The organism is Gymnodinialimonas sp. (assembly GCF_059726805.1).
The window spans coordinates 2,239,405-2,352,061 of the sequence record NZ_AP041059.1; the positions used below are offsets into that span (position 1 = coordinate 2,239,405).

The 112,657-nt window shown below is 64.2% G+C and carries 106 protein-coding genes, 2 tRNA genes, 1 other RNA gene and 2 pseudogenes (2 of these 111 running past the window's edge); 65 read left to right on the top strand and 46 right to left on the bottom strand.

Features of this window, described 5'->3' with window-relative positions:
• The 3 genes from ligA to AC6I9R_RS10995 all read left to right on the top strand — a co-directional run.
• A protein-coding gene (gene ligA, locus AC6I9R_RS10985; protein ID WP_461425612.1) for an NAD-dependent DNA ligase LigA crosses the window boundary here: on the top strand, positions 1-880 show its 3' end. 1,379 nt of this gene lie to the left of the window's left edge; only the last 880 of its 2,259 coding nucleotides appear in the window; its start codon lies off the left edge, out of view; its stop codon occupies positions 878-880.
• Positions 873-2,975, top strand: coding sequence for an ATP-dependent DNA helicase RecG (gene recG / locus AC6I9R_RS10990; RefSeq protein ID WP_461425613.1), 2,103 nt, complete (start codon positions 873-875; stop codon positions 2,973-2,975). The genes ligA and recG overlap by 8 nt, the downstream gene beginning before the upstream one ends.
• 143 nt (positions 2,976-3,118) lie before the next feature.
• Positions 3,119-3,241 carry a hypothetical protein gene (locus tag AC6I9R_RS10995; RefSeq protein ID WP_461425614.1) on the top strand — a complete coding sequence of 41 codons (123 nt, stop codon included), beginning with the start codon at positions 3,119-3,121 and terminating at the stop codon, positions 3,239-3,241.
• Positions 3,242-3,538: 297 nt separating this feature from the next.
• Here AC6I9R_RS10995 and AC6I9R_RS11000 read toward each other — a convergent pair whose 3' ends face one another.
• The gene (locus tag AC6I9R_RS11000) at positions 3,539-3,991 is read right to left on the bottom strand and encodes an iron-sulfur cluster assembly scaffold protein (protein ID WP_461425615.1); all 453 of its coding nucleotides are present in this window, start codon (positions 3,989-3,991) and stop codon (positions 3,539-3,541) included.
• Positions 3,992-4,059: 68 nt separating this feature from the next.
• On the opposite strand from AC6I9R_RS11000, the gene hisI reads away from it, so the two are divergent.
• Positions 4,060-4,419, top strand: a complete 360-nt coding sequence (hisI, locus tag AC6I9R_RS11005; protein WP_461425616.1) for a phosphoribosyl-AMP cyclohydrolase — start codon at positions 4,060-4,062, stop codon at positions 4,417-4,419.
• Positions 4,420-4,648: 229 nt separating this feature from the next.
• Here the strand turns inward: hisI and gluQRS are convergent, their stop codons facing one another.
• The 5 genes from gluQRS to gyrA are packed head-to-tail and all read right to left on the bottom strand — an operon-like array spanning position 4,649 to position 10,724.
• Positions 4,649-5,539 carry a tRNA glutamyl-Q(34) synthetase GluQRS gene (gene gluQRS / locus AC6I9R_RS11010; RefSeq protein WP_461425617.1) on the bottom strand — a complete coding sequence of 297 codons (891 nt, stop codon included), beginning with the start codon at positions 5,537-5,539 and terminating at the stop codon, positions 4,649-4,651.
• A gap of 22 nt (positions 5,540-5,561) precedes the next feature.
• On the bottom strand, positions 5,562-6,158 hold the full coding sequence (locus AC6I9R_RS11015; RefSeq protein WP_461425618.1) for a class I SAM-dependent DNA methyltransferase: 597 nt from the start codon (positions 6,156-6,158) through the stop codon (positions 5,562-5,564).
• Positions 6,159-6,207: 49 nt separating this feature from the next.
• Positions 6,208-7,569 (bottom strand): methylenetetrahydrofolate--tRNA-(uracil(54)-C(5))-methyltransferase (FADH(2)-oxidizing) TrmFO, encoded by a 1,362-nt coding sequence (gene trmFO, locus AC6I9R_RS11020; protein WP_461425619.1) that lies wholly within the window; start codon positions 7,567-7,569, stop codon positions 6,208-6,210.
• 9 nt (positions 7,570-7,578) lie between these two features.
• Entirely contained in the window at positions 7,579-7,956 is a 378-nt protein-coding gene (locus AC6I9R_RS11025) for a DoxX family protein (RefSeq protein WP_461425620.1), read from the bottom strand.
• Positions 7,953-10,724, bottom strand: coding sequence for a DNA gyrase subunit A (gene gyrA / locus AC6I9R_RS11030; RefSeq protein WP_461425621.1), 2,772 nt, complete (start codon positions 10,722-10,724; stop codon positions 7,953-7,955). Before gyrA ends, AC6I9R_RS11025 begins: the two co-directional genes overlap by 4 nt.
• 195 nt (positions 10,725-10,919) lie before the next feature.
• Here gyrA and AC6I9R_RS11035 point away from each other — a divergent pair, with 195 nt between their 5' ends.
• Positions 10,920-11,183: an usg protein gene (locus AC6I9R_RS11035; RefSeq protein WP_461425622.1), complete on the top strand. Its 264-nt coding sequence runs from the start codon at positions 10,920-10,922 to the stop codon at positions 11,181-11,183.
• A gap of 72 nt (positions 11,184-11,255) precedes the next feature.
• On the opposite strand, the gene AC6I9R_RS11040 is transcribed toward AC6I9R_RS11035, so the two are convergent.
• Positions 11,256-11,738 carry a disulfide bond formation protein B gene (locus tag AC6I9R_RS11040; RefSeq protein WP_497863108.1) on the bottom strand — a complete coding sequence of 161 codons (483 nt, stop codon included), beginning with the start codon at positions 11,736-11,738 and terminating at the stop codon, positions 11,256-11,258.
• Positions 11,735-12,379, bottom strand: a complete 645-nt coding sequence (locus tag AC6I9R_RS11045) for an exopolysaccharide biosynthesis protein (RefSeq protein WP_461425624.1) — start codon at positions 12,377-12,379, stop codon at positions 11,735-11,737. The genes AC6I9R_RS11040 and AC6I9R_RS11045 overlap by 4 nt, the downstream gene beginning before the upstream one ends.
• Positions 12,380-12,547: 168 nt before the next feature.
• Here AC6I9R_RS11045 and AC6I9R_RS11050 point away from each other — a divergent pair.
• Together AC6I9R_RS11050 and AC6I9R_RS11055 are read left to right on the top strand one after the other, a co-directional pair.
• Positions 12,548-12,632 (top strand) — tRNA-Leu (locus AC6I9R_RS11050).
• A gap of 852 nt (positions 12,633-13,484) precedes the next feature.
• On the top strand, positions 13,485-22,745 hold the full coding sequence (locus AC6I9R_RS11055; protein ID WP_461425625.1) for a tandem-95 repeat protein: 9,261 nt from the start codon (positions 13,485-13,487) through the stop codon (positions 22,743-22,745).
• A 183-nt stretch (positions 22,746-22,928) separates the two neighbouring features.
• On the opposite strand, the gene AC6I9R_RS11060 is transcribed toward AC6I9R_RS11055, so the two are convergent.
• The 4 genes and pseudogenes from AC6I9R_RS11060 to AC6I9R_RS11075 form a co-directional block, all read right to left on the bottom strand.
• Positions 22,929-23,513 (bottom strand): nucleotidyltransferase family protein, encoded by a 585-nt coding sequence (locus AC6I9R_RS11060; RefSeq protein ID WP_461425626.1) that lies wholly within the window; start codon positions 23,511-23,513, stop codon positions 22,929-22,931.
• Positions 23,510-26,011: pseudogene (locus AC6I9R_RS11065) on the bottom strand (GcvT family protein); the annotation flags it as partial. The pseudogene AC6I9R_RS11065 and the gene AC6I9R_RS11060, both read right to left, overlap by 4 nt.
• Positions 26,012-26,082: 71 nt before the next feature.
• A complete protein-coding gene (gene aroB / locus AC6I9R_RS11070; RefSeq protein ID WP_461425627.1) occupies positions 26,083-27,195 on the bottom strand; it encodes a 3-dehydroquinate synthase in 1,113 nt (370 codons plus the stop codon).
• On the bottom strand, positions 27,192-27,764 hold the full coding sequence (locus AC6I9R_RS11075; RefSeq protein WP_461426604.1) for a shikimate kinase: 573 nt from the start codon (positions 27,762-27,764) through the stop codon (positions 27,192-27,194). The genes aroB and AC6I9R_RS11075 overlap by 4 nt, the downstream gene beginning before the upstream one ends.
• A gap of 259 nt (positions 27,765-28,023) precedes the next feature.
• Here AC6I9R_RS11075 and AC6I9R_RS11080 point away from each other — a divergent pair, with 259 nt between their 5' ends.
• The 6 genes from AC6I9R_RS11080 to AC6I9R_RS11105 all read left to right on the top strand — a co-directional run bounded on the left by AC6I9R_RS11080 (position 28,024) and on the right by AC6I9R_RS11105 (position 33,885).
• The gene (locus AC6I9R_RS11080; protein WP_461425628.1) at positions 28,024-29,550 is read left to right on the top strand and encodes a hypothetical protein; all 1,527 of its coding nucleotides are present in this window, start codon (positions 28,024-28,026) and stop codon (positions 29,548-29,550) included.
• 3 nt (positions 29,551-29,553) lie between these two features.
• The gene (locus AC6I9R_RS11085) at positions 29,554-30,468 is read left to right on the top strand and encodes a tyrosine recombinase (protein ID WP_461425629.1); all 915 of its coding nucleotides are present in this window, start codon (positions 29,554-29,556) and stop codon (positions 30,466-30,468) included.
• A gap of 105 nt (positions 30,469-30,573) precedes the next feature.
• Positions 30,574-31,902 (top strand): HlyC/CorC family transporter, encoded by a 1,329-nt coding sequence (locus tag AC6I9R_RS11090; protein ID WP_461425630.1) that lies wholly within the window; start codon positions 30,574-30,576, stop codon positions 31,900-31,902.
• A 113-nt stretch (positions 31,903-32,015) separates the two neighbouring features.
• Positions 32,016-32,570, top strand: coding sequence for a VOC family protein (locus tag AC6I9R_RS11095; RefSeq protein WP_461425631.1), 555 nt, complete (start codon positions 32,016-32,018; stop codon positions 32,568-32,570).
• A gap of 138 nt (positions 32,571-32,708) precedes the next feature.
• Positions 32,709-33,185, top strand: coding sequence for a hypothetical protein (locus AC6I9R_RS11100; protein ID WP_461425632.1), 477 nt, complete (start codon positions 32,709-32,711; stop codon positions 33,183-33,185).
• A 172-nt stretch (positions 33,186-33,357) separates the two neighbouring features.
• Entirely contained in the window at positions 33,358-33,885 is a 528-nt protein-coding gene (locus AC6I9R_RS11105) for a GNAT family N-acetyltransferase (RefSeq protein WP_461425633.1), read from the top strand.
• A gap of 51 nt (positions 33,886-33,936) precedes the next feature.
• Here AC6I9R_RS11105 and gpt read toward each other — a convergent pair whose 3' ends face one another.
• The 3 genes from gpt to fabI are packed head-to-tail and all read right to left on the bottom strand — an operon-like array spanning position 33,937 to position 35,896.
• A complete protein-coding gene (gpt, locus tag AC6I9R_RS11110; protein ID WP_461425634.1) occupies positions 33,937-34,458 on the bottom strand; it encodes a xanthine phosphoribosyltransferase in 522 nt (173 codons plus the stop codon).
• A 9-nt stretch (positions 34,459-34,467) separates the two neighbouring features.
• Positions 34,468-35,079: a LysE family translocator gene (locus tag AC6I9R_RS11115; RefSeq protein WP_461425635.1), complete on the bottom strand. Its 612-nt coding sequence runs from the start codon at positions 35,077-35,079 to the stop codon at positions 34,468-34,470.
• A gap of 4 nt (positions 35,080-35,083) precedes the next feature.
• Positions 35,084-35,896 carry an enoyl-ACP reductase FabI gene (fabI, locus tag AC6I9R_RS11120; protein ID WP_461425636.1) on the bottom strand — a complete coding sequence of 271 codons (813 nt, stop codon included), beginning with the start codon at positions 35,894-35,896 and terminating at the stop codon, positions 35,084-35,086.
• 198 nt (positions 35,897-36,094) lie between these two features.
• On the opposite strand from fabI, the gene pdxH reads away from it, so the two are divergent.
• The 8 genes from pdxH (at position 36,095) to modC (ending at position 45,206) form a co-directional block, all read left to right on the top strand.
• Positions 36,095-36,715: a pyridoxamine 5'-phosphate oxidase gene (pdxH, locus tag AC6I9R_RS11125; protein ID WP_461425637.1), complete on the top strand. Its 621-nt coding sequence runs from the start codon at positions 36,095-36,097 to the stop codon at positions 36,713-36,715.
• 126 nt (positions 36,716-36,841) lie between these two features.
• A complete protein-coding gene (locus AC6I9R_RS11130; RefSeq protein ID WP_461425638.1) occupies positions 36,842-37,387 on the top strand; it encodes a cold-shock protein in 546 nt (181 codons plus the stop codon).
• A 60-nt stretch (positions 37,388-37,447) separates the two neighbouring features.
• Complete coding sequence (locus AC6I9R_RS11135; RefSeq protein ID WP_461425639.1) at positions 37,448-37,930, top strand: DUF192 domain-containing protein; 483 nt, start codon at positions 37,448-37,450, stop codon at positions 37,928-37,930.
• 48 nt (positions 37,931-37,978) lie between these two features.
• Positions 37,979-38,055 (top strand) — tRNA-Pro (locus tag AC6I9R_RS11140).
• A gap of 600 nt (positions 38,056-38,655) precedes the next feature.
• Complete coding sequence (locus AC6I9R_RS11145; protein WP_461425640.1) at positions 38,656-42,342, top strand: vitamin B12-dependent ribonucleotide reductase; 3,687 nt, start codon at positions 38,656-38,658, stop codon at positions 42,340-42,342.
• 359 nt (positions 42,343-42,701) lie between these two features.
• The gene (modA, locus tag AC6I9R_RS11150; protein ID WP_461425641.1) at positions 42,702-43,442 is read left to right on the top strand and encodes a molybdate ABC transporter substrate-binding protein; all 741 of its coding nucleotides are present in this window, start codon (positions 42,702-42,704) and stop codon (positions 43,440-43,442) included.
• The gene (modB, locus tag AC6I9R_RS11155) at positions 43,439-44,140 is read left to right on the top strand and encodes a molybdate ABC transporter permease subunit (protein ID WP_461425642.1); all 702 of its coding nucleotides are present in this window, start codon (positions 43,439-43,441) and stop codon (positions 44,138-44,140) included. The genes modA and modB overlap by 4 nt, the downstream gene beginning before the upstream one ends.
• Positions 44,112-45,206, top strand: coding sequence for a molybdenum ABC transporter ATP-binding protein (gene modC / locus AC6I9R_RS11160; protein WP_461425643.1), 1,095 nt, complete (start codon positions 44,112-44,114; stop codon positions 45,204-45,206). Before modB ends, modC begins: the two co-directional genes overlap by 29 nt.
• A 35-nt stretch (positions 45,207-45,241) precedes the next feature.
• On the opposite strand, the gene AC6I9R_RS11165 is transcribed toward modC, so the two are convergent.
• From AC6I9R_RS11165 to miaA, 8 genes are all read right to left on the bottom strand, one after another.
• Positions 45,242-47,329 (bottom strand): dipeptide ABC transporter ATP-binding protein, encoded by a 2,088-nt coding sequence (locus AC6I9R_RS11165; protein ID WP_461425644.1) that lies wholly within the window; start codon positions 47,327-47,329, stop codon positions 45,242-45,244.
• 88 nt (positions 47,330-47,417) lie between these two features.
• Positions 47,418-47,873 carry a hypothetical protein gene (locus AC6I9R_RS11170; RefSeq protein WP_461425645.1) on the bottom strand — a complete coding sequence of 152 codons (456 nt, stop codon included), beginning with the start codon at positions 47,871-47,873 and terminating at the stop codon, positions 47,418-47,420.
• Positions 47,873-49,411, bottom strand: coding sequence for an ABC transporter permease (locus AC6I9R_RS11175; RefSeq protein ID WP_461425646.1), 1,539 nt, complete (start codon positions 49,409-49,411; stop codon positions 47,873-47,875). Before AC6I9R_RS11175 ends, AC6I9R_RS11170 begins: the two co-directional genes overlap by 1 nt.
• A complete protein-coding gene (locus tag AC6I9R_RS11180; protein ID WP_461425647.1) occupies positions 49,411-49,764 on the bottom strand; it encodes a hypothetical protein in 354 nt (117 codons plus the stop codon). Before AC6I9R_RS11180 ends, AC6I9R_RS11175 begins: the two co-directional genes overlap by 1 nt.
• Positions 49,764-50,873 carry an ABC transporter permease gene (locus tag AC6I9R_RS11185; RefSeq protein ID WP_461426605.1) on the bottom strand — a complete coding sequence of 370 codons (1,110 nt, stop codon included), beginning with the start codon at positions 50,871-50,873 and terminating at the stop codon, positions 49,764-49,766. Before AC6I9R_RS11185 ends, AC6I9R_RS11180 begins: the two co-directional genes overlap by 1 nt.
• A 180-nt stretch (positions 50,874-51,053) precedes the next feature.
• Complete coding sequence (locus AC6I9R_RS11190) at positions 51,054-52,709, bottom strand: ABC transporter substrate-binding protein (protein WP_461425648.1); 1,656 nt, start codon at positions 52,707-52,709, stop codon at positions 51,054-51,056.
• 251 nt (positions 52,710-52,960) lie between these two features.
• The gene (locus AC6I9R_RS11195; protein ID WP_461425649.1) at positions 52,961-53,767 is read right to left on the bottom strand and encodes a helix-turn-helix transcriptional regulator; all 807 of its coding nucleotides are present in this window, start codon (positions 53,765-53,767) and stop codon (positions 52,961-52,963) included.
• 125 nt (positions 53,768-53,892) lie between these two features.
• Complete coding sequence (miaA, locus tag AC6I9R_RS11200) at positions 53,893-54,759, bottom strand: tRNA (adenosine(37)-N6)-dimethylallyltransferase MiaA (RefSeq protein WP_461425650.1); 867 nt, start codon at positions 54,757-54,759, stop codon at positions 53,893-53,895.
• 130 nt (positions 54,760-54,889) lie between these two features.
• On the opposite strand from miaA, the gene pyrH reads away from it, so the two are divergent.
• Complete coding sequence (pyrH, locus tag AC6I9R_RS11205) at positions 54,890-55,651, top strand: UMP kinase (RefSeq protein ID WP_461425651.1); 762 nt, start codon at positions 54,890-54,892, stop codon at positions 55,649-55,651.
• 62 nt (positions 55,652-55,713) lie between these two features.
• Here the strand turns inward: pyrH and AC6I9R_RS11210 are convergent, their stop codons facing one another.
• The gene (locus tag AC6I9R_RS11210) at positions 55,714-56,172 is read right to left on the bottom strand and encodes a GNAT family N-acetyltransferase (protein WP_461425652.1); all 459 of its coding nucleotides are present in this window, start codon (positions 56,170-56,172) and stop codon (positions 55,714-55,716) included.
• A gap of 244 nt (positions 56,173-56,416) precedes the next feature.
• Here AC6I9R_RS11210 and frr point away from each other — a divergent pair, with 244 nt between their 5' ends.
• The 11 genes from frr (at position 56,417) to lpxB (ending at position 67,935) form a co-directional block, all read left to right on the top strand.
• Positions 56,417-56,980: a ribosome recycling factor gene (gene frr / locus AC6I9R_RS11215; RefSeq protein ID WP_461426606.1), complete on the top strand. Its 564-nt coding sequence runs from the start codon at positions 56,417-56,419 to the stop codon at positions 56,978-56,980.
• Positions 56,981-57,086: 106 nt separating this feature from the next.
• Positions 57,087-57,812 carry a polyprenyl diphosphate synthase gene (gene uppS, locus AC6I9R_RS11220; RefSeq protein WP_461425653.1) on the top strand — a complete coding sequence of 242 codons (726 nt, stop codon included), beginning with the start codon at positions 57,087-57,089 and terminating at the stop codon, positions 57,810-57,812.
• Positions 57,813-57,820: 8 nt separating this feature from the next.
• A complete protein-coding gene (locus AC6I9R_RS11225) occupies positions 57,821-58,654 on the top strand; it encodes a phosphatidate cytidylyltransferase (protein ID WP_461425654.1) in 834 nt (277 codons plus the stop codon).
• Positions 58,651-59,847: a 1-deoxy-D-xylulose-5-phosphate reductoisomerase gene (gene dxr / locus AC6I9R_RS11230; RefSeq protein ID WP_461425655.1), complete on the top strand. Its 1,197-nt coding sequence runs from the start codon at positions 58,651-58,653 to the stop codon at positions 59,845-59,847. The genes AC6I9R_RS11225 and dxr overlap by 4 nt, the downstream gene beginning before the upstream one ends.
• A 52-nt stretch (positions 59,848-59,899) precedes the next feature.
• Entirely contained in the window at positions 59,900-61,234 is a 1,335-nt protein-coding gene (gene rseP, locus AC6I9R_RS11235) for an RIP metalloprotease RseP (protein ID WP_461425656.1), read from the top strand.
• A 573-nt stretch (positions 61,235-61,807) separates the two neighbouring features.
• Entirely contained in the window at positions 61,808-64,057 is a 2,250-nt protein-coding gene (bamA, locus tag AC6I9R_RS11240) for an outer membrane protein assembly factor BamA (protein WP_461425657.1), read from the top strand.
• A 5-nt stretch (positions 64,058-64,062) separates the two neighbouring features.
• Positions 64,063-64,653, top strand: coding sequence for an OmpH/Skp family outer membrane protein (locus AC6I9R_RS11245; protein WP_461425658.1), 591 nt, complete (start codon positions 64,063-64,065; stop codon positions 64,651-64,653).
• A 66-nt stretch (positions 64,654-64,719) separates the two neighbouring features.
• A complete protein-coding gene (gene fabZ / locus AC6I9R_RS11250; RefSeq protein ID WP_461425659.1) occupies positions 64,720-65,193 on the top strand; it encodes a 3-hydroxyacyl-ACP dehydratase FabZ in 474 nt (157 codons plus the stop codon).
• Positions 65,194-66,000: an acyl-ACP--UDP-N-acetylglucosamine O-acyltransferase gene (lpxA, locus tag AC6I9R_RS11255; RefSeq protein ID WP_461425660.1), complete on the top strand. Its 807-nt coding sequence runs from the start codon at positions 65,194-65,196 to the stop codon at positions 65,998-66,000. It begins immediately after the preceding gene.
• 4 nt (positions 66,001-66,004) lie between these two features.
• On the top strand, positions 66,005-66,772 hold the full coding sequence (locus AC6I9R_RS11260) for an LpxI family protein (RefSeq protein ID WP_461425661.1): 768 nt from the start codon (positions 66,005-66,007) through the stop codon (positions 66,770-66,772).
• An 11-nt stretch (positions 66,773-66,783) separates the two neighbouring features.
• On the top strand, positions 66,784-67,935 hold the full coding sequence (gene lpxB / locus AC6I9R_RS11265; RefSeq protein ID WP_461426607.1) for a lipid-A-disaccharide synthase: 1,152 nt from the start codon (positions 66,784-66,786) through the stop codon (positions 67,933-67,935).
• On the opposite strand, the gene AC6I9R_RS11270 is transcribed toward lpxB, so the two are convergent.
• Positions 67,925-68,395, bottom strand: coding sequence for a YbaK/EbsC family protein (locus AC6I9R_RS11270; protein WP_461425662.1), 471 nt, complete (start codon positions 68,393-68,395; stop codon positions 67,925-67,927). The genes lpxB and AC6I9R_RS11270 overlap by 11 nt on opposite strands.
• A gap of 70 nt (positions 68,396-68,465) precedes the next feature.
• Here AC6I9R_RS11270 and AC6I9R_RS11275 point away from each other — a divergent pair, with 70 nt between their 5' ends.
• Both AC6I9R_RS11275 and AC6I9R_RS11280 read left to right on the top strand, forming a co-directional pair.
• The gene (locus AC6I9R_RS11275; protein ID WP_461425663.1) at positions 68,466-71,261 is read left to right on the top strand and encodes a [protein-PII] uridylyltransferase family protein; all 2,796 of its coding nucleotides are present in this window, start codon (positions 68,466-68,468) and stop codon (positions 71,259-71,261) included.
• Positions 71,258-71,533 carry a hypothetical protein gene (locus AC6I9R_RS11280; protein WP_461425664.1) on the top strand — a complete coding sequence of 92 codons (276 nt, stop codon included), beginning with the start codon at positions 71,258-71,260 and terminating at the stop codon, positions 71,531-71,533. The genes AC6I9R_RS11275 and AC6I9R_RS11280 overlap by 4 nt, the downstream gene beginning before the upstream one ends.
• Here AC6I9R_RS11280 and AC6I9R_RS11285 read toward each other — a convergent pair.
• Positions 71,521-72,531, bottom strand: a complete 1,011-nt coding sequence (locus tag AC6I9R_RS11285; protein ID WP_461425665.1) for a hypothetical protein — start codon at positions 72,529-72,531, stop codon at positions 71,521-71,523. The genes AC6I9R_RS11280 and AC6I9R_RS11285 overlap by 13 nt on opposite strands.
• Before the next feature lie 59 nt (positions 72,532-72,590).
• On the bottom strand, positions 72,591-73,586 hold the full coding sequence (locus AC6I9R_RS11290; protein ID WP_461425666.1) for a GlxA family transcriptional regulator: 996 nt from the start codon (positions 73,584-73,586) through the stop codon (positions 72,591-72,593).
• A 187-nt stretch (positions 73,587-73,773) separates the two neighbouring features.
• Between AC6I9R_RS11290 and AC6I9R_RS11295 the strand changes: the two genes are divergently transcribed.
• Positions 73,774-75,147 (top strand): class II 3-deoxy-7-phosphoheptulonate synthase, encoded by a 1,374-nt coding sequence (locus tag AC6I9R_RS11295; protein ID WP_461425667.1) that lies wholly within the window; start codon positions 73,774-73,776, stop codon positions 75,145-75,147.
• An 18-nt stretch (positions 75,148-75,165) separates the two neighbouring features.
• On the opposite strand, the gene AC6I9R_RS11300 is transcribed toward AC6I9R_RS11295, so the two are convergent.
• Positions 75,166-75,864, bottom strand: coding sequence for a PAS domain-containing protein (locus tag AC6I9R_RS11300; RefSeq protein WP_461425668.1), 699 nt, complete (start codon positions 75,862-75,864; stop codon positions 75,166-75,168).
• Positions 75,865-76,052: 188 nt separating this feature from the next.
• Between AC6I9R_RS11300 and AC6I9R_RS11305 the strand changes: the two genes are divergently transcribed.
• The 3 genes from AC6I9R_RS11305 to AC6I9R_RS11315 are packed head-to-tail and all read left to right on the top strand — an operon-like array spanning position 76,053 to position 78,105.
• Entirely contained in the window at positions 76,053-76,937 is an 885-nt protein-coding gene (locus AC6I9R_RS11305) for a YicC/YloC family endoribonuclease (RefSeq protein ID WP_461426608.1), read from the top strand.
• Between the two features lie 2 nt (positions 76,938-76,939).
• On the top strand, positions 76,940-77,590 hold the full coding sequence (gene gmk / locus AC6I9R_RS11310; RefSeq protein ID WP_461425669.1) for a guanylate kinase: 651 nt from the start codon (positions 76,940-76,942) through the stop codon (positions 77,588-77,590).
• Entirely contained in the window at positions 77,587-78,105 is a 519-nt protein-coding gene (locus AC6I9R_RS11315) for a gamma carbonic anhydrase family protein (RefSeq protein ID WP_461425670.1), read from the top strand. Before gmk ends, AC6I9R_RS11315 begins: the two co-directional genes overlap by 4 nt.
• Positions 78,106-78,136: 31 nt before the next feature.
• Here the strand turns inward: AC6I9R_RS11315 and AC6I9R_RS11320 are convergent, their stop codons facing one another.
• Entirely contained in the window at positions 78,137-78,715 is a 579-nt protein-coding gene (locus tag AC6I9R_RS11320; RefSeq protein ID WP_461425671.1) for a histidine phosphotransferase family protein, read from the bottom strand.
• A 64-nt stretch (positions 78,716-78,779) separates the two neighbouring features.
• On the opposite strand from AC6I9R_RS11320, the gene AC6I9R_RS11325 reads away from it, so the two are divergent.
• The 3 genes from AC6I9R_RS11325 to olsA all read left to right on the top strand — a co-directional run bounded on the left by AC6I9R_RS11325 (position 78,780) and on the right by olsA (position 80,758).
• Positions 78,780-78,983, top strand: a complete 204-nt coding sequence (locus tag AC6I9R_RS11325) for a DUF3553 domain-containing protein (protein ID WP_461425672.1) — start codon at positions 78,780-78,782, stop codon at positions 78,981-78,983.
• Positions 78,984-79,158: 175 nt separating this feature from the next.
• The gene (olsB, locus tag AC6I9R_RS11330) at positions 79,159-79,935 is read left to right on the top strand and encodes an L-ornithine N(alpha)-acyltransferase (protein ID WP_461425673.1); all 777 of its coding nucleotides are present in this window, start codon (positions 79,159-79,161) and stop codon (positions 79,933-79,935) included.
• Entirely contained in the window at positions 79,928-80,758 is an 831-nt protein-coding gene (olsA, locus tag AC6I9R_RS11335) for a lyso-ornithine lipid O-acyltransferase (protein WP_461425674.1), read from the top strand. Before olsB ends, olsA begins: the two co-directional genes overlap by 8 nt.
• On the opposite strand, the gene AC6I9R_RS11340 is transcribed toward olsA, so the two are convergent.
• On the bottom strand, positions 80,755-81,384 hold the full coding sequence (locus AC6I9R_RS11340; RefSeq protein WP_461425675.1) for a thiamine phosphate synthase: 630 nt from the start codon (positions 81,382-81,384) through the stop codon (positions 80,755-80,757). The two genes, olsA and AC6I9R_RS11340, sit on opposite strands and share 4 nt — an antisense overlap.
• A 136-nt stretch (positions 81,385-81,520) precedes the next feature.
• Between AC6I9R_RS11340 and AC6I9R_RS11345 the strand changes: the two genes are divergently transcribed.
• From AC6I9R_RS11345 to AC6I9R_RS11355, 3 genes are all read left to right on the top strand, one after another.
• Positions 81,521-82,300 carry an RNA methyltransferase gene (locus AC6I9R_RS11345; RefSeq protein WP_461425676.1) on the top strand — a complete coding sequence of 260 codons (780 nt, stop codon included), beginning with the start codon at positions 81,521-81,523 and terminating at the stop codon, positions 82,298-82,300.
• Positions 82,301-82,478: 178 nt separating this feature from the next.
• The gene (gene ctaA, locus AC6I9R_RS11350) at positions 82,479-83,618 is read left to right on the top strand and encodes a heme A synthase (RefSeq protein WP_461425677.1); all 1,140 of its coding nucleotides are present in this window, start codon (positions 82,479-82,481) and stop codon (positions 83,616-83,618) included.
• Complete coding sequence (locus AC6I9R_RS11355; protein ID WP_461425678.1) at positions 83,618-85,084, top strand: carboxypeptidase M32; 1,467 nt, start codon at positions 83,618-83,620, stop codon at positions 85,082-85,084. The genes ctaA and AC6I9R_RS11355 overlap by 1 nt, the downstream gene beginning before the upstream one ends.
• Before the next feature lie 126 nt (positions 85,085-85,210).
• Here the strand turns inward: AC6I9R_RS11355 and AC6I9R_RS11360 are convergent, their stop codons facing one another.
• Positions 85,211-85,999, bottom strand: coding sequence for an enoyl-CoA hydratase (locus AC6I9R_RS11360; protein ID WP_461425679.1), 789 nt, complete (start codon positions 85,997-85,999; stop codon positions 85,211-85,213).
• Positions 86,000-86,069: 70 nt separating this feature from the next.
• Between AC6I9R_RS11360 and AC6I9R_RS11365 the strand changes: the two genes are divergently transcribed.
• Positions 86,070-86,492, top strand: coding sequence for a PaaI family thioesterase (locus AC6I9R_RS11365; RefSeq protein WP_461425680.1), 423 nt, complete (start codon positions 86,070-86,072; stop codon positions 86,490-86,492).
• A 76-nt stretch (positions 86,493-86,568) separates the two neighbouring features.
• Here AC6I9R_RS11365 and speD read toward each other — a convergent pair whose 3' ends face one another.
• Positions 86,569-86,976 carry an adenosylmethionine decarboxylase gene (gene speD / locus AC6I9R_RS11370; protein WP_461425681.1) on the bottom strand — a complete coding sequence of 136 codons (408 nt, stop codon included), beginning with the start codon at positions 86,974-86,976 and terminating at the stop codon, positions 86,569-86,571.
• A 277-nt stretch (positions 86,977-87,253) separates the two neighbouring features.
• Between speD and rplM the strand changes: the two genes are divergently transcribed.
• Positions 87,254-87,718, top strand: a complete 465-nt coding sequence (gene rplM / locus AC6I9R_RS11375) for a 50S ribosomal protein L13 (RefSeq protein WP_461425682.1) — start codon at positions 87,254-87,256, stop codon at positions 87,716-87,718.
• Positions 87,718-88,212: a 30S ribosomal protein S9 gene (gene rpsI, locus AC6I9R_RS11380; protein WP_461425683.1), complete on the top strand. Its 495-nt coding sequence runs from the start codon at positions 87,718-87,720 to the stop codon at positions 88,210-88,212. Before rplM ends, rpsI begins: the two co-directional genes overlap by 1 nt.
• 143 nt (positions 88,213-88,355) lie before the next feature.
• Here the strand turns inward: rpsI and AC6I9R_RS11385 are convergent, their stop codons facing one another.
• On the bottom strand, positions 88,356-89,147 hold the full coding sequence (locus AC6I9R_RS11385) for a GNAT family N-acetyltransferase (protein ID WP_461425684.1): 792 nt from the start codon (positions 89,145-89,147) through the stop codon (positions 88,356-88,358).
• 119 nt (positions 89,148-89,266) lie between these two features.
• Between AC6I9R_RS11385 and AC6I9R_RS11390 the strand changes: the two genes are divergently transcribed.
• The 6 genes and pseudogenes from AC6I9R_RS11390 to AC6I9R_RS11415 all read left to right on the top strand — a co-directional run bounded on the left by AC6I9R_RS11390 (position 89,267) and on the right by AC6I9R_RS11415 (position 94,095).
• Positions 89,267-90,151 carry a LysR family transcriptional regulator gene (locus AC6I9R_RS11390; protein WP_461426609.1) on the top strand — a complete coding sequence of 295 codons (885 nt, stop codon included), beginning with the start codon at positions 89,267-89,269 and terminating at the stop codon, positions 90,149-90,151.
• Between the two features lie 218 nt (positions 90,152-90,369).
• Positions 90,370-90,627, top strand: coding sequence for a hypothetical protein (locus tag AC6I9R_RS11395; RefSeq protein WP_461425685.1), 258 nt, complete (start codon positions 90,370-90,372; stop codon positions 90,625-90,627).
• A gap of 321 nt (positions 90,628-90,948) precedes the next feature.
• A complete protein-coding gene (locus AC6I9R_RS11400) occupies positions 90,949-91,086 on the top strand; it encodes a hypothetical protein (protein WP_461425686.1) in 138 nt (45 codons plus the stop codon).
• 71 nt (positions 91,087-91,157) lie between these two features.
• Positions 91,158-91,988 (top strand): annotated as a pseudogene (locus AC6I9R_RS11405) (ABC transporter permease); the annotation flags it as partial.
• Between the two features lie 230 nt (positions 91,989-92,218).
• Complete coding sequence (locus AC6I9R_RS11410) at positions 92,219-93,025, top strand: ABC transporter permease (RefSeq protein WP_461425687.1); 807 nt, start codon at positions 92,219-92,221, stop codon at positions 93,023-93,025.
• Positions 93,022-94,095, top strand: a complete 1,074-nt coding sequence (locus AC6I9R_RS11415) for an ABC transporter ATP-binding protein (protein WP_461425688.1) — start codon at positions 93,022-93,024, stop codon at positions 94,093-94,095. Before AC6I9R_RS11410 ends, AC6I9R_RS11415 begins: the two co-directional genes overlap by 4 nt.
• Positions 94,096-94,183: 88 nt before the next feature.
• Here AC6I9R_RS11415 and AC6I9R_RS11420 read toward each other — a convergent pair whose 3' ends face one another.
• Complete coding sequence (locus tag AC6I9R_RS11420) at positions 94,184-94,408, bottom strand: sulfurtransferase TusA family protein (protein ID WP_461425689.1); 225 nt, start codon at positions 94,406-94,408, stop codon at positions 94,184-94,186.
• A gap of 106 nt (positions 94,409-94,514) precedes the next feature.
• Between AC6I9R_RS11420 and AC6I9R_RS11425 the strand changes: the two genes are divergently transcribed.
• From AC6I9R_RS11425 to AC6I9R_RS11435, 3 genes are read left to right on the top strand one after another with little or no spacing between them, the layout of a single operon-like run.
• Positions 94,515-95,270 carry a cytochrome c biogenesis CcdA family protein gene (locus AC6I9R_RS11425; RefSeq protein ID WP_461425690.1) on the top strand — a complete coding sequence of 252 codons (756 nt, stop codon included), beginning with the start codon at positions 94,515-94,517 and terminating at the stop codon, positions 95,268-95,270.
• Between the two features lie 50 nt (positions 95,271-95,320).
• A complete protein-coding gene (locus AC6I9R_RS11430; protein ID WP_461425691.1) occupies positions 95,321-96,526 on the top strand; it encodes a hypothetical protein in 1,206 nt (401 codons plus the stop codon).
• A complete protein-coding gene (locus AC6I9R_RS11435) occupies positions 96,523-97,872 on the top strand; it encodes a cytochrome P450 (protein WP_461425692.1) in 1,350 nt (449 codons plus the stop codon). The genes AC6I9R_RS11430 and AC6I9R_RS11435 overlap by 4 nt, the downstream gene beginning before the upstream one ends.
• A 36-nt stretch (positions 97,873-97,908) precedes the next feature.
• Here the strand turns inward: AC6I9R_RS11435 and AC6I9R_RS11440 are convergent, their stop codons facing one another.
• The 7 genes from AC6I9R_RS11440 to AC6I9R_RS11470 all read right to left on the bottom strand — a co-directional run bounded on the left by AC6I9R_RS11440 (position 97,909) and on the right by AC6I9R_RS11470 (position 101,720).
• Positions 97,909-98,169, bottom strand: a complete 261-nt coding sequence (locus tag AC6I9R_RS11440; protein WP_461425693.1) for a hypothetical protein — start codon at positions 98,167-98,169, stop codon at positions 97,909-97,911.
• 35 nt (positions 98,170-98,204) lie between these two features.
• Positions 98,205-98,447 (bottom strand): ribbon-helix-helix domain-containing protein, encoded by a 243-nt coding sequence (locus AC6I9R_RS11445; RefSeq protein ID WP_461425694.1) that lies wholly within the window; start codon positions 98,445-98,447, stop codon positions 98,205-98,207.
• 90 nt (positions 98,448-98,537) lie between these two features.
• On the bottom strand, positions 98,538-98,717 hold the full coding sequence (locus AC6I9R_RS11450; RefSeq protein WP_461425695.1) for a DUF4169 family protein: 180 nt from the start codon (positions 98,715-98,717) through the stop codon (positions 98,538-98,540).
• Positions 98,714-100,102 carry a class II fumarate hydratase gene (gene fumC / locus AC6I9R_RS11455; protein WP_461425696.1) on the bottom strand — a complete coding sequence of 463 codons (1,389 nt, stop codon included), beginning with the start codon at positions 100,100-100,102 and terminating at the stop codon, positions 98,714-98,716. The genes AC6I9R_RS11450 and fumC overlap by 4 nt, the downstream gene beginning before the upstream one ends.
• A gap of 45 nt (positions 100,103-100,147) precedes the next feature.
• Positions 100,148-100,705 (bottom strand): class I SAM-dependent methyltransferase, encoded by a 558-nt coding sequence (locus AC6I9R_RS11460; RefSeq protein ID WP_461425697.1) that lies wholly within the window; start codon positions 100,703-100,705, stop codon positions 100,148-100,150.
• Between the two features lie 54 nt (positions 100,706-100,759).
• The gene (locus tag AC6I9R_RS11465) at positions 100,760-101,251 is read right to left on the bottom strand and encodes an SspB family protein (protein ID WP_461425698.1); all 492 of its coding nucleotides are present in this window, start codon (positions 101,249-101,251) and stop codon (positions 100,760-100,762) included.
• 97 nt (positions 101,252-101,348) lie between these two features.
• A complete protein-coding gene (locus AC6I9R_RS11470; RefSeq protein ID WP_461425699.1) occupies positions 101,349-101,720 on the bottom strand; it encodes a DUF4345 family protein in 372 nt (123 codons plus the stop codon).
• Between the two features lie 223 nt (positions 101,721-101,943).
• Between AC6I9R_RS11470 and AC6I9R_RS11475 the strand changes: the two genes are divergently transcribed.
• A complete protein-coding gene (locus AC6I9R_RS11475; RefSeq protein WP_461425700.1) occupies positions 101,944-103,533 on the top strand; it encodes a Hint domain-containing protein in 1,590 nt (529 codons plus the stop codon).
• Positions 103,534-103,727: 194 nt separating this feature from the next.
• Here the strand turns inward: AC6I9R_RS11475 and ssrA are convergent.
• Together ssrA and AC6I9R_RS11485 are read right to left on the bottom strand one after the other, a co-directional pair.
• Positions 103,728-104,089, bottom strand: a transfer-messenger RNA (tmRNA) gene (gene ssrA, locus AC6I9R_RS11480).
• A 35-nt stretch (positions 104,090-104,124) separates the two neighbouring features.
• On the bottom strand, positions 104,125-104,739 hold the full coding sequence (locus AC6I9R_RS11485) for a GntR family transcriptional regulator (RefSeq protein WP_461425701.1): 615 nt from the start codon (positions 104,737-104,739) through the stop codon (positions 104,125-104,127).
• Positions 104,740-104,819: 80 nt separating this feature from the next.
• Between AC6I9R_RS11485 and AC6I9R_RS11490 the strand changes: the two genes are divergently transcribed.
• On the top strand, positions 104,820-105,407 hold the full coding sequence (locus AC6I9R_RS11490) for a protein-tyrosine phosphatase family protein (RefSeq protein ID WP_461425702.1): 588 nt from the start codon (positions 104,820-104,822) through the stop codon (positions 105,405-105,407).
• Between the two features lie 315 nt (positions 105,408-105,722).
• On the opposite strand, the gene AC6I9R_RS11495 is transcribed toward AC6I9R_RS11490, so the two are convergent.
• On the bottom strand, positions 105,723-106,757 hold the full coding sequence (locus AC6I9R_RS11495) for an extracellular solute-binding protein (RefSeq protein WP_461425703.1): 1,035 nt from the start codon (positions 106,755-106,757) through the stop codon (positions 105,723-105,725).
• 441 nt (positions 106,758-107,198) lie between these two features.
• On the opposite strand from AC6I9R_RS11495, the gene AC6I9R_RS11500 reads away from it, so the two are divergent.
• Entirely contained in the window at positions 107,199-107,720 is a 522-nt protein-coding gene (locus AC6I9R_RS11500; RefSeq protein ID WP_461425704.1) for a hypothetical protein, read from the top strand.
• 10 nt (positions 107,721-107,730) lie between these two features.
• Positions 107,731-108,387, top strand: coding sequence for a hypothetical protein (locus tag AC6I9R_RS11505; RefSeq protein WP_461425705.1), 657 nt, complete (start codon positions 107,731-107,733; stop codon positions 108,385-108,387).
• Positions 108,388-108,471: 84 nt separating this feature from the next.
• On the opposite strand, the gene AC6I9R_RS11510 is transcribed toward AC6I9R_RS11505, so the two are convergent.
• Positions 108,472-109,212 (bottom strand): FadR/GntR family transcriptional regulator, encoded by a 741-nt coding sequence (locus AC6I9R_RS11510; protein ID WP_461425706.1) that lies wholly within the window; start codon positions 109,210-109,212, stop codon positions 108,472-108,474.
• 86 nt (positions 109,213-109,298) lie between these two features.
• On the opposite strand from AC6I9R_RS11510, the gene AC6I9R_RS11515 reads away from it, so the two are divergent.
• From AC6I9R_RS11515 to AC6I9R_RS11525, 3 genes are read left to right on the top strand one after another with little or no spacing between them, the layout of a single operon-like run.
• Entirely contained in the window at positions 109,299-110,084 is a 786-nt protein-coding gene (locus tag AC6I9R_RS11515) for a DUF2182 domain-containing protein (protein WP_461425707.1), read from the top strand.
• A 12-nt stretch (positions 110,085-110,096) separates the two neighbouring features.
• A complete protein-coding gene (locus AC6I9R_RS11520) occupies positions 110,097-110,813 on the top strand; it encodes a DUF1326 domain-containing protein (RefSeq protein ID WP_461425708.1) in 717 nt (238 codons plus the stop codon).
• Positions 110,810-111,325 (top strand): DinB family protein, encoded by a 516-nt coding sequence (locus tag AC6I9R_RS11525; protein WP_461425709.1) that lies wholly within the window; start codon positions 110,810-110,812, stop codon positions 111,323-111,325. The genes AC6I9R_RS11520 and AC6I9R_RS11525 overlap by 4 nt, the downstream gene beginning before the upstream one ends.
• Positions 111,326-111,336: 11 nt before the next feature.
• Here the strand turns inward: AC6I9R_RS11525 and AC6I9R_RS11530 are convergent, their stop codons facing one another.
• A complete protein-coding gene (locus AC6I9R_RS11530) occupies positions 111,337-111,810 on the bottom strand; it encodes a hypothetical protein (protein WP_461425710.1) in 474 nt (157 codons plus the stop codon).
• A 74-nt stretch (positions 111,811-111,884) separates the two neighbouring features.
• Here AC6I9R_RS11530 and AC6I9R_RS11535 point away from each other — a divergent pair, with 74 nt between their 5' ends.
• A protein-coding gene (locus AC6I9R_RS11535; protein WP_461425711.1) for a dimethylsulfoniopropionate demethylase crosses the window boundary here: on the top strand, positions 111,885-112,657 show its 5' portion. It continues 331 nt past the right edge of the window; only the first 773 of its 1,104 coding nucleotides appear in the window; the start codon lies at positions 111,885-111,887; its stop codon lies off the right edge, out of view.

The following is a 112,657-nucleotide window of genomic DNA, read 5'->3' on the forward strand; positions in this document are numbered from 1 at the left end:
GCAAGCGGTTGAAAAGCTGAAACATTTCGTCAGCCGCGCGGCCTTCGACATCGACGGCCTCGGCGCCAAACAGGTCGAGGCATTCTATACAGACACCTGGATCGCGGAGCCTGCCGACATCTTCCGCCTAAAAAAGAATTACGGCGAAGGCCTGCAACAACTCAAGAATCGAGAGGGCTGGGGCGAGAAATCCGCCACCAGCCTGTTCAACGCCATCGACGCCAAACGCACCATCGCGCTGCATCGCCTGATCTTCGCCCTCGGCATTCGCCACGTCGGTGAGGTTGCCGCGAGCGATCTGGCCCGCCACTTCAGCACCTGGGCCGGGCTGGCCGAAACGGTGGATCAAGCCGCGCCCGCCGCCGATGCCCATCTGCGCGCCGAAGCCGCGATCCTGGAGGAACGCAAGGCCGCTGCCGATGAAGGCCGCCGTGCCGCGCTTCAGCCCCAGCGCGATAAGGCCTGGGCCGATACGCCCGAGGCCGCCAAAGCGGCTTGGGATGACCTCACCGGCATCGACGGCATCGGCGCGACGGTGGCCGTGTCGTTGGTCACGACCTTCCAGCAAGCGCGGGAACGGGCCTCGATTGACCGCCTGATCACCGAACTCACCGAGATCCAGCCGCCTGAGGCGCGCGCCACCCAAAGCGCCGTCGCGGGCCTGACGGTTGTGTTCACCGGCGCGTTGGAGCGCATGACACGGGCCGAGGCCAAGGCGCGGGCCGAGGCGTTGGGCGCCAAGGTCTCGGGTTCGGTCTCGGCCAAGACCGATCTTGTGGTGGCGGGGCCGGGCGCAGGGTCCAAAGAGAAAAAGGCCAAAGACCTGGGGATCGAGTTGCTGACAGAGGACCAATGGCTGGACCGGATTGGCGATGGCTGATCACCTGCCCAAAGGCCGCCCGGAAATCCTGTTTCCGCTGTTCGCCGGGCTGGAAACGCTCGAAGGGGTCGGGCCGAAGACGGCGAAGAATTACGCCGGGATCAATGTCGAAACCCCGCGCGATCTGATTTTTACGCTGCCCGCGGGCGGGCTCGACCGGACCCGGAAAGCCTCCATCCGAGATGTGGCACTGCCCGGCCCCGCGACGGTGGAAGTCACGATTGGCGCCCACATCAAGCCCAAAGGCCGCGGCCCGTACCGGATCGAGGTTGAGGACGCGCAGACCTCTTTTCATCTGATCTTTTTCCACGCCCGCGGCGATTACCTGGAACGCGCCCACCCAACTGGCGCGCGGCGGGTCGTCTCGGGCAAGGTTGAGCTCTACGACGGCATCGCCCAGATGCCGCATCCCGATCACATGCTGCCGCCCGAAGAAGCCGCCGCGATCCCGGCCTATGAGCCCGTCTATCCGCTGGCGCAGGGCCTCACCCAACGCGGGGTCCATAAGGCTGTGCAATCGGCGCTGAGCAAGGTCGAAATCCTCGGCGAATGGGCCGATCTTAACACCGTCAAGGACCGCAAATGGCCTGCCTGGCACGATGCGATCACAGCTGTCCATGCGCCGCAGACCGCCAGTGACCTCAGCCGCGCGGCGCTGCCTCGGGAACGGCTCGCCTATGATGAGTTCTTCGCTCACCAGTTGACTCTCGCGCTGGCGCGCGCCACCCGCCGCAAGAAGCCCGGGCTGCGCAGTGAGGGGGATGGCAAGCTACGCGCCAAAGTCTTGAAATCACTGCCCTATACGCCCACCAGCGCGCAGACGCGGACGATCAAAGAGATCGCTGAAGACATGGCCGCCCCACACCGGATGAACCGGTTGCTGCAAGGCGACGTGGGCTCGGGCAAGACGTTGGTGGCGCTGATGGCGCTGCTGGTCGCGGTGGAGGCCGGGGGGCAGGCGGTAATGATGGCGCCGACCTCGATCCTGGCGGGGCAGCATTACCTGAACCTCAAGCCGCTCGCCGATGCGGCCGGCGTGGTGTGTGAAATCTTAACAGGGGCGGACAAAGGGAAAGAGCGGCACGCAAAACTTGAGGCGCTCAAACGCGGTGACATCCACATCCTCGTCGGCACCCACGCGGTGTTCCAGGACGACGTGGATTTTCACAGCCTGCGCCTCGCGGTGGTGGATGAGCAGCACCGTTTCGGCGTGCGAGAGCGGGTGCGCCTGAGCCAGAAGGGCGAGGCGGCGGATGTTCTGGTGATGACCGCCACGCCAATCCCGCGCACGCTGAGCCTGGCGCAATACGGCGACATGGACCTGAGCGTGTTGGACGAAAAACCGCCCGGACGCACACCGGTGAAGACGGCCCTGATCTCTACCGCGCGCCTTGATGAAGTGGTGGCGCATCTGCACCGGGCGCTGGACGAAGGCCGCCAGGCCTATTGGGTGTGCCCGCTGGTGGAGGAATCCGAAGTCTATGACGCGACGGCGGCGGAGGAGCGTTTCAAAATGCTCCGCGCCGCGTTCGGAGAGGGCAAGGTGGCGCTGGTCCATGGCCAGATGAAGCCGCGCGACAAGGACGCCGTGATGGCGGCCTTCAAGGCCGGAGAGACGCGGGTTCTGGTGGCGACAACGGTGATTGAAGTCGGCGTGGACGTGCCCAACGCCTCGATCATGGTGATCGAGCAGGCCGAGAATTTCGGCCTCGCACAGCTACACCAATTGCGCGGCCGGGTGGGACGAGGGTCAGCGGAATCGACCTGCCTGTTGATGTACCGCGCGCCCCTGGGCGAAACCGCGACACGGCGCCTGCAGGTGATGCGCGAGACAGAGGACGGCTTCCGAATATCCGAGGAGGACCTGGCCATTCGCGGCGCGGGCGACGTGATCGGCACGGCGCAATCGGGCTTGCCCCGGTTCCGGGTCGCAGACCTGGAAAGCCAAGGCGCCTTGATGGCCTTGGCCCAGAGCGACGCACGGGCTTTGCTGACATTGGATCCGGAGTTGACGGGCGCGCGGGGACAATCTGCGCGGGTGCTCTTGTGGTTAATGGAGCAAGACAAGGCGATCCGCTTGTTGGACGTGGGATAGGCCGGAGACCAGCACGTCGAGAGCCCGAAAGGAGAACAAAACGCTTTTTGTTCTCAAATGTTCTCAAAAAGTTCTTTACAATTTTATTCGAACGTGAGAACAAAGGCGCAACAAAGACGTTAACCAAGACAGGATACGCTCCCATGATTGCCCAAGCTGCTCAGATCCTCGCCCGGTCCCGCGACACGCTGATGTATGACTTGGCCGGTGTGGTTGCGCTGGCTGTCATGACCGTGGGGATGCTGCATTTGCCCGGTTTGATCTGACGTCCTAGCCATTGCGCGCAGTAGGACCATGACGTTGGGTTTCAGCGTTGTGACTGCGCCGAGTTTCTGCCAGCGATCCATAGGGTTTCGTTTGCGCCACTTGTCCCGGCTCAAACATGATTTGCCTCGGCCCATTGTCCCATGCCTCGGGACGCACCGGATCTGCATACTTCCGCCGCCATCCTTGTCCGGGGTGCGCGGCGGTTTTTTTCGTGCGGTGGCGCGGGCAGAGCCTTTGAAGGCTCTGGCAAATCTCTTGCAAGAGATTTGGTCACCGCCCTCTGTAAACGGAAGGCCTCAGGCGCAGGCCGCGCGTTCGGCCTCGGCCATCGCCTGCGCTGTGGCGTCGAGCGACAGCATAATCGACGCATGGCGATTGCGATACTCGCGCGCGGGCTCCAGCACTTCATAGCCCGCCCAGGGCGCGCCGGGGGGCGGGCCGTCCGCTTTGAGCATGGCATGCAACGCGTCGCGGGCGGTTTCCACCTCTACCCGCGACCGGCCAATGACATGCTGCCCCAGAAGCGAGGCCGCGGCTTGGCCCAGGGCGCAGGCCTTCACATCCTGCGCGAAGTCCACAATCCGCCCGTCTTCCAGTGACAGATCGACCGTCACCGTAGATCCGCACAGGGGCGCGCGTTTCTTGACGCTTGCCTGGGGAGATTCCAGGCGCCCGCGATGGGGAATATCCGCCGCCAGCGCCAGGATGCGCTGGGAGTAGAGTTTGATGAGGTCGGTGTCACCTGCCATCGCTTTGCCTTTCCGTTCCGTCTTGCCTTAAGTAGCCCTGCCTGGGTGATTTGCAAAGAGGTGCTTCCATGACAGCGTTCGATCCGGCGAGCCTTCGCTATGATGCAAATGGCCTTGTCCCCTGCATTGCGCAGCAAGAGGGCACCGGCGAGGTGTTGATGATGGCGTGGATGAATGCCGACGCGGTCGCCAAGACGTTGGAGACGCGGCGGGTGACCTATTGGAGCCGCTCGCGCCAGGCGTTCTGGGTCAAGGGGGAGACGAGCGGGCATACTCAGGAGCTGGTCGATCTGCGGGTGGATTGTGACCGGGATTGCTTGCTGGCCGTGGTGCGGCAGGAGGGGCCTGCGTGCCATACGAACCGGCGGGTGTGTTTCTATACCTCGGTCGTGGATGGGGTGGAAGTGGAGTTGATGGCGCCGGAATGAGTGGGGTGCTCAAGCTTGAGCATAAGTGTAAGCTATTGTTTTAGAATGGTTTTGGAAATTTTTTAGGGATTTGTTAAGGGTTTTTTGCGCTTGTGTTGGGTGCAGGGCCTTTGCCCCGGCGGTGTGCCGCTGGCGGGTGGTGTGATGAAAGTTGTATTTGGCAAGATGAAGGGGGGAGCGGTTGGTGGGCGCTGATGCGTTGATTTGGGTTGCTGCGGGGTGTCCGGCCTTAGAGGCCGACGAGGCGGCGGATGTCTTTGGTGGTGGCGCCGTCGGCGCGGTATTTTGAAAGCGCGCGGGCGTCGTCTCGTTTGGCCAGGCGGCGGCCTTGGTCGTCTCGGATCAGGCGGTGGTGGTGGTAGGTCGGCGTGGGCAGGCCGAGGAGGCGTTGCAAGATAACGTGGATCATTGTGGCGTCATAGAGGTCTTCGCCGCGGATGACGTGGGTGATGCCTTGGGCCGCGTCATCGAGCACCACGGAGAGGTGGTAGGAGCCGAGGAAATCTTTGCGCGACAGCGCGATGTCGCCGACGTCCTGTGCCATTTGGGCGCGTGTGACCGCGACTGGGCCTTTGGGCGGATGGCCTGTTTCTGAGAAGCTTGCGACAGGATCTGGGCCCGGGACTCGGCGCGATCCCGTTGCGATTTGCTCCATGGCGCGGGCCATGTTGAGGCGCAGGGTCGTGGCCCTGGGCAGGGGATCATCTGTGTGTGCGGGGGCGGAGGGGGTGTCGCGGCACGTGCCGGGGTAGATGACGCCGTCGGGGCCCATGGGCGGTTCGCCCTCATGGGGGGCGGAGGCGGCGGCGAGGATATCGCGGCGGTTGCAACTGCAGGGGTAAAGCAGGCCCGCGCGCCAAAGGGTTTCCAGCGCGTCGCGGTAGGCGGGCAGGCGGTCTGACTGGCGCAGCGGCGGGGCGTCCCAGGTGAGGCCAAGCCAGGTGAGATCGTCGAGGATTTGCGCCTCCCACTCCGGTTTGGAGCGCTGGCGGTCGATATCCTCGATGCGCAGCAGGAACGTGCCGCCTACCGCCCGCGCCATGTCGTGGGCCAGGAGCGCGGAATAGGCGTGGCCCAGGTGCAGTGGCCCGGTGGGCGACGGCGCGAAGCGGGTAATCATGGGGATATCGCGAAGCGGGTGATCACGTTTTGCGCAGGATGTAGATGGAGGATTTCATGGACTTGCCGGGCAGGTGGTCGCCGTAGGCCTCGTGTACCAGGGTACTTGTGTTTTGAGCCTCTGCCAGGGCCTCCATGAAGGAGGTATCGGCCAGCGTCGCGTCGTTGTAGCTGAACCCCAGAAGCCCGCCGGGCGCCAGCACATCCAGAAGGCTGTGCAGCGTATCGGCGGGCGCGGCGCCGAGGCTGACAACGCCGATGGCGGCGATGACCGCGTAGCCTTGGGGTGGCGTCTCGCCAGGGGCGCTGGCCCAGATTTTGCGGTAGGCGCCGGTCTCTTGCGCTTTGGCGAGCATTTCGGGGGTGATGTCGGTGCCGTCGATGGTGCTGAAGCCTTGTGCCGCCAGCGCCATGCCCGAGAGGCCCGTGCCGCAGCCGAAATCCAGCACGGGCGCGCTCAGGTCGGTCGCGGCCTCGGCCAGGGCTTTGGCCAGCCGCCCCGGCGTGGCGTAGCCCGCGCCTTCCACATCCGCGTCATAGGTGGCGGCCCAATCGCGGTAGATCGCTTGGGTCTCGGATGGAGAGCGGGGCTGCCAGAGCGGTTTGTCGAACGTTGCCATGGGCGCGAGGTTAGACGCGGAAGCGGGCGCCCGTCCAGCCGGGCGCGGCTTACTCCGCGGCTTGTGATTGCGGTGTAAGCCAATCCGTCCAGGCGGCTTTCGCGCGGTCGGTATAGGCCTTATAGCGGTCCTTGCGGCCCCTGCGCCCGGATTTGAGGCCTTCCACCGGGGGGAAAAGGCCGAAGTTGACGTTCATGGGCTGGAAGGTCTTCGCCTCGGCGCCGCCGGTGATGTGGGTGACAAGCGCACCCATGGCGGTGGTATCGGGAACCTCTGGCAGGGCTTGGCCCAGGATCTCGGCGGCGGCCATGCGACCTGCGAGGAGCCCCATGGAGGCGCTTTCCACATAGCCCTCCACGCCGGTGATCTGGCCCGCGAAGCGGATGTGCGGCTTGGTGCGCAGGCGCATCTGGGCGTCCAGCAGGGTGGGAGAGTTGATAAACGTGTTGCGGTGGATGCCGCCGAGGCGCGCGAAGCTCGCCTCGTGCAGGCCGGGGATCATCGCAAAGACCTGTTTCTGCGCGCCGTAGGTCATCTTGGTCTGGAAGCCCACGATATTATAGAGCGTCCCGAGCGCGTTATCGCGGCGCAGCTGGACGACGGCGTGGGCCTTGGTCTGCGGATCATGGGGGTTGGTGAGGCCCACGGGCTTCATGGGCCCAAAGCGCAGGGTCTCGCGGCCGCGCTCGGCCATGACCTCGATGGGCAGGCAGCCGTCGAAGTAGCCGGCCGTTTCGCCTTCCTTGAATTGGGTTTTGGGCGCTTCCAGAAGCGCGTCGATGAAGGCCTCGTATTGTTCCTGCGTCAGGGGGCAATTGATGTAGGCCTCCTGCTCCTCGATCGTGTCGCCCTTGTCATAGCGCGACTGGCGCCAGGCCGTGCCCATATCGATGCTGTCGGCATAGACGATGGGGGCGATGGCGTCGAAGAACGCCAACGCGTCCTGGCCCGCTTCCTTGGCGATGGCATCCGCCAGCGCGCTGCCTGTCAGCGGCCCGGTGGCGATGATCGTGGGGCCGCCTTCGGGGAGGTCTTGCACCTCGTCATAAACGATCTCGATCAGCGGATGGGCTTGCAGCTTGGCCGTCACGGTCTCGGCGAACGGGTCCCGGTCCACGGCGAGCGCGCCGCCTGCGGGCAGTTTGTGGGCGTCGGCGGTGTGCATGACGATGCTGTCCGCGACGCGCATTTCCCAATGCAGCAGGCCCACGGCGTTCTGCTCGCTGTCGTCGGAGCGGAAGGAGTTGGAGCAGACCATCTCGGCTAGGTTGCCGGTGCGGTGGGCGAAGGTTTCAACCTTCGGGCGCATCTCGATCAGGCGCACGCGGACGCCGAGGTTTGCGGCCTGCCACGCGGCCTCGGACCCGGCCATGCCGCCGCCGATGATTGTAAGCTGTGTATCTCGTGTCATGGGGGGGATTTAGGCGTTCGGACGCCCAAGGGAAAGGGCGAAGCGACCCGGACCGTGGGCTGCAAGCATCAAATAGCCGCCCGCGATGACCCAGTTCTTGAAGGCGATGGTCATTTGCCAGGGGTCGTCCATCAGGATGTGAAAGGTGCTGGTGACGACGCAATAGGCGGCGGCGGTGAGGGCGAGAGGTTTGGTATAGGCGCCAAGGGCGATGCCGAGCCCGGCCACGGCGGTGTAGACGGCAGCCGGCCAGATCAGCCAGCCGGGCAGCGCGGCGAGCGCCAGAAGCGCCTGCGCGCCCTCGGGCGAGGCGACTTTCTGGATGGTGCCTGCCAAAAGCAGCGCGGCGAGCAAAAGCCTGCCCGCCAACGCCAGAGCATCACTCACCCTTCAGCCCCACCGTCGCCGTCGATTACTTCGGCGTCTTCGTCCCCTTGGTCCGCGATATAGGCGACTGAGACGATGTCTTCGCCTTTGGCCGTGTTGAACACCTTCACACCCCCCGCAGAGCGCGAGCGGAAGGAGATGCCGTCAATCGGCACGCGGATCGACTGGCCGGTCGAGGTCGCCAGCATGATCTGGTCGTCCATATCGACCGGGAAGCTGGCCACCAGCGTACCGCCGCGCATGGCTTTGTCGATGGCCGAAACGCCCTGTCCGCCGCGCCCGCGCACGGCGTAATCGTGGGACGAACTCAACTTGCCAAGGCCGCCGCTGGTGATCGTCAGGATCAGGTCTTCGGCGGCAGACATCTCGGCGTAGCGCTCGGGCGACAGGTCGCCCTCTGGCACGTCATCCTCGTCTGGCTCGGCCTCTTCGGTTACACCCGCCATCAGGCGACGTTGCTTCAGGTAGGCGGCGCGCTCGGAGGCTTCCGCCTCGAAGTGGCGGATGATCGACATCGACACGACCTCGTCATCCTTACCCAACTTGATCCCCCGAACCCCGGTGGAGGCGCGAGAGTTGAAGACCCGCACGTCCGTCGCCGGGAAGCGGATCGCGCGGCCTTGCTTCGTGACCAGCATCACATCATCGTCATTCGACGCGATGCGGGCGTTGATCATCCGCCAGCCTTCGCTTTCGCCCTCAAACTTCATCGCGATCTTGCCGTTGCGCATGACATTGGCGAAATCGGACAACGCATTCCGCCGCACGGTGCCGCGGTCGGTGCAGAACACCACTTGTAGCTCGTCCCAATGATCCTCGTCCCGGTCGACAGGCATGATTGCGGCGATGCCGGTGCCGATCTCGATGGGCAGGATGTTGACGATGGCCTTACCACGAGAGGACCGCGACCCCGACGGCAGACGCCAAGTCTTCAGCTTGTAGACCATGCCGCCCGTGGTGAAAAACAGCAGCGGCGTGTGGGTGTTGGCGACGAACATGCTGGTGACGACATCGTCGTCTTTCATCGAGCCGCCGGCGACGCCCTTGCCCCCGCGCTTCTGGGCGCGGAAATCGGCCAGGGGTGTACGTTTGATGTAGCCGCCCGCCGTGATCGTCACGACCATATCCTCGCGCTCGATCAGGTCCTCGTCGTCCATATCGCCGGACCATTCGACGATCTCGGTGCGCCGCGGCACGGCGAATTTCTCGCGCACCTCGGCCAGCTCGTTAGAGACAATCTCCAGGATCCGCTCGCGCGAGGCGAGGATGGCGAGGTAGTCTTTGATCTTGCCCGCCAACTCTTCGAGTTCGTCCGTGACTTCCTTGACGCCCAGTTGCGTCAGGCGCTGCAGGCGCAGCTCCAGAATGGCGCGGGCCTGGGTCTCGGACAGATTATAAGTGCCGTCCTCGTTGGCGGTGTGGGTCGGATCATCGATCAGCTTGATGAACGGCAGGATCTCGTCGGCGGGCCAGGCGCGCTGCATCAGGGCGGTACGCGCAGCGGGGGCGTCAGCGCTGGCGCGGATCGTCGCCACCACTTCGTCCACGTTGGACACAGCAACCGCCAGACCGCAGAGCACATGGGCCCGGTCGCGCGCCTTGCGCAGCTCGAACGCAGTGCGGCGCGCCACGACCTCTTCGCGGAAGTCGAGGAAGGCCACGAGGAACCCGCGCAGGGTCAATTGCTCGGGCTTGCCACCGTTCAGCGCCAGCATGTTGCAGCCGAAGGACGTCTGCATCTGGGTGAACCGGAACAGCTGGTTCAATACCACCTCGGGCGTCGCGTCGCGCTTCAATTCCACCACGACGCGCACGCCGATGCGGTCACTCTCATCCGCGACGCCAGAAATCCCATCGATCTTCTTGTCACGGACCAGTTCGGCAATCCGCTCGATCATGCTCGCCTTGTTCACCTGATAGGGGATCTCATCCAGCACGATGGCGTAGCGATCCTTGCGGATCTCTTCGATGCGGGTCTTGGCCCGGATGATGACCGAGCCGCGGCCTTCGATATAGGCCTTATGGGCGCCGGAGCGGCCTAGGATGATCCCGCCGGTCGGGAAATCCGGGGCAGGGACGTATTCGATCAACTCTTCCGAGGACAGATCCGGCTTCTCGATCAGCGCCTGGCAGGCATCAATGACTTCACCCAGGTTGTGGGGCGGAATGTTGGTGGCCATACCAACCGCGATGCCGCCCGCACCGTTGACGAGCATGTTGGGGAAGCGGGCCGGCAGAACGCTCGGCTCCTGCTGTTTGCCGTCGTAGTTGTCCTGGAAATCAACGGTGTCCTTGTCGATATCTTCCAGCAGAAACGCGGCGGGCGCGTCCATCCGCACCTCTGTGTAGCGCATGGCGGCCGGGTTATCGCCGTCCATCGACCCGAAGTTGCCCTGCCCGTCCAGAAGCGGCAGCGACATGGAGAAATCCTGCGCCATGCGCACCAAAGCGTCGTAAATCGCGCCGTCCCCGTGGGGGTGGTATTGGCCCATCACATCGCCCACGGGGCGCGCGGATTTGCGATAGGATTTCTCGTGGGTGTTGCCGGTCTCGTGCATTGCGAACAGGATCCGCCGGTGCACCGGCTTGAGCCCGTCGCGCAGGTCCGGGATCGCGCGGGAAATGATCACCGACATCGCGTAGTCGAGGAACGAGTTCTTCATCTCCGCCGAAATATCGATCGACGGTCCCGTGTATTCGGTCCGCTCTGGCAGCGTGTCTCCGCTTTCGGGGGGGCCGTTTTCAGGTGGTTCAGGAGTGTCGGTCATAGGTCCGCCCGTTGGTCGTGTTTTACGCTATATTTTGTTGGATTTGACTATATCCCCACGGGATATGGGGTGCAATGGGGGAAGGGCGTTTTGGCAGCGCGGCCGCCCGCCTGCTAACACATTGTTTTGTTGGAAAATTAAGAATTCCCCGGCAAGCTGGTCGTGGGAGGCAGACCACAGGCAATGGAGACTGCAATGACTGAGACGGAATTGATGCTGAACGGTTACGGATTGACCACGGCCGAGATGTTCTACCGGATGCCCGATTACCAGAATGTACTGAACACATTCGTCTGGCAGGACTATGACCTGGCACCCGATCACCCGAAGCTCTTTGGGTTCATCGAGTTCTGGCAGGACAAGATCGACGGGCCGCTGCATTCGGTGCGGTTTACACACCGCAAGATGATCGCGCCGGGCGAGTGGCGGAATGTCGTGGGGGAGTTCACAGTGCACTAAGTCTGCCACAGCAAGGCACCGCTGCGAGGAGGTCTTGCGCATCAAAGATGCGCTTGGCCGAGGAGGGGCGCGTTAAGCGCGCGCCCGTGCAGCAGTGATCCAGACGGCTGCCAGCCCCAGGCAGATGATCCCGTTCCAGCTGGCCATCGACAGGCCCGCGAACATCCAAGCCGCCTCGTTGCACAGCACGATCTGCGGGCCAGAGGTCGTGTCGAACAGATCCTCCATCGACAGGCTGCCCAGATCCTGCGCGGCGGAGGCCCCGCAGACCTGCGGCCCGTCCCACCAGGCGCGTTCCACGCCCGTGTGCAGCAGCGAAATGCCCGCGTTCACAACCATGCTCACCGCGCCGAGCCAGGCAATGAGGGCGTTGGGAATAGCCACGCCCACGACAGACAGCGCGATGGCGATCCGGTGCGGCCAGCGCTGCCACAGGCACATCGCGCAGGGCAGGAGCCCCACGACATACTCGAAATACAACGCCCCCAGGAATAGCCCCAGCGACCCGAGGCCTGCCAGGGCGATCAGATTGCGCCGTGTCGCCTGACCGCTCACAACCCGACCCACCCCATGATCAGGCTGATCAGCGACGCGCCGGTCAGCACCAGTGTCGCGATCCAGGCCGTGCCCAGAAGCGCGCCGCCCAGAACCAGGATGCCATCGCGCTGCAACAGCCCCATGGCGACGATGACAATGGCAAAGCCCGGCACGGTATTGGTCAGCGGCAGCGGCACCAGTATCGACGCGCTGAACAGCACCAGCGCAAGGCCCACGACGCGGTCCATCGGCGGGCGGGTCAGGGCGATCAGGCGGGGATGGCTCAGCGCCTCGATCCGGCGCAACCAGGGGCCCGCGCGCTCTGCGAGGCCTTGCAGGCTTTCGCTCGACACGGTCCGCGCGCCAAGGCGTTGCGGCAACCACGGCGCCCGGCGGCCCATGACAATCTGCGCCGAGACGAACATGAGGGGCAGCGAGACCACCTGAGGGACGCCGTAAAGGAACGGGATGCAGCAGGGCAGGGCCAGGACCAGCAGGAACAGGCCGAACGCCCGCTCGTGCAATTGCGCCAGGATCCAGTCGAGCGTTACCGCCTCTCCCTCGGCATCTTCTGCCAATTGCCGCAGGCGCTCGGAAATTGCCATCGCCTCGCCGGTGGGCTCCGTGCTGGCCAGTGCGTCATCGGGGTGCGCCGTCATCAAGACTGTCTCCATTCCAGGGGCCGAGGCTCGCGCCACGGATTCTCCCGCACCGCTTACCAAATGCCGCGGACACCCACCAGCGCGTGCTGGCCCCTCATCGGTAAGGTTTCCCTTTGTTTTTGGGCTGGACGAGGATCAGAGGCTTCGCTAGGCAAGCGCCCAAGGGCCCGAGTGGCGGAATTGGTAGACGCAGGGGATTCAAAATCCCCCGCCTAACGGCTTGTCGGTTCGAGTCCGACCTCGGGTACCAGCCCTTTCTTTCCAGAGAATGCAGGCGCGACTTTTGCCCCTTCGCGGTGCCCCGGGCGCGCGACTTTGGGCGGATTTGTGGCGGCTTTCGGCAAGTTGGTGCCGATTTTTGCCGTCGTCCAACCGTGCCGTAGTCCAAAGACAGTCTGGGAATGGCCTGATTCGGGGCCGTGCCGCCCTACTGCCGCAGGCCTGTCAGAATAGACATGTCCAAAAGGGCAGGTTTTGTCCCGACGCTGCCCCGCCGCCAGAGAACAGACTGTTTCCGTTACGTAAGTTAACGATTGTTGCCTAGCTTTGAACAATCTGAAGGTGTGCCGCGCCGACGGACGAGCGCTCGGCGGAGGGCGATGTTGAAAACAAGGGTTAAGGCAATGAAAACAGACCCGTCGAATTGTGGCGATTTTGTGAATGCGAAACAATGGGCCCGCGCAGCGCTGCTCAACAGGTGCTCGAACCCGCCCCTATTAACCAAAAGCTGACACAATCCGAAAAATTTTCCCTTCTCCTTACTTCCCCCGATGCGCTATCCCCAATGCAGCCCAACTGGGGGGCGATGTCTGCAAATAGGCCACGGGGGCGGCCGCACACGAATGTCGCGTAAGAACGCGGGAGGGGTGTTGCCGTTATAGCGCCGGTCAAGAGCGACCAGCTTTGGCAATAAGTGCGTCTTACGTCCTTTGGGGCGTTGTCGCCGCCTGTCGGAATGTAACGTTCCGGACCTCTCCTTCCACTTGGAAACGTCGCGTGCGTGCCGCCCTCGGGCCGTTCACAGCATCGCGTACAGTTGACCAGATATTTTCCCGCGTGTGTGGGATGGCCGGCGTTTCGGTCGGCAAAAGGAGAGTGCGAGATGACAAATTTTAATGAGCCGAACAATGTGGCCGATCTTATCGGCCTGTGGGACTTCTTGTCCGGCAACGAGAACGCGGACACCGGCCTGGATGACGGTATTGCCCAGGATGGCAACGCGGTTGACGGCAACGGCGTGTCGCCCTCCTTTTCCAACGGTCAGTTGCATGTCGGTGCGGGCAGCAACTCCAGCCCCACCGTCTTTGATGTGAACGCCGACAGCGGCTCTTCCGCCGATGACGCGCAGTTCAACCTGGACCGCGGCACCCTTGAAGTTCAGTTCACGCAGTCTTCTCAGTCCGGCGGGTCTGAGGACGTGATCCTGTCGCGGGGCGAAAAGCACATCGACGAGGACGACGAAGGCTTCTTCGAGATCCGCGTAACCGGCGACGGCAAGGTCCAATCCTATCACAACACCGACGATGGCGATCACCAGGCGACACTATCGACCTCGGCGGGCTTCTTCTCGCCCGGCGACGTCGTGAACGTGAAGTACTCTTTTGATGAAGCTACGGGCGCGCGCCTGACGGTCGAGAACCTGACCACCGGCGCCGTCGAGTCGCTCGTGTCTTCTGAGACCGGCCTGACCTTCGACCTGACCGACAACGACGACGAAGAGTTCACCTTCGGCGCGCGTGAAAAGGACGACGGCGAATACGACAAGGAATTCCAGGGCGCCATCGACTATGTCGCGCTCTACACCACCACCAACGATCCGGTCACCAACCCCAACCCGACAGAGCCCAACTATATCGTTGAAGGCACCTCGGGCGGCGAGTTGATCGACGCGGGCTACACCGGGGATCCCGAGGGCGACATGATCGACGCTCTCGACAATGACCTGACGCCCCCCAACAACGATGACGTTGTGGAAGCGCGCGGCGGTGATGACACCGTGCAGGCAGGCGACGGCGATGACACCGTGTCCGGTGGCACCGGCAATGACCTGATCTTCGGTGACGACGACAATTCCCAGGCGGGCGATGACCTCCTGCTGGGTGAAGAGGGTGACGACACGCTTTGCGGTGTGGACGGCGACGACACGCTGGACGGTGGCGCGGGCGACGACACGCTGGAAGGCATGGCAGGCGACGACCTGATCCTGGGCGGCTCCGGCAATGACCTCGGCGTGGGCGACACCGGCAACGATACGATCTTCGGCGACGCAGGCGGTCAGGACAACGGCTCCGTGCGCGAAGTGTTCCAGTGGGACCTCGCACCCAACACTGGCGCCCCGAACTTCAGCCAGGACACCGGCAACGTCACCGTGACGTTCTCGGAGACCGACGGCGGCGCGTCCGACGAAATCGCGACCGACGCGCAGAACGTGGCGGGCATCGACACAGGCCCCCTGGGCGCGGTGGATGACACATCGTCGCTCGACAGCGAGACAGGCGGCGAAGGCAACTCTGACACCTATTCCCTGGGCTTCTCTGACCCGGTCGAGAATGTGTCGTTCCGCGTCAATGACATCGACGGCGACGGCGTGGTCCGTGTGCAGGCGTTTGACGCCAATGGCGACCCGATCGAAGTGATCCTGGAAGGCGGCTCGAACCTGACGCTGCTCGACACCGACGGTGTCGCAGGCGCCGATACGGCCGACAGCCAGGGCGGTTATCTGCCCGACACCTCGTCCGAGTATTCCATTCTGGTCACGATCCCGGGCCCGGTGTCCGAGATCCAGATTTTCCACACCCAGGACGGCGACGATAACTCTGGCGTCAATGTCACGGACGTCTACTTCGACGTGCCGGGTGTCGGCGCGACCGAGGGTGATGGCGACGACACGCTGATCGGTGGCGCAGGCGATGACCTGATCTACGGCAACGGCGGCGACGACAGCATCGAAGGCAACTCCGGCGACGACACGCTGTTTGGCGACGACCCGGAAGAGGGCACGGTTGTGTCCGGCAACCTGATCTTCAACGGCAGCTTCGAGATCACGTCGGGCATGACCACGACGGGCTTCGGCTTCCGCGGTGAAGCGGGCGACGGCGTCCCCGGCTGGACCGAGGGCAACGGCGGCGAGATCGATTTCCACAACGACGGTCGCGGCGGGATCAACCCCACCGATGGCCAGAACTGGCTTGATCTTGAAGCCTCCCCCGGCAACTCCAGCGTGGGTCAGGTCGTGGACGGTGTCCAGGACGGTGAGACCTACAAGTTGACGTTTGACGCAGGCGACAAGTCCGACGAGCCGCAGTCCGGCTCGGGCGAGAACCTGATCGAGGTCTATTGGGGCGGCGAGCTGATCGCCACCGTGGACCCCGAAGCGGGTCAGATGGACGAATACACCTTCAACGTCATCGGCGGTGCGGGCGACGGCTCCAACAAGCTGGAATTCGTTGGCAAAGGGGCCGAGGATAACTTTGGCGCTTCCATCGACAACGTGGAGCTTGTGCAGCTGGCCGGCGCCCCGGGCGAAGGCGGCGACGACACGATCAAAGGCGGCACCGGCAACGACCTGATCGACGGTCAGGGCGGCGACGACAGCGTGCTGGGCGGCGCGGGTGACGATACGATCACCGGTGGCGACGGCGCAGACAGCCTGTCGGGCGGCGATGACCGCGACACGTTCCTGGGTGGCAACGACGGAGACACCGTGGACGGTGGCACCGGCTCTACTTCGGGCCTGGACGAGGATGACTTCGACGTTCTCGACCTGACGGGCGAGGGTCCGTTCCGCATCATCAACGAGACCGAGGACGCCGACGGCGACTCCACCTCCGGTACGATCCAGTTCCTGAACGCCGACGGCACGCCCAACGGCGACACGCTGGACTTCTTCGAGATCGAAGAAATCCGCGGCGAAGAGGTCAACGATGACCCCAATGCCGTGGACGACACCGGCTCGGGCGATGAAGACACCGACATCACCGGCAACGTGCTGGACAATGACAGCGATCCCAACGGCGATCCGCTGCAGGTGATCTCCAACACCGACCCAAGCAACGGTTCGGTCGTGATCGATGCCGATGGCAATTACACCTACACGCCTGATCCCGACTACAACGGTCCTGACAGCTTTACCTACACCGTGTCTGACGGCATGGGCGGCGAAGCGACGGCGACGGTGAACCTGACGGTGAACCCGGTCAACGATGCGCCCGACGCGATGAACGACAGCGTCACGACGCCGGAAGAAACCGAGATCACCATCGATGCGCTTGGCAACGATACCGATGTGGACGGCGACACGCTGGTGATCACCGGCGCCTCTGTCCCGACGTCGCAAGGCACCGTGGATATCGTGGGCAACCAGCTGGTCTTCACCCCGGCCGAAAACTTCAACGGCCCGGCAACGATCAGCTACGCCATCTCGGACGGCAACGGCGGCACGGATACGGCGGAAGTCACCGTGGACGTCACGCCCGTCAATGACGATCCGGTGGCCGTGGATGACAACGCTTCGACCATGGAAGACGAAAGCGTCGTCATCGACCTGATCGGCAATGACACCGATGTGGACGGCGACACGCTGGAGCTGGCCGCCGTCTCGGTCGACCCGGCCCTGGGCACGGTCGTGGACAACGGCGACGGCACCGTCACCTTTACCCCGGCACCTGATTACAACGGCCCGGTGACCATCGATTACACCGTCTCCGACGGCAATGGCGGCACCGATGACGGACAGGCGTTCGTTACCGTGGGCTCTGTCAACGATGGCCCCACAGCCGTGGACGATAGCGCCAGCACCGACGAAGACACCGACGTCACCTTCAACGTGATTGGCAACGACACGGATCCCGATGGCGACACGCTGGAGGTTGTCGGCGCCACGGTGGTGGATCCGGCGACGGGCACGGTCACCAACAACAACGACGGCACGCTGACCTTCACACCGGCCCTGAACTACAACGGCCCAGCCGAGATCACCTACACCATCTCGGACGGCAATGGCGGCACCGACACCGGCACTGTGAACGTCACCGTCAACCCGGTGAACGATGATCCGGTCGCGGTGGACGACATCGAGACGACGGACGAAGACGTCGCCGTCGTGGTCGATCTGCTCGGCAACGACTCGGATGTGGACGGCGATACGCTGGTCCTTCAAAGCTTCAGCGTCGATCCGGCTGAAGGCACTGCCGTGGATAACGGCGACGGCACCGTCACCTTCACCCCGGCGCTGAACTTCAATGGCCCCGCGACGATCACCTACGTCGTCTCGGACGGCAACGGTGGCACCGACACCGGCGAGGCGATTGTCTCGGTGGGCGCGGTCAACGACGGCCCCGTGGCCGGCGATGACACCGCCACGACCGAAGAAGACACGGCCATCACCCTGACGGATGTGCTGGACAACGACAGCGACGCCGATGGCGATCCGCTGACCATCATCGACGTGACGGTTCCCACCGACCAGGGCACCGTGACGACCGACGGCACGAATGTCACCTTCACACCTGCCGAGAACTTCAACGGCCCGGCCGAGATCACCTACACGATCTCTGACGGCAATGGCGGCACCGACACGGGCACCATCGCGGTCGACGTGACCCCGGTGAACGATGACCCCGATGCGGTCGACGATAGCGACAGCACCGAGTTCGAGACCGCGGTTGAGATCGACTTGCTGGCCAACGACACCGACGTCGACAACCCCGCCTCTGACCTGGTGGTGACATCGGCAACGGTTGACCCGGCTGAGGGCACCTTGACGCCCACCGGCACCGAAGGCGTCTTCACCTTCACGCCTGCAGACGGCTTTGAAGGCACGGCGACCGTGTCCTATACCATCTCCGATGGCGCAGGCGGCACGGACTCGGCGGTTCACACCATCGAGGTCGGCGCAGATCCCACGCCCCAGGACGGTATCGTTGACGGCGAGGAATCGGGCGAGGAAATGATCCTCGGCTATGACGACAGCAACCTGCCCACCGATCAGGGCGGCGACATCATCACCGATGGCGACGACACGATTGAAGGCAACGGCGGTGACGACACCATCAACGGTGCGGGCGGCGACGATGACATCGACGGCGGCGAAGGGGCCGACGTGATCGCCGGTGGCGAGGGCGACGACACGCTCAAGGGCGGCGCGGGCGATGATGACATCTCCGTGGGCGGCAACGACGAGGCCGATGGCGGCACCGGCGATGACGTCTTCACCGTGGACACCACCGATCCGGCGGCGCCCGTGGATGTCACCATCGATGGCGGCTCTGACGGCACCGACGGCAACCCCGATGGCCCCGAGAATGGGGATGAGGGCGACGTGCTCGACCTCGGTGATCAGACTGCGGACCTGACGGTCGAGTTTGAACCGAACCCTGAAGAGGGCACCGTCAACGGCCTCGACGCCGATGACGATGACCTGGCCGACATCACGTTTGAAGAAATCGAGAAGGTCATCACCGGCTCTGGCGACGATGTCGTCAACGGCGAAGACGCGGACGGCCCGATTGACGTGGAAACCGGCGACGGCGACGACGACGTGACCGGCGGCGACGGGGATGACACCATCGACACCGGCGACGGCGACGATGATGTGGAAGCGGGCGACGGCGACGACTCGGTCACCGCTGGCGACGGCGACGACGATGTTGAAGGCGGCGATGGCGACGACACCATCGACGGCGGCGATGGCTCGGACACCCTGGCCGGTGGCGAGGGCGACGATGAGATCGACGGCGGCGACGGCGACGACGACATCGAAGTGGGCGCAGGCGACACCGCAGAAGGCGGCATCGGCGACGATGTGTTCACCGTGGACGACACGCTGACCGGCGACAGCCCGATCACCGTCGACGGCGGCTCGGACGGCACCCAGCCGGGTGACGAAGCGGGCCCCGAGAACGGCGACGAAGGCGACACGCTCGATCTGCGTGGCCTGGACCTCGTGTCCCTCGTGTTTGATCCGACCGATCCCGAAGCGGGCACGGCCGTTTACAACAACGACGTAGGCGATCCCGTCACCCTGACCTTCACCGAGATCGAGAACGTGCTTCACGATCCGCTTCCCGACGGCGCTGTCGACGGCGAAGAGTTCGGCGAAGAGATGAACCCCGGCTATGACGACGGCAACCTGCCGACGGACAATGGCGGCGACATCATCGACGGTCCCGACGGGTTGGACGACACGATCTTCGGCAACGGTGGCAACGACACGATCAATGCGGGCCTGGGTTCCGACACCGTGTCCGGCGGCGAAGGTGACGACAGCATCTTCGGCGGCGCAACCGACGACGCAGATGTCATTGACGGCGACGACGGCAACGACACGCTGCAAGGCGGTGGCGGTGACGACACCCTTGATGGCGGTGCCGACGACGACAAGATCGAAGGCGGAACCGGCAACGACGACATCACCGGTGGCGACGGCAACGATGATGTGTCCGGCGGCGAAGGTAACGATGTTATCGACACCTCCGGCTCGGCCCCGGCAACGGATCTGCCGACACCGAACCTGCCGCCCTTCCTCACCGGCGCGCCCGGCGATACGGCACCGGCTGATGACAAGGACACTGTGGACGGCGGCGCTGGCAACGACAGCATCACCACCGGCGACGATGCCGACGTGATCTTTGGCGGCACCGGCATGGACACCATCGACGGCGGTATCGATGCCGATACCATCGACGGCGGCGCGGATGCGGACAGCATCATCGGCGGCGAAGGGTCCGACAGCATCGTCGGCGGTGGCGGCAACGACACCATCTATGGTGGTCTCGACAGCATTTTCCCGGACGTGCTGAACGTGGCTGATGACGGGTTCAACTCGCCCATCGGTCCCGACCCGGTCGACAACAACGGCGATGACTTCATCGACGGCGGCCAGGGCAATGACCTGATCTTCGGCCAGGACGACGACGACACCATCTTGGGTGGCACCGGCGACGACACCATCGATGGCGGCGTGGACAACGACTCCATCCTCGGTGGCCAGGGCGAAGACAGCATCGAAGGCGGCCATGGCCAGGACTTCATCCAGGGCAACAACGACAACGATATGATTTCGGGTGGTCGTGGCTCGGACACGCTGGAAGGCAACGCAGGCGATGACACGATCATCGGCGGCAGCGGCGACAGCATTGTCGGCGGTGGCGGTGCAGACAGCATCTTCATCGACCAGGATGAGGTTGACGAAAACGGCGATGCCGACGCGGCGATCTTCGTCGAAGGCAACACCTTTGGCGTCGACGACGATACGCTGGACCTGACCGACTTCGTGGCGCACCGCAATCTGGTGGAAACACCCGATGGCGACGGCGACAGCACCTCTGGCTCTGTCGAAGTGCAAAACGACGCGGGCGATTGGGTTGAAGTGACCTTCAACGAGATCGAGACCCTGCTGCTTCCGCCCCAGGCCCCTGATCTGGTGGTCGACGGTGAAGAGTTCGGCGAGCTGATGGATCCGCTCTATGACGATGCCGACGGCCCGACCGACGGCGGCGGCGACATCATCGACGGACCCGACGGCGACGACGACAGCATCCGCGGCAACGGGGGCGATGACACCATCAACGCCGGTGCCGGCAACGACACCGTGGACGGTGGCGCCGACAACGACACGGTCAACGGTCAAACTGGCAACGACATCGTGGACGGCGGCGACGGCAACGATCTTGTCACCGGTGGCTTCGGCGACGACACCGTTCTGGGTGGCGACGGCGACGACACGCTGCGCGGCAACCAGGGCGACGACAGCCTGGTCGGTGGGGACGGCAACGACTCCATGGGCGGGGCCGAGGACGACGACACCCTTGAGGGTGGCGCTGGTGAAGACACCCTGACCGGTGGGTCCGGCAACGATGTGCTGGACGGTGGCCTGGACGACGACACACTCAACGGGTCGTCGGGCAATGACACCATCACCGATCTGGATGGCGACAACCTGGTCAACTCCGGCATCGATGGACTGCCTGATCTGGGTACACCCTTCGTGCCGGATATCATCGGCAAGGACGCTGATCCCAACGATGATCGCGACAGCATCACCACCGGGGACGGCGACGACACGATCAACTCGGGCGACGATGCCGATACGATCGATGCAGGCGACGGTGACAACGTCATCGACGGCGGCTTCGACGACGACATCATCACCTCGGGCGATGGCAACGATGAGATCCTGGGCGGCGAAGGCTCCGACACGATCAACTCGGGCGACGGCGACGATACCATCCAAGGCGGTATCGGCACCGATGCAGCCAACCTGATCGACGATAACGTCAACCCGGCCAACAACGATCCGATCCTCGACAACGGCGATGATCTGATCAACGCCGGCGCCGGCAACGATCTGGTCTTCGGTGAAGACGACAACGACACCATCGACGGGGGCGAAGGCAACGATACCCTGGACGGCGGCATCGATGACGACACCATCATGGGTGGTGACGGCAACGATGAGATCATCGGCGGCCAGGGGGCAGACAGCCTCGACGGTGGCCTGGGTGACGACACGTTCAACGTCGGCACCTTCACCGATCCGGTCTTCGGCGATGAGTACAAAGAGGGCCTGGGTGACACCATTGTCGGCGGCGAAGATCCCGGCGACGGCGATGTTGACGTGCTGGACCTGACCGGCTCGGGCTCGCTGAAAGTCGTCTTCGACGACGGCATCGATCCGACGGGGACGCCAGGTGAAAGTGGTACGGTGATCTTCTACACCGACAACACCCAGACCACGATCGCGGGCACCCTTGAGTTCAAGGAAATCGAGAACGTCATCCCCTGCTTCACGCCGGGGGCGATGATCGCCACACCTCGCGGTGAGGTGCCGGTGGAGACCCTGCGCGAAGGCGACAAGGTCATCACCCGCGACAACGGCATCCAAGAGATCCGTTGGACCGGAAACCGGACCCTGAACCGCACGGAATTGGCCGAAGGGGATAACCTCAAGCCGATCCTGATCAAGGCTGGATCCCTGGGGCGCAACCTGCCCGAGCGTGACATGCTGGTCAGCCCGCAACACCGCGTGCTGATCACCGGCGAGAGCCCGCAACTCTACTTCGAAGAGAGCGAAGTTCTGGTCGCAGCCAAGCATCTGGTCGGCAAGCAGGGCGTGAGTGTCGTGGATACGATGCGCACCACCTACATCCACTTCATGTTCGACCGCCACGAAGTGGTGCTCTCGGACGGTGCCTGGACGGAAAGCTTCCAGCCAGGCGACCAGACTCTGGGCTCGATGGGCGAGGCGACACGCGAAGAGATCTTCGCGCTGTTCCCCGAGCTTGCGACCCAGGGCGGCCTGACAGACTACGCGGCAGCCCGCCGCTCGCTTAAGGCCCACGAGGCGAAACTGCTTCGCCTCTGACGGCCTAGGGGACGCGTGTTGCTCGCACCACACGCGTCCCTCCGGACACTGTAGCTATGCGTAACGAGTGATGTTCTTACGATAATGAGTAGAAGACTTGTCGCGTGATGAGTATGGCGGGCGATCTCAGGGGGCTGAGATCGTCCGTTTTTTCTTGGACCCATAGCCTTTGTGGACCGGGCCTTAAGCGTCCCGCGCCGCCCGCCAGACCGCCCAATCCTCCGGCGTATCCAGATCCGTCGTGGCCCTCTGGCCCTCTAACGGCACCAGCGCGACGTCCCTTGCGTGCGCCTTCAGGATCGCCTTGGCGCCCGTATCGCCTTCCAGCCTCGCCAGTGCTTTGAGGAATTTCGCTGCAAAAACAACCGGCTGCCCCGGTGCGCCCTCCGCAGTTGCCGCCTGAACAATCGGCGCAATCCCCTGTCCATGCAGCCCCAGCAACAGGTACAGATCGCTGGCGGTGACCTCCGGCATATCGGCCAGCGCGATCATCACGCTTTCGCCCCGCACTCCCTTGACGCCCGCCCGGATCGAGGCGGCCATGCCGTCCGTACTTTCCGCTTCGACAATCTCGACATCAAGGTCCTTCAGCAGTGCGCGCCGCTGGTCTTGGCCCGGCCCCAGGACGACGCGGGTCGGCCCGGCCTTGACGCAGCGCTCGGCCATCAGCCGCAGCAGAGGCGTGCCGTCGATTGTCTCCAACAGCTTGTCGGCCCCCCGCATCCGGGTCGACGCCCCCGCCGCCAGCAGCAGGATCCGACCCCTCATCCGCGCATCCGCACGTCTTCGCAGTCGAACAAGGTTTGCGTGACCAGTCGGGCAGGGCGCATGTCGCCGAGGATCTCGATCTCGACCTCCAAACCCTCAACCGCCTGATCGCGCGGCACAAATCCCAGCGCGACCGAGGCGCCCGCCGTGTGCGAATACCCGCCCGAGGTGCAGAACCCCTGCACCCGCCCGTCGATCCAGATCGGTTCATAGGCCACGACATCTGCGTCATCGGCGTCCACCAGGAACGCTGCGAGGACGCGCCGATCCGGCGCGGAGGAGGAGCGGTCGGCTTCGGCCGCGGCGCGGCCGATGAAGTCCACGTTCTTCTTCCACGAAATGAACCGGTCGAGCCCCGTCTCGGCAGGCGTGTAATCGGGCGAAAACTCTCGCATCCAGGACCCAAAGAACTTGTCCAGCCGCAGCGACATCATCGCCCGCATCCCAAAGGGGCGCATTTCAAACGGCTCCCCAGCCTTCCACAGCACGTCCCACAGCGCCCGTTGTTCCATCGCATCGACGTAGATCTCATAGCCCAGGTCGCCCGTGTAGCTGACCCGCTGCACGAAGGCGGTGGAATACCCGATGCTGAGCTGGCGCACGTCCATGAACTTCATGTCGCTGACGTCTTCGCGCGCGACCGCCTGCAACACCTCGCGCGCCTTTGGCCCCGCGATCTGGAAGCCCGTGCGGCGGTCCGAGACATTGTCGAGCGTCACATCGGCGTCACCCTTTGGTGGATGGCTCATGAACCAGCGCATGTGATAGTCCTGCGCGCCATAAGACCCGGTCAGCAGGAAGTGCTCTTCCGACAGGCAAGTCACTGTAAAATCACCAATAATCTTGCCCTTGGGCGACAGCATCGGGTTCAGAGCCAAGCGCCCCGGCTTCGGAATGCGCCCTGCCATGATCCGGTCCAACCAGGCCCGCGCGCCGGGGCCTTGGACGGAGTACTTGCCGAAATTCTGCACCTCGTTAATGCCGACAGCTTCACGCACGGCTTTCACTTCGCGCGCCGTCGCCTCCCAGGCAATCGAGCGCCGGAAGCTTGGCGTCTCATACCGCGGTTCACCCGGTTCCGCGAAGTAATTCGGCACCTCCAGCCCGTATTGCTGCCCCCAGACGGCGCCCATGCCGTCGAAGACGTCATACATCGGTGTCGTGCGGAAGGGGCGGGCGGCGGGAAGCTCTTCATTGGGGTAAACCACTGAAAACCTTGTCTGATAATTCTCCACCACCTTGGGCAGCGTGTAGCTTGGCGTGATGATGCGCCCGAAGCGCGCCACGTCCATGGCCATCACGTCGCGCTCGGCCTCGCCCTCGACCATCCATTGCGCCAGCGACAGGCCGACGCCGCCGCCCTGGCTGAAGCCCGCCATCACACCACAAGCCGACCAATAGTTGCGCAGGCCCGGGACCGGGCCGACGAGCGGGTTGCCGTCGGGCGCGAAGGTGAAGGGGCCGTGGACGACAGATTTGATGCCCGCGCGTTCCAGCACCGGGAAGCGCTTGAAAGCGAAGGCGATGGAATCTTCGATCTTGTCGAAGTCATCGGCCAGAAGCTCGTGTCCGAAGTCCAAGGGCGTGCCGTCGACGGCCCAGGGGCGGCAGGTCTTCTCGTAGAACCCGATGCAGAGGCCCCGGCCTTCTTGTCTAAGATAGGACTCGCCCGCCGGGTCCATCACATGGGGATGCTCGGTATCGCGCTCAAAGATCTCGGGCGTTTCCTCGGTGACAAGGTATTGATGCTCCATCGGATGGAGCGGCAGGTAGCACCCCGCCATCGCCGCCACTTCCCGCGCCCAGAGGCCGGCGGCATTCACCACATGCTCGGCGATCAAGGTGCCCTTGTCCGTCACGATTTCCCACGATCCATCCACACGAGGATTGGTCTCTAACACTTTGGTATGGATGTGAATTTCTGCCCCGCCCATGCGCGCGGCCTTGGCATATGCATAGGTTGTGCCCGACGGGTCCAAATGGCCATCGAGCGGATCATAGAGCCCGCCGAGGATCCCGTCGGTGTTGGTGATCGGCGCGAGTTTGGCGATTTCTTCCGGCCCGACAATCTCGGTCTCCAACCCCATGAAGCGGTGTTTGGCACGCTCTGCCTTCAGCATATCGAGCCGTTCCGGCGTGTCGGCGAGCGTCACGCCGCCCACGTGGTGGAGGCCACAGGACATGCCCGTCAGCTCCTCCAGCTCTTTGTAGAGCCGGATCGTGTAGCCCTGAAGGGCGGCCATGTTGGTGTCGCCATTGAGCGTATGAAACCCGCCCGCCGCGTGCCAGGTGGAGCCGGAGGTGAGCTCGGAGCGTTCCAGCAGGGTGACATCGGACCAGCCCAGTTTCGTCAGGTGATAGGCGACGGAACAGCCGACGACGCCGCCGCCGATGATGCAGACACGGGTGTGGGATTTCATGGGCGACCTCCGGTGTTGGTGCGCCCATGTGAGGGCTGCGCGGGTCCCTGGGCAAGCCGGAAAGCGACATCTGGGCGTCGCGCCTGTGGCAGGGTGTGGGAGCCTCCGGCGGGGATATTTTAAGAACGGGGAAACAGGGGAGGCGCGCTTTAGCGGTGGGCGAGGGCGTCTTTAAGCAGGGTTTCGACCGCGTCTGTGGGGACGTCGGCGGTAACAAACGCGTCGCCAATTGCGCGCGCGAGGATGAAGCGGAGTTGACCGGCGACAACCTTTTTATCCTGTCCCATCAAGGACATGAGGGCCGCGGCATCTGGCAGGTCGCCGGGGATGTCTCGCAGGTCTTTCTTGGTGCCCATGGCCGCGAGATGGGCGCGCACGCGGGAGGGGTCTTCCTGGGAACACAGTCCCAGGCGGGCGGAAAGCTCGAACGCGAGCGCGCAGCCGATGGCCACGCCTTCGCCGTGCAGAAGGCGGTCGGAATAGCCCGTGGCGGCCTCCAGCGCATGGCAGAACGTGTGGCCGAGGTTGAGAAGCGCTCGGTCGCCCTTTTCCGTCTCGTCGCGGGCGACGATATCGGCTTTCATCTGGACCGAGCGGCGCACGGCTTCCTGCCGCAGGGCGGTGTCGCCTTGGGCCAGGGCGGGGCCGTTGACCTCCAGCCAGTCGAAGAACTCCGCATCGCCGAGCATCCCGTATTTGGCAACTTCGCCGTAGCCCGCCAGGAAATCGCGCGGCGCCAGCGTGCCGAGCACGCCGATGTCAGCCAGCACCAGCGACGGCTGGTGGAAGGCTCCGATCAGGTTCTTGCCCTGGGGCGCGTTGATCCCGGTCTTGCCGCCGACAGAGCTGTCGACCTGGGCCAGAAGAGAGGTCGGGATTTGAACAAACCGGATGCCCCGGCGGTGGATGGCGGCGGCAAATCCCACCAGGTCACCGATGACGCCGCCGCCAAAAGCGATAACGATATCAGCACGTTCGACGCGCTCGGTCAGGAGCCAATCGGCGACCCGTTGCAGGTGAGGCCAGGATTTCGTCGCCTCACCCGGCGGCAGGATCAACGCCTCTGACGTGATGTCCGCCGCCGAAAGGCCCGCTTGCAGGGTGCCCAAATGCAGGCCCGCGACGGTCTCCTCGGACACGATCCAGACCTTGGGGCGCGGCAGCAGCGGCGCGATGCGCGCGCCTGCCTTGGCCAGGAGCCCGGCGCCGATTTCAACGTCATAGCTGCGCTCCCCGAGGTGGACCCGAACAACATCACTCATGGGGCGGTGGCCTCCAACAGGGTGCCGTTGCGGCGCAAGACCGCCATCACCTGGTCGGCGGTGGCGTCGATTGACCACTCCGGCTTTACGGTGACTTTATCCGGCGCCAGCGCGTAGGCGGGCGTGCGGGCTTCCAGCAACTCGGCCAGGGTCGCGCGCGGATCGTCGGTGCGCAGCAGCGGACGGTGGGTTTTGTGCTTCACCCGGGACCACAGAAGCGGGAGGTCAGCCTCCAGCCAGACCACGCTGGCGCGCGCCAAAAGCATCCCGCGGTTGGCCTCCGACAACCAGGCGCCGCCGCCGGTCGATAGGATGCAGGGCTCGCCATCCAGCAGGCGGGCGATCACCTGGCCCTCTTTCTCACGAAAGAACAGCTCGCCGTAGCGCTCGAAGATTTCGGCGATGGTCAACTGCGCCGATTGGACAATCTCGGTGTCCGAGTCGCGCAGGGGCACCCCCAGCGTGGCCGACAAAGCCCGCCCGATGGCGGTCTTGCCCGCGCCCATCATGCCAATCAGCACAACGCTTTTGGCCAGCTTTACCGGCGCCTGTGGCACGCTTTCGCCCATGGCTGAAAAAAATCCCCCGATCAGTGGCGAAATCTCGCCGTCCATGGCTTATATGAACTCGGAAGCGGCGGCAAACGCCGATGGCACCGCGCGCAGGCGGACGCCGAAATTGGGTAAAGGGCAGGGGGCAAGACCATAGGCCGGATCATACTACTGGTGCTTTTCCTGCTGATCGTCGGGGCCGTGGCCCTGGTGGGCTATGCGTACTCGGGCTTCATGCAGCCCGACGTGCAAACTGTGACGCAACCGGTTGATTTGGATGTGGATTAACGGCGTTAACTCTTTCGCTGTGGGCTGTCTTTTGGCCGGTGCTGCGCTGGCCCAGGACATCGACACCAGCGGCTTGCCGCCCCTTGGGACGCCGGATTGGCTGTCTGATACCATCACCCGGCCCCATGCCAACATCGCCACCGACGCCTCTACGCCCGCGATCACCGTGCTGCCGCTTGATGCGATCCAGCTGGACGCCGTTGGTCTGCTGCCAGGCTCCATCACTGGCTTGCCTGCGGACCTTTGGGGCGCGTCCGAGACGGCGACCTTGGCCGCCCTCATGCGCGCGCAACCGATCCAGGGCCTGCCCGCCATGCAAAGCTTCACCCAGACCCTGGCGCTGGCCGAGCTGGACCCACCCGCAGGCGCCCCGCCTGAGGGGTCTGAGCTGTTTCTCGCCCGCCTCGACATGCTGCTGACGCGCGGCGCGCTCGACCCGGCGCAAGCGCTCATGGAGCGCGCGGGCCCGTCAGACCCCGCCATTTTCCGGCGCTGGTTCGACGTCTCTCTGCTGACCGACCGCGCCAGCCGCGCCTGTGCCACGATGAACGCCAACCCCGATATCGCCCCTACGTTGCCCGCCCAGATCTTCTGCCTCGCGCGCGGTGGCGATTGGTCCGCCGCCGTGCTGCTTCTGGATACCGGCGAGGCGCTTGGCCAGATCACCGAGGCTGAGGCCGACCTGATCGCGCGCTTCCTCGATCCGGAACTCTTCGAAGATCAGCCGCCGCTGCCCCCCGATAGCAACCTCACCGCGCTTGAATTCCAGATGCGCATGGCCATCGCCGAACGTCCCGATGCCACGGGCCTGCCCCTGGCCTTCGTCTACGCCGACCTCAACGTGCTGGCGGGCTGGCGTGCGCAGCTGGACGCGGCCGAGCGCCTGACCCGCTCGGGCGCCATCGCCCCGCAGCAGTGGCTGGCGATTTACACTGCCCAATCCCCCTCCGCCTCGGGCGCGGTCTGGGACCGGGTGGCGGCGGTTCAGGCCTTTGATGCGGCGCTTCTGGCGGGCGATCCGGTGGAAACCTCGCGCCGCCTCGTGCCGGCCTGGGACGCCATGGCCGAGGCCGGATTGCAGGTCGCCTTCGCCGACATCTACGCCGACCGCCTTCTGCGCACGCCGCTGACCGGCGAGGCCGGGATCCTCGCGCGCCGCGTGGGCCTCTTGTCACCGATCTATGAAGAAGTCGCGCAGACGGCCATCGCCCAGGACGCCATGGAACGCTTCGCCTTCGCCATCGCGCGCGGCCTGCCGCCCGAAGGCGTCGCACCGCGAACCGCGACCGAGCGTGCTGTCGCCGCCGCTTTCGCCGACCCCCTGCCGACCCATCGCTACAGCCCCTACGTGGCCGAGAACCGGTTGGGGGAGGCGCTTTTGCGCGCCTCCCAGGTGCTTGCGCGCGGCACCGGCGATGCCAACGACCTGACCGACGCGCTCGTGCTGTTCCGCTCCGTCGGGCTGGAGGATGTCGCCCGCCGTGCGGCCCTGCAACTCCTCCTGCTGGAGCGCTAGGCCATGCAGGGCCCTGCCACGGACACCGACTGGATCGCGCTTTACCTCGATGCCGCCGCGGCCGAACAGGGGGCTGCGCGCAACACGCTTCTGGCCTACGGGCGCGACCTGCAGGACGCCATGGCGACCCTCTCCAAACACGGCGGTTTCGCGGGCGCCGACCGCGCGGCGCTGGAGGGCTATATCGCGGGCCTGGAGGCCGACGGCCTGGCACCCGCCACCCGCGCCCGGCGGCTCTCGTCCCTGAAGCAACTCTTCCGGTTCGCCCATGAAGAGGGTTGGCGCGCCGACAATCCCACGCTGCAGATCACCGGCCCCGCGCGGGTCCGCAAACTGCCCGGCACGCTCAGTATTGCCGAGGTCGATGCCCTGCTGGAGGCCGCCACCACCCAAGGCCGCAGCCGCGCCGACCGCCTGCGCAACCATTGCCTGATGCAGATCCTCTACGCCACCGGCCTGCGCGTGACCGAGCTGGTCTCGCTTCCCGTCGCGGCGCTGCGCGGCGATCCCAACATGCTGCTGGTCCTGGGCAAGGGCGGCAAGGAACGCATGGTGCCCCTGTCGCCCCCCGCACGCGCCGCGATCGCCGCCTGGCTCGCCCATCTTGATGAGACCCAGGACGACCCGCAAAGCCCCTTCGCCTTCCCCTCGCGCGGCAAATCCGGCCACCTCACCCGCGTGCGCTTCTTCACCCTGATCAAAGAGCTCTGCGTGACCGCGGGCATTGATCCGGCCCGCGTCACCCCCCACACGCTCCGCCACGCCTTCGCCACGCATCTCTTGCAAAACGGCGCAGATCTGCGCGCGATCCAGACGCTTTTGGGCCACGCCGATATCGCCACGACCGAGATCTATACCCACATCCTCGACGAACGCCTGCGCCAGTTGGTCCTCGAAAAACACCCCCTGGCGCGGTAGACCGCCGCCCGGCCTCCCTTTCATCTTGCAAGAAAAACTCAAACGCGAGGCCTGCCACGCGCACCTCCGCTTGAATGGGTCCGCGTCCACCCCCATAACCAATCCATGGAAAACGACACCCCCTTCTTCAACCCCGACGCGCTTAGCGATCCGACGACCTGGATCATCTCAGCCGTGATCTTCGGGCTTCTCATCTTCTCCGGCTTCTTTTCGGGGTCCGAGACGGCGCTGACCGCCGCCTCGCGCGGCAAGCTGCGCTCCATCGCCGACAAGGGCGACGGGCCCGCCAAAGGCGCGCAGAAGGCGCTTGATCTGAAAGAGGATAATGAGCGGCTGATCGGCGGCATCCTTCTGGGCAACAACCTGGTGAACATCCTGGCCACCTCGCTCGCGACGGTCCTCTTCACCACGCTCCTGGGCGAGGGTGCCATCGTGGCGGCGACGCTGGTGATGACCGCGCTGGTCCTGATCTTCGCCGAGGTGCTGCCCAAGACCTACGCGATCACCAACCCCGAAAGTGCGGCATCCCGCGTGTCGCGCCCGATCTCGCTGATCATCACGCTGATGGCCCCGGTCGTCGCCGTGGTCCGCGTCGTCGTGCGTGGCGTCCTGCGGGTCTTCGGCCTGCGGATCGAGGCGGGCGACAACATGCTCTCGGTTCATGAGGAAATCATGGGCGCCCTGACGATTGGCCATCAGGAAGGCTCGGTCGAGAAAGAGCAGCGCGACAGGCTTCTGGGCGCCCTCGATCTGCATGAGCGGACGGTGGAAGAGATCATGCTGCACCGCTCGGGCATCGAGATGATCGACGCCGACGCCGATCCGGAGGCGATCCTCAGCCAGGCCCTCCAATCGCCCCACACCCGGCTGCCGGTCTTCAAGGGCGACGCGGAAAACATCGTGGGCGTCGTCCACGCCAAGGACCTCCTGCGCGCCATCGATCGGCTGACGCGCGGCGATAACGCGCCGGGCCTTGCCGGTTTCGATATCGGCGATGTGGCGATGAAGCCCTACTTCGTGCCCGAGACGACGACGCTCGATGATCAGATGCGCCAGTTCCTGCGCCGCCACACCCACTTCGCGCTGGTCGTCGATGAATACGGCGCGCTGGGTGGCCTCATCACGCTGGAGGATATTCTGGAAGAGATCGTGGGCGAGATCACCGATGAATTCGACACCCCCGATGCGCCGGTTCTCAAGACCGATACGGCGGGGAATTTCACCATCGACGGCGCGATGACGATCCGCGATCTCAACCGCGCCACCGACTGGACCCTGCCCGATGAAGAGGCCAACACGGTCGCCGGTCTGGTGATCCACGAGGCCCAGACGATCCCGCTCCCGGGCCAGTGTTTCGCGTTCCACGGGTTCCGATTTGAAGTGGCCGAGAGGGAGCAAAACCGGCTGACGAAACTGAAGATCCGGCGGCTGTGATCCAGGCTGCTCAAGCTTGAGTAAGGGGTTAAGCGTCAGATAAATAAAGATAAAAGTGTTAACGGGTGTGTGCGCAGGGGGACGAGGGCGCACGCCCTGACAAAGGAGCCGACATGCACAAACTCCAATCCCAAGGCCTGCACCACATCACCATGGTGGGCGCGGACCGCCAGACTTCGATTGATTTCTGGGAGGGCGTTCTGGGCATGCCGTTCATCTTCGAGCAACCCAACCTCGACGACCCCGACCAGGGCCACCTCTACTTCGATCCCGGCGACGGGCGGCTGATCACGATCTTCACCAACGAGAACCGGAAGCCGAGCGGACAGGCCGCGCGCCAGGAGGTGGGGCAAATGCACCACGTGGCCTTCTCGGTCAGCCAGTCGATGTATAGCCAATTGGTCGAACGCCTGGACGAACGCGGCATCCCCCATTCCGGTGAGAAGGACCGCGGCTTTATGAACTCCATCTACTTCCGCGATCCGTTGGGGATGCTGATCGAACTGGCCTCCTACCGGTTCGAGCCGCCCCACGGGCACACCCATGCGGATGTGTTAATGGCCGCGCACAAGGTGCGCGTCGCGGCGGGCGACGATGCGATTGCGGACAAGCACCTGGCGATTGCGATTGATGAGCTGAGTGGGCTGAGGGCGTCGTTGAGTGATTGAGGCGGGTGCAGCGAAGGGCGGGTTTGAGCCCAAAGTACGTTATGCTGCAATGCAAAAAGTGGTTCTAGGTGACACTGCTGACATGTCTTGGCGGCGACGTATGCTATCCTGGCATTTGGCTGGCACGGGAGAGCAGATATGAGCAGCATCGGGAACTATGAGTCGCAATCAGGAAAGCTGATCCCGGTCTTTCGAATGGAGATAAACACACGACCGGATGATGCGGAAAGGCTTTTGGACGCCATCTTTAAGGTCCACCCTCTTGCTGTTGGAGCTTACGAGCGGAACGCAACCGTAACCGCTCAGGGAGCCGAGACAGGAAGACCGGGAGAACAAACGGTTACGCGTATTCACAACGAAGACTTCGAGGCCGATGGCACTGAGGTCTATCCCTCAGTCGAACTGAAAGTGTCTTTCGAGCGCGATGTTCAATTGCTCCAAAGCATCATGGAGGCCGTTCTCCATGCCCATCAGTATGAGGAACCAATCATCCATGTTCGTGAGGAATGGGCCAGCCGCGCAAACTATACGCCAAAGAACGACAATCCGAACCGATGGTGGAACGATGGGCGCGGAACTCCACAGATGGTTTCGCTCGATCAAAGCCGGAGGTAGCCGATCATCCTGAACGGCAGCAAAGTTCCGCATAGGCGTCATTTGACGTCGTTTGGTTCCAGCTGCACCGCCGCAGGACAGCTTTGAGTCCAGAGCGACCAAGCGACTGCCGTTGACCATTCAAGCAACGTCATGATCTACAGCACGGGGTTTCCCTGTTCGCGAGGCACTCATGACGAGCGTAGTTGTCAAAGAAACTGATCGCCTAGCATTGAAGACGTGGGAATTGGACGATTTCGCGGAGTTCGCGCCTATCGCCCGGAATCCTGCGGTTATGAAGTTTATTGCGGACGGGCGGCCTTGGCCCGATAGCCGCATTGGTTGGTTCATGGGACTTCAGCGTGCGCACCAGCACGCGCTCGGATACTGCTGCTGGAAACTAATCGAGAAAGATAGCTCAGACCTCATTGGCTTTTGTGGAATAGCGCCGGTCTTTAGCCTCAACGAAACTGAGATTGGCTGGTGGCTTCGACCGTCGCATTGGAACCGTGGATTTGCATTCGAGGCAGCAGCATGTGTTGACCAAATGGCCTTTGCCGAGCTGTCGATAAAGCGACTTGTGGCAAGGGTATATGAGAAGAACGCAGCCTCCGTTCGGCTCATAGAAAAGTTGGGAATGACCTTTGTCCGCAAACTTGAGCCTGCGGACGTAGGATCTGTCTTGCTTTTTGAGAAGGGCGAGCCGTCAGGAGATCAATGATTGCTTTGCTAGCAAAGCCACCTTCTATGAAATCGGGAGACAGGGCCCCGTTTAGTCTTTGCCGCGATAAGGGTCCACGTATTGCAGCGCCATGTCCCACGGGAAGAAGATCCAGGTGTCTTGGCTGACGCCGGTGATGAAGGTGTCGACCATGGGCTCGCCTTCGGGTTTGGCGTAGACGGTGGCGAAGTGGGCTTTGGGGTAGAGGGAGCGGACGAGCTCTAGGGTTTTGCCGCTGTCCACCAGGTCGTCGATGATCAGCACGCCCTCGCCGTCGCCCATGACGTCGGCGTCGGGGGATTTCAGCACGCGGGCCTCGCGGCGTTGGTCGGCCTTGCCGCCGCCGGAGTGGTAGGAGACCACGGAGATCGTGTCGACGGTGCGGATGTCCAGCTCGCGCGCGACGATCATCGCGGGCGCCATGCCGCCGCGGGTGATGGCCACGACCGCGCGCCAATCGCCGTTCTCGCCGGGGCCCTTGTTGTCGAGCCGCCAGGCCAGGGCGCGGCTATCGCGGTGGATCTGATCCCACGAGATGTGGAAGCCTTTTTCGTGGGGAAGTCGTGTGGTCATGGGGACACCTCAGGGCAAAGCGATGCGAATACCTAGCGCCGCGAGCACGGCGCCAAAACTACGGTCCAGCCACCGTTTCGCGCGGCCATAGGCGCGGCGGGGGATGTCGCGGGAGAACACCAGGGCGACCAGGGCGTACCAGACGAACTCGATCACCGCGATGATGGCCAGGATCGCCGCTGCGTCCGCGAGGGTCGGGTCGGCGGGCATGACGCCCGAGAAAACGGCGGTGAAATAGGCCAGCGCCTTGGGATTGGCGAGGTCGGTGATGATGCCAAGGCGCAGGGTCTGGAAGGTGCCGCGGGGCAGGAGGCTGCCGGGGGCGGGCAGGGCGGTGTCGGCGTGACGCCAGAGCGAAATGCCGATCCACACGAGGAACGCCGCGCCGATGACCTTGAGGCCCCCTTGTAGGTAGGGGGCGACGTCGAACAGCAGGCTGAGGCCCAGAAGCGCGGCGCTGGCCCAGATCAGCATGGCGATGGCAAAGCCGAAGCTGAGGACGATGCCCGCGCGGGCGCCTTCGGACGCGGAAGTCTTGATGCAGAGGACCGTGGCCGGGCCAGGACTGATGGCGACCAGCGCCTGCAATCCTGCGAGTGTCAAAAGCGCGGCCAGGGTCATCGGGTCACTCGGCTTTCTTGTCCAGGCTCATATCCGGCGCCTCGGGGTTTTTCATGCCGATGACGTGGTAGCCGGCGTCGACGTGGTGGACCTCGCCGGTGACGGCGGAGCCGAGGTCCGAGAGCAGGTAGAGGGCGGATTTGCCGACCTCGTCTTGGGTCACGGTGCGCCGCAGCGGCGAGTTGTTTTCGTTCCACTTCAGGATGTAGCGGAAATCACCGATGCCCGACGCGGCGAGGGTTTTGATGGTGCCCGCAGAGATCGCGTTCACGCGGATGCCGTCGCGGCCCAGATCCTCGGCCAGGTACATGACGGAGGCCTCGAGGGCAGCTTTTGCGACGCCCATGACGTTGTAATGGGGCATGACCCGCTCGGCGCCGTAGTAGGTGAGGGTGAGGAGCGAGCCGCCGTTGTTCATCATCTTCTCGGCCCGCTGGCAGACGGCGGTGAAGGAATAGACGGAGATGTTCATCGTCATCTCGAAATTCGCGGGCGAGGTCTCGACATAGCGGCCGCGCAGCTCGTTCTTGTCGGAGAAGCCGATGGCATGGACGACGAAATCGAGGTTGCCCCACTCGGCCTCCAGCGTCTCGAACAGCGCGTCGAGGGAGGCCTCATCACCGACATCACAAGGGATCACGAGGGTGGAGCCCAATTGTTCCGCCAAAGGCCCCACGCGCTTCAGGAGCGCGTCGCCTTGATAGGAGAACGCCAGTTCCGCGCCTTCGGCGGCAACCGCCTTGGCGATGCCCCATGCGATGGATTTATCGTTGGCCAGGCCCATAATCAGCCCGCGCTTGCCGTCCATCATACCCATCGTCGTGTCCCATTCGCTGATTTGTTATTGGCTTCTCTCGTAGGGCATCGCCCGCAGGGCTTCAAGATGAAGCCCCTCTTTGGCGTGTCGGCTTCAAGATGAAGCCCTTCTTTGGCGGGGCCTTCATGATCACGCCAGCCCTTGCCGGACCCCCTGTGGCCCGCTAGCTCCGAGGGGACAGAGACAGGAAGGCAGGACATGAGCGAGAGATCAGGGATATTCGCGGGCGAGGACCCGTTTGTTTTGGCCCAGGCGTGGCTGGCCGAGGCGGAGGCGTCCGAGCCCAACGACCCGAACGCGATTGCGCTGTCGACGGTGGACCCGAGCGGGCTGCCCAACGCGCGGATGGTGCTGCTGAAGGACATCGAGGTGCGCGGCGAAGGGCAGGGCGGGTTCGTGTTCTACACCAACTATGGCTCGGCCAAGGGTCAAGAGATCGAGGCCGCGGGGAAAGCCGCGTTCGTGATGCATTGGAAAAGCCTGCGCCGTCAAATTCGCGTGAGGGGGATCACCGAGAAGGAGGAGGGACCTCAGGCTGATGCCTACTATGCCTCACGATCCCTCAAAAGCCGCTTGGGCGCCTGGGCGTCGGATCAATCAAAACCCCTCAGCTCTCGGACGTCTTTAATGGCCGATGTGGCGCGGATCACGGCCGAGAAAGGCGCCAACCCGGCGCGCCCGCCGTTCTGGGGCGGGATCCGGATTACGCCGGTTGAAATCGAGTTCTGGGCCGACGGGGCGTTCCGCCTTCACGACCGGTTTCGCTGGACGCGAAATGGCCCGGGCGCGCCTTGGGATGTGCAGCGCCTGAACCCTTAACTGACGTGGACGTCACCTAACTTGGGTGTTGCCGATATACAATTTCGCGTAACGTGAAATTGCAAGTATCTGAAAGAAAACAATTCTTTCAACTTGTATGCTAAGCTGAGGGTGGCACCATTAATCATGGTTAATGCGGCAGGAGATGACGTAGTGGGATGCGCAGAAACAGGCGCCGCTGGCCCGACGGTAGCGGGGCAAGTTAAGTGGTTCGACACGACGAAAGGCTTCGGCTTTGTCCTCTCGGATGAGGGGGGGCCGGACATCTTGTTGCATGCCAATGTCCTGCGCAGTTTTGGCCGAGGCTCCATCGCCGAGGGCGCCCGCGTGATGATGCGCACCCAAGAGACCGGGCGCGGCCTGCAGGCGGTTGAAGTGATCGCAATTGAGGCCACCCCCGGAGAGACCTCGACCAGCGACCGCCCGGCGCCGGATCTTCCCGACGCCACCGACGTCCCCCTTGTCGCTGCCCGCGTGAAGTGGTTTGACAAGGCCAAGGGCTTTGGCTTCGCGAATGTTTTCGGCAGATCCGAGGATGTTTTCGTCCATGTCGAAGTCCTGCGTCGCTCGGGCTTTACGGAATTGCAGCCCGGCGAGGCGGTGGCGATCAAGGTCGTCGATGGTCCCCGGGGCAAGATGGCCGCGGACGTGCGGACCTGGGATACGATATAGGCGCGGCGGCTTCTTTCCGGGGTCATTGCGCCCCATAGGAACGAAGCGAGGTCAGAGCCGATGCAACGCACATTTCTTTTGGTCGCGGCCCTTGTGGTGGGCCTGGTTTCGGGCGCGCCAGCCATGGCGCGCTGCGCCGAGGACCGGGCAGAGCTGCGCGGGGATTGGGGCACGGTGCGGTTTCGTGTCGAGATTGCCGATGATGTGCGCGAGCGCGCCCAAGGCCTGATGCATGTGGAAGAGATGGCGCGCCTGGCGGGTATGCTGTTCATCTATGAGCGTCCCCAGAGCGTCAACTTCTGGATGGAGAACACGCTGATCCCGCTGGACATGATTTTCGCCGACGAGAACGGCCTTGTGGTCAACGTCCATTCCAATGCCATTCCACTCGATCGCACGCCCATTCCGGGCGGCAGCGACGACATCGTCTATGTGCTGGAGATCAACGGCGGCATGGCCGAAGAGCTGGGGATTGCGGCGGGAAGTGAGCTGCGCCACCCGTCGATGCCGCAGGATACCGCGCTTTGGCCGTGCGAGGATTGAACAGGGCTTGCACACCCCGCCCGAAGGTCGCTAAGAGCCTTCCACGGTCGGGGCGTGGCGCAGTCTGGTAGCGCACCTGTTTTGGGTACAGGGGGTCGTGAGTTCGAATCTCGCCGCCCCGACCACTTCGTACATCTGCCCGTCCACTTCCTAAATCTGGTAGAATAATGCACGCGCACCGCGCCATGTGGTGCGATCTGTGACTTTTCTGTCATAAAGACCCTATATGTGGTGGGCAGGGGTTTTGGGCCCCGGCGTGGGGGGCGTCTGCAGCGTTCATGTGAAGGTATCACATGCGTGTCGCGGGCTATCTTGCCCGGTTTAAAGGAAAACCCTTTAAAGGTTAACGGGCGCCGCTTGGCGTGGGAATCGCTTTTGCGCGAAGCAGTTTGAGAATGGTCTCGATTGCAAGATTTTTTTCCCGGTGAAATTGCCAAAAAAGTGATTGACCCTGTTGGGCGGAATACGTCACTTAGTGTCTGTCGGATCCGGTGCCACTAGATATAGCGCCTACCTGACGGGGACCGAGGGACACCTCACACGATAAAGTACGTCTGCACAAATCGACAGCCGACCGCGGGGATCCTTGCGGCCGACCGGAGAGATGTGCGTCGCGCTGGGTGAACAGGTTCGAGTTGAACAGACGGTCAGAGGGCAGAAGACCCTGGCAGACCGCGGTATGGGAATTGGGCCAACAGGCTCTGGTGAGAACAAGAGGCAGCTTCATGAAGATTGAACGGCGATTTACCCGCGACGGCGCAGATGTGTACGCGGATCAGACCTTCACGACGACCACGTCGGAGATTCGCAATCCCGACGGCACCGTGGTGTTCAAGTTGGATGATGTCGAAGTGCCGACCGGCTGGAGCCAGGTCGCCTCGGACGTGATCGCCCAGAAATACTTCCGCAAGGCCGGTGTGCCCGCCGCGACGAAGCCTGTGAAAGAGAAGGGAGTGCCCGCATTCCTTCAGCGCCACGTGGCCGACGAAAAGGCGCTGGAGGCTATGCCGGAGGATCAGCGGTATGGTGGCGAGACGTCCGCCAAGCAGGTCTTCCGGCGCCTTGCCGGGGCGTGGGCCTACTGGGGTTGGAAGGGGGGCTACTTCTCCTCTGAGGCCGATGCGCAGGCCTATTTTGACGAGATGCAGCTGATGTTGGCGCGCCAGATGGCAGCACCCAACTCGCCCCAGTGGTTCAACACTGGCCTGCATTGGGCCTACGGGATCGACGGCCCGGCGCAGGGGCACCATTATGTGGACTACAAGACCGGTAAGCTGACGAAATCCACGTCGTCTTATGAGCATCCTCAGCCCCATGCGTGCTTTATTCAGGGCGTGCAGGATGACTTGGTGAATGATGGCGGTATCATGGACCTGTGGGTGCGTGAGGCGCGTCTGTTCAAGTATGGCTCTGGCACCGGCACCAACTTCTCTCACCTGCGCGGTGAGGGGGAGAAGCTGTCGGGCGGCGGTAAGTCGAGCGGCCTGATGGGCTTCCTGAAGATCGGGGACCGCGCCGCGGGCGCGATCAAATCGGGCGGCACCACGCGCCGCGCGGCGAAGATGGTGATCGTGGACGCAGATCACCCCGATATCGAGGATTTCATCGAGTGGAAGGTGCTGGAGGAGCAGAAGGTTGCCTCCATCGTCGCCGGTTCCAAGATGCACGAGAAGATGCTGAATGGTATCTTCGGCGCGATCAAGATGTGGGACGGCACGCGGGAAGACGCGGTGGATCCGGCCAAGAACGAGAGCCTGAAGCAGGCGATCCGGGAGGCCAAGAAGGTCGCCATCCCCGAGACTTACGTCAAGCGCGTGCTGGATTATGCCAAGCAGGGCCACACGTCGATCGAGTTTCCGACCTACGACACCGATTGGGACAGCGAGGCGTATAGCTCCGTTTCCGGCCAGAACTCCAACAACTCCATCCGCGTGACCGACGCCTTCCTGAAGGCCGTCGAGAACGATGACGATTGGGAGCTGATCAACCGCCGCGACGGCAAGGCCGCCAAGACGATCAAGGCCCGCGATCTGTGGGAGAAGGTGGGCCACGCCGCCTGGGCCTGTGCCGATCCCGGCATCCAGTACCACGACACGGTCAACGCCTGGCACACCTGCCCGGAAGACGGCGCGATCCGCGGCTCCAACCCGTGCTCGGAATACATGTTCCTCGACGACACGGCCTGTAACCTCGCCTCGATGAACCTGCTGACCTTCTACACCGGCGGCACGTTTGATGCGGAAAGCTATATCCACGCCTGCCGGCTGTGGACGCTGACGCTGGAAATCTCGGTGATGATGGCGCAGTTCCCGTCCAAGGAAATCGCGCAAAGGTCCTATGACTTCCGCACGCTGGGTCTGGGCTTCGCCAACATCGGCGGCTTGCTGATGAACATGGGCCACTCCTATGACAGCCCCGAGGGCCGGGCGCTGTGCGGTGCGCTGACGGCGATCATGACCGGCGTGTCTTACGCCACCTCCGCCGAGATCGCGTCCGAGCTGGGGCCCTTCGCGGGCTACGCCAAGAACCGCGAGCATATGCTGCGGGTCATGCGCAACCACCGCGCGGCGGCTTATGGCAAGATCGACGGCTACGAGGACGTCAACGTGAACCCGGTGGCGCTCGACCACGCCAATTGCCCGGATCAGACGCTGGTTGGGCTGGCCAAGCAGGCCTGGGACGAGGCGCTGACGCTCGGCGAACAGCACGGCTACCGCAACGCGCAGGCCACGGTGATTGCGCCCACCGGCACCATCGGTCTGGTCATGGATTGCGACACCACCGGCATTGAGCCCGACTTCGCGCTCGTGAAGTTCAAGAAGCTGGCCGGCGGCGGCTACTTCAAGATCATCAACCAGTCCGTCCCGGCGGCGCTGGAGGGCCTGGGCTATGCGTCCAACCAGATCGAAGAGATCATCGCCTATGCGGTCGGCCACGGCACCATCGGGCAGGCGCCCGGCATCAACCACACCTCGCTGATCGGCCACGGCTTCGGCCCACAGGAAATCGCCAAGATCGAAGAGGCGCTGCCGCAGGCCTTTGACATCCGCTTCGTGTTCAACCAATGGACCCTCGGCGCAGAGTTCTGCACCGAAACCCTTGGGATCCCTGCGGAAAAGCTGAACGATCCGACGTTTGACCTGCTGCGCCACCTGGGCTTCTCGAAAAAGGACGTCGAAGCCGCGAACGACCACGTCTGCGGGACGATGACCCTGGAAGGCGCGCCGTTCCTCAAGGACGAGCATCTGAGCGTCTTCGACTGCGCCAACCCCTGCGGCAAGAAGGGCAAGCGCTACCTGTCGGTGGAAAGCCACATCCACATGATGGCAGCGGCGCAAAGCTTCATCTCGGGCGCGATTTCCAAGACGATCAACATGGCCAACCACGCCACCATCGAAGACTGCCAGAAGGCTTATGAGCTGTCCTGGTCGCTGGGGGTGAAGGCCAACGCGCTCTACCGTGATGGCTCCAAGCTGTCTCAACCCCTGGCCGCTGCGCTGGTGGAAGACGACGACGAGGCGGCGGAAGTGCTGGAGACGGGCACGGCCCACGAGAAGGCTCATGTGCTGGCCGAGAAGGTGGTCGAAAAGATCATCGTCAAGGAGATCAGCCGCGCCCGGGAAAAGATGCCTCAGCGTCGGAAGGGCTATACTCAGAAAGCCATCGTCGGAGGCCACAAGGTCTACCTGCGCACCGGCGAATATGAGGACGGCAACCTGGGCGAGATCTTCATCGACATGCACAAGGAAGGCGCGGGCTTCCGGGCGATGATGAACAACTTCGCCATCGCCGTGTCCGTCGGGCTCCAGTACGGCGTGCCGCTGGAGGAGTTCGTGGACGCCTTCACCTTCACCAAGTTCGAGCCCTCGGGCATCGTGCAGGGCAACGAGGCGATCAAGAACGCGACCTCGATCCTCGACTACATCTTCCGGGAACTGGCGGTGTCCTATCTGGACCGCACGGACCTGGCCCATGTGGCGCCCACGGGCGACACCTTCGACGACGTGGGCCGCGGTGCGGAAGAGGGGGTTTCCAACTTCTCCGAAGTGCCGGGATCCCGCGCAGCCTCGGCGGTGGATGTTCTGAAACAGGTGGCCTCCACCGGCTACCTGCGCAACCGCGCCCCGCAAGAGCTGCATGTGCTGCAAGGCGGCATGGGCGGCGACGCCGATCCGGTCGCGGTGCTGGAAACCCTGGTGCCCGAGGTCAAGGGCGGCGGAACCGGCACGATGGCGGTCGCAGCTTCAACCACGGCGGTCTCCACCGGCCCCGTGTCGCTCGACGCCCGCACCAAGGCGAAGATGCAGGGCTACGAGGGCGAGGCCTGCGGCGAATGCGGCAACTACACGCTGGTGCGCAACGGCACCTGCATGAAGTGCAACACCTGCGGCGCGACGTCCGGGTGTAGCTGAACGAACGACAGGGGCGCGTTCAAGTTCCTTGGAAGGAACTTGCAAAACTCTTGCAAGAGTTTTGGTCCCGCCAAGCATCGGGTGTCCGGGGTCCTCACCAGACCTGGGCACCTGAGACATCGGGGTTTCCAACGGGAACCCTCGATATCCGGGGTGGATGCGTTCACCCCTGACGCGGATCAGGCCGCAGGCAGAACACGACGGGCAGTCATATATCAGAGCCTGATCAGCGAACCTAGGAGGTCCTTCGGGGCCTCCTTTTTTATGGGTTTTCAGAGGGGTGCGGCGCGTTCTTCATGTGATGCATGAAGGCGGGATGCCGCTTGCCGCGCGCCGCCAAGCACGCGATACTTCGCGCCATGCGTGGCCTCATTCTGTCCAGCCTGTTCTGCCTTTTCGCCAGCGCCCCCCTGCGCGCGGCAGAGGTCGTCGTCTTCGCGGCAGCGAGTCTTTCCGGCCCCCTCGACGACATTGCCGAGGTTTTCGAGCGGGAGACGGGCCATGACGTCACGATCTCCTACGGTGCTTCCTCAATTCTTGCGCGCCAAGCGGAAGCAGGGGCGCCGGCAGATGTGATCGTGCTGGCGAATGAGGCTTGGATGGATCATCTGGGCGCGCGCGGAGCGATTGATGAGGCGTCGCGCATAACACTCCTTGGCAACCATTTGGTGCTGATCGGCGCGGAGCCGGAAGAATTGAGCCTTGAAGAGCTGACTGACACGATCGGGCAGGACCGTCTGGCCCTTGCCTTGACCGACTCCGTTCCCGCAGGCATCTACGCCCGGGCGGCTTTGGACTCCCTAGGCCATTATGACGCCCTGCGCCCCAACATCGTGGAGACCGACAACGTTCGCGCCGCCTTGCAATTGGTTGCGCTGGGGGCGGTGCGCTACGGCATCGTTTACGCCAGTGATACGCTGGTTGACGGGCGTGTGCATGTGCTGTCCCTGATCGACGGCAACCTGCATCCAACCATCGGCTACCCTCTCGCGTTGGTCGATGGGGCGGGTGCAGAGGCTGCCGAGTTCCACACGTTTCTGCAATCGGGTGCCGCCCATTTGACGTTCCTCCTCCACAATTTCACGGCCCCCAATCCATGACAGGCTGGCTTGGCCCTGCGGAATGGGAGGCCGTGGCGCTGTCGCTGCGCGTGGCCCTGACCGCGACGCTCGTGTCCCTGCCATTCGGTATCGCCGTGGCCTACCTGTTGGCGCGCAAACGCTTCCCGGGCCACGCCATCGTCAACGGCCTCGTCCACTTGCCCCTGATCCTGCCGCCCGTCGTCACCGGCTACCTGCTGCTCGTCAGCTTCGGCCCGCAAGCCCCGCTCGGAGCCCTGCTGGAGGCCCTCGGCCTCGGCATCGCATTCCGCTGGACCGGGGCCGCACTCGCCGCTGCGATCATGGCCTTCCCGCTGATGGTCCGCGCGATCCGCCTGTCGCTGGAGGCCGTGGACCCCAAGCTGGAGGAGGCCGCCGGCACCCTCGGCGCGTCGCGCCTGCGGGTCTTCGCGACCATCACGTTGCCCCTGATGGCGCCGGGCATCCTCGCGGGCATGGTGCTGGCCTTCGCCAAGGCGATGGGCGAGTTCGGCGCGACGATCACCTTCGTCTCCAACATCCCCGGCGAGACGCGCACGGTGCCCTCCGCCATCTATGCCTTCCTGCAGGTGCCGGGCGGCGAGGGGGCGGCGTGGCGCTTGGTGATCATCTCGGTCGTGGTCGCGATGGGCGCGCTGGTGGTGTCCGAGGTGCTGGCGCGGAAGATGAATGCGCGGATCGGAGGGCGCGATGCTTGAGGTTCGGGTGAGCCATCGGTTCCCGGGCTTCGCGCTGGATGTGGCCTTTGAGGCGCCGATGGGCGTGACCGCCTTGTTTGGCCGCTCAGGCGCGGGAAAAACGAGCCTTGTCAGGGCCGTCGCGGGCATTCTTAAAGCAGATCAGGCGATGGTGCGGGTGGGCGAGCGGCGCCTTGATGGCCTGCCCGTGCCCGCGCGGCGGATTGGCTATGTGTTCCAGGAACCGCGCCTGTTTCCGCATATGTCGGTGCGCAGCAACCTGCGCTACGGCATGCGCGGCGGCGAAATGGACCCGGTCATAGACATGCTGGGGATCGGCGACCTGCTGGACCGCAGACCCGGCGCGCTGTCGGGGGGGGAGGCGCAGCGCGTCTCGATTGGACGCGCGCTGCTAAGCGAGCCCCGGCTGCTGCTGCTGGATGAGCCGCTGGCGGCGCTGGACGCCGCGCGCAAGGCCGAGATCCTTCCCTACATCGAACGCCTCCGCGATACCGGTATTCCGATCCTCTACGTCTCGCATTCCGTGGCCGAGATCGCGCGGCTGGCCACGACCGTCGTGGCCCTGGAGGCGGGCCGGGTCGCGCGCGCAGGCCCCGCGGCGGAAGTGCTGTCGGACCTCGATATCGTTCCTCTTCTCGGCGTGCGAGAGGCCGGCGCCCTGGTCGAAGCCCGCGTGGCGGCCCATCACGCGGATGGGTTAACGGAGTTAACCTGGTCGGCAGGACGCCTGTTTCTGCCGCAGATGCCGCAGCCCCCGGGCGCCCATGTCCGGGTGCGGATCGAGGCACAAGACGTCATGCTCGCGGCGACGCGGCCGGAGGGGATCTCTGCCCTCAACGTGGTGCCGGTTACGCTCGTGACTCTGCGCACCGGCGACGGTCCGGGGGCCGTCGTGCAACTGCGCGCGGGCGATGACCTGATCCTCGCGCGCGTCACGCGCCGCTCGGCCAATGCGATGGGCTTGGCCGAGGGCTGGCAAGGCTTCGCGGTGGTTAAATCCGTGGCGGTTGCTGCAGGCAATGTCGCCGCCTCTTTCCCCGTTCGTCAAATATCCCGGGGAGTTTGAGGGGCTGGCCCCTCAAGTCACGACCCTAACCCAATTCACTCCGCCGCGATTTTAATCACCGGATCCATCCGCGCCAGGATATCATCGGCCAGATGGCACTTGATCTGGTGCCCGTCCGCAAGCGTGCGCATCGGCGGCACCTCAGTATCGCAAAGCCCGCCCGACACCTCAGATTTCCAGTTGCAGCGGGTCTGGAACGGGCAGCCCGAGGGCGGGTTCATCGCCGAGGGGATGTCGCCTTCCAACACGATGTGCTTCTTCTCCACCGATGTGTCGGCGATGGGGACGGCGGACAAAAGCGCCTCGGTGTAGGGGTGGTAGGGGGGGCTGAAGACCTGCTCGGTCGAGCCCAGTTCCACCACATGGCCCAGGTACATTACCATAACGCGATCAGACAGATAGCGCACGATCGACAGATCGTGGGAGATGAACAGAAGCGTTGTCTTCTCGCGGCGCTGGATCTCCATCAGCAGATCCGTCACGGCGGCCTGCACCGAGACGTCGAGGGCGGACACAGGCTCGTCCGCCACCACGATCTTGGCGTCCCCGGCAAAGGCGCGGGCGATGCCGACGCGCTGTTTCTGACCGCCCGAGAGCTGGCGCGGCATCCGGTCGGCGAAGGCGCGGGGCAGCTTAACCAGATCGAGCAATTCCAGCATCCGGTTCTTGCGGTCCGCATCGCTGTCGCCGATCTTGAAGACCTCCAGCGCGCGGATGATCTGGCGGCCCACGGTCATCGAAGGGTTGAGCGTATCGAAGGGGTTCTGGAACACCATCTGGACGTTCGACACGGTCTTGGTGTCGCGGTCCTCAATGGCAGTGCTCTGGATTTCCTGGTTGCCCATGACGATGGAGCCATCCGTCGCCGTCTCCAACCCCATCAGCACTTTGGCGAGGGTGGATTTACCACAGCCGGACTCTCCCACGATGGCCAGCGTCTCGGACTCGCGGGCCTCAAAGCTCAATGTTTCATTGGCTTTGACGACCTTTTTGTCGCCGCCGCCAAAGAGCGCGTTGGCGGCGACCTCATAGTACTTCTTGAGATTGTCGATCTTCAGGACCACGTCGCCGATGGGCGCTTTTTCCGTGGTTGCGGCGAGCGTGATTGGGGCGTTCCAGTCGATTTCCTTGAACTTCACACAGCGCGAGGCGTGGCGGTCGTTGCCGGGGACGCTTTCCATGCGGATGTCACCGGCGTCGCAGCGGCCCTGCTCAAAATAATCGCAGCGGGGGCCGAAGTTGCAGCCGGGCGGGCGTTCATGGGGCAGGGGGAAGTTGCCGGGAATGGCCACCAGGGGGCGCGCGTTCTTGTCGGCGCCGGGCAGGGGAATGGAGCGGAAGAGCGCCTGGGTGTAGGGGTGCTGCATCTCGTCAAACACATCCTCGATGGAGCCGGTTTCCACCGCCTCGCCCGAGTACATGACGCAGAGGCGGTCACAGGTCTCCAGCACGAGGCCGAGGTTGTGGGAGATGAACAGCATCGAGGTGCCGTATTTCTCGCCCAGGCCCTTCACCAGATCGACGATGCCCGCTTCAACGGTCACGTCCAAGGCTGTCGTCGGCTCATCCAGGATCAGCAAGGAAGGCTTTGACATCAAGGCCATAGCGATCACGATGCGCTGCTGCTGGCCGCCCGAAAGCTGGTGCGGATAGGACTTCAGCATCCGCTCCGGGTCGGGCAGTTTCACGTCGCGCACGACCTCCAGGGCCAGGTCGTAGGCGTCCTTCTCGGAGGCGCCTTCATGGATCATCGGCACTTCCATCAGCTGCTTGCCGATCTTCATGGCCGGGTTCAGGGAGGCCATGGGTTCCTGGTAGATCATCGCAATCTCGGACCCGCGCAGGTCGCGCAACTCCTCGTCGCTCATGGCGTTCAGATCGCGGCCCTTGAACTTGATCGTGCCGCCGACGATGCGGCCGTTGACGCCAAGGTCCTGCATCACGCCAAGCGCCACTGTGGATTTGCCGCAGCCGGACTCGCCGACAAGACCCATCGCCTCGCCCGGCATCACGGTGCAGGAGAAATCCATGACGGCGGGAATCTCGCGCAGGCGGGTGAAGAATGAGATCGAGAGGTTCTCAATCTCAAGGATCGGGCCGTCATAGGGTTCGCGATCTGCCATGATAGTTTTCCTTAACTGACTGAGCCGTCAAAGGGCTGTGACTCTCGTACACCGGGGCGTACACAACCTGTGCATACGCGCGGCTGCTTCATTGACCCCACCCGCAGGCGTATCCGTTGGTGAGGCGGTCTGCATTGGCGGCCTCGATGGTTTCTTGTCCGATGGCTTGGTGGCACGCGCGCATCGGCTCCAGGATCGTCTCGGCGTAGGTGGCCACGACATCGCCGGATGTGGCGAGGTGGGCCTGGAACTCGGCCACGACGCCCGCATGGGCCGCTTGGATGGCGGCGATCATCTCTTCGAATGGGCGGGTGCAATTGGACCGCTGCGCCACCATGTGGCTGATCGCGGACGAGGTCGATTCCAGCATCGCCGCGAACTCGGCCACACGGGTATCTGACGCGGTCTCGATATCGCCCTCGGCTTGTTCGAGGGCGATATAGGTGCGCGCCAGGCACTGCGTGAGGTCAGGGTCGAAGTCCTGTGCCGCCACGGGTGCCGCTGCGAGGAGGATCGCAGATCCGAGGAGGGGTAGCTTTCGCATCAATCCTTCAGGCTTTCTTCACGCAGGCCGTCGGCCAGCAGGTTGAGGCCAAGCACAAGGCTCATCAGCGCCAGTGCAGGCGGCAGGGCCGGGTGGGGGTAGATCGTCAGAAGGCGGCGGCCTTCGTTGATCGTGGAGCCCCAGTCGGGCGACTCGGGGCTGACGCCGAGGCCGAAGAAGCCGAGCGTGCCCAGAAGGATCGTGGTGTAGCCGATGCGCAGGCAGAAATCGACGATCAGCGGCCCGCGTGCGTTGGGCAGGATCTCCCACAGCATGATGTACCAGGGGCCTTCACCGCGGGTCTGCGCCGCGGCCACGTAGTCGCGGGTTTTCACATCCAGCGTGATGCCGCGCACGATGCGGAACACGGTGGGCGAGTTCACGAAGACGACCGAGACGAAAACGATCAACAGGTTGCCCGCGATGTCGAACAAATCAAGAGATTGGGGCAGAGGCATAGAGAACAGCGTGCTTTCCGCCGACCCGATATTTAGGCGTTCAGGCCACCAAGCGGGAAATTCGGACCAACTCAGGACATCGATAACGCTGCCCGTAGCGGAGATCAGGGAGAGGTAGAGGATGATGCCCACCAAAGCGGCGATACCGACATAGATATTTCGGCGCTTTGGATCCGTGTGATAGCGCGAGTTGAACAGCACGATCAGGAACAGGATCGGGAACAGGAACAACACCATCGACATGTACTGCGGCACGCCTGCGGCGACGATTTCGGGCGTCACCAGCAGGAAGAACAGCAGGATTACCGGGAAGGCCAGCGCGAGGTTGGCGATGAAGGTCAGCACGGTATCCAGCTTGCCGCCGAAAAAGCCCGCCGGAAGACCCAGCGTGATGCCGACCATGAAGGCGAAAAGCGTGGCAACGGGCGTGATCTGCAGAACGTCCGCCGCCCCGAAGAACACGCGGCTGAAGACGTCGCGGCCCAGGTTGTCGCCACCCAGAAGGTAGTAGGGGTACTCGCCATCTTCCGGCGCGGGCAGGGGGGTGCCCGGCAACTCGTTGCGCATGCTGGAGATCAGGTCGATGGCCCCGTGGGTCGGCACCAGCGGGAAGACCCCTGAGAAGATCGCCGAGAAGATCCAGAACATCACCAGCAAGAAGCCTGCCATGCCGATGGGGCTGTCGAAGAGTTTGCCGTAAAGCCCCAGCCTGCGCTTGAAGGTAATCGAGACCGCGAAGGTCACGATCAGTGCGATCCACACCGGCAAAAGCCGCTGCGCCATGGCGCCCAGGATGCCCTTTTGCTCAATCGTCGGCAGCACCAGGCCGCCGATGATGAAGCCCACACAACACGCCACGAACAACAGCACCGCGTATTTCATCGTATCGAGCGCGTAATCCATCGGCGTTTTGCGCAGGGACATCGTGCCGTCGCCGTTGAACTCCAACTCTCCGGCGCGCACGCCCATGATCGTCAGTACGGTGTTGGTCAGGAAACCCAGGACGAAGACGACAAGGGCCACCAGCATGATCGGGTTGAGGAACGCTCCGAAGGAGCCGGTCCAGGTAAGGGGTTCCATTAGAGGGCCTCCTTGGAAGTCGCTGAGAAAGTAGATTGGCTTAGTTGCCCATCATCCCAGTAGACGTATCGGCCGTATGCCAACACGCCAGTCTCAAATACGGCGCGGCAAATGACCGTGATTTGGCTTCGCAATGGAATGTCGATGAGTGCGAAGCGGCAGTCTTCGGTTGCCGGTACAGGTGTAGGCGTTGCGTCCACGGTCCTCAGATGATTTGAGAAACGTTCAAGTCCGTACTCCAAAAAGCGTTCGTCTTGCGGGCGCGAAAAGCCCCATAGGCCGAGCAGGATCAACCCAATGCCCGCAATCGGGACAGTGACAATCCACAGCACTGTTTTTAGCAATACGTTCATTATGCGATCCGAATGCGGGGGTTGAGGAAGACGTAGCCGATGTCCGAGATCAGCTGCGTCAGCAGCACCACGAAGACGGCGACGATGGAGCAGGCCAGAAGCAGCTCGATATCGTTGTTGGAGGCCGCCTGCACCATGGTCCAGCCAAAGCCGTTGTAGTTGAACAGCGTCTCCACGATCACCACGCCGGTCAGAAGCCAGGGGAACTGGAGCATGATGACCGTGAACGGTGCGATCAGCGCGTTGCGCAGGGCGTGTTTCAGCACGATGTTGCGGAAGCTGACGCCCTTGAGCCGCGCCGTGCGGATGTATTGCGCGGTCATCACCTCGGCCATCGAGGCGCGGGTCATCCGCGCGATGTAGCCCATGCCATAAAGCGCGATGGTGACGACGGGCAGAGTGAAGTTCCAGAACGTGATGTCTTCCATCGCCGAGCGGGCCGAGCCCAGGAACAGCGTGCGGCGATCCCCCAGCCAGCCTTCGCCGCCAAGCCAGCCCCATTCGGCCAGGGCGCCGGAAAGGCCCGCCGTCGTTGAGGCAAAGATCACAATGAAGATCACGCCCGAGACGTATTCAGGCGTCGCAGTCGAGGCGATTGAGAGGGTTGAGAGCGATCGGTCGAGGCGCGAGCCTTCGCGCATCCCCGCCAGGACGCCCACCAGAAGGGCGGCGGGGACCATCAGGCCAAAGGCCCATCCCATCAGTTTCAATGTCAGAAGAAGGCGGCCGGGCAAGACGTTGGCAACGTCTTCATCAGAGACGGTGGAAAAACCCAGATCACCCTGCAGAAGGCCGCAGCGAGTGGGGGCATCGGCGGGGTCCATCTCGAAATCGATGCAGCGCCCGGTGATCTCTCCGGTATCGGGGTCTTCGCGGGTCCAGCCGGGCACCACGCCCAACCATTCGCCGTAGCGCACCAGAAGCGGGCCGCCGTAGCCATTGCGGTCCAGCCAGCTGACGACTTCTTCGTCGGTCATCCGGGCGTTGCCTTGGGTCTTCGCCAGTTTCTCCAGGTTGGGAAACAGGTTGGTGAGAAAGAACACCACGAGTGTCAGGCAAAGTGCGGTCAGGATCATCACGCCGGTTCGGCGCAGGATGAAAGCCCCCATGTCGTATCCCCTGTGTCTGGCCATGCCTGCGATGCAGGCAAAGCTTGATCGGCACTGTCCCTGCCTCATCGCATGTGCGGGGGCGGGGTTTGGCCAGCGCGGCCGTTGCGGGCGCGTGTGGCCCAACCGCTGAGAAAAAACCGGCGCCCGCGGGTGGCGGGCGCCGGTGATGAGATGTGCTTAGGCCTCGAAGCCCAGGTAATGCACGTTGATCTCGAACTTGGCGTGCATGTCGTTGTTCACCAGGCCCGGACGGGAGTGGCGGAACAGCGAGCGCCAGTAGGGCTGAATGGTGACGCCCTCTTCCTGCATGATCGACTGCAGACGGGCCATGACCTCACGACGCGCATCGGCGTCCTGGATGCCGTTGGCCTCCGACAGGAGCGTGTCGAATTCCTCGTTCGAGAAACCGGACTCGTTCCACGGCACACCGGAGCGGTAGGCGAGGTTGAGGATCATCACGCCCAATTCGCGGTGGTTCCAGTTCGTGGAGCTGAACGGATAGGACGTCCAGTCGTTCCAGAACGTGGAGCCGGGGATGATCGTCCGCGTCACGTTGAAGCCTGCGTCGCGCAGCTGCGCGGCCACGGCGTCGGTGGTGTTCTTGCGGTAATCATCGTCGATGGAGACCAGCTCGAACTCGGTGTCGGCATTGCCCGATTCCTCCAGCAGCGCGCGCGCGGCTTCGGGATCGAAGGTTTGCGCCGGAAGCTCGGCATACTCCGGGTGGATCGGGCAGACGTGGTGGTTTTCTGCCGGAACGCCCTGGCCGTTGATGCCCAGATCGAGGCAGACCTGGTTGTCGACGGCCATCTGGATGGCGTTGCGCACGCGCACGTCATCATAGGGCGCGTTGTTCTGGTTCGGGCGGATCACCACGGTGGCGGCGGTCACAACCTCGGACTGGTCCCAGCCGATGGCCTGGAACAGATCCACGAATTCGCCGACGGTCTCGTAGGTCATGTCGAACTCGTCGGCCTCGGCGCCCGCGAACCATGCGGCGGGGTCCTGGCCCAGGTCGACGAACTGGATTTCGTCCAGATACGTGTCACGCCAGTAGGTGTGGCCTTCCTTGCGGCGCAGCGTGGCGGAGACACCGACTTCGTAGTTGGTGATCTCATACGCGCCGGTGCCCACGCCGTGGTCCGCCGGGTTGGTGCCGATCAGGTCACGGTGCTGGATCGCGGAAGGATAATCCGCGATGCCGGGGATGAAAGTGATGTCGGGCGAGGGGTAGGTCACGCGCACGGTGTGATCATCCACGACCTCGACCGCGCCGTCGCGGGCCACGCCGGTGTCGGGGTCGACCAGGCCGCCCATGCGGGTCGCCATGGAGTTACCTTCCACGGTGCTGTCGCAGAAGCCGATGATGTTGGCGGCCACGTCTTCGGCGCCGAAGGCATCGCCGTTGTTCCACATGATGCCCTGGCGGACATTGAGGGTGTAGACGGTGGCGTCCTCGTTGGCTTCCCAGCTTTCCAGCAAGACGCCCTCGAACGAGCCGTCGTTGTTGTACTGAACCAGGTATTCCACGAAGCCGCGGCTGACGTTGGCCATCTGCGACCAATCGTATGTCCGCGGGTCCTTGAGGGCGCGCACTTCCTGCTGGATGCGCAGGGTGCCACCGGCGGCGGGCACGGCGCGGTGGCCGTCGGCCATGGCGGGGGTGGTGCCGATCAGCGAGTAGGCGGCGGCGGCGCTCAGGCCCAGAGCGGTCGAGCGCACGAGGAATTCGCGGCGGTCGAGTTTGCCCGCCTTATGCTCGGCGGCATACATCTCTGCGACGGGGTGGCTTTTGTGGCCCGTCGCGGCAGTCATATGGGTGAAATCTTTCATGTGTCGTCGTCTCCCTGTGACGTCTTCGTCTTGTTGGTCATGTCGTCCCTCATACCGCACAGCTTGGCTTTTTTGGTCCAATTTTGCCGGGCGCGTGGTCAACTGAGCGCATTAGCATCCGTATTGGACACCTGCGTCAATCGTCAGTTGCGCCCTCTGTGGTCTGTTTGCGACATCAATTCCCAACAGAACCGACATTGGGCCGTGATGCAACCGAATAGGTGTATACAGGTTGGCCGGGGCCTGCCGGCCTAGCCGCGCTTTGTCGGTTTGCGAAATTCCGAGGGCGTGCGGCCCACGGCCTGGGCGAAGGCGCGGGTGAAATACGCGGGTGAGGAAAAGCCCAATTGCTGCGCGATCTCGCGCGCGGGAAGGTCGGTTTCCAGGAGCAGGCGGCGGGCCTCATACATGATCCGCTCGTTCAGAAGCGCGAGCGCGGGACGGCCCGAGGCCTCGCGGCAGACGCGGCTGAGGTGGGTGGGGGTGACATGCAACTGGCGCGCGAAATCCGCGACGCCCAGGCCCGCGCGAAATTGCGCCTCCATCCGCTCGGCGAACATCTCGGCCAGGCGGCGCGAGGATTGGCGGCTGATGGCCCCCTCCTGACGCGCCAATTCGCGTGCCATCCAGGCCGAAACCAGCAGCGAATAGGCGGTCAGCGCCTGGTCCATCGCTGGGGCCTGGGCCGCCAATTCGCCCTCGATCTTCTCGATATGCGAGGTCAGCGCGGCCTGGCTTTCGATGTTGGAGACCCGCAAATGGAACGGATCGAGGGGCAGCTTGAGGCTGTCATCGGGGGGCAGGCACAGCTCCAGCCCCTGGGTTTGCGAGGCCAGCTCCAACGCCATGGGCACTTTGGAGGGCACGAAGACGGCGGTGTTCGGCCCATAGCCGCGGGTCACGCAGTTCACCGTCACCCGCCCCTGGCCGCGCGTGATCCAGTAAAGCCGATTACGCGGCGAGGCGTGGAGCAGTTCCACCCGCCACGCGCCCTGCATGCGCAGTTTGCCGAGGGAAGCCACGGAATGGACGGTGGGTTTGCGGGAGGTCTCGAACATGGGCGGTAGGGTATCTGTGGGGGCGGGGGGTGCAAGGGGGAAACGGGTTTAGGGGGCTCCGCCCCCCAGGCGGTCCGGGGGACCGCCTGTCCCCCGGAGTTTTTCGGGCAAGATGAATGCGGGGCCTAGGGCAGGGCGATTTGCCTCCAGGCCCGGGTGTTCGTGCGTTGCCAGCTGCGTTGGCGCTTGGCGTATTGACGCGTGGCGATGATCGCGGCGTCGCGGGCCTGGGGCAGGGTGAGCGTACCCTGAAGGTGGGCGATCAGCTCGGGCGCGCCGATGGCTTTCGCAGCGCCGCCCGCGCGGGGCCAGCGGGGGAGGTTGGCTTTCGCCTCTTCCATGGCGCCTTGCGCGATCATCTGGTCGAAGCGCGTTGCAATGCGCGCGTTGAGCCAGTCGCGGTCCGGGGTGAGGGCAAGGGCCGTGGCGTTTTCGAAGGGCAGAAGCGGCGCGCCGGTGGCGTCTTGCCATTCCGACAGCGGGCGCCCGGTGGCGCGCAGCACCTCCCACCCGCGCTGCACGCGCATGCGATTTTGGGTATCGATGCGCGCGGCAAGCTTCGGGTCACCTGCGAGGAGCGTAGCGAGGAGGGATTGGAGGGAGAGGCCGTTGGCCTCGTCCCGGACGTGCGCTGGGATGGCGGGGATGTCGGCGAGGCCTTGGGTCAGCGCGCGGAAATAGAGCCCGGTGCCACCGACGATGATCGGGTTCTGGGCGAGGAACGGCGTGACATCGCGCAGCCATTGGCCGACGTCGTAATGGGCCTCGAACGGGACATGGCCGTAGAGGTGGTGGGGGGCTTGCGCCTCTTCCTCGGGCGCGGGGCGCGCGGTCAGCACGCGCCAGCCGTCGTAGACCTGTAGCGCATCGGCGTTGAGGATCACGCGGCCCTGGGCGCGGGCGATGGCAATTGCCAGGGCGGTTTTGCCCGAGGCCGTCGGGCCGACGATCAGGACGGGTTTAGAGAGAGGTATGGAATCTATGTCTATCAAGGGTCTACGGGGCGTTCTTCATGTGATCCGCGCCGCCGCCCCCGGGCCCGGAATTGGGCCCGATCAGACATTGAACCGGCGCGGCATTTAGACCATTGTCGCGCCGCAAGATCAAACAAGGAATAGCCCGATGCCCAACCACGCCACCTCAGACGCCACCTCCGGGGACAGCGCAGACCACGGCAGCCGCTACAACCGCGTGATGCTGAAGATCTCGGGCGAGGCGCTGATGGGCGATCAGGGGTTTGGCTTGCATCCGCCCACAGTCGAGCGGATCGCCCGCGAGATCCAGTCGGTGCAGGAGTTGGGCGTGGAGATCTGCCTGGTGATCGGTGGCGGCAATATCTTCCGCGGCTTGCAGGGCAGCGCCCAGGGGATGGAGCGGACGACGGCGGACTACATGGGGATGCTCGCCACGGTGATGAACGCGCTGGCGATGCAAGGCGCGTTGGAGAGCCTGGGGGTGTTCACGCGGGTGATTTCCGCGATCACGATGAACGAGGTGGCCGAGCCCTACATCCGCCGCCGCGCCATCCGGCATCTGGAGAAAAAGCGCGTTGTGATCTTTGCCGCGGGCACCGGCAACCCCTATTTCACCACCGACACCGCGGCGACCCTGCGCGCCTCGGAAATGGATTGCGAGGCGATCTTCAAGGGTACCAAGGTTGACGGCGTCTACGACAAGGACCCGGCCAAGCACGCCGATGCCAAGCGCTTCGACACCGTCACCTATGACGAGGTTCTGGCGCAGCACCTGGGGGTGATGGATGCCTCTGCCATCGCACTGGCGCGGGAGAACAAGCTGCCGATCATGGTCTTCTCGTTAGACGAGCCGGGCGGGTTCCGGTCGATCCTGGATGGCAGCGGGACGTTCACGCAGGTTGTGGAGTAACTGGTGTGCGTTAGGCCCTGGTTCTCGCGGTCGAATGTGACGCCGATCCCGTGAGACTCGGCTTAGCCCAAAGGCTTTGACATCAAGACGGTTTCTTCGTCGCCATAGAAGCTGCGCGACGTCTCTTGGAACCCCATGGCCGTATAGAAGGCCGTGGCGGAGAGGGACGAGGACACCTCGAGCGTTTGCGTCCCCTGGCGTTTGGCAATCCGCTCCAATTCGCGCACCAGTGCGGTGGCGACGCCGCGTCGGTGCCAATCCGGTGCAACGAAAACGGATTTTACTTCGGCGCCGTGGAGTGCTCCGGTGCCTATTATGTCGTCGCCCGCAAGGGCCACGAGGGTTTGCCGTTGCCCGAGCAGTTGCAGAACCCTCTCTGCCGTGAAGTTCTGGAGCAGCCGATCAATCTCGGCTGGGGGATAGTCCTTGGCGTTGACCCGCGCGATGGCGTCGCGGATGACACGGCTGATGCCGTCGGCGTGCTGGGTCGTTGCAGGTTTGAGGATGTAGTCATCGCGCATGCCCGAAGCGTAACAGCCATATCGATCTCTGTCACTTTGGGCGACGCGCCTTGCGAGGAGGGGAGAGCCCGCACCGTTACCACGGAAGAAGTCGCGGCGGGACGCGCAGTCGTTCGGCCCCAAAGCGCCCCACAGCGGTCTGCAAAACGCTTGCGCAAATTCCCCTCAAGGTCGGGTGTTGCCGACGACCCTAGGGGCAGGTTACAAGCGGGCGATCTACAAACAACAACAGGCCATTCCAGATATGTCAGACGATTTCATGCTCGACACCGACGATCTTGAGCGGCGGATGGAAGGCGCGATTGCCTCGTTGCGCACGGAATTTGCCTCGTTGCGCACGGGGCGCGCCAGTGCCTCGATGCTGGAGCCGGTGATGGTTGACGCCTACGGGGCGATGACGCCGATCAACCAGGTCGGCACGGTCAACGTGCCCGAGCCGCGGATGGTCACCGTCAATGTCTGGGACAAGGGGCTTGTGGGCAAGGTCGAGAAGGCCATTCGCGAAAGCGGGCTTGGCATCAACCCGCAGCTCAACGGCACCATTATCATGCTGCCCATCCCCGAGTTGAACGAAGAGCGGCGCCGCGAGTTGACCAAGGTCGCCGGCACCTATGCCGAGAACGCGCGCGTGGCCGTGCGCAACGTGCGCCGCGACGGGATGGACCAGGTGAAGAAGGCCAAGGCCGACGGGATCAGCGAAGATGACCAGAAGTTCTGGGAAGGCGCGGTGCAGGAATTGACCGACACGTTCATCAAGCGCGTCGATGATCAGCTTGAGACCAAGCAAGAAGAGATCATGCAGGTTTGAAACTCGAACCTGCCCTTGGGCAGGCCGTCGCTCCCGCGGAGCGACTGGGGTTTCAAAGGGCGGAGCCCCGGCAGACCCGCAAACACCTTCAAAGGACGCCTCTGATATGTCTAAGACCGCCGATACCAGCACCCCGCCCAAGCATGTGGCCATCATCATGGATGGCAACGGGCGATGGGCGCAGATGCGGCACCGGCCGCGTCTGGTGGGCCACCATGCGGGCGCCAAGCGGGTGCAGGAGATCGTGCGCGCCGCCCCCGATCACGGGGTGAAGTATCTGACGATCTTTGCATTCTCGACCGAGAACTGGAAGCGCACCCAGGCCGAGGTTGCCGGGCTGATGAAGCTCTTCAAGCGCTACATCCGGCAACAGGCGGCGGGTCTTCTGGAAGAAGGCGTGCGCGTTCGTTTCATCGGGGATCGCGTGCGGCTGGAGCCTGCGCTGGTGGATCTGATGGACGGGCTGGAGCTTCTGACCGCTGACAATGACCACGTGCATCTGACGATTGCGCTGAATTACGGGGGCCGAGATGAAGTCGCCCGCGCCGCCAAGCGCATGGCCTATGATGTCTCGATGGGCAAGCTGAACCCGCGCGATGTCTGCGACGAGACCTTCCCCAAGTACCTCGATACCCACGTGCTGCCGGACCCGGATCTGGTGATCCGCACCAGCGGAGAGGCGCGGATTTCCAACTTCCTGCTCTGGCAATCGGCCTATGCGGAATACGAGTTCATCGACACGCTCTGGCCGGATTTCACGGCGGATGTCTTCGCCAAGGTCGTGGCGCGCTACAGCGCGCGCGATCGCCGCTTCGGCGCTGTGAAGGCCTGAGAGCGGCCATGGCGGCCAGCACAAAACCGAAGTTCGCCGATCTCTTGCCCCGGATTGTGTCTGCGCTGGTGCTGTTGACCGTGGCAGGCCTTGGGTTGTGGCTGGGGGGGCTGGCCCTTGCGGTGCTTCTGTCGGTCTTCGGCGCGGTGATGATGTGGGAGTATTTCCGTCTTATCATCCGGCTGTCGTCGCCCGTGGCGATGGGCTGCACAGTGCTCAGCTCGGCGCTTCTGGCGGGCGCTTTGATCCTGGAACACATGCTGGTCACACCCTCGGACGGCGTGCTGGCGATTTCGCCGGTGGCGGCAGGTGTCATGGTTGTCAGCATGATCGTGACCGCGATCCCGGTGCACAAAAGCAGGCTGGAGACTCTGTTCGGCGCGATGATCCCGCTGGCGACCTTCCTGTTCTTCTACCTGCATCAATCGGTCCCGATGGTCATGTGGGTCGTGGTGGCCGTGGTGATTTCCACCGACGTGGCGGGCTACTTCTTTGGCAAGCTGATCGGCGGGCCGAAGTTCTGGCCCTCGCTCAGCCCCAACAAGACATGGTCCGGCACCGCCTCGGGCTGGGTCATGGCGGGGCTGATCGCCCTGGCGATCAGCTTTGCGGGCGGCACGTCGTCGGTCGGAGTGGCGGCGATCTTTCTGATCGCCGTGGCCTTTGCCGCACAGATGGCCGACATCGCGGAATCGGCGCTGAAACGGCGGGCAGGGGTCAAGGATAGCTCCAACCTGTTGCCCGGCCACGGCGGCGCGCTGGACCGCTTCGACGGCATGCTCGGCGCCTTCACCGTGGCGGGGCTGGCCTTCGTGCTGGCAGGCTACACGGTGGTGTCATGAAACGGCGGGTCAGCATTTTCGGGGCCACAGGCTCCATCGGGCAGAACACCATCGACCTGATCGCGCGCAACCTGGAGGCCTATGACGTCGTGGCGCTCACCGGCGCGCGAAACATCAAACAGCTCGCCGCAGATGCGAGGAGGCTGGAAGCGCGTCTCGCGGTGACAGCCGAGGAGGGGCTGCTGCCCGATCTGCGCGCCGCGTTGGAGGGCTCGGGCGTGGAGGCCGCGGCCGGCGAGGCCGCGCTGCTGGAGGCCGCTGACCGCCCCGCCGATTGGATCATGTCCGCCATCGTCGGCGCCGCAGGCCTTGCGCCGGGCTTCCGCGCGCTCCGCCATGGCACGACCTTGGCGCTGGCCAACAAGGAAAGCCTCGTAACCGCCGGGCCGCTTCTGATCGCCGAGGCGAAAAAGCACGGCGCCACGATCCTGCCGGTGGACTCGGAACATTCCGCCGTTTTCCAGGCGCTGGTGGGCGAGGATATGGCGGCGGTGGAGCGGATCATCATCACCGCCTCGGGCGGCGGTCTGCGCGATTGGCCTGAAAGCGCCTTGCCAAGCGCCACGCCCGCCGATGCCGGCGCGCATCCGAATTGGGACATGGGCCAGCGGATCACCATCGATAGCGCGTCAATGTTCAACAAAGCCATGGAGCTGATTGAAACCAAAGAGTTTTTTGGCGTACCGGCCGCCAAGATCGAGGCCGTGGTTCACCCCCAATCCCTGATCCACGCCCTCGTGGGCTTCAACGACGGTGCCCTCATGGCGCACCTCGGGCCGCCCGATATGCGCCACGCCATCGGCTACGCGCTGCACTACCCCGAGCGCACGCATCTTCCCGTGGCGCGCCTTGATCTGGCGCAGATCGCCACGCTGGAATTCCACGCGCCCTCTGACACCCGCTACCCCGCGCTCAAGATCGCGCGCGAGGTAATGGAGACGGGCGGGCGCAGCGGCTGTATCTTCAACGCCGCCAAGGAAATCGCTCTGGATGGCTTTCTGGCGGGCGAAATCGGCTTCATGGAGATGTCAGGTATCGTTTCCGCGACGCTCGACGCTATGTCGTCACAGGGCAGCCTTTCAATTGCCCCAGACACTCTTGAAGACGTGCTGCAAACTGACCAGATCGCCAGAGACATGGCCCGCGCACAGATCAGGTCCCGGATCGAGCAACCCAAGGCCCAACGGCCTTAAGATAGCCACCCGAGGCCCGAGGGCCTCAACAAAGGCAAAAGAGAACGCATTGATGGAATTCCTTCCGACCTTCGGCAACATCGGCTTCACCATTGCGGCGTTCGTTGTCGCCCTCTCGATCATCGTGGCGATCCACGAATACGGCCATTACATCGTGGGCCGCTGGTCGGGCATCCATGCGGAGGTGTTCTCCATCGGCTTTGGCCCGGTGATTTGGTCGGGCGTCGATCAGCACGGCACGCGCTGGCAATTGGCCGCCCTGCCTTTGGGCGGATACGTGCGGTTTCTGGGCGATGCCAATGCGGCCTCCGCCGGGGCGGATGGCGAGGCGATGTCCGAGATGGACGCGCGCGAACTCCGCCGCTCCATGCCCGGTGCGCCGTTGTGGGCCAGGGCCGCGACCGTGGCGGCGGGGCCGATCTTCAACTTCATCCTTTCCATCGCGATCTTCGCGGGCGTCGTGCTGACGGGCGGGCGCGCCGCTGATGACGCCATTGTCGGCGGTCTGGTCCCGGTGCCCGAAGAAATCCTGGTGCTGGAAGAGGGTGATCTGATCACCGCCATCGAGGGGCAGCCCGTCACCGCCCTGGAGGATGTCTATGAACTCAGCCGATCCTCGCTGGAGCCCGCGCGCACGCTGACCTATGACATCGTGCGCGACGGCGAAGAGATGCAGGTGGAAGCCGCGTTTCCGCTTCTGCCCATCGTGGGCTCTGTCGCCCCGCAATCGGCGGCGATTGCCGCAGGCATGGCCGAGGGCGATGTGATCATGTCCGTGGACGGCCAGCCGATTTATGGCTTCAGCCAGCTTCGCGAGGCGGTCGATGCCTCGCAGGGGGCCGAGCTGGACCTGATCGTCTGGCGCGCCGGAGAGATGTTGGAACTGGCCCTGTCGCCCCGCTCCACCGATCTGCCGACGGCGGAGGGCACGTTCGAGACGCGCTGGCTGATCGGCATCACCGGCGGCTTGATCTTCGAGCCACAGACCGTGTCCGTGGGCGCCTGGGAGGCGGTCAGTTTTGGCGCCAACCAGACGTGGTTCATCATCGAATCCTCGCTGTCGGGCCTGTCGCACATCATCTCGGGCGCGATCTCCACCTGTAACCTGCAAGGTCCCTTGGGCATTGCCGAGACATCCGGCGCAGCGGCCTCCCAGGGCCTGGACAATTTCATCTGGTTCATCGCCGTGCTGTCGACCGCCGTGGGCCTGTTGAACCTGTTCCCGATCCCGGTCCTCGATGGCGGCCATCTGGTGTTCCACGCGTATGAGGCGGTGACCGGCAAGCCGCCATCGGACAAGTTCCTGAAGGTCATCATGATGATCGGCCTGACGCTGCTGCTGTCGCTGATGGTGTTCGCCCTGACCAACGACATCTTCTGCCCCTGAGCGCGTTAACCTTGCGTTAACAAATCTCCAATTCTCCACCCGCGTGCCTAGGTCTTGCCACATTTGAGCGCGATATTTCGGGCATCGAAGGTGCATGTCGCACCCTCGTGCCGACAATAGGACCCAGACGCCCATGCGCTATCTTGCAGAGAGCACCCGCGGAATGACTCAGCTTGTGATGCTGAACATGGATCGTTTCCTTGCGCCCTTGCTGATCGTGGCGGCGCTGACGCTGGCAGGATGGCTCCTGCGGGTATCGGGCCCGTTCTAGGGACAGGGAGGGATCCGGCTAACACCCGGTGACCAAAACAATTTTTCAGCAAAACGGGCGGCGGCAGTTCCATGCCGACGCCTTTGTTTGCTTGGCGATCGCGTGCCGGATAAGCCACAGGTTGTGACAATCGTAACGATTGGCACAAGACATACCCCAACATGCGTTTGACTACCCTGCACCCGCGCGATACCCACTGGGTGTCTGCTATTTTGACCTAAGGGTGGGATTCCATGGTCCTTCGTGCGTTTTTGCACCTGGCGCGTAGCGTCGGGCGGCTCGTTGCCCCGGCACTTGTTGTTTTGTCGCTTATTGCTGTCGCCGCGCCGGTTGACGCGCAATCGTTCCGGTTCAACAGCTTTGACGTTCAGGGCAACACGCGCACCAATGACGCGTCGGTCTTGCAGGTGGCGGGTCTGGCGCCCGGCAGCACGGTTTCGGCAGCGCAGGTGAACGATGCGCTGCAACGGCTGCAGAACTCTGGCTTGTTTGAGAACGTCGAGGTGTCGCCGCGTGGCAATACGCTGGTGATCACCGTGGTCGAATATCCCACGATCAACCGCATCGCCATCGAAGGAAACCGCCGCCTCGATGATGATGAGCTTCTGATCCTGCTCGAATCGACGCCGCGCCGGGTGTTTTCGCCCATCACCGCCGAGCGTGATGCCGCCGCGATTGCCGAAGCCTACCGCGTCACGGGCCGCCTGACGGCCACCGCCACGCCGCAAATCATACGCCGCGCCGACAACCGCGTGGATCTGGTGTTTGAAGTGACAGAAGGCGCGGTGGTCGAGACCCAGCGCATTGCCTTTGTGGGCAACCGTGATTTCTCGGACCGCCGTCTGCGCCAGATCCTGGAATCGACACAATCGGGCCTGTTCAATCGCCTGATCCGCTCGGACACCTTCATCGAGGACCGTATTGCGCTGGACCGCCAGCTTCTGACGGATTTCTACCAGGATCGCGGCTATATCGACTTCGCCATTCAGTCCGTGACGCCGGAATTGAGCCGGGATCGCGGCGCGTATTTCGTGACGTTCAACATCCGTGAAGGCCAAAGCTATCGCATCGGCAACATGTCGGTGACCTCGCAGTTCCCCGGCGCGAACGCCGCCGATTTCCAGAACGCGATCAACATCCGCCAAGGCGTGCGCTACAGCCCGCGCATCATCGACAACGTGATCACGCGGATGGAAAACCTTGCGTCTGACCAGGGCCTGCGCTTTGTGCGGATCGAGCCGGTTCTGACCCGCGACAATGCCAATCTGATCATCAACGTGGAATTCGTGATCTCGCGCGGCGAACGGGTGTTCGTGGAACGGATCGACATCGAAGGCAACCAGACGACGCTCGACCGCGTGATCCGCCGCCAGTTTGACGTTGTCGAAGGCGACCCGATGGACGCGCGCCAGATCCGCGCCGCCGCCGAGCGGATCCGCGCCACCGGCTTCTTTGCCGACGTGCAGGTGGCAGGCCGCCAGGGCACCTCACCGGAGCAGGTGATCGTGGACGTTGACGTGGAAGAGCAGCCGACAGGCTCGCTCGGGTTCTCGGCCAGCTATTCCACCGATGGCGGGGCAGGGCTTGCGGTCAACTTCTCGGAACAGAACTTCCTGGGGCGCGGCCAAGCGATTGCCGTGGGCTTCAATACGACCGACGGGTCGCAGTCGCTGAACTTCTCGTTCACCGAACCGGCGTTCCTGCGCCGCGACCTGGCCCTGGGGCTGAGCGCCTACTACGCGGTCAACCAGGAAGACGATTCCGAGGCTGAGACGATCACCTACGGCGTCGGCACCAGCATTGCCTTCCCGATCAGCGAGAACAGCCGCCTGCGCCTGTTCTACAACTATGACCACGACGAAGTTTCCGGTCTGGACCCGGCCGAGGACTCGGCGATCCTGATCAATGAGCCGCCGGAAGCCGACACCTCCCGCGCCGGTTTCACCTACAGCTTCGACAACCGCGATACGGGCCTGAACCCCAACGCTGGCGTGGCCTTTGCGTTCACAGGTGAATACGCGGGCCTGGGCGGCGATACAGAGTTTGTCCGCGCGCGGGTGCGCGCCATTGCCGAGACGCGGGTCGCGCGGGAAGAAGTCACCCTGCGGGCCACGTTTGAGGGTGGCGCGATCACCGCGCTGGACGATGACGGCACACGCCTGGCCAACCGCTTCTCGCTCAATTCCCGGCAGATGCGCGGTTTTGAAAGCCGGGGCCTTGGCCCCCGCGACACGGGCGCAAACAACCGCAACAGCCTGGGCGGCAACTACTTTGCCGTGGCGCGGTTCGAGGCCGCGTTCCCCCTGGGTCTGCCCGAGGAATACGGGATCTCGGGCGGCGCGTTCTTTGACGTCGGCTCGGTCTGGGGGCTGGACGATACGGCTGGCACCGCCACGGTTGACGACGACTTCTACCTGCGGTCGACAGTGGGTGTCTCGATCTTCTGGGACACGGCGCTTGGCCCGCTTCGGTTCAACTTCTCGCACCCGCTGGAGTTCCAGGAGTACGACCGCACGCGTAACTTCGACTTCACTGTCGAGGCCCGTTTCTGAGCCCGATGATCAATCGCTTCGCATTCCTGCACGCCGCCACGCTCGCGTTGGCGGCGTTTGCATTCGCGCCCGCCCAGGCCCAACCCCTGGCGCCGCGCGATGCGGCGATCCTGGTGCTGAACCAGGACCGGCTGCTGACCCAGACCGCCTTCGGGCAACGCATCCAGTCCGAGTTGGACGCCGCCTCGGTGGCCTTGGCCGCCGAAAACCGGCAGATCGAGGCACAGCTGACCGAGGAAGAGCTGGAGCTGACCGAGCGTCGGCCTACGATGTCGCCCGAAGACTTCCGCGTCTTGGCCGATGAATTCGACGCCCGTGTCGTTGCGATCCGCGCCGCGCAAGACGCTAAGACCCGCGATCTTCAGGCCCAGGCCGAGGCCGCACAACAGCGCTTTTTCGAAGAGACGTTTCCTGTCCTTCTGGACATCGTGCAATCGCGCGGCGCGGCGGTCCTGCTGGACAGTCGCACGGTTTTGCTGTCCGCAGGCTCCGTCGATATCACCGATGCTGCCATCGTGGCGATTGACGAGGCGATGGGGCAGGGCGGCGACGCGCCCCTGATCTCGCTGCCCGGTGTCACGGCGCCCGAACAATAGCGCTGCTTGCCGTAGGCGGGCGGAGTTGTTACGCCTCCTGCTAACCAAAACCTACGGAGAGCAGCCATGACGGCAGACGTCCCAACCACCGCCGACATTGACCTGATCCAGCGCATCCTGCCGCACCGCTATCCGTTTCTGCTGGTCGACCGTGTCCGCGACATCGTGCCGTTCAAATCGGCCGTCGGCCTGAAGAACGTCACCATCAACGAGCCGCATTTCCAGGGCCACTTCCCCGGCCTGCCGATCATGCCTGGCGTGACGATTGTGGAAGCGATGGCGCAGACGGCGGCGGTGATGATCGGGGTCTCGGCGGATCTGGCGGACAAGAACTTCCTTGTCTATTTCATGGGCCTCGACAACTGCAAATTCCGCCGCAAGGTGGTGCCCGGCGATGTGCTGGAACTCAGCATCGAGGCCACGCGCGGCAAGCCCGGCGCGAAGGTCTGGAAATTTGCCGGTCGCGCCGAGGTTGAGGGGGAGCTGGCCTGCGAATGCAGCTTCACGGCGATGATGGAAATCCCTGTGGAGGCAGGCTGAATGGCGGTTGATGCCTCGGCCAACGTCCATCCCAGCGCGGTTATTGAAGACGGCGCCGTGATCGGTGCGGGCTGCGAGATCGGCCCGTTCTGCGTGGTCGGCCCTGAGGTCACTCTGGGCGCGGGCGTGGTCATGAAATCCCACGCCATCGTCACCGGCTGGACCGACATCGGCGACGATTGCCAGCTGTTCCCCTTCTGCTCCATCGGTGAAATCCCCCAGGACAAGAAATTTGGCGGCGAGCGCACGCGCCTGATCGTCGGTGCGCGCAACCGCATCCGCGAGGGCGTGACGATGAACACCGGCACCGAGGGTGGCGGCGGCATCACGCGCGTGGGTGATGACGGGTTGTTCCTGGCCAATTCCCATGTGGCCCACGACTGCCAGGTCGGGGACCGGGTGATCATGGTGAATTCTTCGGCGCTGGCGGGGCACTGCATTGTCGGTGACGACGTGATCATCGGCGGGCTGTCGGGGGTGCATCAGTTCGTGCGCGTGGGCCATGGCGCGATCATTGGCGCCGTCTCGATGGTCACAAATGATGTCATTCCTTACGGTCTCGTGCAGGGTCCCCGCGGGCGTTTGGACGGGTTGAACCTTGTAGGTCTGAAGCGCAAGGGCGTGGCGAAGGCCGATATCACGGCACTGCGCGCCGCGTTGCAGGCGCTCAAGCAAGGCGAGGGCGCGAGCTTTCAGGAACGCGCCCGACGGCTGGGGGAAAGCGAAGAGATCGACAGCGATTACGTGCGCGAAATCGTGGATTTCGTGATGGGCGACAGCGACCGCTCATTCCTGACGCCGGAGTAAAGCCATGCGCGCAATCCTTGCAGGCAAGGGCGCGTTGCCGGGCCTTTTGCTGGAGGCCGGGCCCGCCGAGCTTGTCCGGTTCAAAGGTGTTGAGGTGGACGCAGCCCCGACCCTGGACGCCCGGTTCGAGCAGTTGGGCACCTTGTTTGACACCCTGCGCGAGAAGGGCGTGACGGAGGTCTGCCTTGCCGGGGCGATGTCGCGCCCGCCGCTGGACCCTGTCGCGTTTGATCCGTTCACAGCCGCGAAAATGCCGGTCCTGATGGCGGCCATGGGGAAGGGCGACGACGCCCTTTTGCGCGCCGTCATCGGCGTGATTGTGGAGGCCGGATTTACGGTCATCGCGGCCCACGCCGTCCGCCCTGATCTGGTCGCCCCGGCGGGCGTTTTGGCCGGAAAGGCCGTGGCCGAGACCGACGCCGCGCGCGCGCGTGCCGTCCTCGATGCGCTGGGGCCGCTGGATGTGGGGCAAGGGGCTGTGGCGGCCAAGGGCCAGGTCATCGGGGTCGAGACGTTGCAGGGCACTGACGCGATGCTGGCCTTCGTGGGGCAGACTGCGCCCGGCTCGGGCGGGGTGCTGGTGAAACGCCCAAAGCCAGGCCAGGATTTGCGCGTCGACATGCCCGCCATCGGTCCTGACACGGTCAGAGCTGCCGCGCGCGCGGGCCTTGCGGGGATCGAGGTTGCGGCGGGCAACGTCCTGCTTCTGGACCGCGACGCGATCCTGGCCGCCTGTGCCGAGACCGGCATGAACCTTTGGGCGGGTCCATGAATGAGCGGCCCCTGAAGCTGTTTCTTGTCGCCGGAGAGCCCTCGGGCGACAGCCTGGCGAGCGCGCTGATGCAGGGGTTCAAGGTCATCGGCAGGGACGTGACCTACGAGGGCGTCGGCGGCCCGGGCATGGCGCGCCAGGGCCTGACATCGCTGTTTCCCTATGACGAGCTTTCGGTGATGGGGCTGGCCGAGATCCTGCCCAAGTACCGCGCCCTCAAGCGCCGCATCGCCGAGACGGCGGAGGCCTTCCTTGCAAGCGGCGCTGACGCGCTGATCACCATCGACAGCCCGGATTTCGGCCTGCGAGTGGCCAAGATCGTCAAGGCCAAACGGCCCGGCGCGAAAACGATCCATTACGTCGCGCCCTCTGTCTGGGCCTGGCGCACGGGACGCGCGCGCAAGATGGCGCAACACATCGACCATGTGCTGGCGCTTCTGCCGTTCGAGCCGCCCTACATGAGTGCCGTTGGCCTCAGCTGCGATTTCGTGGGCCATCCTATCGCCGCGCGCGAAGAAGCCACCGATGTGGAAAGGGAGGGCTTTCGCCGTCAGTTCGGCCTGACGGAGGCCGACCGTGTCGTCCTAGTGCTGCCGGGCTCGCGCAGGTCCGAGGTCACGCGCCTTGCACCGATCTTTGGCGAGGCCTTGCGTGGCATCGACGCAACGTTGGTGCTGCCCACGACCGCAAACGTCGCCACGTTCGTCGAAGAGTTGACCCGCGATTGGTCCCCCAAACCGATCCTCATCGACCCGCGCGCTTCCACCATGGGCGAATACGAGGCCCTGAAACTTGGGGCGTTTTCAGTGGCGGAGGCAGCGCTCGCGGCCTCTGGCACCGTGTCGCTGGAACTGGCCCATGCGAAGACGCCGATGGTCATCGCCTACGACATGCACTGGCTGACGCGGATCATCATGAAGATGGCGATCCGCGTCGACACGGTCACCTTGGTTAACCTGGTGTCCGAGACCCGCGCCGTGCCTGAGTTCCTGGGCCGCAACTGTCGCCCCGGCCCGATCCGTGCCGCCCTTGATGAGGTCCGCGCGCGCAGGCCGGAAGCGCAGATGGCCGCAATGGCCCTGACCATGGAACGCCTGGGTTGGAGCGGATCCCCCCCCGGGGTGCGTGCGGCGCGTTCAGTGGTGGATTTCCTCAGCCGGTGAACGCCGCCTCTCTGGCTCCGGCAAGGTCCACAAGGATATTCGGGTCAACCGCGAAGATGTGGCGCGGGGTGCCTGCGGCGGCATAGACCACGTCAAACTCCAGCAGGCGCGGGTCAACCCAGGCGCGGATCGGGGACAGGTGGCCGATGGGGGACACGCCGCCGATGGCAAAACCGGTTTGCTTGCGGATCAGATCGGCGTCGGCCTTGCCCAAAGGCTCGCCTGCGACGGCACTGGCCTTTTCGGCATCCACCAGATTGCCGCCAGCGGTCAGGAACAGCACCGCCGCGCCGCTGGTCTCGGCGCGGAAAATGATCGACTTGGCGATCTGATCGAGGTGACATCCGGCCGCTTGCGCCGCCGCCGCCGCCGTGCGCGTCCCCTCGGCCATTTCCACCACATCCGCGGCCACGCCCGCTTCCTCCAACGCCCGCTTCACGCGCTTCAACGACTTTGACACTGTTTGGGTCCCTTGCCATTCCACATCGGCCCTAGTTAGGTCGATTTGGACCGATCTGAAAGCCCCGCCTATGCCCTTCGCCGCCCGCCTCACCCGCTCTCCCATCGCGCTTTCGCCCGAGCGCGGGGCGGAGGCTTTGGCCCAGATGCACGGGGTGCCGCCGGAGGTGGCGGAGGTGATCACGGGCGCGGCCGGATCCTCGCCCTACCTGGCCGAGTTGATCCGCAAAGAGGGCCACTGGCTGTCCCACGCCCTGGAGCAAGAGCCGGAAGAGGTGATCTCAACCCTCATCGCCGAGACCGGGACGCTGGAGGCCGCCACGATCAACGCGGGCCTGCGCCAGTTGAAACGCCGCGCGGCGCTGATCGTGGGGCTGGCGGACCTGGGCGGCGTCTGGGGGCTGGCGACGGTGACCCAGGCCTGGACCGACTTTGCAGACGCCTGCGTGTCTGCGGCGCTCGCCGTCCATGTCGCGGTCCTGGCGCGGCGCGGCAAGATCCCCGGCCAAACGGAAGCAGACGCGCTGCGGGACGGGGCGGGGATGGTGGCGCTGGCGATGGGCAAGATGGGCGCGGGCGAGCTGAACTACTCCTCCGACATCGACCTCATTTGCCTGTTTGACGAGACGCGCTTTGACGGCCCATCTGAAGAGATGGAGGCGCGCGCGGGCTTCATCAAGGCGACGCGGGCCATGGCCGCGACGCTGAATGATCCCACGTCCGATGGCTACGTGTTCCGCACCGATCTGCGCCTGCGTCCCGATGCCAGTGTGACGCCGGTCTGCATCTCCATGGCCGCTGCTGAGCGGTACTATGAGGGCGAGGGGCGGACTTGGGAGCGTTCCGCCTATATCAAGGCGCGCCCGGCGGCGGGTGATGTGGCGGCGGGCGAGAGGTTCTTAACGGCGTTAACCCCTTTCGTCTGGCGCAAGCATCTGGATTTCGCCGCCGTGGCCGAGACGATGGACATGCGCCAGCGTATTCGCGACCACAAGGGCCTGCACGGGCTGGCGCTTGAGGGGCGCAACCTCAAACTGGGGCACGGCGGTATCCGCGAGATCGAGTTCTTCGCCCAAACCCGCCAGCTGGTGGCGGGTGGCCGCGACCCCAGCCTGCGACAGCCGCGCACGGTCAAAGCCTTGGCTGCCCTGGCGCGCGCCGAATGGATCACCCGCGATGTCGCGGGCGCGTTGGCTGATCACTACAGCGCCCTGCGCGAGTCAGAGCATCGCCTGCAGATGATTGACGACGCGCAAACCCATTCCCTGCCCAAAACGCCCGAGGGGTTCGACCGGCTGGCGCGGCTCAGCGGTGAGGCCAGCACAGCGCGGTATCGCGCCACCCTTGAAGCGCGGTTGGATGCGGTCGCCGCCCTGACCCAGGACCTCTACGCCTCAAAATCCAACCCGACCGCCGCGCCCACCCTCTCCGATGATGCACGCGCCATCGTCGCGCGTTGGCCCGGCTATCCGGCGCTGAAATCCGAGCGGGGGCAGGCGATTTTCGAACGCCTCAAGCCCGATCTGCTGAACCGCTTCACCGCCTCGGCCCGCCCGGAAGAGGCGCTGGCCAATTTCGACGGTTTCCTGCGCGGGCTGCCTGCGGGGGTGCAGATCTTCTCGCTGTTCGATGCCAACCCCAGCCTGGTCGATCTGCTCGTCGATATCTGCGCCACGGCGCCGGGCCTCGCCTCTTACCTGTCGCGCAACAGCGGGGTGCTGGATGCCGTGCTGGACGGCCAGTTCTTCGCCGATTGGCCCGGGGCAGAGGGCCTGACCCAGGACCTTGCCCGGACGCTGGAGCCGCTGGATTACGAGACGCAACTGGACGCTGCGCGGCGCTGGCAGAAGGAATGGCACTTCCGCGTCGGCGTTCACATGTTGCGCGGGCTCATCACCGCCAAAGACGCGGCGCATCAGTATTCCGACATCGCGCAGTCCGTCGTCGCGGGCCTTTGGCCCTGCGTCTGCGCCGATATCGCGCGTCGCCACGGGCCTGCGCCGGGACGCGGGGGCTTGGTGCTGGCCATGGGGAGCCTCGGCGTGCGAGAAATGACAGCAACCTCGGATCTGGACCTGATCGTGATCTTCGACGCCCAAGGGGTTGAGCTGACCGAAGGCCGCCGCCCGCTGGACCCGCGCGGCTGGTTTGCCAAGGCCACGAAAGCGATGATCACGGCGCTGAGCGCCCCCACCGCCGAGGGAAAGCTCTACGATGTGGACATGCGCCTTCGCCCCTCGGGCGGGCAGGGGCCGGTGGCCACCGCGCTGACCTCGTTCGAGCGCTACCAGCGCGAAGAGGCCTGGGTGTGGGAGCATATGGCCCTGACCCGCGCGCGGATCGTGGCGGGCGATGCGGGCCTTGCGCGCGATGTGGAGGCCATTCGATGTGCCGTCATTGAAACCCGCCGGGGCGACGCGTCGATCCTGCCGGAAGCCGCCGTCATGCGCGCGCGTCTGCAAGAGGCCGGGCGAAAGGGGAGCACCTGGGCGGTCCGCGAAGGACCGGGCGGGTTGCAGGACATCGCGCTGATCGCCCAGGCCCTGGCGCTGAGCGCCGGGCGCGCTGTCGACGGAACCTTGGCCCAGATCGACGCCGCCGCGGACGCGGGGCTGATCGACGCGGCAGCGGCCGCCTGTCTGTCCAAGGCCTACCGCCTGTTTCAGGTCGTCTCCCAAGGCGGGCGTCTTCTGACGGAGGCCTCTTTGGAGGACACGAACACCGGCGACGGCGGGCGTGCTTTTCTGCAACGGATGGCCGAGGTGACGTCGACAGAGGCTTTGGTGACGCAGCTTGACCAGTCCCGTGCGCAAGCCGCTGCTATCATCGACAAAATCCTGCCCGCGCCCAAGGGGACCCCGCAATGACCGACAAAGATCCCAATGACCCCAAGGAGTTGATCCACGAGGCGTTCCGCATCGAGGGCATCACCATCTACGAGTGCCGCTCGATCTTCGTCGACTGGGCGTTGAGCGTACAGGTCACCGACCACGCGCCGTTGATCGAGGCGCTTCTGGCGCGCCACGCGGGTGACCCGGATGATCATCCGATGAAGACCGTCCTGACCGAAGGGTTGGCCGCAAAACCGCCCTCCAAACGCCGGGGCGGGCGGGCGGCGCGGGTGCCTCAGTCGGACTGAGGCCGCTCGATGTAGCGCACGGGGTATGTGATGGGTTCGGTCTCACCCAGCGTGGTGGCCGGGTCGCGCAGCGCTGCGGGCGATGGCATCTGGTCGTCGGGAGTGCGCGCGATGGGTAAGGCTTCGCCTAGGGCCTGGTCCAGTTCTGACGGACGGCGATGGTCCTCCAACAGGGGCGCGGCGTCGAACCCGTTAAGGGCGTCGCAGGCGGCGGGGGTGCAGGTGACCGTGATGCGGAACCGGGAAACGGCGAGGTCTGGCAAGATGACCGACGTGCCGTCGAGGGCGACCCCGGCCCCCATGGCCTGCGTCGCCGCGCGGTCGCCGAAACCCATGGTATCGGTCAGGAAGCTGACGGCACGGTCTTGAACCACGATGTCCGCGTCAGGGGCCAGGGGACCAAGATGGGCCGCCACCGCCTCGGTCATCTGATCTTGCAGAAAAAGGGTCGCGCGACCGGTGCCAAGCCGGGTCCAATGGTAGGGTGTCTCGATCACCCGCTGATGGGTGAAAGGCCGAAACCCGGGTGGCAGGCTGACAGCGCGGACGGTGGCATCCGCTGCGATGCGGGTGCGCAGGTCTGAAACCTCGGCCTCGGTCAGGTCCGCGTCGATCATCGTAACTGGCGCGCTGAGCGGGCGCAGGGGGCGCAAGTCCATCCGGCGGCGGTTGCAGAACGCGAAATCGCGGGCGATTTCAGCGTCTTGTATTACCCAGATGATTTTTCCGGGCCGGGTCGTGCTGCCCCAGCAGTAAAGCGGCACATGGGTGTTTCCAGTGAAGGCGTCCAGGAAACGCGGACCGTGCATGCCGATCTCGGTGCCGGGCGGCAGGGCGTTTGCGTCCAGCTCGAACCAGCCGTCTTCGCCGTCCATGAACACGATCAGATCCGCCGTCCCCTCAGTCAGCGCCAGCATCGGCGAGACGGGCCGCTGGGGCAGAGCGGCAAGGGCGCGAGCGTCGTTGATTGTCCGCAACCCTTCACGGGGTCCACCCATCAAGATCAGAACACCTCCCATGAGCACCGCCGAAAGGAGGATGCCCCATGCGAGGCGTCTCACGTCTTGATGCGCGCGGCGTGACTGCCGCGTTCGCGGTAGGGGGTGGTATCATAATGGGCGCGGTAGCATTTTGAGAAATGCGAGGGCGAGGCGAAGCCGCAGGCGAGCGCCACGTTGATCACGCTCATGTCGGTCTGCATCAGCAGGTTGCGCGCTTTGCCCAGGCGCAGCTCCATATAATAGCGCTTGGGGGAGCGGTTGAGGTAGCGCCGGAACAGACGCTCCAACTGCCGCGTGGACATGCCGACGTCCATGGCAAGCTGCGCCGGGCTAATCGGATCTTCGATGTTTTGCTCCATCATCCGAATGACTTGCCCCAGCTTCGGATGCCGCACGCCGATGCGGGTCGGGATCGACAGGCGCTGGGTGTCCTGGTCCGTGCGGATCGAGGTGTAGATCAACTGATCCGCCACCAGATTGGCCAGATCCTCGCCCTGATCCTCGGCGATCAGCTTCAGCATCAGATCGATGGATGCGGTGCCGCCGGCGGTGGTGATGCGGTTGCCGTCCACGACAAACACGGACTTGGTCAGCGTGACCTCTTCAAATTCCTCGGCAAAGCTGTCCTGGTTTTCCCAGTGGATCGTGGCGCGCTTGCCGTCCAGAAGCCCGGCGCGTGCGAGCGTGTAGCCCGCCGTGCAGAGACCGCCGATGACCGGACCTTTGCGCGCCTCGCGCCGGATCCAGCTGAGCAGGCGTTTCGTTGTGGCCCCTGCCACATCGATCCCGCCGCACAGCAAGACGACGTCGTCGCGGGTGACCTCTTCCAGGTCACTGTCCAATCGAAACCAGATCCCGGCCGAGGCTTGCGCGTATTCGCCGCCTTCGCCCGCCAGTGTCCATTGGTACAGCTCCTGGCCCGACATCCGGTTGGCGATGCGCAGCGCCTCAACCGCGGAGGAGAAGCACAGCATGGTGAATTGGTCCAACAGGACGAACACGAACCGCTTGGGGCCTTCGCCGGGGCGCAACCGGGCACTTTTGTCCGACATCTCGCAATACTCCCATGGCGAGCCAAAGCGCGGCACGCCTACCGCGAGTAGAAGCGAAATCACTAAACTTGGGCGCGTGCAATCCCGAGAAGTCACTTTCATCGTCAATCATTCACAAAATGCGGGATTGGAAGCGGCAACGGCCTTGTGTAGAGAGGGCGGCGATCCCTGCGAATTGGAGACAGTTATGACCGCAGCAAGCAGCTGGACGAAATCCGATTGGCGCGCCAAGCCGCGCGTGCAAATGCCTGACTATCTGGACGAGGGCGCCCTGGACGCGGTCGAAGCGCAGCTGCGTCAGTATCCGCCGCTGGTGTTTGCCGGTGAGGCCCGGACACTGCGCGATGAGCTCGCAGCCGTGTCGAGAGGAGAGGGCTTTCTCCTGCAGGGCGGCGATTGCGCGGAAAGCTTCGCCGAATTCTCTGCCGACAACATCCGCGACACCTTCAAGGTGATGTTGCAGATGGCGACCGTTCTGACGTTCGGCGCGAAGGTGCCGGTGGTGAAGATCGGGCGGATGGCAGGCCAATTCGCCAAGCCCCGCTCGGCGCCGACGGAAACGGTGAACGGCGTGGAGCTGCCGTCTTACCGCGGGGACATCATCAACGAGTTGGACTTCACGCCCGAGGCGCGGATCCCCAACCCCGGCAAGATGCTGCAGGCCTACACCCAGGCGGCGGCCACGCTGAACCTTCTGCGCGCGTTCTCCAAGGGCGGTTTCGCGGATATTCACCGGGTGCATTCCTGGACGCTTGGGTTCACCGATATGTCCGACGCTGAGCGTTATGCCGATATGGCCAACCGCATCCAGGACGCGCTGGACTTCATGACCGCGGCGGGTGTCACGCCGTCCACGGCGCATGAGTTGGGGCAGGTGGATTTCTACACCTCCCATGAGGCGCTGCTGCTGGAGTATGAAGAGGCGCTCTGCCGTCTGGATTCGACCTCTGGCAAGTGGCTCGCGGGTTCCGGCCACATGATCTGGATCGGCGACCGCACCCGTCAGCCCGACGGCGCCCATGTGGAGTTCTGCAAGGGCGTGCAGAACCCGATTGGGGTGAAATGTGGCCCGTCGCTGACCCGCTCGGACCTCAAAGAGCTTCTCGATACGCTGAACCCGAACCGTGAAGCGGGCCGGATCGTGCTGATCAACCGCTTCGGCGCGGGCAAAGTGGCCGACCACATGCCCAAGCTGATCCGCGCCGTCGAGGAAGAGGCGCACCCCGTCGTCTGGACCTGCGACCCGATGCACGGCAACACGATCAAGGCCGACAGCGGCTACAAGACCCGGCCCTTCGACAGCGTTCTGCGCGAAGTGCAGGAGTTCTTTGCTGTCCACCGGTCCGAGGGCACGATCCCCGGCGGTGTGCATTTCGAGATGACGGGCCAGGACGTGACCGAATGCACCGGCGGTGTGCGGGCGGTGACGGACGAAGATCTGTCCTCGCGCTACCACACGGCCTGCGATCCGCGCCTCAACGCCTCGCAGTCGCTGGAACTGGCGTTCCTGGTGGCGGAAGAGCTGTCGGCCACCCGCGACGCCTTGCGCGCGACGGCCTAAGCGAAAGGGCGGCGGGCCTTAAGACAGCCCGCCGTCAATCACCTGAAACACCGGACGGCTGTGGTGCGGCAGATCCTGCGCCTGCAAAAGCGGCGCGGCCTGGGTCGCCAGACGGGGCCGCATGATGCGGGTCGCGATCGGCTTAGCCGAGGCCGTATCGCCCATCGGTCCGACCAAAGCACCCGTCTCGGGGATGTCCAGGGTCCAGCTGTCGGTCACGTGAAACCGTCCGCGAATGTCCGAGACAAACGGCGTCACGGAAGCCCGCTCGGAATAGATCGCGAGCGCGCGGGTCAGGGCGCCGCGGGTATCTGTCAACGGCAGGATAGCCATCATCGCTTCTGGCACCGCGCCCGACCGCTCCGGGCGCGCGAGGGCCAGGATACTGACGGCGGGCGTTGTGATCGCGGTTTCCGCCGCGGCCATCGCGACATTGCGGTCGTCTAGGTCGAAGAGGGAGCGGAAGGGCATGCCGCGCAGCTCCATCCCCGCCCGGCTCGACATCGTGGCGCCCGCGAGGCGCATCCGCACGGTGCCCGCGCGCGGACGCTCCAGAATGCTGATACGCGACAGGTGGCGGGTGATGGCCGAGGGGCTGATCTCGACCCGGCCTGGCGCGACGCGGTCCCCGCGCAGCCCGTCCCAATAGCGCACGATACTAGTGATGCGGCCGTCGAGGGCAGGCAGCGCTTGGGTCGTATCATTTGTGGTGCTCATCTAACGCTCTCCGTTGGGGGATTGCCCTGCGGCGCCCGTCCAATCAACCAAAACCATGCCCCCTGACAGGCCGCCCCTTGGCGCGTCTTATCGCCGTGGTGCCCTTCCTGTCCCTTTTCGAATACACTGTTTAAAATTGTTCGGGCAGGGGGAGAATTGACAGATGGTTAATCGTGGACAGCACCGGAATGAGTAGCGGCGGCCTTGCCTCGATGACGGCTTTCGCCAGCCTTGAGGGCGCGTCAGAGGGGTTTTCCTGGAGCTGGGATCTGCGGTCCGTCAATGGGCGGGGCCTCGACCTGCGGCTGCGGCTGCCCGATGGGCTGTCGGGGCTGGAACAGCCCCTGCGGGCGGCGCTGAAAAAGGCGCTGTCGCGGGGGAACGTGACCCTTGGCCTGCGCCTGAACCGGGAGGCCGGGCCCGCCGGTCGCCTGTCGCCCGAGGCGCTGGACGCCGCGCTGGAGATGATCGCCGAGGTTGAAGCGCGCGCGAACGGCGCGCTGACCCATTCCACGGCGGTCGACGTGTTGGGCATGCGCGGCGTGATGGACGGCGGGGACGCGGGCGATCTGCCAAGTGTGGAGGCGTTGATGGCCGAGGCTGGCACGCTGATCACGGCTTTCGTGGAGATGCGCCGCACCGAGGGCGCCGCCCTGACCGAGGTCATGTCCGCGCAACTCACCCGGATCGAAGACCTGTCAGACGCCGCGATGGCCGCTGCCAAAGCCCGCACCGAAAGCCAGGGCGACCGATTGCGCAGCCAGGTTGCCGCGCTGTTGGAGGCCACAGACGTCGTGGACGAGGCGCGATTGGCGCAAGAGCTGGCGACCCTGACGGTAAAGGGCGATGTCACCGAAGAGATTGACCGCCTTGGGGCCCATGTCGCCGCCGCGCGCGATTTGATCGACACGGGCGGCCCCGTGGGGCGCAAACTGGATTTCCTGATGCAGGAGTTCAACCGCGAGGCCAATACGCTCTGCGCCAAGTCCGCCGATACCGCGCTGACCGCCATTGGTCTTGACCTGAAACTGACCATCGATCAGATGCGCGAGCAGGTACAGAATGTGGAGTGAAGATGTCTGAAACGGAACGGCGCGGTCTTCTGATCATCCTGTCTTCGCCCTCGGGTGCGGGCAAATCCACACTGGCGCGGCGGCTGATGAACTGGGATCCGACGCTCAGCTTTTCGGTGTCGGCCACGACGCGGGCGGCGCGCCCGGGCGAAGTGGACGGGCACGATTACCGGTTCATCAGCGAGGCGGATTTCAAATCCCTCGTTGCCGACGGCCAGATGCTGGAGCACGCCCATGTCTTCGGGAATTTCTACGGCTCGCCCATGGCGCCGGTTTCAGAGGCAATCGAAACGGGCTGCGATGTGCTCTTCGATATCGACTGGCAAGGCGCGCAGCAAATCCGCAACTCGGCCCTTGGCAAGCATACGCTTTCCATTTTCATCCTGCCGCCGTCGATCCCCGAGCTGAAAAAACGCCTGGAAGGTCGCGCCCAGGACAGCGCCGAGGTGATCGAGAAGCGGATGCGCAAGAGTTGGGACGAGATCAGCCGGTGGGACGCCTATGATTATGTGTTGGTTAATGACGACCTGATCCGCACGGAAGAGCGTTTGAAGACGATCATCACTGCCGAACGATTGCGCCGGGAACAGCAGCCTGATTTGCAGCGCCATGTGCGCAGCCTGCAGGCGGAATTCGAGGAGTTGGACCGATGATCTACGCGCTCGACGGGATCGCCCCCGATATCGCCGAAGACACTTGGGTCGCCCCCGATGCCAATGTGATTGGCAACGTGGTGTTGGAGGCCGGCGCAAGCGTCTGGTTCGGATGCACGTTGCGGGGTGACAATGAGGAGATTCGCGTCGGCGCCGGCTCCAATGTGCAGGAGAACGTGGTGTGCCACACCGATCCCGGCTGTCCGCTGCTGATCGGGCCCGATTGCACGATTGGCCACAAAGCGATGCTGCATGGCTGCACCATCGGGGCGGGGTCGTTGATCGGGATGGGCGCGACCGTGTTGAATGGCGCGCAGATCGGGGCGGGGTGCCTGATCGGGGCGGGTGCGTTGATCCCCGAGGGTAAGGTGATCCCCGATGGATCGCTGGTCATGGGAATGCCCGGCAAGGTGGTTCGGGAGTTGGATGAGGCGGCCCGTGAGGGGCTTTTGGCCTCTGCCGACCATTATCGCCAGAACATGCGGCGGTTTCGGGCGGGCTTGCGCCCGACCTGAGGTGGTTGGCTAAAGGCTTGCTTCCAGCGCGTCAGGTGGTCGACATCCGGAACGTCTCGGTATCGGCCACGTAGTTGACCGTCAGCCCCAGCGTCTGGGCGGCTTCGAACAGGACCGGGAATTGCGCATCAGAGGGCCGCAAGGGGCGGTTTGAGGATGGCGCGCCAGAGCGCAGGATGTCCCAAAGATCTTCGTCAACGTTCAGCCGGGTCCCCGTGGCCTCCAACTGCCAATGCCCCATGGGATCAGGGCCGATGCGCACGGTCCCCCCCATCGGCAGCGCGGTTTCAGCGCACAGCAGCATCAGAAGGGCCATTTTGGTTTCCTGGCGCGACCGGTCATCGTCGGCCATCCAGACGGCGGCGATCCGGCTTTGATGGAAATATCCCTCCACCACGATCTTCGCTTCGCGCAGCGACGTCACCTGGCCCGGGGCCGCGCCGCCAAAGGCCAAGCGGAACAAGCGGATGCGCGCCTCTGCGGCGCGCACGGCGTCGCGGATCAGCTCAACCTCCGGGCCGTCGGCCTTTCCGGTCATCTCCAGAAGCTCAACGCCATTGCCGATGGCGCCCAACGGGTTAACTAGATCATGGCATAGGCGTGAGGCCACCAAATCTGCTAGGCTTGCGGCTGGTTCAACTAACTCGTCACGCATAAACAAGGCCTTTCACGCCATGGACAAAGAAAACGCGGCCGCCGCCGATATCACGGCGATCCTTGCGCCCGGCATGTATGTGCGCAACCCCAAAGCGCCGGAATGGGGCTTGGGACAAGTGCAATCGAACATCGCGGGACGTGTCACCGTGACGTTTGAGAACGAGGGAAAACTGGTTCTGGATGGTCGTCGCATAGCCTTGGTCATCGATGATCTCTCCTGAACACTAACCGGACCATAGGAGCCAGTGGTTAATACCCCCTTAACGCAGGCCACAACTTTACGTTGACGTTACCTCTGCGTCCATCTTGCAAATGCGAAGCAGGCTGTTACACCCACCCTCCGTCCTACCTTGTGCCTCTGGCGCGGGGGCAATCCCTTGGAACTGCGATATAAACATGCAGATTGATGAGCCGCATCTGGAGCTGCGCCTGGCCGAGACAGCGGCGGAAATTCGTGCCGCACAGCGGTTGAGATACAAGGTATTTATAGAAGAACTGGGCGGCACGGGCCCGATGGTTGATCATGACGCGGGCCTGGAGATGGACCGCTTCGACGCCTTCTTCGACCACCTGATTCTGCTCGATCACCGGCGCGCGGAGGACGACCGTGTCGTCGGTGTCTACCGCCTGATGCGCGAGCAGGGCGCGCAGCGGGCCGGGTCGTTTTATTCGGAAGACGAATACGATCTTACCGCCTTGCGCGCCTCAAAACGCACATTACTGGAACTGGGGCGGTCCTGCGTGCATGCCGATTACCGGGGCGGCACGGCGATGATGCATCTCTGGGCCGGGCTTGATGAGTACATCATCGAGCATGGGATCGAGGTGATGTTCGGCGTTGCCAGCTTCCATGGCCTGGATCCGGCACCGCTTGCGGGGCCGCTGTCCTTCCTGCACCACCGCCACCTCGCGCCCGCAAATATTCGCCCCAAGGCGCGCGCAGACGGTGCCTTGTCGATGGATATGATCCCGGAAGACGCGCTGGACCGCCCCGCCGTGATCCGCGCCATGCCGTCGCTGATCAAGGCCTATCTGCGGTTGGGCGGTTTCGTGGGCGAGGGGGCCTATGTCGATCGTCCGTTCAATTGCATCGACGTCTGTCTGGTGATCGATGTCGCCCGGATGCCCCCCGCGCATCGGGCGATCTACCAGCGGGACCGCGCCCGTGGCTGATACCTGGAACGGCGCGCCGGAACCTGCACCGCGCCCTTTGGGCGCGCGGGAATGGCTGCGGATCGTCCTGCGGGTATCGCCCTTGCTGGCGATCTTGCTGGTGTGCTTCCCGCTCCTGCTGCTTCTGCGTTTCCCAGAGCGGTGGATCTGGGGCCTGAGGCGTCCGGTCACGCCCTACCTGACGCAAATCGTCTGCGTGGTGGCCTGCCGCTGCCTCGGCCTGAGGCGGGCGATCTCTGGCCAGCCGATGAAAACGCCGGGGGCCTTCGTGGCCAATCACGTCAGTTGGCTCGACATTTTCGTCCTGAATGCGGGCAAGCGGATGTATTTTGTCGCCAAGTCCGAGGTCTCGGGCTGGGGCGGGATCGGCTGGCTGGCGCGCGCCACGGGCACGGTCTTCATCCGCCGCAACCGGGCCGAGGCGGCGGCGCAGACCAAACTTTTCGAGGATCGCCTGATCGCGGGACACCAGTTGTTGTTCTTCCCCGAGGGCACGTCGACCGACGGGCTGCAGGTGCTGCCCTTCAAGACGACACTGTTCGAGGCCTTCTTTTCCGAACGGCTCCGCGACCGCCTACAGGTGCAGCCGATCACGCTGAGCTACACAGCGCCCGCAGGGGCGGCCCCCAGCCACTATGGCTGGTGGGGTGATATGGATTTCGGCCCGAGCCTTTTGCAGATCCTGGCCACGCCGGGGCGGGGGCATGTGCTGGTCACCTACCATGCGCCGCTTTCCGTGGCCCGTGCGCTAAATCGTAAAGCCCTTGCGAAGGCGGCGGAAGAGGCGGTGCGCGGCGGCTTGAAGGCCGGCGGCGCGGGTTAGCGCAGGGGGGCTGTGAGGGCCGTCAGTGCCGAGAGGGGATCGTCCGTGCGCCAGATCTCTGGCCCGATGGCGAAGAAATCCGTCACCGGCGCAAAGGCCTCCACCAGCGAGACATCCAGCGCGCCTTCGGCGACGACCGGCACCTCGATCATCTGCGACCACCAGGCGAAGAGGTCGTGCTCGGCACGGCTGCCGTCGCCCAACCCGCTTTCGCCCAAGGGGCCGAAACTCACGTAATCGGCCCCAGACTCTCCAGCCGTCATCCCGTCATGGCGCGACGCGGCGCAATAGGCTCCGATGATGGCGTCAGCGCCCAATGCCTTGCGGGTGTCCCGCACGGAACGCGCGCCGTCGGTCAAGTGGACGCCGTCCAGGCCCAAGCGCTCGACCAGTTGAATATGGCGGTCGATCACCAGGGGCACGTCGCGGGCGTGGGCCACCTCGCGACATTGATCCGCCGCGCGCGCGAGCAGGGCTTCGTCTTCGGCAACAAGGGCCAGGCGGATGCAGGCGATGTCCACGGCATCCAGAAGCGCCGCCAGTTGCGGCGCGAAAACCGCCGGATCGAACGCCGTGGGCGTGACAAGGTAGAGTTGCGGGGTCTCGGGGGCGTCGACGTCATCCATGGCGGGATCCTGCGGGCGTTGGTTGGGCTCGGCGCTGATACCGCCCCTTGACGCCCAAGGCAATCGGGCGGCGAAGGGGGCAGAGCGCGGGCGCGTGCATCTTGCACCGCCTCTGCCGCCTCGCTATGGGCAGGCCATGTCAGAGAACCCGTCCGATCCCGCGTCCAGCCCCGGCCAACCGACCTTCGTCCTTGTCCGCCCGCAAATGGGCGAGAACATCGGCGCGGCGGCGCGGGCGATGTGGAATTTCGGCCTTGACCGGATGCGTGTCGTGGCCCCCCGAGACGGCTGGCCGAATGAGCGTGCCGTGGCACTCGCCAGCGGTGCCGGGCGACTTTTGGATGCGGCAGGATTGCACGAAGATCTGCCCTCTGCGCTGCGCGACTGCACCTATGTCTTTGCCACTACGGCGCGGGATAGAGGCCTGACGAAACCCGTTGTGACGCCCGAGCGCGCGATGGAACAGGCCCGGGAGATCATCGCCAGTGGTGGCAAGGTCGGCGTGCTGTTTGGCCCCGAGCGTGCGGGTCTGGAGAATGCCGATATCGCGCCTGCCAATGCGATCATCTCGGTCGATGTGAACCCCGCCTTCCCGTCGCTGAACCTGGCGCAATGTGTGCTGATCTGCGCCTACGAATGGCAGCGCCAGGGCAGCCAAGTGGCGCCCGAGGTAATGGCCCTGGCCAAGACCGACTTCGCCAGCGCGCTGGAGGTCGAAAAGCTGGGGGCGCATTATGAGGAGCGGCTGGAAGAGGCGGGGTTCTTCTGGCCCCCCGCGAAAGCCCACAGCATGAAACTGACCCTGCGCAACCTTTGGGGACGGCTGCCCCTGACGCGCGCCGATGTGCAGACCCTGCACGGGGTGATGCGCCAGATGGTGCGGTGGGCCGAGGGGCGGCGCAAGGACCAGGGGTAGCGCTGTGGGGCTTTGGGCGGACTGGGGCTCTGCTCCAGACCCCGGAGGTGTATGGGCAAGATGAAGGGGAGCCGCGCGCGCAAGTGGGCGGTGCGCGCAAGGGAGGCGCGGTGTCGCGGGCGCTTGAAGGGGCGAGGGGGCCGCGATAGGTCTGCGTCAACGGTTACGGGGAAGAGCAATGGCAGGCCAGCGCAGCATTTTCGAAGAGGTGGAGAGTGTCACGAAACCGGCGGCAACGCCCGGGGGCGTCAGCGGTGACCGCGGCCGGGGCCGGGCGCGCGTGCGGATCTTCGTGATGATCCTTTTCGTGATGGTCGTGATCCAGATCGCGATTGGCGGGCTGACGCGATTGACGGATTCAGGCCTTTCGATCACCGAATGGGCGCCCATTACGGGCGCTATCCCGCCCCTTGATGAGGCGGCCTGGGAGGCGGAGCTGGAAGCCTACCGCGCCACCACCGAATACCAGGAACAGAACCGCGGCATGAGCCTTGCGGAATTCAAGGTGATCTATTGGTGGGAATGGGGCCATCGCCAATGGGCGCGGGCCCTGGGCCTGGTCTGGGCGATTGGATTTGTGGGGCTGCTCGCAACCAGGTCTGTGCCCGTCGGCTGGTCCGGCAGGCTGTTGCTACTTGGTGCCTTGGGCGGGCTGCAGGGTGTCGCGGGCTGGTGGATGGTGCATTCGGGCCTGGCACCCGGCATGTTTGACGTGGCCTCCTACCGCTTGGCGGTCCACCTGGGTCTCGCCTTCCTGATCCTCGGGTTGATGGCGTGGTACATCCTGCTGTTGGGCCGGGCCGAGGCCGAGTTGATGACCGCGCGTCGCGATGGCGACCGCAGGCTCGCGGGCCTGGCGACGGGCCTCTTGCATCTGACCGCGCTGCAGATCCTGATTGGTGCGCTCGTCGCGGGTATCGATGCCGGGCGCAATTACATCGACTGGCCGCTGATGGCCGGCGCCTTCACGCCGCCCAACATGTGGGCGATCGAGCCCTGGTATCGCAACCTGTTCGAGAACGACGGCACGGTGCAGTTCTTCCATCGGATCACCGGATATGTGCTGTTTGCCTTCGGGGTGCTCGTCTGGGTTCTGGCCCGCCGCTCGGCCCGCGCGGCCACGAAGCGGGCGTTTGACTGGGTTGCAGTGATGATGTTCGGCCAGATCGTGCTTGGCATTGTGACTGTCATGCATTCCTCGCCCTGGTACCTGGCCATCTTGCACCAATTCGGGGCCGTAGTCCTGACCACCCTCATCCTGCGCGCGCGCTTTCTGGCGCGCTACCCGCTGCCCCAATCCGTGAGAGGAGCCGCCTGATGGCCGCTTTGGACGATCTGCTGAGCTTCAACCGCACGACCGAGGCCCTGGGCCAGGTCATGGGCCGATTGGGCTGGGACCAGGAAACCATGATGCCCCGCGGTGCCGCGGAGCAGCGGGGCGAAGAAATGGCGGCGCTTGAAAGCGTTCTGCACGCGCGCCGCACGAACCCCCGCGTGGGCGAGTGGTTAGCGGCGGCAGAGCCCACGACGGACGCGGACCGCGCGCAGCTGCGCGAGATCGCCCGCGCCCACGCCCGCGCCGTGAAAGTGCCTGCAGATCTGGCGGCAGAACTGGCGCGGCTGACCTCGGTCAGCCAGGGCATCTGGGCGCAGGCGCGCGCGACGCAAGACGTGGGGGCGTTCCTGCCGACGCTGAATCAGGTCGTGGCCCTGAAACGCGAAGAGGCTGCGGCCGTGGCGTACGGCGGCGATCTTTATGATGCGATGGTTGCCGATTATGAGCCGGGCACCACGGCTGCCGAGATCGGCGCGCTCTTTGACCGTATGCGCCCGCGTCTTGTCGCCTTGCGCGACCGGCTGTCCGGGGCGTCGATGCCGCCTGCTTTATCGGGCACCTTCCCGGAGCCCGCTCAGATGGCATTGAGCCGCGAGATTGCCGCGCGGTTCGGGTATGACTTTGACCACGGGCGGCTCGACCTGGCGGTGCATCCGTTCAGCTCCGGCTCCGGCGCCGATGTGCGCATCACCACGCGCGTCGATGAGGCAGAGCCCTGGGGATGTCTCTACTCCACCATCCATGAGGTGGGCCATGCCACCTACGAGCAGAACATCGCGGCTGAATATCGCCTGTCGGCCTTGGGGCAGGGCGTCTCGATGGGGGTCCACGAAAGCCAGAGCCGGATCTACGAGAACCAATTGGCCCGCTCGGCCCCGTTCACGCGGTATTTGTATGGGCGCATGGTGGAGCACTTTGGCCCGCTGTCGGCCAGCGCCGAGGATTTCGCGCGGGTCATCAACCGGGTCGAGACCGGCTACATCCGGACCGAGGCCGATGAGGTGCATTACAACCTCCACATCATGCTGCGCTTCGATCTGGAGCGGCAGTTGTTCGGAGGACAGCTGGAGGTGGCTGACCTGGAAGAGGCCTGGAACGCGCGGTTCCTGGCCGACTTCGGGATGGCGGTGGACACACCGTCCAACGGGCTGTTGCAGGATGTGCACTGGCCCGTGGGGCTGTTTGGGTACTTTCCGACTTACTCGCTGGGGAATGTCTACGCGGGCTGCCTGCACGCCGCCCTGAAGCGCGATGTGCCGGATCTGGATGCGGCGCTGGAGGCCGGAGATCCCACGCCCGCCCTGGCCTGGTTGCGGGAGAACCTGCAATGCCACGGCGGCTTGCGCGCGCCGATCGACACGATCCGCCATGCGACCGGGGCAGAGATTTCCGAGGCGCCGCTGTTGGATTATCTGGACGCCAAATACGGAGCGCTTTTCGGGGTTTAACGCCCGCGGAGCGGCCCCTCCTCGAAAGGCCTTTCCTTCGGAAGGCCTCTCTCCTCGCAGCCGTATTGGGTTTGCAGCGCAAAAATCTCAGCTGCGAGGAGCGTAGCGAGGAGGGGCCGAGAAGTTTCAGTCCCAGTCGGGGGTACGCTTTTCGAGGAAAGCGTTGATCCCTTCGTTGGTTTGGGCGCTGAGCATATTGGCAACCATCACTTCACCCGTCAGGCCGTAGGCCTCGGCCAGCGCCAGGTCTGCCTGCTCGTAGAACGCCTGTTTACCGACCCGCACGGCGGAAGATAGCTTGCCTGCGATAACCTCGGCCAGATCCCGCGTGGCGGCTTCCAGTTCCTCTGCGGGAGCCACGCGGTTGATCAAGCCCAGGTCGCGGGCGCGCGCGGCATCCAGGAACTCGCCGGTTGTCAGCATCTCGAACACCTGTTTGCGCGGCATCACGCGGCTGAGCGCCACCATCGGGGTCGAGCAAAAGAGGCCGATGTTGACGCCGTTCACGCCGAAGCGCGCATCCTCTGTGGCCACCGCCAGATCACAGGAGGCCACCAATTGGCAGCCCGCTGCCGCCGCCAACCCGTGGACCTGGGCGATGACCGGCTGGGGCAGGCGGGGGAGCGTCTGCATCAGGTGCGAGCAGCGATCAAAGAGGTCCTTCCAGGCCGACGCCCCGCCATCTTCCGCCTGCCGTGCGGCCTGCATTTGCTTGAGGTCGTGACCGGCACAAAACACCCGGCCCGCGCCCTTGAGGACAATGACCTTTTGCCTCGGTGTGTCTGCCAGCGTGTCGAGCGCGTTTTGGAGGGCGGCCAGCATCTCATCGGAAAGCGCGTTGAGATTGCCGGGGGAGTTCAGCGTCAGATGCGAGATCGCGCCTTGATCCTCTCGGATTACCAGGTTGTCGGTCATGGCGGGCCTCCCTTGCGCAGCCAATGGGTTTTGGGAAAGGTAGCCGTCAACGGGCGGGGGGAAAAGCGCAATGAACGTGGTGATGGGGGCTGAAGAGATTGCGGCCTATCTTGACGAGGTATTTCCGCAGGTGCGGGGTGATTTCGTGATTGAGCAGGTGCGGGACCGAGCGGTGCGCGTGCGCATGCCCGTGGCCGAGCGGCACCTGCGGCCCGGGGGCACCGTTTCGGGCCCGGCGATGTTCGCGCTGGCGGATGTCTCGGTCTACATCGCGGTCATCGCGATGAAGGGGCGGAAGGCCCTGGCGGTGACGACAGGCGGCTCGTTCGATTTCATGCGTAAGCCTGTGGCGGGGGCTGATTTGATCTGCACGTGTCGGTTGTTGAAGATCGGGCGTGTTTTGGCGGTCGGCGATTGTTTGATCTATTCCGAGGGGATGGAGCAGCCGGTGGCGCGGGCTTCCATGACTTATTCGATGCCGCCTGAGCGGTGAGGATTTGCGGCTGCGCCGCAAGTGAGGGCGCTGCCCTCAAACTCCCGGAGTTGTAAGGGCAAGATGAAGGAGCGCGTTAGGGCGAGAGGTGGCCGCGGTGGAGTTCTTGGACGGTGATGTCTTGGGTCTCGAATGCTGCTTTTAGGATCGGGATCGCGGCATGGGGGTTGGTGTCGCCGCACATGAAGATGTCGAAGGCGGCGTAGCCGATTTCGGGCCAAGTATGGCAGGCGATGTGGGACTCCGCCAGGATCGCCATGCCGGTGACCCCTTGGGGCGAGAAGCGGTGAGTGTGCAGGTGCAACAGCGTGGCGCCCGTGGCCCTCGTCGCGTCGCGCAGCGCCTGTTCGATGGTTATGGGATCATCGAGGTGGTGGCCGTTCTGGATGTCGATGATCAGGTGTTTGCCGGCATAGACCTCCTCTCCGCTGCGGGTGAAGTGGTCGGCCTTTTGGGCGGCAAGGGGGTCAAGCGTATTGGTCATAGGGCGAAGATGGGCGTGAGTTGGGGCGGCTTACAAGGGGGAAAAGGTGGGGGAGGCGGCGCAAGTGGGCTACATTTGCCCGGAATGTGCGCGGTAAAATAATACCTCAATCTTAAGGCGTTGTTTTTCAATGATTAGTTCGGTTTCGTGGCCCTTGACGCGGGCGCAGGGATGCTTAGAAGACACCTATGTTTGAGGGCGCCTGCGCGCTCTTTCGTTTTTCTGGGGCAAAGCGCCCGTTTTGGGCGCCACGCTCACCCGTAAGGAAACCTGAGTTATGAAAACCTTCTCTGCCACGCCGGCGGATATCGACAAGAAGTGGATCCTGATCGACGCCGAGGGCGTTGTTCTGGGCCGTCTTGCGTCGGTCATCGCCATGCGTCTTCGCGGCAAGCACAAGCCGTCGTTCACGCCGTCCATGGATATGGGCGACAACGTCATTGTCATCAACGCCGACAAGGTGCAGGTGACGGGCAACAAGCGCGACAAGCCGAACTACTGGCACACCGGTTATCCGGGTGGGATCAAGTCCCGCACCACTGGTCAAATCCTGGAAGGCCAGTACCCCGAGCGCGTGCTGATGCAGGCCGTCAAGCGGATGCTGCCCGGCGGCAAGCTGTCGCGCCAGCAGATGACCAACCTGCGTGTGTACGCGGGCGCCGAGCATCCCCATGAAGCCCAGGACCCGCAGGTCCTGGACGTCGCATCGATGAATTCCAAGAACACCCGGGGAGCTAAATAATGGCTGAGACCCTCTCTTCTCTCGATGAGCTGCGCGGCTCGGTCGAAGGCGTCGAAGCGGCAGCGCCTGTCGTGGAAACCATCACCCGTGAGCCACAGCGCGACGCGCTTGGTCGCTCTTATGCCACCGGCAAGCGGAAGGATGCGGTCGCCCGTGTCTGGATCAAGCCGGGCTCTGGCAAGATCACCGTCAATGGCAAGGACATGCCTGATTACTTCGCGCGTCCGGTGCTGCAGATGCTGCTGCGCCAGCCCTTCACCGTTGCCGGTGTGGACGGCGAGTTCGACGTCATGGCGACCGTCAAGGGCGGTGGCCTCTCCGGTCAGGCCGGTGCGGTCCGTCACGGCGTGTCCAAAGCGTTGCAGCTTTATGAGCCCTCGCTCCGGGGTGCCCTGAAAGCCGCTGGCTTCCTGACCCGCGACAGCCGTGTGGTGGAGCGGAAGAAGTTTGGTAAGGCGAAGGCCCGGAAGAGCTTCCAGTTCTCCAAGCGTTAAGCTTCGGAACCCAATTTTTTGGAAATGGGCCGCCCGGTTGGGTGGCCCTTTTTCGTTCCGCCAGGGAACGTGCTCAAGCTTGAGAAAGCGCTTAAACCATTGATATCTATATATAATGGTATTTTACGTTTTCGCGGCGCTGCCTAGCGGGTCACGAATTCGCCGGTTGTATTCACCAAGACTGTCACCCGCGAAGGGTCCTGGACCAGCCCGCAGGCGCGGATCATGCCCACGGACGCGGCGTTGTCGGCCTTGGCCTGTTCCAGCACGCCGCACCAACCGTGGGCGCGGTGCGCTTCGGCCAGTAACACCGCGTTGACGTAGACGCCCAGGCCCTTGCGGCGGTGATCCGGATGGACGGAGACGTTGCCCGCGAACAGCCATCCGCCCAGGGGGCCGTCGGGGTGGTAGCGCATGCTGGCCGAGGCGCAGGCCACCAGCGCGCCCGCATCATCATGGAGGCAGGCGAGGGTCGAGGGGACAACGGCGCCTGCCAGGTAATAGGCGGGCTGGGGGGCGACGCCGGTGGCAACGTTGAGCTGCTGCGCGGCCTCGATCAGGGCCTCATCGGGATGGGTGTGGGCCGAGGCGCGCCAGCCCTCGGGCAGGGCAAACGCCGACACCAGGCCCTTGCAGACCGGCAGGACGGCGGCGGGGGTGCCGGTGAAAACCTCCCAACAAGGCAGGTCGACTGTGCCGCCAAAGATCTGGGCGGCGCGGGCCAGCGTGGTGTCTTTGTCCACCATCGACAGGCCGACATAGCCCGCGCGCTGCGCCTCCTCCCGCACCGCGTCCCAACCGTAGGCGTCGGGATCGAGGATGTTGAGGAGGCGCCCGCCGTTCGACAATACCGGATTGGCGGCAATTTCAGCCGCGCGGGCGGCCAGATCCTGTTGCAAGGCGATGGCCTGCTCGGTTCCGACAAAAGCGCTCATGTATCTGCCTCCTTGTTGCCAGATCAGGTTAGGCAGCCCTATGATATTGGTCCAATCGTAATTCAGGATAATGTGACATCGCCAATACCAATATCAGAACCCTCGACCTGACCCTGCTGCTGGCCTTCGACGCGCTCTATGAAGAGCGCAACGTGACGCGGGCCGCCGCAAAGCTATCGCTCACGCAGCCGACGGTTTCGGGACTGTTGAAGCGGCTGCGCGCGGTGTTTGGGGATGAGCTGTTTGTCCGCGCCTCCCACGGGATCGTGCCGACGCCGCGCGCCGATGACCTTGCGCCCAGGGCGCGCGAGATCATCGAGGCCGCGCAGGCGCTGCTGGTGGCCCGCGCCTTTGACCCGGCGGAGGACGCATTTTCCGTGACGCTCTGCGGCTCTGACTTTCTGAACCAGACCCTTCTGGCGCGCCTGACCAGCGCCATCGTGGCGCGCGCGCCCAAGGCCCGCGTCTCACTCATCACGCAACCCAGTGATCGCGTGGCGCACCGCATGGGGCGCGGCGAGATCGACCTGTTCTTCAGCACGGGCGACAAGGCGGGCCTGGATCTGCCGCATCACTTGTTGTTCGAGGATCAACTCGTCTGCCAATCAAGCTATGGCCACCACAGGCCGGGCCAACGCCTTGGCCTCGAAGAGGTCTGCGCCCTGCGCCATGTCAAGCTGCGCCAGACGGCGACGGCGGTGAGCCAAGCCATTGATACGACGCTGCAAAACCGGGGCGTGCGCCGCGACGTGGCGGTTTTTGTGCCGAACCTGGCGACCCTGGCGCAGGTAATGGCGGGCACGGAACTGGTGTGTTTCCTGCCCCAAAGCATGGAGCATGCTCTGGGTAGCGCGGTGAAAACGCTGGACGTGGATCTGCATGCGCCCGCCGCCCGGATCACGGTCTATTGGCACCCGAGGTTTGCCCAAGACCCCCGCCACCTGTGGCTGCGCGGTCTGATGGAGGAGACGGTGGCGCAGCTGCTGGCGGATAGGCAGCGGTGAGGGGGAGGCGGCGCAAGCGCCCGATGATCGTGGAGCGCGGCGTCTGATGCGGTGAAAGACAGCCGGGGCCGGGTGGGTTTTCACGAGTTTGTGAGCGGGTCTTGCACGGGCGTCGTCGCTTCCCAAATCCGCGCGTGCGGGGGCCCGCACCGCCCTGTGCAGAGGGATTTTTCGGCCCCCGCAGCCCAATGTGTCATTGCGAAAAGGAGAGAACGCTCATGTTTGTGTCCCGTATCTTCAGCGCCGCGCTGGCCGCCCTTGCGATTGCAGGGCCCGTCTGGGCCACCGGTGATCCGTTGGCCGTGGCGGTCGATGCCAACACCCCCGCCGTCGCGGTCAAAGGCCCCGAAACGACCGCGCTGAATTGTGACCCCAGCGGCGCCCTGGCGTGTCCCCCGATGGGTGACACGGCGACTGTCGCGCCGACGTCCAATGTGCCCGTCACTAAGCCGCTGCCGGTCGAAAACACCCAGTGATCGCGGCAAGTCTTCAAGCGCGGCTTCGGCCGCGCTTTTTTGATCGCGACGCCCGCCCATTTGGTGCCCAGAGATGCGTCAAACCGCGCAGCGGTGCACAAATTTTGGGCCCGTTAATTTTTCGTTAACTTTTACCTCGACGCTCCCCCACAAGGTGATGATATATCGGCAACGCAAGGTGCAGGCCGCCGGGGATTGGGCGGCGCAGAACGGGCCGACAGGGTCGGACGTTAGCCAGATTTCAGGAGGTCGCCCATGCCAGGCAGGGGTCGGGGATCGCGCCGCTCGCGCAGGATATTTCGATGTACGGCGTGTGACCACATGGTGCGCCTGGGCGCGTCGAATTGTGGATATTGCGGCGCGCGCACGCCTTTGATCAACCGGCGCGGCGTTTTCATCAGCCTGCCAGTTCTGGCCCTGGTGGTCCTTGTTGTCGTGTCGTTCGTCGGGATTTCGTAACGCGAAACAGCGCTTGTGATCCGCGCCCTGACAGGCAATCGTCGTGTGGGGCGACGGGGAGTTTGCGTGCGATGGCACGAGGGGCATCGACAAAGGGGTTATCGGCAGAGGCGCGGCAGGGGCTGATCATTGTCAGCCCGGCCCTGGGATATGCGCTGCTGCTGTTGGCGGTGCCGCTTCTGACGATCATCCTGTTCAGCTTCTGGACCCAGAATTTTCTGACCATCGACCGGACGTTCACGTTGGAGAATTACCGGGAGGCTTTGACGGACCCGCTTTACCGCGCGTTGATGTTGCGAAGCCTGCGGATCTCGGCCTCGGTCACGGCGGTGACGGTCGTGCTGGCGTTCCCGATCGCCTATTACATCAGCTTCCACGTGCGGCCCGAGAAGAAGGCGTTGTGGTTGTTTTTGATCACGATTCCGTTCTGGACCAGCTACCTGATCCGGACTTTCCTGTGGCGGGTGATCCTGGCCTATGACGGGCCGATCAACGGCACGCTGATCGGGCTTGGGGTGATCGAGGAGCCTTTGTCGTTCATCCTTTATAACGCCAATGCGGTGGTGATCACGCTGGCCCACGCCTTTGCGCCCTTTGCGATCCTGCCGATATTTGTGAGCCTGGAGAAGATCGACCGATCGCTCTTGGAGGCGGCGCGGGATTTGGGCGAGGCGACGGTGATGACGTTCATCCGCGTGACCCTGCCGCTGGCGATGCCGGGCGTGTTGGCGGCGGTGCTCATCGTCTCGATCCCCACGGTGGGGGATTACGTCACGCCAAGGCTGGTGGGCGGATCGGGGGGCACGATGATCGCCAACATGATCTATGTGCAGATCTTCGATCTGTCGAACCGGCCGATGGGGGCGACCTTGGCGGTTTTCGCCATGGCCTGGGTCACGATCACGCTGGCTTGGGGGATCATGCACATCCGGTTCTGGGTGCATCTGAGCGATAGCTACGGGCTGTGGGTGGCCGCGGTTGCGGCGGCGGTGGACATCGGCATTTTGTGGTGGCTGTTGGTCAATGGGGACGCGTGGTTTGGCCCGGCGGGGACGCTGGGGATCATGGCGGCGATCATGGCAGGGGGCGCAATTGCCATCGCGTGGTTCCGGCCGAAGGGCAGGTGGGGGATATGAGAGTTTCCACCCTTGGGGTCTTTGCGGTCGTGTACCTGGTGTTTCTTTATGCGCCGATACTTCTGTTGCCGATTTTCGCCTTCAACGATGGCACGATCATCGCCTTCCCGTTGCAGGGTTTTACCTGGGGCTGGTTTGCGGAGCTGCGCACGATCCCGGCGCTCCATGAGGCGACAGTGAACTCGCTGATCATCGCAGTCTCGGTCTCGGTCCTGGCGACGTGCCTGGGGCTGTTCGCGGCGCGGGCGGCAACCAGATACGAGTTTCCCCTGAAAGCGGGCATCATGGGGTTCATCATGCTGCCGCTGGTCCTGCCCGAGGTGATTGTAGCCATCTCGTTGCTGGTGGTGCTGATGCAACTGGGCCTCAACACCTCGATCTATACGATCATTGCGGGCCATACGCTGTTGTGCATGCCCTTTGCCATCGCGATCCTGCAGGGGTCTTTCGCGGGCCTGGATGTGTCTCTGGAAGAGGCGGCGGTGGATCTCGGCGAGACGCGGGCTAGCGCGTTCCGGCTGGTGATCCTGCCCCTGGTCACGCCGGGGATCATCGCGTCGCTGCTGATCTGCTTCATCATCTCGCTCGACGAGTTCATCATCGCCTTCTTCCTGTCGGGCAATGAGCCGACGTTGCCGGTCTACCTCTGGGGTCAGTTGCGCTTTCCGGCGCGGCTGCCGGTGGTGATGGCGCTTGGCACGCTTCTTGTGACGCTGTCGATCATCCTGTTGATCGTAGCCGATATTTTCCGCCGCCGGGGCCTGCGCCGGGCGGGCCAGTCTGATGCCGGAGGGTTCCTATGACCGCGCTGATCACCTTGGCTGACGTCAACAAATACTATGGCGAGTACCACGCGCTGCGCGACATCTCGGCTGAGATCGGGGCGGGGGAGTTCTTTTCCCTGCTGGGGCCCTCGGGCTGTGGCAAGACCACGCTTTTGCGGGCCATTGCGGGGTTTGAGGGGATCTCTTCGGGCGTGATCACGCTGTCGGGCCAGGACATGGCCGGGGTGCCGCCCAACAAGCGGCCGACGAATATGGTGTTCCAAAGCTACGCGATTTTCCCGCACCTGAGCGTGGAGCAGAATGTGGGGTTCGGGCTGCGGCGCTCGCCCCTGTCGACCTCGGAGAAGGCCCAAGCCATCGGGGCGGCGCTGGAGATGGTGGGGCTGGGGCATCTGGGGGGACGGGCCGCCCATGCGCTGTCGGGCGGGCAGCGCCAGCGCGTCGCCCTGGCGCGCGCGTTGATCCTGAAGCCGAAGGTGCTGCTGCTGGATGAGCCGTTGTCGGCGCTGGATCGCAAGATGCGCGAAGAGATGCAGGTGGAGCTGATGAAGTTGCAGCGCGAGGTGGGGATCACCTTCATCCTCGTGACCCACGATCAGGAAGAGGCGCTGGTGATGTCGGACCGCATTGCGGTGATGTTCGAGGGCGAGATCGCGCAGCTGGACGACCCGGAAGTGCTCTACCGTCGGCCCAATTCGCGCCGGGTGGCGGATTTTATCGGCGTGATGAACTTCTTGCCGGGCGAGGCGAAAGCGGGCGAAGTCGAGGTGGCGGGCCTGGGATCTGTTGCGCTGGCACCGGGGCAGATGCCCGGCGGCGAGGTGGTGGGCGATTGCGCCGTCGGGATGCGGCCCGAGACACTGTCGATCCTTTACGACGGCGAGAGCACCCGGGCGCGCGAGACCACCGGACAGGTCGAAGAAGTCGTCTACTACGGCGATATGACGTACTATGACGTGCGGCTGGAGGGCGCGGCGGAGCCTGTGCGCATCTCCATGCGCAACGTGGTGGGCCGTGAGGTGCTGGAGGTCGGCACGCAAACGCGGGTGGCCTGGGACCCCAAGGCGATGGTGGTGTTTGGTGCGTGACGTCCGGGCCGTCGTGCGTGGGGCCGTCGGCGGGATTGAGTTGTATTTGGCAAGATGAAGGGGGGAGCGGCGCGCGCTGTCGGCGCCGTCAGCGGGCCTTGCGGACGGTGTAGGCGGTGGTTGCCTTGTCGATCTGTTGCGCGCCGAGAAAGTTGTGGCCTTGCTCGGCGCAGAAGTGGGGCACGTCGATTTGGGCGGCGGGATCAGTGGCCAGCAGGCGCAGCGTGTCGCCCGCGCGCGCGCGGGTGAGCGCCTTGCGCAGGCGCAGGACGGGCAGGGGGCAGAGCAGGTCGCGGGCGTCAATCTCTTGCATAGAGGCGTGATAGGCGCGCGCGCGCGCGGGGTCCATGGTTTCGTGGCACGCGAATGTGACCGATTTGCCCCGTGACGGCGCACGCGCGTCAGCATAAGGGTGAGGGATGTTCGGAATTGACCTATTCGATGCCTCGCTTCTGCCCGCGATGCTGGTGGCGCTGGCGGCGGGGGTGCTGAGTTTCCTCAGCCCCTGCGTGTTGCCGATTGTGCCGCCCTACCTGGCCTATATGGGCGGTATCACGATGAACGATATCGAGGGGCAGGCGCGCGCCGCCCGGCGCAAGGCGATGCTGCCTGCGCTGTTTTTCGTGATGGGCCTGTCGACGGTGTTCATCTTCCTGGGCTTCACGGCGTCGCTACTGGGGCAGTTTTTCTTGCAGAACCAGATCCTTCTGGCGCGAATATCCGGCGCGGTGGTGATCATTTTCGGGCTGCATTTTCTGGGGATCATCCGCATTCCCTTGCTGGACCGCGAGGCGCGGCTGGATGCGGGCGACAAGGGCGGATCGGCCCTGGGGGCTTACGTGTTGGGCCTGGCCTTTGCGTTTGGCTGGACGCCCTGCATCGGGCCACAGCTTGGCGCGATCCTGTCGATTGCGGCGCAGGAATCCTCGGTCCAGCGCGGCACGATGTTGCTGGGGGTCTATGCCGTGGGCCTGGGTCTGCCGTTTCTTCTGGCCGCCGCGTTCATTGACCGCGCCCAGGGGCTGATGGGACGGATGAAGAAGCACATGAAGCTGATCGAGCGGATCATGGGCGTGCTTTTGGTGGCCGTTGGCGTGGCGCTGATGACCGGCGCATTCTCGGCCTTTGCGTTCTGGCTTTTGGAGACGTTTCCGGCGCTTGGCCAGCTTGGTTAATCTGCCCGTTCTGCCCTAGCCCTGCCGCATTCCGAAGCTATGCTGCGCCCATGAGTGTGGCTAAACGACATGTCCTTTACATCCCCGGGTTCGACCCGGTCCCGCCGCGCGCGTACCGCGAGCGGTATCGGCGGGAGGCGGCGTTGCAGGCGGAGATTTCCGGGTTTGAGGTGGCCCAGGCGGCGGCGCCTGAGGGCGCGCGGTTTGGATGGGGCGTGGCGGCGCAGATGGAGGGCACGTCGGTCCGGGCGGAGCTGGAGGTGCTTTATTGGGCCGACATCGTGCGCAAGGGCATGGCGGCGGGGGTCTTGGCGAGCTACGGGCAATTAGCGCGGACGGCGTGGATTTACATCGGTTCGGGCGCGCTTTTTCGGCTGATGCGGCTGCGCAAGGGGCCGGTGATTGCGGCGCTTTACCCGGTCGCTGTCCTCCTCGGGCAAGCCCTCCTCGCAGCTGTGCTGGTGGCGGTGGGCGCGGGATTGGGCGCGGCGGTTGGGGGCGGTCTCGGCGCTTGGGCCGGGGCCCTTGTGGGCGGCGTGTTGGGGGTGGTTTTCCTGCGCTGGTGCGCGCGGCAGGATCATCTTTATGCGTGGTATCTGATGAAGGATTACGCGTTTTCCTCGGGCCTGCGCGGGGCGTATCCGCCGGAGCAGGAGGCGCGGATGGCGAAGTTTGCGGACCGGATTGCCGAGGTTTTACAAGGGGATGCGGATGAGGTGCTGGTCGTCGGCCATTCCTCGGGCGCCTATATCGCGGTGTCGGTCCTGGCGGATTTGATCCGCGCGGGTCGGGTGCCCCCGGACGGGCCGGTGCTGTCGTTGCTGACCCTGGGGCACGTGGTGCCCATGGTCAGTTTCCTGCCCGAGGCGCGGCGATTGCGCGGCGATCTGGCGTTCATGGCGACACAAGATGTGGCCTGGGTGGATGTGACGGCGCCCGGTGATGGCTGCGCCTTTGCGCTTTGCGATCCGGTGGCGGTGTCGGGCGTGGCGCCGGAGGACAAGAGGGGCCCGCTGGTGATCTCGGCGGCGTTCTCGCAGACCTTGTCGGAGGCGCGGCAGAAGGCATTGAAATGGCAGCTTTTTGAGCTGCATTTTCAGTACCTCAATGCGTTTGACGCCTTGCCCGAGCGGCGCGACGCCTATGATTACTTTCGCGTCACGGCGGGGCCGATGACCTTGGGCGCGCGTTTTGCCACGCGCGCGCCGTCGGGCAGCCGGATCGAGACGCCGGTCAACCGGTTCACCGACACATGAGCGATCTGCCCCCCAAACCGCCTGCGCGCGGCGAACGCGTGTCGCTTTGGCGCTACATGCGGCTCTTTCGCCAGGACATCCTCTCGGCGCAGCCCGCACGACTTTACCATGCCTGGATGGCCGAGTTCCGTACGCCGTTCTTCCGGTCCTACATGATCAACGAGCCTGCGTTGGTCGATGAGGTCCTGAAGGCGCGCCCGATGGATTTCCCGAAATCCGACCGCGTGGGCGAGGGGTTGCGCCCGCTTCTGGGCGAGAGCGTGTTCCTGACCAATGGCGCGACCTGGAAGCGGCAGCGGCGCATCATTGACCCGGCGTTTGAGGGCGGGCGTCTGCGCGATACCTTCCCGGCGATGTGGGCGGCCGGCGAGGCGTCCGTGGCGCGCATGGGCGAGGGCGTCGTGGAGATTGAGGAAGAGATGTCCCACGCCGCCGCCGACGTGATCTTCCGCACGCTTTTCTCCATGCCGATCGAGGCCGACATCGCGGGCCGTGTGTTCCATGAGTTCCGCGCTTATCAGCGCACGCAACCGATCCTGAACGCCGCCGCTTTTGTGCCGCTGCCCCGCTGGCTGCCGCGCGGACACCGGGCCAAAACGCGCGCGACGGCGCGCAATATCCGCGCGCTGATTACCGAGATGACCGCCGCACGGGGTGCCGAGATCAAAGCGGGCACGGCGCCCGATGATCTGGCGACCAAGATCATGACGACGCCGGATCCGGAGACGGGAGAGCGGTTCAGCACCCAGGAGATGGTCGATCAGGTGGCGATCTTCTTCTTGGCAGGCCACGAGACGAGCGCCTCGGCCCTGGGATGGGCGCTGTACCTTTTGGCGCGGTATCCAGAGTGGCAGGACAGATTGGCGGAAGAAGCGGCAAGCCTGCCCGAAGCGCCTGATTTCGCTGCCATGTCGAAGTTGAAGCTGACCCGCGACGTGTTCCGCGAGGCGCTGCGCCTCTACCCGCCGGTGCCGATGATGGTCCGCGAGACGCAACAGCCCGAGACCTTCCGCAAACGCGCGATCAAACGCGGAAGCCAGGTCGTGATCTCACCCTGGCATCTGCACCGGCAAGATCGCCTTTGGGATAACCCGGACGGCTTTGATCCCGGCCGTTGGCAGACTGAGAATGGCAAGTCCTGTATGCGCGATGCCTTCATTCCGTTTTCTGCAGGGGCGCGGGTCTGCACCGGGGCTGGCTTTGCGATGGTTGAAGGGGTTCTGCTTCTGGCGATGCTCCTGCGTGCCTTCCGGTTCGAGCGGATCGCGGGCGATGATCCCGTGCCCGTGGCCTACCTTACAGTGCGGGCCAAAGATGGCATCCGGCTGCGCGTCTCTGCGCGCTGAGGTTGGGCATCTAATACCGGAAGCTGCGCCAAAGCTTCATGCCGGGCCGCCGCCGCCGGGGCCAGACGCCAGGATTTCCACCGGCTTGGTGTTGCAGAAGACGATGATATGACCGTTGTTCTCCAACGCCCGGAACTTGCGGCGGTTCAGTTCCTGTTTGAACCGCGCCATGCCAACGCCCGCCTCCACCGCTTGCAGAGAGGTGCGAAACAACCCGCCGTTGCGCACCGCAGGCACGTCGAACGTCTGTTCAATCCAGGCCTCTGGATCATCGGAGAAAACGCGGTCCTGTTTCATGGCACCCGTGCTAGCAGGCGCACATGAAGAACCCCTTAACGGGGCGCCCGTTCCTTGAGGGCATTCAACACATGGACCCGGATCGCCGAGGCCAGCCCCGCCGACACGCCACGCGCCGCGTCGATCTCGGCCACCAGGGCATTCATCGATTGGCCGCGTTCCTGCGCGATGGATTGCAATTCGGCCCAGAACGCATCCTCCAGTGACACCGACGTCCTGTGCCCCTGAAGCGTCAGCGAGCGCTTTCTGGGCCGGGCCGAGGCCGGCGGCAAGGTCATCGCCGCACCCCAATCCAGTCAGCTGTGAGGAGGGGGGGCGCTGCAGGCAGCGCGGCCCCGAGGAGGGGCGGGTGCCCCAGGCGTCCCCAGTCAGTCATCGCGCTGATGCCCATCCAACCGCTTGTCCGCCAGAGCCTGCCGCGCGGCTTCGGACAGGCGATCCGCCTTGGTGCGACCGTGCTTTGCCGCATTCTCATCGGCCTGCCGCCTGGCGTCCTTCCGCGCCCGCTCTTTACGCGCGCGGTTCAGGTTGATCGGCTTTTCACTCACTTCGGGCCAATCATCTGCTCGGGCCGCACGACTTTGTCGAAGGTCTCTTCATCTACAAACCCCAGCGCAATCGCTTCCTGCTTCAGGGTCGTGCCGTTCTTGTGGGCGGTCTTGGCCACGGTCGTGGCGTTGTCATAGCCAATCGTCGGCGCCAGCGCTGTCACCAGCATCAGCGACTCGTTCATGATCTTCTCGATCCGCACGACGTCGGCCTTGATCCCCGCGACGCAATTGTCGGTGAAGGCCACGCAGGCGTCGCCCACCAGCTGCATCGATTGCAGCACGTTATAGGCCATCATCGGCTTGTAGACGTTCAGCTCAAAATGCCCCTGGGAGCCCGCAAACCCCACGGCGGCGTCGTTGCCGATGACATGGGCGCAGACCTGGGTCATCGCTTCGCATTGGGTCGGGTTCACCTTGCCGGGCATGATGGAAGAGCCGGGCTCATTCTCGGGCAACATCAACTCGCCGAGGCCGCAGCGCGGGCCGGAGCCCAGAAGGCGGATGTCGTTGGCGATCTTGAAAAGCGCCGCGGCGGTGGTTTTCATCGCGCCAGACATCGCAACCATGGCATCGTGAGCCGCGAGCGCCTCGAACTTGTTGGGGGCGGTGACAAACGGCAGCCCGGTGATGCGCGCCATGTTGGCCGCAACTTCCTCGCCCCACCCGTGGGGCGTGTTGAGGCCGGTGCCCACGGCGGTGCCGCCCTGGGCCAGCTCATAGATATCGGCAAGCGCCGTCTCGACCCGCTCGATGGACTTGGCGACCTGATGGGCGTAGCCGCCGAACTCCTGGGCCAGGGTCAGGGGCGTGGCGTCCATCGTATGGGTCCGCCCGATCTTGATAATCCCCTCGAACTCCGCGACTTTGTCGACCAGGCAGGCGTGCAGCTTGCGCAGGCCCGGCAGGGTCACGTCGCGGGCAGTCATGGCTGTCGCGATGTGCATGGCGGTGGGGAACGTGTCGTTGGAGGACTGCCCCATATTGCAGTGATCGTTGGGGTGGACGGGGGTTTTCGACCCGATCTCACCGCCCAGAATCTCAATCGCGCGGTTGGCGATGACCTCGTTGGAATTCATGTTGGATTGCGTGCCCGAGCCTGTCTGCCACACGACCAGCGGGAAGTTGTCATCGAGCTTGCCGTCGATCACCTCTTGCGCGGCCTCCAGCATCGCCTCGCCGATGCCGTCAAGCTTGCCCGCCTTGATGTTGGCCTCCGCACAGGCCCGTTTGATCACGCCCAATGCGCGCACGATTGCAACGGGCTGTTTCTCCCACCCGATGGGGAAGTTCATGATCGAGCGCTGGGTCTGCGCGCCCCAGTATTTGTCGGAGGGGACCTCCAGGGGGCCAAAGCTGTCGGTTTCGGTGCGGGTGGTCGTCATGGGGGTGTCCCTCAGGTCATGGGGCGCCCCAACTCTGGCCGCCCGTTAGCTTTGGGAGAAACGATATACCCGAGCGGGCGGCATGTTCCACCAGATCTTGTCGCTTTTGCGCCACGTTAGCGCCAACTCCTCCCGGACCACCTTGGCGACGGGCGGTTTGGGGCCGTAGGTGAACTGCACGTAATCGCCGCCCGGGGCGACCAGCTTGGTGAAACCGCCCAGGATGCCCCGCTGAAGCGGCAGGGGCATCGACAGAAGCGGCAGGCCGGACACGACCGCCTGGACATTCGTGAGGGGGAGGTCGCCGCAATCGCCCGCGCTCATTTCATAGACGTTGAGGCCGGGGAACCGCATGCGCAGGCGGTCGCAGAACTCGGGGTTCATTTCGATGGAGTGGCAGGCCTCGGGCGCGATACCGGCATCGAGGATGGCTTGAGTGATGTTGCCGGTGCCCGCGCCCAGTTCGACGACGGGGCCCTTGGCCGGGTCCAGTTCCGCCGCCATTTCGGCGCAGAGGAACCGGGATGAGGGCGCGAGGGCGACAACCTGGTGGGGTTTGCGGAACAGCTGGCCCATGAAGAGCGCGAAGTCACTGGTCGCCATGGGGCAAGGTCCTTGAGGGGCGGGGGGAGAGGGGAGAAGGCAGAGCGCCGCGGGCTAGTGGTTGCGCCGGAAAGTGTCGAGGCTGACAACTTCGGCCTCCTGGCCCGTGTCGTCGCCGTCATCCTCCGGGTCGCCTTCGGGCGTATCGGGCCCCTCGGGCGGCGTCGGGTCATCATCCTCGTCATCGGATTGCTCGAACCGCCAGCCAAACTCGACGGAAGGGTCCACGAAGGTGGCGATGGAATCGAAGGGAATGCGCAACCGCTCGGGCGCGTCGCCGAAGTTGAGCGTGATCGCGAAACCGTCCTTGTCGACGCTCAGATCGTCGTACCAGTTCTGGATCACGATCATCATTTCTTCGGGGTAGCGTTCCCGCAGCCAATCGGCCAGTTCCACGCCGTCGTGGCGGGTGTCGAACGTGATGAAGAAATGATGCTCGCCCGGCAGGCCATCGCGGGCGACACGCTCTAGAACCTCTCGGATCACACCGCAAACGGCCTCATGCATGAGGCGGCCATAGGGAATGGTCGGTGGGGTCTCGGACATATCAGCGGCGCCAGATGGTTAGGGCAGACGGGTTCAGTGTAGAAGATTCGTCAGCGGATGAAAGGCGCGGTTTGTGGCGCGGCGCGCGGGGGTTCCGTCAGGCCTGAGCGCCGGGCAGGTTGGCAAAAACCAGCCATGCGGCAAAGGCCAGCTCGGTGCCGAAAAACGTCCAGCTTTTGCGGAAACTCGCATCATCGCGCAGGATCGACGTCACCCGCCCCAGCGCCGCGCCGCCATAGGCCGCGCCCAGAATGACCCAGGCAACGGGATCATTGATCACCATGACCGCAAGGCCCATGCCCACAAACAGGCACCCGGAGACGCCAGAGACTTCGGTGAAGGCCATGTTCGAGGGCCCCGCCTGCATGTCGAGCGCGGACATGGTCCAGCGGGTGGCGAGCCAGCCGCAGAGCCCCAGGCCGATGGTCGTGAGCGCGAGGGCGAAATTGATGAAGTCGACGGCGGTCATGGGCGTTCCAAGCGTTTGCGGTGTCTGTCCTTCCTTTAACGCGCCACGCCGGGTCCCGGATCACTTTGCGCTGAAAAATCGTGCAACCCCCGCCAGATGGCAGCGTTCCGCCGTTATGACGCGGCGTGATTTGCTTTCCCCTTTGCATTGGGGCAGATAGGTTTTATTGTTAAAAAACAGTTACTTTTTCCAGAATGGAAACAATCGGCACTGGGGGTGCGCAATGGTTTCTTCTACCGACACACAGACCGGATCTGATTCGGACACTATCAATGGCATCGACGTCGGTCTGACGGCGACACTGCCTGCTTTCGCCACGGATACCTTCGAGGTTGGCGCCGACATCACCACCGGTGGCTCCACGCAGGACATCAACGTGGCGCTGGTGATCGATACGTCAGGCTCGACCAGGAACGACTCGGGCTCGGACGTGGACGGCGACGGCAACACAGATACATTTCTGCAGGCCCAGAAGCTGGCGGCCAAGGAAGTGTTCAAATCTCTGGTCGATGCGGGCTACGATCCGGAGGCCGTGACCATCACGCTGATCGAGTACAACAGCGATGGCAACACGCTTGGCAATTTCAACCTCAACGATCAAACCGCTTTCGATGCGGCCGTCGACGGCCTGACAGCGGGCGGCGGCACCAACTTCGAGCAGGGCCTGAACGAGGTCGTGGACGAATGGCGCGCGACCACCACGGATGGCACCAAAGATGATAGTCCGGAAAGCGAAGTGACCGAGAATGATACCAACCTGGTGTTGTTCCTGTCGGACGGACGCTCCAACTCGGGCAACCCCAACAGCGAAGTCAATGAGCTGGAGAACGAGTTCGACGCCGATATCACGGCCATCGGCATCGGCGAAGGCGCGGTGCTGACGCAGCTGAATGCGATCGACAACACTGATGGCGCCACGAAGATCACCGATCTGACCCAGCTTGAAGACCTGATCACCGCGCCGCCGCCGCTGCCCGAATTGCAGCAGGTCGAGATTGTGGTGAACGGCGTGGTTCTGGAAACCATTCCGGCGGGCGATCCGCGGATCATCGAGACGCCCCTGGGCCTGCGCATCGATTGCGCGGAAGTCACGGGCTATCCCTACAACATTGGCGATACGCTGGAAGTTGAAGTGCGCGCCGTTTTCACCCCCAACGGCGATGTCCTGAGCGTGGGCGGCTTTGCGCTGCCGATGTTCATCTGCTTCACCCGCGGCACGCATATCTTGACGCCCTCCGGCGAGAAACGGGTCGAAGACCTGGAAGTGGGCGACCGCATCGTCACCCGCGATCACGGTGTGCAACCGATCCGTTGGATCGGAGCCACGCATCTGCCCGCCAATGCGCTGGCCGCGCGGCCTGATCTGCGCCCGGTGCGCATCAAGGCCGGTGCCCTGGGCCCCGAGACGCCTGTGCGCGACCTCAGCCTGTCGCGTCAGCACCGGGTGCTGGTGCGCGACTGGCGTGCGGATCTGTTGTTCGGCAGCCCCGACGGCGTTCTGACGCCTGCGTTCACGCTGATCAACGACACGGATATCCGTGTTGAGGAGGGGAGCGCGGATGGTGTGCAGTATTATCACATCGCGTTTGACACCCACGAGGTGATCTATTCCGAGGGTCTGGAGACCGAAAGCTTCCACCCGGCGGCTGACACCGTCTCGGTCCTGTCGGAGCCGCAGCGCGAGGAGCTTTATGCGATCTTCCCCGAGTTGGAGGAAGGCATCGCCGCCATGCCCGCCGCCCGTGTGGGCCTGAAGGGCCACGACGGCCACGCGCTGAACACGCGGACGATGCGGGTGACTGCCGCAGAGTAAGCGGGCTCGCGCAGGTTTGAAACGAACGCTCGCCCGACGTTGTCGCGGCGGGCGTTTTCGTGGGGCAGGGGGGCTTGCGTAGTGAGGGCGGGGGCGGGCCAGCCCCTCCTCGGCCCTGCGCATTTGCAATGCGCATGACCTCCTCGCAGCTGTTTTGGGGCTGTCGCCGGAGGTGCCTGAGGTTTTTGGGGAAAAGTGCAGGCTTCTGTTGCCAGGTGCCTGCGAACCCCGCCTAACGCGGCTAGGCGTTAGGGCTTAAAGTCGGCGACTCAGGACAGCTTACGCTGCGAGAGCCATTGCCGGAGCACGGTTGTCGTTTGCAACTGTACGATTTGAACCGATAACGGTGGTATCTCACCGGGACAAAGCTAACCCCTTTAGACGTTCGTCGATCCTATTTCGACCCCATGATCCAAACCTCCAAACGAGAGGCGTATATGGTGGAGTCGCCGGGTACCGCCCCCGGGTCCGATCCGCTTATTACGAGCGCGTTTATGTCCATAGTCCCCGAGGGAACACCTTACACATACGGGCGCGGGGGCGCAGTTTCAAGGCGTGTTGGGGCGCGGGGCCCCGGGATCCGCGCCCCGGTCAGCCCGAGGCGCGGGGCATATGCTGTGCGACCAAGAGGGCGCGCACGGTGCCGACTTTCGTGGCCTCGGCCATCAGCGCGATCACTTCGCGCAGGCGGTGGTCGATGCCCGAGGGCTCTGCCGCGGCGTCGGCCATGCGCCAGCGGAACAACCGCCAGAGGGCCGCTTTGAGGGCCTCGGCGAGGATGTCGTTGGACAGCTCTCCGGCGACGATCCCCAACATGGTGGAGCGGATGGTGTAGTTGGTGTCGAGATCAAGGGCCGTGGTGGCGTTGATCTGGCTTTCGAGCGCAATGATGAAGGAATTGGCCTGGATCGACAGCGGGCGGTCGCCCTCAATCTCTGCGGCAACGTCCAGAAGCGCGCCGGCCAGGTTGATGTCCATATCCCGCTGGTCGGGGTTGAGCGGGGAGACGACCGTGCCGACGCCCGAGCGCACCTCGACCAAGCGCTCGTAGGCGAGGCGTTGTAGCGCCTGACGCACGGGGGTGCGCGAGACGTTGAACTCTGCCGCAAGGGCCTGTTCGTGCAAAACCGGGCTTGCGGTTGGGGGTTCCAGGCAGATGCGGCGACGCAGGGCGTCGGCGATCGTGTCGGCGTTGTGTTTGGGCATGGCGCGGGCTCTTGGGCGTTATCGTTGCAACGGCGATGAGTTCTGTATATCTGTATACATCTTTCATGGGAAGCTTTCGAATGTCTCACCTCCCTCCCTCAGACGCGTCTTTGACACCCGCGGACGAGACGCTGCGCGGGTCGATGCGCGCGCGTATTGCGCATCCGTTGGGGGGCGCGGTGATCATGACCGGTTTTCCCGGGCTGGAGACGGGGTTTGACGGCACCGCGACGTTCCTGCCCGAGGCGTGTCGGGACACGCTGGACGGCATCCGGGCCCAGGGCGGCGACAGTCTTGTGGTTCTGGTGGAGCGCGACGAATTGGACCCCATCGGGTTTGACCTGCTGGAGCGCACTGCCGCCGAGGTCGGGCTGGCGCTGCAGTATTTTCCGATTGTGGATTACTCCGTCCCGTCGGACGCGGGGGTTCAGGCCTGGACCGCGCAGCGTGCCGCGCGGGCGGCCAAACTGCGCGCGGGCGGAACCCTGGCGTTCAGTTGCCAATACGGGGCAGGGCGGAGCGGCTTGATGGCCGCCTGGTGCCTGATGGAAGCGGGGATTTCTGCAGCCCAGGCAATCGCCCTGGTCCGCAGCCATTTCGCTGAAGCGGTGGAGAGTGAGGCGCAGGAAGAATGGTTGTCTGCGCTCCAAATCTCCGAGGCCCAGTGACCCGCCCAAATTGCCCTAACTTGACCCGCGTCAATTTTTGATTGCGCCGTGTTGTTCAGCATGTATACATGTGTATGAGAGGAAGCGAGACGGTTGAAGCGTGCTCGGAGTAATCCGGAGATCATCTCGTGACCTTCACCTTACGGCCGCAGCCCACTACCCGTGTCATGGCTGCGGCTGTAAGGACCCCCATTCATCGTTAACTGTTGTGCACCGTGTCAGACTGCGGCGCTCATTTCTGTCGGCTCGCGTCGCACGAAAAACGCGCGCCCGGGTGAAGGGCGCGCGTTGAGGTCGTGCAGGAATTTCAGAGGCTTAGAAGCCGGCCTTAATGCGCTCGAAGGCTTCTGCCTGACGCTCGCGTTGTTCATTGGAGATCGGCAATTGCGCCAGAACCGGCACGGTGACCTCGCCCAGACCCGCGGCTTCCATTGCTTCCGCGCCCAGGGCCTGCAAGGCGGCGTCATTGGCCGAGCCGAAGCCGTTGCCCAGAAGCGGCCCGGCGGAGGCCTCGGACAGGACCGCGTTGACGTAATCATAGGCCTGGCCCTCGTCGCCGGGCGCCTCGACCATGTTCACATAGCCGCAGAGCCACACGCTGGTGCCTTCCGTCGTGTTGCGCGCGAAGCCCACGTTGAAGCCTTCCTCGGCCATGGCCACGGGCACCTCGTTCCAAACCCAGGCGGCGAGCACTTCGCCCGAACCGATCAGCTGGCTGATCTCGGCGGGGTCGGTCCAATAGGTGCGCAGGTTTTGGTGTATGCCGCGCAGCCAATCGGTCGCGGCCTCGAACTCTGCGTCCGTGGCGTCCGCCCAATCGGTCACGCCGGTCGCGAGGTAGGCCAGGGCGTAGGCGTCATCGACGTTGTCGGGGATCGACAGGCGGCCCGCGTAGGCGGGGTTGTTGAAGATCTCCAGCGAGGTGACGTCATCGGCGCTCAGCTCATCGGCGTTATAGGCCACGGCGGTGGAGCCGTAGTCCGTGGGCAGGAAGAACAGCTCTTCACTGCCTGCCAGCACGTCCTGGCCCACGAGATCTGCGTTGAGCGTGTCAAACGCGGCGATCTGGGCCGGGTCCCAGGCCTCGATGATGCCCGAGGCCTGCCAACGCGGCACGGAGCCCGCGCAGATATGCGTCACGTCGGACTGGAAGCCCGCGAGCAGGCGTTGGAATGCCTCATCCTCATCGCCGAAAAACACGAACTCGGGCGCGCCGTGGGCGTCGATGAAGGGCTGGTGGAATGAGGGGTCCTCGAACCCGGAATAGTCGAACACCGTGAGGCTTTGGGCCGCGGCGGGAAGGGCGAGGGCGAGGGCAGCGGCTGTGCCGAGCAGGAGGGTTTTGGTCATGTTTTATTGGTCCCTGTTGAGTGATCGCTTGTCGAACTGGCAGGAACATTAGGGCGCGCGGGCCGGGGCGTCCAGCGGATATGAAAGGGGTGCGGGAGGGGGGGTGCTCAAGGTTGAGCACAGTGCTTAAAGGTTTGAAATCAAATAAGTTTCCAAATTTTGTTAACCTTTTGGTAAGGATTGTACGGGCATTGGACCGCACCTGACATGAGATCGCGTCCTGGCGCACTCGCGCAGCGCGCAGGAATGACGGTTGCGTGCTGTCGCTCGCAGGGGAGAGTCTTTTGCAAAACGATACATGTCAAAGGACGTCCGATAAAGCGGCTCTGGACGGGCATCTTTGGCCAGACAGAAGACATGGGGGCGACGGCCGCCAGCACTTCCATGAGAGGCCGGGCCGCCCGATGATTAATCTTGTTTGTCCCGCCAATTGATCCATACTTGAAAAAACGCCCAGATTTCAGCCTTCCCCGAGCGGAGTTCATCGTGCCTCAGATATTGCAAATCGCAGCCATTGCCGCTGCTACGCTAGGGACGGGGGCTGCTACCCTCACGGTGATGAATGAGGATATACCGGATCTTGCGGTGCCCGAAGGCGATTGGGCCATGACAGGCGCGCTTGATGGGATGACCTTCGAGATCTACGGCGAGGATCCGGCCAGTGGCGCGATCATGGAAGACGAGATCATCTTCCGCGATGGCACGTTCCAATCCGTGGATTGCGAGAACTACTGCAGCTTTGGCTGGACGGAGTATCAGACCGTGACCGTCGAGAGTGTGACCCATTTCACGGTCACAACGCTCTGCCCGGACGCCCCCCATACCGTCGTTTGGTATGGGACGGTCACCGGTGATGCGGTGGAGATCGACGTCAGCTGGACCACCCGGCGCTGGTACTGGACCAATCAGATCCGCGTGCAGGCGGCGGGGACATTGACCCCGTCCGAGGCGGTGTCCGGCTGAGGGCCGGCGTATGACGTCAAAGGGCCTGACACTGCCGGGCCTGATCCTGAGGGTCTGCATCCTGATCGGCCTTATCGTGCTGGCCACCTGGGGTGTCCACCTGATCCGCGACGCGTTGGATCTTCAAATTCGCCCCGACAATGAGCAGCAGGTCCACCGGGCGGTCATGCTCGGCGCTGCGGCGTATATCGGACTGCTTGCGATGCCCTTTGTGCCGGGGGCGGAGATCGGCATCGCGCTGCTGGCCGGGTTTGGGGCGGCAATCGCGCCGCTGATCTACGTTTGTACGGTGGCGGCGATGATGCTGGCCTTCACGATCGGTCGCTTTCTACCCATCACGGCGCTTGAGCGGTTTTTGCGGGTCTTGAGGCTGCGGCGCGCGGCGGACCTGGTGGCCCGTGCCGCCCCCCTGTCCCAGGACGAGCGCGTCGCGATGCTACTTGAGGGGCAGTCCAAACGCATTATTCCGCTGGCCCTGCGCTATCGCTATGTCGCGATGGCCTTGGCCGTGAACATGCCGGGCAATTCCATCATCGGCGGCGGGGGCGGTATCATGATGATCGCGGGGCTGAGTGGGATTTTCACGCCGCTCTCGACATTTGTGACAATTGTCATTGCCGTGTCGCCGGTGCCCTTGGCCGTGATTTTCCTGGGCCTTGAGTTCTAGGCCTCTGCTTCGATGCAGTTTGCCGTCCCTTATGTCGGGTTCCAGCGATGGGCGTCGGCACCCCTGCCGGTCACAGACCGTCTATCACCCTTGATCCGCCACCTTCGCCCGCGCTGCGAAGACGGATTGGGCGAGGGTTTTGGTGTAGGCCTCCAGCTCGGTCAGGGCGGTTTCTACTGCCGCGCTGTCGCGCGCCTCGGCGCCGTCGGCGATGCGGGTGTGGAGGCGGACGATCTCTTCGCGGGAACGGGCGGTGAAGGTGATCATGTTCATCAGCGGCTGCATCGCCTCAACCGCACCGGCCAGTTGGTAGGACATCACCGGGTTGCCCGCGCCATCGACCAGCGCGCGGTGGAAGGCGACATCCGAGGCGCAGAACGCCTCGTCCGACAGGCCCGGATGGCTCTGGCGCAGGGCCTCCACGCGCATGGTGGCGAGGTGGTCGGCGGTCCGACGCTCGGCCGAGAGGGCCGCGCAGGCGCGTTCCAGGGCGAAGCGCGCTTCGCAGGCGGTGTCGAAAGCCACATCGTTCATGCCGAGAAGCAGGGTCGATGTGGTGATGTGCTGGCCGTAGGCATCCTCATAGGACAGGCGGTTCACGAAGGCCCCGCCAAAGGCCCCGCGTTGGGTGCGGATCAGCGATTGCGCGGCCAGCCGTTTCAGCGCCTCGCGCACGGTGGAGCGGGAAACGTCGAAGGTCTCGGCCAGCTCTGCCTCGGACGGCAAGCGCGCATCGACGATCAGGGCACCGGAGATGATCGCATCGCGGATCGCGGCGGCGATCTGCGCAGAAAGGTCCGCTTTGGAGTTGGGATCGATTTTCATTTGCCCGCCCTTTTTATTTGTCAGACATTTAAATGTCTGACATCACTCTGGGCAAGAGGAATCGCGCCGTAGGGGAGAGTTACCGCGTGAGCTACACGATCAAATCCGGCCTGTGGCTGCTGTTCTTTGCCGCCATCCTGGTGTCCTGGGTCATGCTTTATCAAATGAGCATCGGCATGGGGCTGGACCTGATCGGGCGCCCGAACGAGATGGCGCAGCGCATGGCCATGATGGACCCGCGCATGGATATGGCGATGCCGATGGCCGAGTTCGGGCCGTTGTTTGCGATGTGGGCGATCATGATGGCGGCGATGATGCTGCCGACCCTGGTGCCGACCCTTGCCAATTACGACCGCCTGATCACCTCTGCCGATGGGACGCGGGCGGGCTGGCTGGGGGTGCTGCTGGGGTATTTCATCGTCTGGGTGGGCTTTGCGGCGGTGATCACCGGCGTGCAGCTGGCGCTGCTGTTTGGCGGCGTGATCGACATGCTTGGCATCCCGCATAATTCGGTCTTCGCGGCCCTCCTGCTGATCGCCGTGGGCGCGTTCCAGTTCACCCGCATCAAAGAGGTCTGCCACGGCGTCTGCCACGCGCCGATGGCGTATTTCCTGGGCCACTGGAAGACCGGCTTTACCGGGGGTACCCGGATGGGCCTGGGCCTAGGCGCGTACTGCGCGGGCTGCTGCTGGGGCTTCATGGCGCTGGGGTTCGTGGGCGGCATGATGAGCCTTCTGTGGATGGGCCTCGCCACGCTTTTCATGGTGCTCGAAAAACTACCGCAGATCGGGCACTATGTGACCAAACCCCTTGGGGTTGCACTGATTTTGGGCGGGCTGGGGGTGTTCCTCTACCCCTACATCGCCCCATAGGGAGAGACTGACATGAGCCTGAAAAGACGCCCCGACGCTGACCGCCTTGCCGTCAGCCAGCGCATCGATCAGCGGATGGAGAACCCCAAGCGGCGCAAGATGACGCCGCGCGATTGGGCGATCAAGGGCGAGTTGATCCTCAACTGTTCCTGCACCGTGTTCTGCCCCTGCGTCGTCTCGCTTGGCAAGCATGAGCCGACGGACGGTGACTGCAAGGCCTGGATGGGCATTGCCATTGATGAGGGGCATTTCGAGGGCGAGGATCTGAGCGGTCTGAACGTGGGCCTTATGGTCTATATCCCCGGCAAGATGGCCGAGGGCGGCTGGCAGGTCGCGGCCTATGTCGATGACCGCGCCAGCGGCAAGGCCTACCAGGGCCTGCTGGAGATCTTCTCGGGCGCGGCGGGCGGCACCACGGGGCTCTTCACGCTGCTGGTCAGCGACATCGTCAATGCCGAGCGCGAGAAGGTAGAGATCATCCGCGAGGGCAAGCGCCGCTCGCTTATCGTGGGGCGCAAGATCCAGGGCGAGATCGAGATGATCGACGGCGGTGACCCGGATCATCCGGTGATGATCACTAACTCCAAATACTGGATGGGGCCCGATATCATTGCCGCCAAGGGTCTGAAATCCAAGGTCCGCGACTTCGGCAAGATGTGGGATTTCAGCGGCAAATCCGCCGAGATTTGCCCGATTGACTGGTCCGGCAGCGCGGGCGGCAAGAAGTGATCGGCCCCGCCTATGTCCAGACCATGGCGCGCTACAACGCCTGGCAGAACCAATGGATGTACCAGGCCGTCGATGGCTTGACGGACGCCGAGCGGACGGCGGACCGCGGGTTGTTCTGGGGCAGCATCCAAAGCACGCTGAGCCATGCGTTCTGGGGCGATCTGATCTGGATCGCGCGCTTTGACGGGGGCGAGGGGCCGGATGCGGGCCTCAAAGGATCCATGTCGCGCTATGATTGGCCCACGTTGATGGCCGAGCGCCCGAAGCTGGACGCGCGCATCGCGGGGTGGGCCTGGATGTGCGAGGACAGCGATTTCGCGGGCGATCTGACGTGGTATTCCGAGGGCGTCGGGCGCGAGCTGTCCAAGCCCCGCACGACCTGCGCTGTGCAGCTCTTCAATCACCAGACCCACCATCGCGGACAAGTCCATGCCGCGCTGACCGCGCTAGGGGTCAAGACCACGGACACGGACCTGCCGTTCATGCCGGATGAGGTGCCGGAATGGCTGTAACGCAGGCGGGCCTAGAGCGAGTCCAACAGACCGCCATACTGGCCGGACGACACGTAGTTGACGTCCTCGAACCCCCAGGTGGTGTCGTCGGGGCCGTCAAGGGTCAGAACCACCGCGATGTAGCGCCCGCCGCCTGCCGACAGCGGGGCAAAGCCCGCGTCCGTCTCGTAGGCGAAGGGGATCACGGCCTGAAACGTGCCATCGGGCTCCACCGTGTAGCGCGCGGGCAGGATCATGCCGTCCCAGGCCACGCCCGCCTGGGCGCGGTTGCCTTCGAAAACATCGCCGAACTGGCTCGGGTCTTCGGCGTAGCTTTGCACGAAGCGTTGGTTGGTCTCGTTCATATGGGGCAGCATCAGGGTGACGTCTTGGGCGCGGTGCGCGTGCAGGATCGCAGAGGCGACAGCCTCGGCGCTGTGGTCTTGCGCCTGGGCCATCGGCGTGGCCGCGAGAACGGCCAAAGCGGCCAAAGTCATACGTTTCATGAATGCTCCTCTGAATTGCTTTGCACGAGCCTAACCCCATCCGCTGTCCCCCGCCAAGGTAAGGAGACCCTCACATGGCCCTGATTTCTCCGTCCCGCCGCCTGCGTCGGACCCCGTTCTCAGACGGTGTCGAAGCCGCCGGATGCAAAGCCTATACGGTCTACAACCGTATGCTTTTGCCCACTCTTTTCCGCACGGTGGAAGAGGATTACCACCATTTGAAGGCCGCGGTGCAACTGTGGGACGTCTCGGTCGAGCGGCAGGTGGAGGTGCGCGGACCCGATGCGGGGCGCCTGGTGCAGATGCTGACGCCGCGTGATCTGCGCGGGATGCTGCCGGGGCAGTGCTATTACATGCCCGTCGTCGATGAGACGGGGGGCATGCTGAACGATCCGGTGGTGTTGAAACTGGCCGAGGACCGCTGGTGGATCTCCATCGCTGACAGCGATTTGTTGTTGTGGGTCAAAGGGGTAGCGCAGGGCTATCGCCTCGACGTGTTGGTGGATGAGCCCGATGTCTCGCCCCTTGGTGTGCAAGGTCCCAAGGCGGACGAGTTGATGGCGCGGGTCTTTGGCGATGCCATCCGCGACATTCGCTTCTTCCGGTTCGGCTGGTTTGACTTTCAAGGCCACGACATGATCATCGCCCGCTCGGGCTATTCCAAGCAGGGCGGGTTCGAGATTTACGTCGATGGATGGGACGTCGGCATGCCGCTGTGGAACGCGCTGATGGAGGCGGGCAAGGACCTGGATGTTCACGCCGGCTGCCCCAACTCGATCGAGCGGATCGAGGGCGGATTATTGAGCTATGGCAATGACATGACCGATGACAACACGCCCCACGAATG

Bases quoted from the DNA above. Each gene is read 5' to 3' on its own strand.
- fumC (WP_461425696.1), bottom strand. From the start codon at position 100,102: ATGACGACCACCCGCACCGAAACCGACAGCTTTGGCCCCCTGGAGGTC.
- AC6I9R_RS11280 (WP_461425664.1), top strand. From the start codon at position 71,258: ATGACCGACAAAGATCCCAATGACCCCAAGGAGTTGATCCACGAGGCG.
- AC6I9R_RS11045 (WP_461425624.1), bottom strand. From the start codon at position 12,379: ATGACGGCGCACCCCGATGACGCACTGGCCAGCACGGAGCCCACCGGC.
- AC6I9R_RS11285 (WP_461425665.1), bottom strand. From the start codon at position 72,531: ATGGGTGGACCCCGTGAAGGGTTGCGGACAATCAACGACGCTCGCGCC.
- AC6I9R_RS11300 (WP_461425668.1), bottom strand. From the start codon at position 75,864: ATGAGCACCACAAATGATACGACCCAAGCGCTGCCTGCCCTCGACGGC.
- pyrH (WP_461425651.1), top strand. From the start codon at position 54,890: ATGCCCAACCACGCCACCTCAGACGCCACCTCCGGGGACAGCGCAGAC.
- AC6I9R_RS11415 (WP_461425688.1), top strand. From the start codon at position 93,022: ATGACCGCGCTGATCACCTTGGCTGACGTCAACAAATACTATGGCGAG.
- AC6I9R_RS11105 (WP_461425633.1), top strand. From the start codon at position 33,358: ATGACGAGCGTAGTTGTCAAAGAAACTGATCGCCTAGCATTGAAGACG.
- gmk (WP_461425669.1), top strand. From the start codon at position 76,940: ATGTCTGAAACGGAACGGCGCGGTCTTCTGATCATCCTGTCTTCGCCC.
- AC6I9R_RS11325 (WP_461425672.1), top strand. From the start codon at position 78,780: ATGGACAAAGAAAACGCGGCCGCCGCCGATATCACGGCGATCCTTGCG.
- AC6I9R_RS11115 (WP_461425635.1), bottom strand. From the start codon at position 35,079: ATGACCCTGGCCGCGCTTTTGACACTCGCAGGATTGCAGGCGCTGGTC.
- rpsI (WP_461425683.1), top strand. From the start codon at position 87,718: ATGGCTGAGACCCTCTCTTCTCTCGATGAGCTGCGCGGCTCGGTCGAA.
- gpt (WP_461425634.1), bottom strand. From the start codon at position 34,458: ATGACCACACGACTTCCCCACGAAAAAGGCTTCCACATCTCGTGGGAT.
- dxr (WP_461425655.1), top strand. From the start codon at position 58,651: ATGAAACGGCGGGTCAGCATTTTCGGGGCCACAGGCTCCATCGGGCAG.
- AC6I9R_RS11080 (WP_461425628.1), top strand. From the start codon at position 28,024: ATGTGGATTAACGGCGTTAACTCTTTCGCTGTGGGCTGTCTTTTGGCC.
- AC6I9R_RS11055 (WP_461425625.1), top strand. From the start codon at position 13,485: ATGACAAATTTTAATGAGCCGAACAATGTGGCCGATCTTATCGGCCTG.
- AC6I9R_RS11425 (WP_461425690.1), top strand. From the start codon at position 94,515: ATGTTCGGAATTGACCTATTCGATGCCTCGCTTCTGCCCGCGATGCTG.
- AC6I9R_RS11395 (WP_461425685.1), top strand. From the start codon at position 90,370: ATGTTTGTGTCCCGTATCTTCAGCGCCGCGCTGGCCGCCCTTGCGATT.
- AC6I9R_RS11170 (WP_461425645.1), bottom strand. From the start codon at position 47,873: ATGCGAAAGCTACCCCTCCTCGGATCTGCGATCCTCCTCGCAGCGGCA.
- AC6I9R_RS11260 (WP_461425661.1), top strand. From the start codon at position 66,005: ATGCGCGCAATCCTTGCAGGCAAGGGCGCGTTGCCGGGCCTTTTGCTG.
- AC6I9R_RS11100 (WP_461425632.1), top strand. From the start codon at position 32,709: ATGAGCAGCATCGGGAACTATGAGTCGCAATCAGGAAAGCTGATCCCG.
- AC6I9R_RS11530 (WP_461425710.1), bottom strand. From the start codon at position 111,810: ATGAAACGTATGACTTTGGCCGCTTTGGCCGTTCTCGCGGCCACGCCG.
- recG (WP_461425613.1), top strand. From the start codon at position 873: ATGGCTGATCACCTGCCCAAAGGCCGCCCGGAAATCCTGTTTCCGCTG.
- ctaA (WP_461425677.1), top strand. From the start codon at position 82,479: ATGGCAGGCCAGCGCAGCATTTTCGAAGAGGTGGAGAGTGTCACGAAA.
- AC6I9R_RS11000 (WP_461425615.1), bottom strand. From the start codon at position 3,991: ATGGCAGGTGACACCGACCTCATCAAACTCTACTCCCAGCGCATCCTG.
- speD (WP_461425681.1), bottom strand. From the start codon at position 86,976: ATGACCAATACGCTTGACCCCCTTGCCGCCCAAAAGGCCGACCACTTC.
- AC6I9R_RS11420 (WP_461425689.1), bottom strand. From the start codon at position 94,408: ATGCAAGAGATTGACGCCCGCGACCTGCTCTGCCCCCTGCCCGTCCTG.
- AC6I9R_RS11440 (WP_461425693.1), bottom strand. From the start codon at position 98,169: ATGAAACAGGACCGCGTTTTCTCCGATGATCCAGAGGCCTGGATTGAA.
- AC6I9R_RS11360 (WP_461425679.1), bottom strand. From the start codon at position 85,999: ATGACCGACAACCTGGTAATCCGAGAGGATCAAGGCGCGATCTCGCAT.
- AC6I9R_RS11035 (WP_461425622.1), top strand. From the start codon at position 10,920: ATGACTGAGACGGAATTGATGCTGAACGGTTACGGATTGACCACGGCC.
- AC6I9R_RS11505 (WP_461425705.1), top strand. From the start codon at position 107,731: ATGACGTCAAAGGGCCTGACACTGCCGGGCCTGATCCTGAGGGTCTGC.
- AC6I9R_RS11520 (WP_461425708.1), top strand. From the start codon at position 110,097: ATGAGCCTGAAAAGACGCCCCGACGCTGACCGCCTTGCCGTCAGCCAG.
- AC6I9R_RS11435 (WP_461425692.1), top strand. From the start codon at position 96,523: ATGAGCGATCTGCCCCCCAAACCGCCTGCGCGCGGCGAACGCGTGTCG.
- AC6I9R_RS11355 (WP_461425678.1), top strand. From the start codon at position 83,618: ATGGCCGCTTTGGACGATCTGCTGAGCTTCAACCGCACGACCGAGGCC.
- AC6I9R_RS11460 (WP_461425697.1), bottom strand. From the start codon at position 100,705: ATGGCGACCAGTGACTTCGCGCTCTTCATGGGCCAGCTGTTCCGCAAA.
- pdxH (WP_461425637.1), top strand. From the start codon at position 36,095: ATGAGCGAGAGATCAGGGATATTCGCGGGCGAGGACCCGTTTGTTTTG.
- AC6I9R_RS11180 (WP_461425647.1), bottom strand. From the start codon at position 49,764: ATGAACGTATTGCTAAAAACAGTGCTGTGGATTGTCACTGTCCCGATT.
- AC6I9R_RS11165 (WP_461425644.1), bottom strand. From the start codon at position 47,329: ATGGCAGATCGCGAACCCTATGACGGCCCGATCCTTGAGATTGAGAAC.
- frr (WP_461426606.1), top strand. From the start codon at position 56,417: ATGTCAGACGATTTCATGCTCGACACCGACGATCTTGAGCGGCGGATG.
- modB (WP_461425642.1), top strand. From the start codon at position 43,439: ATGACAGGCTGGCTTGGCCCTGCGGAATGGGAGGCCGTGGCGCTGTCG.
- AC6I9R_RS11095 (WP_461425631.1), top strand. From the start codon at position 32,016: ATGCACAAACTCCAATCCCAAGGCCTGCACCACATCACCATGGTGGGC.
- trmFO (WP_461425619.1), bottom strand. From the start codon at position 7,569: ATGACACGAGATACACAGCTTACAATCATCGGCGGCGGCATGGCCGGG.
- AC6I9R_RS11275 (WP_461425663.1), top strand. From the start codon at position 68,466: ATGCCCTTCGCCGCCCGCCTCACCCGCTCTCCCATCGCGCTTTCGCCC.
- AC6I9R_RS11465 (WP_461425698.1), bottom strand. From the start codon at position 101,251: ATGTCCGAGACCCCACCGACCATTCCCTATGGCCGCCTCATGCATGAG.
- AC6I9R_RS11365 (WP_461425680.1), top strand. From the start codon at position 86,070: ATGAACGTGGTGATGGGGGCTGAAGAGATTGCGGCCTATCTTGACGAG.
- AC6I9R_RS11495 (WP_461425703.1), bottom strand. From the start codon at position 106,757: ATGACCAAAACCCTCCTGCTCGGCACAGCCGCTGCCCTCGCCCTCGCC.
- AC6I9R_RS11245 (WP_461425658.1), top strand. From the start codon at position 64,063: ATGATCAATCGCTTCGCATTCCTGCACGCCGCCACGCTCGCGTTGGCG.
- AC6I9R_RS11510 (WP_461425706.1), bottom strand. From the start codon at position 109,212: ATGAAAATCGATCCCAACTCCAAAGCGGACCTTTCTGCGCAGATCGCC.
- AC6I9R_RS10995 (WP_461425614.1), top strand. From the start codon at position 3,119: ATGATTGCCCAAGCTGCTCAGATCCTCGCCCGGTCCCGCGACACGCTG.
- rplM (WP_461425682.1), top strand. From the start codon at position 87,254: ATGAAAACCTTCTCTGCCACGCCGGCGGATATCGACAAGAAGTGGATC.
- AC6I9R_RS11090 (WP_461425630.1), top strand. From the start codon at position 30,574: ATGGAAAACGACACCCCCTTCTTCAACCCCGACGCGCTTAGCGATCCG.
- AC6I9R_RS11295 (WP_461425667.1), top strand. From the start codon at position 73,774: ATGACCGCAGCAAGCAGCTGGACGAAATCCGATTGGCGCGCCAAGCCG.
- AC6I9R_RS11475 (WP_461425700.1), top strand. From the start codon at position 101,944: ATGGTTTCTTCTACCGACACACAGACCGGATCTGATTCGGACACTATC.
- AC6I9R_RS11210 (WP_461425652.1), bottom strand. From the start codon at position 56,172: ATGCGCGATGACTACATCCTCAAACCTGCAACGACCCAGCACGCCGAC.
- modA (WP_461425641.1), top strand. From the start codon at position 42,702: ATGCGTGGCCTCATTCTGTCCAGCCTGTTCTGCCTTTTCGCCAGCGCC.
- AC6I9R_RS11175 (WP_461425646.1), bottom strand. From the start codon at position 49,411: ATGGAACCCCTTACCTGGACCGGCTCCTTCGGAGCGTTCCTCAACCCG.
- AC6I9R_RS11145 (WP_461425640.1), top strand. From the start codon at position 38,656: ATGAAGATTGAACGGCGATTTACCCGCGACGGCGCAGATGTGTACGCG.
- AC6I9R_RS11305 (WP_461426608.1), top strand. From the start codon at position 76,053: ATGAGTAGCGGCGGCCTTGCCTCGATGACGGCTTTCGCCAGCCTTGAG.
- AC6I9R_RS11485 (WP_461425701.1), bottom strand. From the start codon at position 104,739: ATGCCCAAACACAACGCCGACACGATCGCCGACGCCCTGCGTCGCCGC.
- AC6I9R_RS11400 (WP_461425686.1), top strand. From the start codon at position 90,949: ATGGTGCGCCTGGGCGCGTCGAATTGTGGATATTGCGGCGCGCGCACG.
- gyrA (WP_461425621.1), bottom strand. From the start codon at position 10,724: ATGACCGACACTCCTGAACCACCTGAAAACGGCCCCCCCGAAAGCGGA.
- AC6I9R_RS11185 (WP_461426605.1), bottom strand. From the start codon at position 50,873: ATGGGGGCTTTCATCCTGCGCCGAACCGGCGTGATGATCCTGACCGCA.
- AC6I9R_RS11385 (WP_461425684.1), bottom strand. From the start codon at position 89,147: ATGAGCGCTTTTGTCGGAACCGAGCAGGCCATCGCCTTGCAACAGGAT.
- olsB (WP_461425673.1), top strand. From the start codon at position 79,159: ATGCAGATTGATGAGCCGCATCTGGAGCTGCGCCTGGCCGAGACAGCG.
- fabI (WP_461425636.1), bottom strand. From the start codon at position 35,896: ATGGGTATGATGGACGGCAAGCGCGGGCTGATTATGGGCCTGGCCAAC.
- AC6I9R_RS11340 (WP_461425675.1), bottom strand. From the start codon at position 81,384: ATGGATGACGTCGACGCCCCCGAGACCCCGCAACTCTACCTTGTCACG.
- AC6I9R_RS11290 (WP_461425666.1), bottom strand. From the start codon at position 73,586: ATGTCGGACAAAAGTGCCCGGTTGCGCCCCGGCGAAGGCCCCAAGCGG.
- uppS (WP_461425653.1), top strand. From the start codon at position 57,087: ATGTCTAAGACCGCCGATACCAGCACCCCGCCCAAGCATGTGGCCATC.
- lpxA (WP_461425660.1), top strand. From the start codon at position 65,194: ATGGCGGTTGATGCCTCGGCCAACGTCCATCCCAGCGCGGTTATTGAA.
- AC6I9R_RS11410 (WP_461425687.1), top strand. From the start codon at position 92,219: ATGAGAGTTTCCACCCTTGGGGTCTTTGCGGTCGTGTACCTGGTGTTT.
- AC6I9R_RS11190 (WP_461425648.1), bottom strand. From the start codon at position 52,709: ATGAAAGATTTCACCCATATGACTGCCGCGACGGGCCACAAAAGCCAC.
- AC6I9R_RS11345 (WP_461425676.1), top strand. From the start codon at position 81,521: ATGTCAGAGAACCCGTCCGATCCCGCGTCCAGCCCCGGCCAACCGACC.
- AC6I9R_RS11430 (WP_461425691.1), top strand. From the start codon at position 95,321: ATGAGTGTGGCTAAACGACATGTCCTTTACATCCCCGGGTTCGACCCG.
- AC6I9R_RS11085 (WP_461425629.1), top strand. From the start codon at position 29,554: ATGCAGGGCCCTGCCACGGACACCGACTGGATCGCGCTTTACCTCGAT.
- AC6I9R_RS11445 (WP_461425694.1), bottom strand. From the start codon at position 98,447: ATGACCTTGCCGCCGGCCTCGGCCCGGCCCAGAAAGCGCTCGCTGACG.
- AC6I9R_RS11315 (WP_461425670.1), top strand. From the start codon at position 77,587: ATGATCTACGCGCTCGACGGGATCGCCCCCGATATCGCCGAAGACACT.
- AC6I9R_RS11470 (WP_461425699.1), bottom strand. From the start codon at position 101,720: ATGACCGCCGTCGACTTCATCAATTTCGCCCTCGCGCTCACGACCATC.
- AC6I9R_RS11075 (WP_461426604.1), bottom strand. From the start codon at position 27,764: ATGGGCGAAAGCGTGCCACAGGCGCCGGTAAAGCTGGCCAAAAGCGTT.
- aroB (WP_461425627.1), bottom strand. From the start codon at position 27,195: ATGAGTGATGTTGTTCGGGTCCACCTCGGGGAGCGCAGCTATGACGTT.
- AC6I9R_RS11195 (WP_461425649.1), bottom strand. From the start codon at position 53,767: ATGTTCGAGACCTCCCGCAAACCCACCGTCCATTCCGTGGCTTCCCTC.
- AC6I9R_RS11130 (WP_461425638.1), top strand. From the start codon at position 36,842: ATGGTTAATGCGGCAGGAGATGACGTAGTGGGATGCGCAGAAACAGGC.
- gluQRS (WP_461425617.1), bottom strand. From the start codon at position 5,539: ATGATTACCCGCTTCGCGCCGTCGCCCACCGGGCCACTGCACCTGGGC.
- fabZ (WP_461425659.1), top strand. From the start codon at position 64,720: ATGACGGCAGACGTCCCAACCACCGCCGACATTGACCTGATCCAGCGC.
- AC6I9R_RS11135 (WP_461425639.1), top strand. From the start codon at position 37,448: ATGCAACGCACATTTCTTTTGGTCGCGGCCCTTGTGGTGGGCCTGGTT.
- AC6I9R_RS11015 (WP_461425618.1), bottom strand. From the start codon at position 6,158: ATGGCAACGTTCGACAAACCGCTCTGGCAGCCCCGCTCTCCATCCGAG.
- AC6I9R_RS11490 (WP_461425702.1), top strand. From the start codon at position 104,820: ATGTCTCACCTCCCTCCCTCAGACGCGTCTTTGACACCCGCGGACGAG.
- rseP (WP_461425656.1), top strand. From the start codon at position 59,900: ATGGAATTCCTTCCGACCTTCGGCAACATCGGCTTCACCATTGCGGCG.
- AC6I9R_RS11060 (WP_461425626.1), bottom strand. From the start codon at position 23,513: ATGAGGGGTCGGATCCTGCTGCTGGCGGCGGGGGCGTCGACCCGGATG.
- hisI (WP_461425616.1), top strand. From the start codon at position 4,060: ATGACAGCGTTCGATCCGGCGAGCCTTCGCTATGATGCAAATGGCCTT.
- modC (WP_461425643.1), top strand. From the start codon at position 44,112: ATGCGCGGATCGGAGGGCGCGATGCTTGAGGTTCGGGTGAGCCATCGG.
- AC6I9R_RS11225 (WP_461425654.1), top strand. From the start codon at position 57,821: ATGGCGGCCAGCACAAAACCGAAGTTCGCCGATCTCTTGCCCCGGATT.